This is a genomic window from Delftia sp. WSY_7 (assembly GCF_043104845.1).
In the GTDB taxonomy this organism is placed as follows: Bacteria; Pseudomonadota; Gammaproteobacteria; order Burkholderiales; family Burkholderiaceae_C; genus Comamonas; species Comamonas tsuruhatensis.
The window spans coordinates 57,672-170,751 of sequence record NZ_JBICLB010000005.1; the positions used below are offsets into that span (position 1 = coordinate 57,672).

98 protein-coding genes and 5 tRNA genes (2 of these 103 only partly in view) are annotated in these 113,080 nt (G+C 66.6%); 51 read left to right on the forward strand and 52 right to left on the reverse strand.

Annotated elements, in window-relative coordinates; genetic code table 11:
• Positions 1-1,383: the 5' end (the start) of a DNA polymerase I gene (gene polA, locus ACF8ME_RS01580; RefSeq protein ID WP_016451119.1), read on the reverse strand. The gene continues 1,461 nt to the left of window position 1, outside the view; only the first 1,383 of its 2,844 coding nucleotides appear in the window; it begins with the start codon at positions 1,381-1,383; its stop codon lies beyond the left edge, outside the window.
• Positions 1,384-1,455: 72 nt separating this feature from the next.
• On the opposite strand from polA, the gene ACF8ME_RS01585 reads away from it, so the two are divergent.
• The 5 genes from ACF8ME_RS01585 to ACF8ME_RS01605 all read left to right on the forward strand — a co-directional run bounded on the left by ACF8ME_RS01585 (position 1,456) and on the right by ACF8ME_RS01605 (position 7,003).
• Entirely contained in the window at positions 1,456-1,830 is a 375-nt protein-coding gene (locus tag ACF8ME_RS01585; protein ID WP_016451118.1) for a hypothetical protein, read from the forward strand.
• Positions 1,831-1,956: 126 nt separating this feature from the next.
• The gene (locus ACF8ME_RS01590; RefSeq protein ID WP_392415019.1) at positions 1,957-2,913 is read left to right on the forward strand and encodes a homoserine kinase; all 957 of its coding nucleotides are present in this window, start codon (positions 1,957-1,959) and stop codon (positions 2,911-2,913) included.
• Positions 2,914-3,059: 146 nt separating this feature from the next.
• Positions 3,060-3,893 carry a BPSS1780 family membrane protein gene (locus ACF8ME_RS01595; protein ID WP_016445799.1) on the forward strand — a complete coding sequence of 278 codons (834 nt, stop codon included), beginning with the start codon at positions 3,060-3,062 and terminating at the stop codon, positions 3,891-3,893.
• A 246-nt stretch (positions 3,894-4,139) separates the two neighbouring features.
• Positions 4,140-6,092, forward strand: coding sequence for a PhoX family phosphatase (locus ACF8ME_RS01600; RefSeq protein ID WP_047326594.1), 1,953 nt, complete (start codon positions 4,140-4,142; stop codon positions 6,090-6,092).
• Positions 6,093-6,367: 275 nt separating this feature from the next.
• Complete coding sequence (locus ACF8ME_RS01605) at positions 6,368-7,003, forward strand: hypothetical protein (protein ID WP_392415021.1); 636 nt, start codon at positions 6,368-6,370, stop codon at positions 7,001-7,003.
• Positions 7,004-7,027: 24 nt separating this feature from the next.
• Here ACF8ME_RS01605 and ACF8ME_RS01610 read toward each other — a convergent pair whose 3' ends face one another.
• Positions 7,028-9,496: a UvrD-helicase domain-containing protein gene (locus ACF8ME_RS01610; protein ID WP_392415023.1), complete on the reverse strand. Its 2,469-nt coding sequence runs from the start codon at positions 9,494-9,496 to the stop codon at positions 7,028-7,030.
• 341 nt (positions 9,497-9,837) lie between these two features.
• Here ACF8ME_RS01610 and ACF8ME_RS01615 point away from each other — a divergent pair, with 341 nt between their 5' ends.
• From ACF8ME_RS01615 to ACF8ME_RS01630, 4 genes are all read left to right on the forward strand, one after another.
• Positions 9,838-10,815 (forward strand): GMP reductase, encoded by a 978-nt coding sequence (locus tag ACF8ME_RS01615; protein ID WP_016445795.1) that lies wholly within the window; start codon positions 9,838-9,840, stop codon positions 10,813-10,815.
• A 178-nt stretch (positions 10,816-10,993) separates the two neighbouring features.
• Positions 10,994-11,069, forward strand: a tRNA-Lys gene (locus ACF8ME_RS01620).
• Positions 11,070-11,124: 55 nt separating this feature from the next.
• A tRNA-Lys gene (locus ACF8ME_RS01625) sits at positions 11,125-11,200 on the forward strand.
• Between the two features lie 47 nt (positions 11,201-11,247).
• Positions 11,248-11,323 (forward strand) — tRNA-Lys (locus ACF8ME_RS01630).
• A 35-nt stretch (positions 11,324-11,358) separates the two neighbouring features.
• On the opposite strand, the gene ACF8ME_RS01635 is transcribed toward ACF8ME_RS01630, so the two are convergent.
• Positions 11,359-12,357, reverse strand: a complete 999-nt coding sequence (locus ACF8ME_RS01635; protein ID WP_392415025.1) for a TRAP transporter substrate-binding protein — start codon at positions 12,355-12,357, stop codon at positions 11,359-11,361.
• A gap of 267 nt (positions 12,358-12,624) precedes the next feature.
• Between ACF8ME_RS01635 and ACF8ME_RS01640 the strand changes: the two genes are divergently transcribed.
• Positions 12,625-13,857 carry a multidrug effflux MFS transporter gene (locus ACF8ME_RS01640; protein ID WP_016445793.1) on the forward strand — a complete coding sequence of 411 codons (1,233 nt, stop codon included), beginning with the start codon at positions 12,625-12,627 and terminating at the stop codon, positions 13,855-13,857.
• 28 nt (positions 13,858-13,885) lie between these two features.
• Here ACF8ME_RS01640 and ACF8ME_RS01645 read toward each other — a convergent pair whose 3' ends face one another.
• The 3 genes from ACF8ME_RS01645 to orn form a co-directional block, all read right to left on the reverse strand.
• Positions 13,886-15,355, reverse strand: a complete 1,470-nt coding sequence (locus ACF8ME_RS01645; RefSeq protein WP_016451114.1) for a diguanylate cyclase domain-containing protein — start codon at positions 15,353-15,355, stop codon at positions 13,886-13,888.
• 150 nt (positions 15,356-15,505) lie between these two features.
• Positions 15,506-17,572, reverse strand: a complete 2,067-nt coding sequence (locus ACF8ME_RS01650; protein WP_061287390.1) for a DEAD/DEAH box helicase — start codon at positions 17,570-17,572, stop codon at positions 15,506-15,508.
• A gap of 330 nt (positions 17,573-17,902) precedes the next feature.
• Positions 17,903-18,508, reverse strand: coding sequence for an oligoribonuclease (gene orn, locus ACF8ME_RS01655; RefSeq protein WP_016445790.1), 606 nt, complete (start codon positions 18,506-18,508; stop codon positions 17,903-17,905).
• A 30-nt stretch (positions 18,509-18,538) separates the two neighbouring features.
• Between orn and ACF8ME_RS01660 the strand changes: the two genes are divergently transcribed.
• Genes ACF8ME_RS01660 through rsgA form a run of 3 tightly spaced genes read left to right on the forward strand, consistent with a single transcriptional unit; the run spans position 18,539 to position 21,176 of the window.
• Entirely contained in the window at positions 18,539-19,840 is a 1,302-nt protein-coding gene (locus ACF8ME_RS01660; protein ID WP_392415027.1) for a M48 family metallopeptidase, read from the forward strand.
• A gap of 16 nt (positions 19,841-19,856) precedes the next feature.
• Positions 19,857-20,189 carry a 4a-hydroxytetrahydrobiopterin dehydratase gene (locus ACF8ME_RS01665; RefSeq protein ID WP_016445788.1) on the forward strand — a complete coding sequence of 111 codons (333 nt, stop codon included), beginning with the start codon at positions 19,857-19,859 and terminating at the stop codon, positions 20,187-20,189.
• A gap of 18 nt (positions 20,190-20,207) precedes the next feature.
• Entirely contained in the window at positions 20,208-21,176 is a 969-nt protein-coding gene (rsgA, locus tag ACF8ME_RS01670; protein WP_016445787.1) for a ribosome small subunit-dependent GTPase A, read from the forward strand.
• A 91-nt stretch (positions 21,177-21,267) separates the two neighbouring features.
• Here the strand turns inward: rsgA and ACF8ME_RS01675 are convergent, their stop codons facing one another.
• The 6 genes from ACF8ME_RS01675 to rpsP all read right to left on the reverse strand — a co-directional run bounded on the left by ACF8ME_RS01675 (position 21,268) and on the right by rpsP (position 25,362).
• Positions 21,268-22,257, reverse strand: a complete 990-nt coding sequence (locus ACF8ME_RS01675; RefSeq protein WP_026062341.1) for a CobD/CbiB family protein — start codon at positions 22,255-22,257, stop codon at positions 21,268-21,270.
• 68 nt (positions 22,258-22,325) lie between these two features.
• Positions 22,326-23,054 (reverse strand): CoA pyrophosphatase, encoded by a 729-nt coding sequence (locus ACF8ME_RS01680; RefSeq protein ID WP_392415029.1) that lies wholly within the window; start codon positions 23,052-23,054, stop codon positions 22,326-22,328.
• Positions 23,055-23,140: 86 nt separating this feature from the next.
• Positions 23,141-23,521 carry a 50S ribosomal protein L19 gene (gene rplS, locus ACF8ME_RS01685; RefSeq protein WP_016445784.1) on the reverse strand — a complete coding sequence of 127 codons (381 nt, stop codon included), beginning with the start codon at positions 23,519-23,521 and terminating at the stop codon, positions 23,141-23,143.
• Positions 23,522-23,631: 110 nt separating this feature from the next.
• A complete protein-coding gene (trmD, locus tag ACF8ME_RS01690; RefSeq protein ID WP_017405202.1) occupies positions 23,632-24,402 on the reverse strand; it encodes a tRNA (guanosine(37)-N1)-methyltransferase TrmD in 771 nt (256 codons plus the stop codon).
• A gap of 12 nt (positions 24,403-24,414) precedes the next feature.
• Positions 24,415-24,984 (reverse strand): ribosome maturation factor RimM, encoded by a 570-nt coding sequence (gene rimM, locus ACF8ME_RS01695; protein WP_016445782.1) that lies wholly within the window; start codon positions 24,982-24,984, stop codon positions 24,415-24,417.
• Between the two features lie 123 nt (positions 24,985-25,107).
• Complete coding sequence (rpsP, locus tag ACF8ME_RS01700; protein ID WP_012207143.1) at positions 25,108-25,362, reverse strand: 30S ribosomal protein S16; 255 nt, start codon at positions 25,360-25,362, stop codon at positions 25,108-25,110.
• A gap of 145 nt (positions 25,363-25,507) precedes the next feature.
• Between rpsP and ACF8ME_RS01705 the strand changes: the two genes are divergently transcribed.
• Together ACF8ME_RS01705 and ACF8ME_RS01710 are read left to right on the forward strand one after the other, a co-directional pair.
• Entirely contained in the window at positions 25,508-26,032 is a 525-nt protein-coding gene (locus ACF8ME_RS01705; RefSeq protein ID WP_043789808.1) for a GNAT family N-acetyltransferase, read from the forward strand.
• Positions 26,033-26,039: 7 nt separating this feature from the next.
• Entirely contained in the window at positions 26,040-26,543 is a 504-nt protein-coding gene (locus ACF8ME_RS01710; RefSeq protein ID WP_016445780.1) for an NINE protein, read from the forward strand.
• 76 nt (positions 26,544-26,619) lie between these two features.
• On the opposite strand, the gene ACF8ME_RS01715 is transcribed toward ACF8ME_RS01710, so the two are convergent.
• The 7 genes from ACF8ME_RS01715 to ACF8ME_RS01745 form a co-directional block, all read right to left on the reverse strand.
• The gene (locus tag ACF8ME_RS01715) at positions 26,620-27,630 is read right to left on the reverse strand and encodes an inorganic phosphate transporter (RefSeq protein ID WP_016445779.1); all 1,011 of its coding nucleotides are present in this window, start codon (positions 27,628-27,630) and stop codon (positions 26,620-26,622) included.
• Between the two features lie 22 nt (positions 27,631-27,652).
• A complete protein-coding gene (locus ACF8ME_RS01720) occupies positions 27,653-28,300 on the reverse strand; it encodes a DUF47 domain-containing protein (RefSeq protein WP_016445778.1) in 648 nt (215 codons plus the stop codon).
• A gap of 143 nt (positions 28,301-28,443) precedes the next feature.
• Positions 28,444-28,806, reverse strand: a complete 363-nt coding sequence (locus tag ACF8ME_RS01725) for a DMT family protein (protein WP_016445777.1) — start codon at positions 28,804-28,806, stop codon at positions 28,444-28,446.
• Between the two features lie 252 nt (positions 28,807-29,058).
• A complete protein-coding gene (locus ACF8ME_RS01730; RefSeq protein ID WP_392415032.1) occupies positions 29,059-29,811 on the reverse strand; it encodes an ABC transporter ATP-binding protein in 753 nt (250 codons plus the stop codon).
• A 3-nt stretch (positions 29,812-29,814) separates the two neighbouring features.
• A complete protein-coding gene (locus ACF8ME_RS01735) occupies positions 29,815-30,609 on the reverse strand; it encodes an ABC transporter ATP-binding protein (protein ID WP_016445775.1) in 795 nt (264 codons plus the stop codon).
• 17 nt (positions 30,610-30,626) lie between these two features.
• On the reverse strand, positions 30,627-31,706 hold the full coding sequence (locus tag ACF8ME_RS01740) for a branched-chain amino acid ABC transporter permease (protein WP_016445774.1): 1,080 nt from the start codon (positions 31,704-31,706) through the stop codon (positions 30,627-30,629).
• Positions 31,707-31,716: 10 nt separating this feature from the next.
• A complete protein-coding gene (locus ACF8ME_RS01745) occupies positions 31,717-32,646 on the reverse strand; it encodes a branched-chain amino acid ABC transporter permease (RefSeq protein WP_016445773.1) in 930 nt (309 codons plus the stop codon).
• 305 nt (positions 32,647-32,951) lie between these two features.
• Between ACF8ME_RS01745 and ACF8ME_RS01750 the strand changes: the two genes are divergently transcribed.
• Positions 32,952-33,299 carry a GFA family protein gene (locus ACF8ME_RS01750; RefSeq protein ID WP_016445772.1) on the forward strand — a complete coding sequence of 116 codons (348 nt, stop codon included), beginning with the start codon at positions 32,952-32,954 and terminating at the stop codon, positions 33,297-33,299.
• An 8-nt stretch (positions 33,300-33,307) separates the two neighbouring features.
• On the opposite strand, the gene ACF8ME_RS01755 is transcribed toward ACF8ME_RS01750, so the two are convergent.
• Both ACF8ME_RS01755 and ACF8ME_RS01760 read right to left on the reverse strand, forming a co-directional pair.
• Positions 33,308-33,913 carry a 2-hydroxychromene-2-carboxylate isomerase gene (locus tag ACF8ME_RS01755; protein ID WP_016445771.1) on the reverse strand — a complete coding sequence of 202 codons (606 nt, stop codon included), beginning with the start codon at positions 33,911-33,913 and terminating at the stop codon, positions 33,308-33,310.
• Between the two features lie 52 nt (positions 33,914-33,965).
• Positions 33,966-34,694 carry an SDR family oxidoreductase gene (locus ACF8ME_RS01760; RefSeq protein ID WP_016445770.1) on the reverse strand — a complete coding sequence of 243 codons (729 nt, stop codon included), beginning with the start codon at positions 34,692-34,694 and terminating at the stop codon, positions 33,966-33,968.
• A gap of 91 nt (positions 34,695-34,785) precedes the next feature.
• On the opposite strand from ACF8ME_RS01760, the gene ACF8ME_RS01765 reads away from it, so the two are divergent.
• Positions 34,786-35,235 (forward strand): helix-turn-helix domain-containing protein, encoded by a 450-nt coding sequence (locus tag ACF8ME_RS01765; RefSeq protein ID WP_016445769.1) that lies wholly within the window; start codon positions 34,786-34,788, stop codon positions 35,233-35,235.
• A gap of 38 nt (positions 35,236-35,273) precedes the next feature.
• On the opposite strand, the gene ACF8ME_RS01770 is transcribed toward ACF8ME_RS01765, so the two are convergent.
• Positions 35,274-36,584: a replication-associated recombination protein A gene (locus ACF8ME_RS01770; protein ID WP_016445768.1), complete on the reverse strand. Its 1,311-nt coding sequence runs from the start codon at positions 36,582-36,584 to the stop codon at positions 35,274-35,276.
• Positions 36,585-37,026: 442 nt separating this feature from the next.
• Between ACF8ME_RS01770 and brnQ the strand changes: the two genes are divergently transcribed.
• Entirely contained in the window at positions 37,027-38,340 is a 1,314-nt protein-coding gene (gene brnQ, locus ACF8ME_RS01775; protein ID WP_016451105.1) for a branched-chain amino acid transport system II carrier protein, read from the forward strand.
• On the opposite strand, the gene ACF8ME_RS01780 is transcribed toward brnQ, so the two are convergent.
• The 3 genes from ACF8ME_RS01780 to ACF8ME_RS01790 all read right to left on the reverse strand — a co-directional run bounded on the left by ACF8ME_RS01780 (position 38,327) and on the right by ACF8ME_RS01790 (position 43,048).
• Positions 38,327-39,853, reverse strand: coding sequence for a methyl-accepting chemotaxis protein (locus ACF8ME_RS01780; RefSeq protein WP_392415034.1), 1,527 nt, complete (start codon positions 39,851-39,853; stop codon positions 38,327-38,329). The two genes, brnQ and ACF8ME_RS01780, sit on opposite strands and share 14 nt — an antisense overlap.
• Before the next feature lie 167 nt (positions 39,854-40,020).
• Positions 40,021-40,656 (reverse strand): outer membrane lipoprotein chaperone LolA, encoded by a 636-nt coding sequence (lolA, locus tag ACF8ME_RS01785; RefSeq protein WP_392415036.1) that lies wholly within the window; start codon positions 40,654-40,656, stop codon positions 40,021-40,023.
• 28 nt (positions 40,657-40,684) lie between these two features.
• On the reverse strand, positions 40,685-43,048 hold the full coding sequence (locus tag ACF8ME_RS01790) for a DNA translocase FtsK (protein WP_392415038.1): 2,364 nt from the start codon (positions 43,046-43,048) through the stop codon (positions 40,685-40,687).
• 260 nt (positions 43,049-43,308) lie between these two features.
• Here ACF8ME_RS01790 and trxB point away from each other — a divergent pair, with 260 nt between their 5' ends.
• The 3 genes from trxB to rpmG all read left to right on the forward strand — a co-directional run bounded on the left by trxB (position 43,309) and on the right by rpmG (position 44,955).
• On the forward strand, positions 43,309-44,262 hold the full coding sequence (gene trxB / locus ACF8ME_RS01795) for a thioredoxin-disulfide reductase (RefSeq protein ID WP_016445763.1): 954 nt from the start codon (positions 43,309-43,311) through the stop codon (positions 44,260-44,262).
• A gap of 268 nt (positions 44,263-44,530) precedes the next feature.
• Positions 44,531-44,764, forward strand: a complete 234-nt coding sequence (gene rpmB / locus ACF8ME_RS01800) for a 50S ribosomal protein L28 (RefSeq protein WP_012207163.1) — start codon at positions 44,531-44,533, stop codon at positions 44,762-44,764.
• A 20-nt stretch (positions 44,765-44,784) separates the two neighbouring features.
• Positions 44,785-44,955 (forward strand): 50S ribosomal protein L33, encoded by a 171-nt coding sequence (gene rpmG, locus ACF8ME_RS01805; protein ID WP_012207164.1) that lies wholly within the window; start codon positions 44,785-44,787, stop codon positions 44,953-44,955.
• 66 nt (positions 44,956-45,021) lie between these two features.
• On the opposite strand, the gene ACF8ME_RS01810 is transcribed toward rpmG, so the two are convergent.
• On the reverse strand, positions 45,022-46,506 hold the full coding sequence (locus ACF8ME_RS01810; protein ID WP_392415039.1) for a PLP-dependent aminotransferase family protein: 1,485 nt from the start codon (positions 46,504-46,506) through the stop codon (positions 45,022-45,024).
• 211 nt (positions 46,507-46,717) lie between these two features.
• Here ACF8ME_RS01810 and ACF8ME_RS01815 point away from each other — a divergent pair, with 211 nt between their 5' ends.
• Positions 46,718-47,086, forward strand: a complete 369-nt coding sequence (locus ACF8ME_RS01815) for a hypothetical protein (RefSeq protein WP_016445761.1) — start codon at positions 46,718-46,720, stop codon at positions 47,084-47,086.
• Here the strand turns inward: ACF8ME_RS01815 and ACF8ME_RS01820 are convergent.
• Both ACF8ME_RS01820 and ACF8ME_RS01825 read right to left on the reverse strand, forming a co-directional pair.
• Positions 47,061-48,284, reverse strand: coding sequence for a fatty acid desaturase (locus tag ACF8ME_RS01820; protein ID WP_016445760.1), 1,224 nt, complete (start codon positions 48,282-48,284; stop codon positions 47,061-47,063). The genes ACF8ME_RS01815 and ACF8ME_RS01820 overlap by 26 nt on opposite strands.
• A gap of 117 nt (positions 48,285-48,401) precedes the next feature.
• A complete protein-coding gene (locus ACF8ME_RS01825) occupies positions 48,402-49,730 on the reverse strand; it encodes an RsmB/NOP family class I SAM-dependent RNA methyltransferase (protein ID WP_017405190.1) in 1,329 nt (442 codons plus the stop codon).
• A gap of 92 nt (positions 49,731-49,822) precedes the next feature.
• Between ACF8ME_RS01825 and ACF8ME_RS01830 the strand changes: the two genes are divergently transcribed.
• On the forward strand, positions 49,823-50,095 hold the full coding sequence (locus tag ACF8ME_RS01830; RefSeq protein ID WP_392415041.1) for a DUF1653 domain-containing protein: 273 nt from the start codon (positions 49,823-49,825) through the stop codon (positions 50,093-50,095).
• A 7-nt stretch (positions 50,096-50,102) separates the two neighbouring features.
• On the opposite strand, the gene purN is transcribed toward ACF8ME_RS01830, so the two are convergent.
• Entirely contained in the window at positions 50,103-50,681 is a 579-nt protein-coding gene (purN, locus tag ACF8ME_RS01835) for a phosphoribosylglycinamide formyltransferase (protein WP_016445757.1), read from the reverse strand.
• A gap of 96 nt (positions 50,682-50,777) precedes the next feature.
• On the opposite strand from purN, the gene ACF8ME_RS01840 reads away from it, so the two are divergent.
• From ACF8ME_RS01840 to ACF8ME_RS01850, 3 genes are all read left to right on the forward strand, one after another.
• Entirely contained in the window at positions 50,778-51,458 is a 681-nt protein-coding gene (locus ACF8ME_RS01840) for a YceH family protein (RefSeq protein WP_016445756.1), read from the forward strand.
• Positions 51,459-51,567: 109 nt separating this feature from the next.
• Positions 51,568-52,749, forward strand: a complete 1,182-nt coding sequence (locus ACF8ME_RS01845) for an acyl-CoA dehydrogenase family protein (RefSeq protein ID WP_017405188.1) — start codon at positions 51,568-51,570, stop codon at positions 52,747-52,749.
• A 69-nt stretch (positions 52,750-52,818) separates the two neighbouring features.
• Positions 52,819-53,934, forward strand: coding sequence for an acyl-CoA dehydrogenase family protein (locus tag ACF8ME_RS01850; RefSeq protein WP_016451097.1), 1,116 nt, complete (start codon positions 52,819-52,821; stop codon positions 53,932-53,934).
• A gap of 102 nt (positions 53,935-54,036) precedes the next feature.
• On the opposite strand, the gene ACF8ME_RS01855 is transcribed toward ACF8ME_RS01850, so the two are convergent.
• From ACF8ME_RS01855 to ACF8ME_RS01865, 3 genes are all read right to left on the reverse strand, one after another.
• Positions 54,037-54,984, reverse strand: a complete 948-nt coding sequence (locus tag ACF8ME_RS01855) for a bestrophin family protein (RefSeq protein ID WP_016445753.1) — start codon at positions 54,982-54,984, stop codon at positions 54,037-54,039.
• 123 nt (positions 54,985-55,107) lie between these two features.
• Positions 55,108-57,423: an IPTL-CTERM sorting domain-containing protein gene (locus ACF8ME_RS01860; RefSeq protein ID WP_392415043.1), complete on the reverse strand. Its 2,316-nt coding sequence runs from the start codon at positions 57,421-57,423 to the stop codon at positions 55,108-55,110.
• A 347-nt stretch (positions 57,424-57,770) separates the two neighbouring features.
• Positions 57,771-58,472 carry a response regulator transcription factor gene (locus ACF8ME_RS01865; protein WP_016445751.1) on the reverse strand — a complete coding sequence of 234 codons (702 nt, stop codon included), beginning with the start codon at positions 58,470-58,472 and terminating at the stop codon, positions 57,771-57,773.
• Between the two features lie 168 nt (positions 58,473-58,640).
• Between ACF8ME_RS01865 and ACF8ME_RS01870 the strand changes: the two genes are divergently transcribed.
• The 3 genes from ACF8ME_RS01870 to ACF8ME_RS01880 all read left to right on the forward strand — a co-directional run bounded on the left by ACF8ME_RS01870 (position 58,641) and on the right by ACF8ME_RS01880 (position 64,107).
• On the forward strand, positions 58,641-60,620 hold the full coding sequence (locus ACF8ME_RS01870) for an ATP-binding protein (protein WP_392415045.1): 1,980 nt from the start codon (positions 58,641-58,643) through the stop codon (positions 60,618-60,620).
• On the forward strand, positions 60,608-62,677 hold the full coding sequence (locus tag ACF8ME_RS01875; protein ID WP_392415047.1) for an ATP-binding protein: 2,070 nt from the start codon (positions 60,608-60,610) through the stop codon (positions 62,675-62,677). Before ACF8ME_RS01870 ends, ACF8ME_RS01875 begins: the two co-directional genes overlap by 13 nt.
• A 113-nt stretch (positions 62,678-62,790) precedes the next feature.
• The gene (locus tag ACF8ME_RS01880; protein ID WP_047326580.1) at positions 62,791-64,107 is read left to right on the forward strand and encodes a methyltransferase domain-containing protein; all 1,317 of its coding nucleotides are present in this window, start codon (positions 62,791-62,793) and stop codon (positions 64,105-64,107) included.
• Positions 64,108-64,116: 9 nt separating this feature from the next.
• Here the strand turns inward: ACF8ME_RS01880 and ACF8ME_RS01885 are convergent, their stop codons facing one another.
• Positions 64,117-64,725 (reverse strand): HNH endonuclease, encoded by a 609-nt coding sequence (locus ACF8ME_RS01885; protein WP_016445747.1) that lies wholly within the window; start codon positions 64,723-64,725, stop codon positions 64,117-64,119.
• A gap of 157 nt (positions 64,726-64,882) precedes the next feature.
• Between ACF8ME_RS01885 and ACF8ME_RS01890 the strand changes: the two genes are divergently transcribed.
• The 4 genes from ACF8ME_RS01890 (at position 64,883) to ACF8ME_RS01905 (ending at position 71,351) form a co-directional block, all read left to right on the forward strand.
• Entirely contained in the window at positions 64,883-65,932 is a 1,050-nt protein-coding gene (locus tag ACF8ME_RS01890; protein WP_392415049.1) for a bifunctional riboflavin kinase/FAD synthetase, read from the forward strand.
• Positions 65,933-66,037: 105 nt separating this feature from the next.
• Entirely contained in the window at positions 66,038-68,893 is a 2,856-nt protein-coding gene (ileS, locus tag ACF8ME_RS01895) for an isoleucine--tRNA ligase (RefSeq protein WP_392415050.1), read from the forward strand.
• A gap of 18 nt (positions 68,894-68,911) precedes the next feature.
• Positions 68,912-69,427: a signal peptidase II gene (lspA, locus tag ACF8ME_RS01900; protein WP_016445744.1), complete on the forward strand. Its 516-nt coding sequence runs from the start codon at positions 68,912-68,914 to the stop codon at positions 69,425-69,427.
• Between the two features lie 259 nt (positions 69,428-69,686).
• Positions 69,687-71,351 (forward strand): Na/Pi cotransporter family protein, encoded by a 1,665-nt coding sequence (locus tag ACF8ME_RS01905; protein WP_016445743.1) that lies wholly within the window; start codon positions 69,687-69,689, stop codon positions 71,349-71,351.
• Positions 71,352-71,372: 21 nt separating this feature from the next.
• Here the strand turns inward: ACF8ME_RS01905 and ACF8ME_RS01910 are convergent, their stop codons facing one another.
• A complete protein-coding gene (locus ACF8ME_RS01910; RefSeq protein ID WP_016445742.1) occupies positions 71,373-72,197 on the reverse strand; it encodes an NUDIX domain-containing protein in 825 nt (274 codons plus the stop codon).
• Complete coding sequence (locus ACF8ME_RS01915) at positions 72,194-73,174, reverse strand: quinone oxidoreductase (protein WP_016445741.1); 981 nt, start codon at positions 73,172-73,174, stop codon at positions 72,194-72,196. The genes ACF8ME_RS01910 and ACF8ME_RS01915 overlap by 4 nt, the downstream gene beginning before the upstream one ends.
• A 141-nt stretch (positions 73,175-73,315) precedes the next feature.
• On the opposite strand from ACF8ME_RS01915, the gene ACF8ME_RS01920 reads away from it, so the two are divergent.
• Entirely contained in the window at positions 73,316-74,227 is a 912-nt protein-coding gene (locus ACF8ME_RS01920; RefSeq protein ID WP_016445740.1) for a DMT family transporter, read from the forward strand.
• Here the strand turns inward: ACF8ME_RS01920 and ACF8ME_RS01925 are convergent.
• The 9 genes from ACF8ME_RS01925 to ACF8ME_RS01965 form a co-directional block, all read right to left on the reverse strand.
• Positions 74,202-76,952, reverse strand: a complete 2,751-nt coding sequence (locus ACF8ME_RS01925; RefSeq protein ID WP_392415053.1) for an EAL domain-containing protein — start codon at positions 76,950-76,952, stop codon at positions 74,202-74,204. The genes ACF8ME_RS01920 and ACF8ME_RS01925 overlap by 26 nt on opposite strands.
• 183 nt (positions 76,953-77,135) lie before the next feature.
• The gene (locus tag ACF8ME_RS01930) at positions 77,136-77,933 is read right to left on the reverse strand and encodes an SDR family oxidoreductase (protein ID WP_016445738.1); all 798 of its coding nucleotides are present in this window, start codon (positions 77,931-77,933) and stop codon (positions 77,136-77,138) included.
• A 140-nt stretch (positions 77,934-78,073) separates the two neighbouring features.
• Positions 78,074-79,390, reverse strand: a complete 1,317-nt coding sequence (locus ACF8ME_RS01935) for a DUF3422 family protein (RefSeq protein ID WP_016445737.1) — start codon at positions 79,388-79,390, stop codon at positions 78,074-78,076.
• Between the two features lie 153 nt (positions 79,391-79,543).
• Entirely contained in the window at positions 79,544-81,055 is a 1,512-nt protein-coding gene (locus tag ACF8ME_RS01940) for a tripartite tricarboxylate transporter permease (RefSeq protein WP_392415054.1), read from the reverse strand.
• A gap of 15 nt (positions 81,056-81,070) precedes the next feature.
• The gene (locus ACF8ME_RS01945) at positions 81,071-81,559 is read right to left on the reverse strand and encodes a tripartite tricarboxylate transporter TctB family protein (protein ID WP_160851317.1); all 489 of its coding nucleotides are present in this window, start codon (positions 81,557-81,559) and stop codon (positions 81,071-81,073) included.
• Between the two features lie 196 nt (positions 81,560-81,755).
• Positions 81,756-83,558 (reverse strand): GspE/PulE family protein, encoded by a 1,803-nt coding sequence (locus ACF8ME_RS01950; RefSeq protein ID WP_016445734.1) that lies wholly within the window; start codon positions 83,556-83,558, stop codon positions 81,756-81,758.
• A gap of 69 nt (positions 83,559-83,627) precedes the next feature.
• Complete coding sequence (locus ACF8ME_RS01955; protein ID WP_016445733.1) at positions 83,628-84,428, reverse strand: hypothetical protein; 801 nt, start codon at positions 84,426-84,428, stop codon at positions 83,628-83,630.
• Between the two features lie 20 nt (positions 84,429-84,448).
• A complete protein-coding gene (locus tag ACF8ME_RS01960; RefSeq protein WP_046984438.1) occupies positions 84,449-84,994 on the reverse strand; it encodes a DNA-deoxyinosine glycosylase in 546 nt (181 codons plus the stop codon).
• A gap of 70 nt (positions 84,995-85,064) precedes the next feature.
• Complete coding sequence (locus ACF8ME_RS01965) at positions 85,065-85,886, reverse strand: TatD family hydrolase (RefSeq protein ID WP_392415056.1); 822 nt, start codon at positions 85,884-85,886, stop codon at positions 85,065-85,067.
• Between the two features lie 214 nt (positions 85,887-86,100).
• Here ACF8ME_RS01965 and ACF8ME_RS01970 point away from each other — a divergent pair, with 214 nt between their 5' ends.
• Complete coding sequence (locus ACF8ME_RS01970) at positions 86,101-87,567, forward strand: methyl-accepting chemotaxis protein (RefSeq protein ID WP_209799619.1); 1,467 nt, start codon at positions 86,101-86,103, stop codon at positions 87,565-87,567.
• Positions 87,568-87,610: 43 nt separating this feature from the next.
• Here ACF8ME_RS01970 and lolD read toward each other — a convergent pair whose 3' ends face one another.
• The 3 genes from lolD to ACF8ME_RS01985 form a co-directional block, all read right to left on the reverse strand.
• The gene (gene lolD, locus ACF8ME_RS01975; RefSeq protein WP_013800885.1) at positions 87,611-88,327 is read right to left on the reverse strand and encodes a lipoprotein-releasing ABC transporter ATP-binding protein LolD; all 717 of its coding nucleotides are present in this window, start codon (positions 88,325-88,327) and stop codon (positions 87,611-87,613) included.
• The gene (locus ACF8ME_RS01980) at positions 88,320-89,573 is read right to left on the reverse strand and encodes a lipoprotein-releasing ABC transporter permease subunit (protein WP_034347641.1); all 1,254 of its coding nucleotides are present in this window, start codon (positions 89,571-89,573) and stop codon (positions 88,320-88,322) included. The genes lolD and ACF8ME_RS01980 overlap by 8 nt, the downstream gene beginning before the upstream one ends.
• Positions 89,574-89,634: 61 nt before the next feature.
• Positions 89,635-90,105, reverse strand: coding sequence for a MarR family winged helix-turn-helix transcriptional regulator (locus ACF8ME_RS01985; RefSeq protein WP_392415488.1), 471 nt, complete (start codon positions 90,103-90,105; stop codon positions 89,635-89,637).
• 180 nt (positions 90,106-90,285) lie between these two features.
• Between ACF8ME_RS01985 and ACF8ME_RS01990 the strand changes: the two genes are divergently transcribed.
• The 7 genes from ACF8ME_RS01990 (at position 90,286) to ACF8ME_RS02020 (ending at position 97,295) form a co-directional block, all read left to right on the forward strand.
• Positions 90,286-91,317 (forward strand): tripartite tricarboxylate transporter substrate binding protein, encoded by a 1,032-nt coding sequence (locus tag ACF8ME_RS01990; protein ID WP_392415058.1) that lies wholly within the window; start codon positions 90,286-90,288, stop codon positions 91,315-91,317.
• A gap of 44 nt (positions 91,318-91,361) precedes the next feature.
• Entirely contained in the window at positions 91,362-92,687 is a 1,326-nt protein-coding gene (locus tag ACF8ME_RS01995; RefSeq protein WP_279494457.1) for a sulfatase, read from the forward strand.
• Positions 92,688-92,753: 66 nt separating this feature from the next.
• Positions 92,754-93,752, forward strand: coding sequence for a phosphoglycerate mutase (locus tag ACF8ME_RS02000; protein WP_392415060.1), 999 nt, complete (start codon positions 92,754-92,756; stop codon positions 93,750-93,752).
• Between the two features lie 10 nt (positions 93,753-93,762).
• Complete coding sequence (recJ, locus tag ACF8ME_RS02005; RefSeq protein WP_310041467.1) at positions 93,763-95,481, forward strand: single-stranded-DNA-specific exonuclease RecJ; 1,719 nt, start codon at positions 93,763-93,765, stop codon at positions 95,479-95,481.
• 98 nt (positions 95,482-95,579) lie between these two features.
• Positions 95,580-96,260, forward strand: a complete 681-nt coding sequence (locus ACF8ME_RS02010) for a CsgG/HfaB family protein (protein WP_016445723.1) — start codon at positions 95,580-95,582, stop codon at positions 96,258-96,260.
• Positions 96,257-96,631: a DUF4810 domain-containing protein gene (locus ACF8ME_RS02015; protein WP_016445722.1), complete on the forward strand. Its 375-nt coding sequence runs from the start codon at positions 96,257-96,259 to the stop codon at positions 96,629-96,631. The genes ACF8ME_RS02010 and ACF8ME_RS02015 overlap by 4 nt, the downstream gene beginning before the upstream one ends.
• A gap of 1 nt (position 96,632) precedes the next feature.
• On the forward strand, positions 96,633-97,295 hold the full coding sequence (locus ACF8ME_RS02020; RefSeq protein WP_017407772.1) for a DUF799 domain-containing protein: 663 nt from the start codon (positions 96,633-96,635) through the stop codon (positions 97,293-97,295).
• A gap of 57 nt (positions 97,296-97,352) precedes the next feature.
• On the opposite strand, the gene ACF8ME_RS02025 is transcribed toward ACF8ME_RS02020, so the two are convergent.
• The gene (locus ACF8ME_RS02025) at positions 97,353-99,125 is read right to left on the reverse strand and encodes a methyl-accepting chemotaxis protein (protein ID WP_046984442.1); all 1,773 of its coding nucleotides are present in this window, start codon (positions 99,123-99,125) and stop codon (positions 97,353-97,355) included.
• Between the two features lie 211 nt (positions 99,126-99,336).
• Between ACF8ME_RS02025 and ACF8ME_RS02030 the strand changes: the two genes are divergently transcribed.
• Positions 99,337-100,200, forward strand: a complete 864-nt coding sequence (locus ACF8ME_RS02030) for a 3',5'-nucleoside bisphosphate phosphatase (protein WP_016445719.1) — start codon at positions 99,337-99,339, stop codon at positions 100,198-100,200.
• Positions 100,201-100,225: 25 nt separating this feature from the next.
• Positions 100,226-100,870 (forward strand): L-threonylcarbamoyladenylate synthase, encoded by a 645-nt coding sequence (locus ACF8ME_RS02035; protein ID WP_016445718.1) that lies wholly within the window; start codon positions 100,226-100,228, stop codon positions 100,868-100,870.
• A gap of 77 nt (positions 100,871-100,947) precedes the next feature.
• Here the strand turns inward: ACF8ME_RS02035 and ACF8ME_RS02040 are convergent, their stop codons facing one another.
• Positions 100,948-102,273, reverse strand: a complete 1,326-nt coding sequence (locus ACF8ME_RS02040) for a methyl-accepting chemotaxis protein (RefSeq protein ID WP_392415063.1) — start codon at positions 102,271-102,273, stop codon at positions 100,948-100,950.
• Between the two features lie 176 nt (positions 102,274-102,449).
• On the opposite strand from ACF8ME_RS02040, the gene ACF8ME_RS02045 reads away from it, so the two are divergent.
• The 5 genes from ACF8ME_RS02045 to ACF8ME_RS02065 all read left to right on the forward strand — a co-directional run bounded on the left by ACF8ME_RS02045 (position 102,450) and on the right by ACF8ME_RS02065 (position 109,497).
• Positions 102,450-103,127: a site-2 protease family protein gene (locus ACF8ME_RS02045; protein ID WP_016445716.1), complete on the forward strand. Its 678-nt coding sequence runs from the start codon at positions 102,450-102,452 to the stop codon at positions 103,125-103,127.
• A gap of 75 nt (positions 103,128-103,202) precedes the next feature.
• Positions 103,203-104,495 carry a tryptophan--tRNA ligase gene (locus ACF8ME_RS02050; RefSeq protein ID WP_074921098.1) on the forward strand — a complete coding sequence of 431 codons (1,293 nt, stop codon included), beginning with the start codon at positions 103,203-103,205 and terminating at the stop codon, positions 104,493-104,495.
• Between the two features lie 95 nt (positions 104,496-104,590).
• Entirely contained in the window at positions 104,591-105,304 is a 714-nt protein-coding gene (locus ACF8ME_RS02055) for a response regulator transcription factor (protein WP_016445714.1), read from the forward strand.
• A complete protein-coding gene (locus ACF8ME_RS02060; RefSeq protein ID WP_392415065.1) occupies positions 105,301-107,091 on the forward strand; it encodes a FecR domain-containing protein in 1,791 nt (596 codons plus the stop codon). The genes ACF8ME_RS02055 and ACF8ME_RS02060 overlap by 4 nt, the downstream gene beginning before the upstream one ends.
• A 27-nt stretch (positions 107,092-107,118) precedes the next feature.
• Entirely contained in the window at positions 107,119-109,497 is a 2,379-nt protein-coding gene (locus tag ACF8ME_RS02065) for a CHASE2 and HATPase_c domain-containing protein (RefSeq protein WP_280047522.1), read from the forward strand.
• Positions 109,498-109,576: 79 nt separating this feature from the next.
• Here ACF8ME_RS02065 and ACF8ME_RS02070 read toward each other — a convergent pair.
• The 3 genes from ACF8ME_RS02070 to hrcA all read right to left on the reverse strand — a co-directional run bounded on the left by ACF8ME_RS02070 (position 109,577) and on the right by hrcA (position 110,982).
• Positions 109,577-109,653 (reverse strand) — tRNA-Arg (locus tag ACF8ME_RS02070).
• Between the two features lie 178 nt (positions 109,654-109,831).
• Positions 109,832-109,910, reverse strand: a tRNA-Ile gene (locus ACF8ME_RS02075).
• 67 nt (positions 109,911-109,977) lie between these two features.
• Entirely contained in the window at positions 109,978-110,982 is a 1,005-nt protein-coding gene (hrcA, locus tag ACF8ME_RS02080) for a heat-inducible transcriptional repressor HrcA (protein ID WP_016445711.1), read from the reverse strand.
• A gap of 30 nt (positions 110,983-111,012) precedes the next feature.
• On the opposite strand from hrcA, the gene ACF8ME_RS02085 reads away from it, so the two are divergent.
• The gene (locus ACF8ME_RS02085) at positions 111,013-111,909 is read left to right on the forward strand and encodes an NAD kinase (RefSeq protein ID WP_016451050.1); all 897 of its coding nucleotides are present in this window, start codon (positions 111,013-111,015) and stop codon (positions 111,907-111,909) included.
• 2 nt (positions 111,910-111,911) lie between these two features.
• Positions 111,912-113,080: the 5' portion of a DNA repair protein RecN gene (gene recN, locus ACF8ME_RS02090; protein ID WP_313280297.1), read on the forward strand. Its footprint extends 607 nt past the window's final position; 1,169 of the gene's 1,776 nt are visible here — the first part of the coding sequence; its start codon is at positions 111,912-111,914; its stop codon lies beyond the right edge, outside the window.

Consider the following 113,080-nt stretch of genomic DNA (forward strand, 5'->3'; position numbering starts at 1 on the left):
GTGCACATAGCCGTGCACCTCGATGCCGGCATTGGCGAAGACATGGCGGTCGTACTTGACGTGCTGGCCCAGCTTGGGCCGGGCGGCATCCTCCAGCCAGGGCTTGAGGCGCTGCAGCACCTCGTCGGCCGGCAGTTGCTCGGGCGCGTCGGGGCCGGCATGGCGCAGGGGGATGTAGGCAGCGGCGCCGGGCTCCACGCTCAGCGAGATGCCGACGATCTCGGCACGCATCTCGTCCAGCGAGGTGGTTTCGGTATCCAGGGCCGTGAGTTCGGCGGCGTTGATCTTGGCCAGCCACTGGTCGAACGCTTCCCAGGTCAGCACCACGTCGTAGTCCAGCGCACGCTGCTGGGCGGTCTCGGCCTCGGCGGTGGCGTCGTCGGATTCGGCCTGCTCCTGGGCAAACATGTCGCCCGTGGACTGGTCGGCACGCGGCTTGGCCGCGGGCTTGCGGCCGGCCTTGACGGCTTGCAGCGCATCGGGCTCGGGCGCGGCACCGCCGAGCATGCGTGCCAGCCCCTTGAAGCCGTAGCGCTCATAGAACTCGCGCAGCGGCGCGGTATCGGGCTCGCGCGGAGCCAGCGCGTCGAGCACGGGCAGGGTGGGCACTTCGGCGCTCAGGTCGCAGTCGGTCTTCATGGTGACCAGCTGGCGGCTCAGCGCCAGCTGGCCCGAGGCGATGGCATCGCGCAGGTTCTGGCCAGCCACTCCCTTGATGCCGTCGGCCGCAGCGATCAGGCCGTCGAGCGAGCCGTGCTCGGCCAGCCACTTGACGGCCGTCTTGGGGCCGACCTTGGCAACGCCGGGCACGTTGTCCACGGCATCGCCGACCAGCGCCTGGTAGTCGATCATCTGCGCAGGCGGCACGCCGAACTCGGCAGTCACGCCGGCCACGTCGCGGCGCTTGCCGCTCATGGTGTCCATCACCATGATGTGGGGATCCACCAGCTGGGACAGGTCCTTGTCTCCACTGGAGATGACCACGTTCACGCCCTGGGCGGCGGCCGTCTTGGCCAGGGTGCCGATCACGTCGTCGGCCTCCACGCCCTGGATGGCCAGCACGGGCCAGCCCATCAGGCGGACCACTTCGTGGATGGGCTCGATCTGCGAGCGCAGATCGTCGGGCATGGGCGAGCGGTGCGCCTTGTATTCGGGATAGAGCGCATCGCGGAAGGTGGGGCCGCTGGCGTCGAACACGCAGACCGCGTAGTCGGCCGCCACTTCCTTGCGGATCGCCTGGAGCATGTTGATCATGCCGCGGATGGCGCCTGTGGCGGGGCTTTCCGGGTTGCCGGGCTCGGCGCGCAGATCCGGCATGGCGTGGTAGGCGCGGTAGAGGTAGCTGGAGCCGTCGATCAGCACCAGGGTCTTGGAATTGCTCATGCGCCGATTGTGCACGCGCCGGCAGGGGGACAGGGCGGGACAGGGCCCGCCGCAAGACCTACAATGGAGCCCATGCGCGCCGCTCCACTTCTCATCCTCCTGAGCCTGGCCGCCAGCCCCGTGCTGGCCCAGAACCCCACGCCTGCCCCGGCTGCCTCCACCGCCCCCGCGGCGGCGACCGCCGGGCAGACCGCGCCGGACACGGCCAGGCCCGAGGCCCGCGACCGAAGCAACCAGCGCGTGGAACGCATCCATGTGGAAGACGAAGGCAGCCGCGTTGACGAACTGCGCGTGGGCGGCCAGACCCGAAGCATCACCGTGCAGCCCAAGGTCGGCGACATGCCCTCCTATGAGGTGCAGTCCAACGACGGCGCCCGCTCCTCCCGCAACCGCGGCGATGGCGACGGCACCAACGGCACGCGCGTCTGGAACCTCAAGAAGTTCTGATCCTCACCGGACTGTCCGGGCCCCGGGCCCGGCGGCATCCCAGGGGGCAGCACCTGACGGCGCTGCCCTCTTTCCATATCTGACGACAACGATTTCCGCCGAGCCGCGCTGGCCGGCAATGCAAACATGGCCGTTTTCACCGAAGTCTCCGACCAAGATGCGCGCGAGCTGCTGCGCCGCATGTCCCTGGGTTCCTTCAAGGAGCTGCGCGGCATCCAGGGCGGCATAGAGAACACCAACTACTTTCTCACCACCGAGCAGGGCGAGTGGGTGCTGACGCTGTTCGAGCGCCTGACGGCCGAGCAACTGCCCTTCTACCTGTACCTGATGAAGCATCTGGCGCAGGCCGGCATTCCCGTGCCCGACCCGCAGGCCGAGACGCGCAGCGGCGACATCCTGCTGCGCGTGTGCGGCAAGCCCGCCTCCATCGTCAACCGCCTGCCCGGCAGGAGCGAGCTGACCCCCCAGCCCGCGCACTGCGCCGCCGTGGGCGAGATGCTGGCGCGCATGCACCTGGCCGGCAGAGACTACGATCGCCAGCAGCCCAATCTGCGCGGCCTGCCCTGGTGGAACGAGACCGTGCCCACGGTGATCCCGCACATCGACGCACCCACCGCCGACCTGCTGCGCTCCGAACTGGCCTTCCAGAACCATGTGGCCGCCTCGCCCGCCTATGCGGCGCTGCCGCGCGGCCCCGTGCATGCCGACCTGTTCCGCGACAACGTGATGTTCGATGGCGAGCGCCTGACCGGCTTCTTCGATTTCTACTTCGCAGGCGTGGACAGCTGGCTGTTCGACCTGGCGGTGTGCCTCAACGACTGGTGCATCGAACACGCCACAGGCGCCCATGACGCGGCCAAGGCCAAGGCCATGATCGATGCCTACCAGTCCGTGCGCCCCCTGACCGCCGCCGAGCGAGAACTGTTCAACCCCATGCTGCGCGCGGGCGCGCTGCGCTTTTGGATCTCCCGCCTGTGGGATTTCCACCTGCCGCGCGAGGCCTCCATGCTCGTTCCCCACGATCCCACGCATTTCGAGCGCGTGCTGCGCCAGCGCCTGGCCCGCCCCGTGGCGCTGGACTGACGTCCCAGGCCGGCCACGACGCGGCTGCCGGAGGGCTTTGCGGTCCACGGGCCGCGCTTCCTCGGGTACAGTCCCCGTTCGGGCGCCAGCGGCGCGGCCCATGCCAGAGGCCATGCCCCATCCAGGCGCCCCGACTTCCTCACCCCATGAAACTTCTCATCGTTCCCGCCCGTACCGGCCTGCAATGGGTGCAGCAGGGCATCCGCACCTTCCGCCAGCAGCCGCTGGCGCTGGCGGCACTGTTCTTTCTGTCGATGGCGGCCATGTCGCTGGTCACGGTGCTGCCGCTGATAGGCCCCGTGATCGCGCTGGGCCTGCTGCCGGCCACATCGCTGGCCATGATGGTGGCGGCGGCCGAAGCCTCGCACGGGCGCGCGCCCACGCCGGCCCTGCTGCTGGTGGCCTTTCGCACCGGGCGCCAGCGCCTGAATTCCATGCTCACGCTGGGCGCCATGTATGCGGCAGGCTTCTTGCTGATCATGGGCCTGTCCATGCTGGTGGACGATGGCCAGTTCGCCAACGTCTACCTGGGCGGCGAGCCGCTGACGCGCGAGATCGCCGAATCGCCCGACTTCCAGGCCGCCATGTGGCTGAGCATGGGCCTGTACCTGCCGCTTTCGCTGCTGTTCTGGCATGCGCCGGGCCTGGTGCACTGGCACAACGTGCCGCCGGTCAAGGCCGTGTTCTTCAGCCTGGTGGCGTGCGTGCGCAACATCGGCGCACTGGTGGTCTTCGGCCTGAGCTGGATGGGCGTGTTCATCGTGGCCGGCATCGTGATGGCACTGATCTCGGCCGTGCTGGCCCAGGTGCTGGGCGGCATTGCCAACGGCCTGATGATTGCCACGGCTATGCTGCTGGCCGCCATGTTCTTCACCTCCATCGTCTTCACCTTCCGTGACTGCTTTGCGGCGCCCGATGAAAGCGATGGCAGCGACGCCATCGGCACCGAACCGCCGCAGCCGCCCGGACTGTCCGGCTGACGCCTGCACGGCACCAGATCACCAGGCCCCTTTCGAGGGGCTTTTTCTTTGCCGTTTCTCTGTCGTGCCAGCGGCCACCCGGGCGTCCACATGACGCAGTCACTGTTGTGTCATACGGATGCCATCGCTTTGTCACAGTGCCTGCCTAGCATGCCGTGCGGATGCATAGCCAGCGAGTGCGCAGCGGCATCCCGGCCCATCCCGCCCCCGATGGGCTGATGCAGACAACCCCACAACGGAAGCCCCATGTCCCAATCCACGATGCTCTCCCGCCGCAAGGCGCTGCAATTCCTGACCGGCGCCCCCCTGCTGCCGCTCGGCTCCGCCGTGTCCGCCGCCGGCCTGCTGACCGCCTGCGGCGGTGGCGATGACGGTCCCGCGAAGAACTATGTGGCGGCCAGCTTCACCTCCATGGCCGCGCCCACGCTGGCCAACCCCCAGGCCATGGCCCGGATGACCGTGGCCTCGCAGCTCAAGGTGCAGTACAGCGACAACAGCGAGCAGAGCTTCGACCTGGGCTACCAGCCTTTCTTCGTGACCGGCGACGAAGTGCCGGACGGCAAGGGCGGCAAGATCCTGGCCGGCGGCTACTACGACATCAACAACAACAAGATCATCGACCGCACCGTGGCCGGCAGCGAGCGCCACTTCTTCTCCGATGCGCCCGACGGCACCTCGCTGCTGACCGTGCCCAATGCCAAGGTGGATGGCGTCAAGGGCAAGCCCGTGTTCGCCGTGGTGCAGTTCGAATACACGACCTGGGCGCAGGATGGCAAGACCGACATGTACGGCAAGCTGCCCTCGCCCATCGCCGTGCTGACGCTGGACCAGGACCAGACCACGGGCAAGCTCAGCCTGGTCAAGTACCACAACGTGGACACCTCCAAGGTGCACGGCCTGTGGATCACCTGCGGCGCCAGCCTGTCGCCCTGGGGCACCCATCTGTCCAGCGAAGAGTACGAGCCCGACGCCTTCGCCACCGGCAATGCGCAGTTGCAGGCCTTCAGCCAGAACCTGTATGGCGACCAGACCAAGGCCAACCCCTACCACTACGGCCACATGCCCGAAGTGACGGTCAACGTGGACGGCACGGCCAGCATCAAGAAGCATTTCTGCATGGGCCGCATCTCGCACGAGCTGGTCCAGGTCATGCCCGACCAGCGCACGGCGCTGATGGGCGACGACGCCACCAACAGCGGCTACTTCGTCTTCGTGGCCGACAAGGAAAAGGACCTGTCCTCGGGTTCGCTGTACGTGGCCAAGGTGGGTGCGGGCTTTTCCATCGACCCCGCATCGGGCAGCGCCGCCGCGCTGACCTGGATCAAGCTGGGCTCGGCCACCAGCGCCGAGATCGAGCAGCTGGCCAACACGCTCAAGCCCACGGACATCATGACCGTGGCCAAGACCGATCCGGGCGACGCCAGCTACACCAAGATCACCGCCAACGGCAAGGTGGAGTGGATCAAGATCAACCCCGGCATGGAAAAGGCCGCCGCCTTCCTGGAAACCCACCGCTACGCCGCCTTCAAGGGCGCGAGCATGGGCTTCACCAAGATGGAAGGCACGACCGTCAACGCCAAGGACAAGGTGGCCTACTCGGCCCTGCAGAACTGCGAGAAGTCCATGGTGGCCGGTGATGCGCTGAACGTGGCAGGCAATGGCGTGTCCATCCCCAAGCAGCTCAAGGCCGGCGCCGTGATGGCACTGAACCTGCGCGGTGGCCAGAAGGACACGGCCGGCGCCGCCATCAACAGCGAGTGGATGCCCGTGGACACCAAGGCCCTTCTGGCCGGCGAGGACATCAGCGCCGACGCGCTGGGCAACACCGGCAACCCGAACAAGATCTGCAACCCCGACAACCTCAAGTTCTCGGAGAAGATGCGCACCCTGTTCATCGGCGAGGACAGCGGCCAGCACGTGAACAACTTCCTGTGGGCCTACAACATCGACACCAAGCAGCTGTCGCGCCTGATGTCGATTCCCGCAGGCGGCGAATCCACGGGCCTGCACGCCGTGGACGAGATCAACGGCTGGACCTACATCATGAGCAACTTCCAGCACGCCGGTGACTGGGGCAGCATCCACAACGTGGTCAAGTCCACGCTGGACCCGCTGATCAGCACCAACTATCGCGGCAAGTTCGGCGCCGCCGTCGGCTACCTGACCGGCACCGCTTCCCAGCCCAAGCTGTCGGCCTGACCGCCGCCACAACGCCCCGCCGCCCTGCGGCGCGTGGCGCCACAACAAGAAGGCCATGGATTTCCATGGCCTTTTTGCATGCCTGCGCCGCAACTGCATGGATGTCATGAACCCGACTCTTAGCGTGCAAAACAAGAGTCATTCTCACCTGGTCGCTATAATTTCTGATGCATTGCGGCGTCGCTAGCCCGCCATCGCACCATCTTCAGCCCCGCCGGATCACGCCCCTCAAGGCCCGGCAGGCGCACGCAGAGCCACACCACAGGAGAGACTCCATGACCCCAGCTTACCGCATCCTTCGCAGCACGGCCTCCGCATGGCTGGCGGCCGCTGCCACCCTGGCGGTGCCGGCTGCACATGCCGACTATCTCTGGCTGCAGCAGGACGCAGGACAGGCCCGGGCCTATGCCGGAGAACTGCGCAAGCCGCTGCAACAGCTGCCGGCCCTGGAGGACGCCAAGCAGGTCCTGCCCGACGGCAAGAGCCTTCCCCTGAAGGCCGAGGCCAATCATTTCACCGCGGACGCAGGCCAGGGCGATGTGCGCATCGCCGCCACGCGCCCCGGCGCCAATGGCGTGCTGACCTATTACCAGGCCCGTTTCGGCCGCAACGACACCAAGGCCGTGAACGACCTGGAGCTGGTGCCCACCACGGCGGGCGGCGATACGTTCCAGCTGGTGTTCAAGGGCCGCAAGGTCGCGGCCAGCCAGGTCAATGTGCAGACCAGCGAGGGCTGGTACCGCACGCTCACGCCATCGCAGGACGGCACGGTGAGCTTCAAGCCCTACTTCCCGGGCCTGTACGTGCTGGAGGTGACGGCGCGCGTGGACAACGGCTCGGTCACGCTGGACGGCAAGAAGTACACCGACGTGCGCCACACCACCACGCTGAGCTTCGAAGTCAAGCCCTGAGCGCCGGGCGCGGCGGCCCGGCCCTCACTCCACGACCGTGAGCTTGGCAATGGACAGCGCCAGCCACTTCGTGCCGTGGCGCCCAAAGCTGACCTGGGCACGCGCGTCGTCGCCCGTGCCTTCCAGGGCCAGCACCTTGCCTTCGCCGAACTTGTTGTGGAACACGTTCAGGCCCACGCGCAGGCCGTGGCCCGGGTCGGCCTTTTGCGGCGGCACGGGCGGGCTGGCGAAGACCTCGCTGCGCCAGCCTTCGGCCTTGCTGCCGAAGCCGCCGCGATCGCGTGAGCCATAGCCGCCGCCACCGCCGCCACCGGGGCGGGGCGCGTAGCTGCCAAAGCCGCCCTGCTTCGGCGTGATCCACTTGAGCGCCTCTTCAGGCAGCTCGTCGAAGAAGCGGCTCTTGACGTTGTAGCGCGTCTGCCCGTGCAGCATGCGCGTCTGCGAATGGCTCAGGTACAGGCGCTTGCGCGCGCGGGTGATGGCCACATAGGCCAGGCGGCGTTCTTCCTCCAGGCCGCCCCGGTCCATCATGGCGTTCTCGTGCGGGAACAGGCCCTCCTCCACGCCGCCGATGAAGACGGCGTCGAACTCCAGGCCCTTGGAGGCATGCACGGTCATCAGCTGCACGGCGTCCTGGCCTGCCTGGGCCTGGTTGTCGCCAGCCTCCAGCGCCGCGTGCGTCAGGAAGGCGGCCAGCGGCGACAGGGTCTCGCCGGTATCGGCATCGACCATGCCGGCCACGGTGCCGGCCGGCGGCGTGAGCGGCGTGTCCAGCAACGGCAGCGCAGGGTCCAGGCCCTGGCTGGCGGGGCTTTGCGTCAGCGCCCTGGCGCCGTCGTGCTCGTCCAGCGGCAGGGCCACGGCATCGCGGCCAAAGCCTTCCTGGGTGACAAAGCTCTCGGCCGCGTTCACGAGTTCCTGCAGGTTCTCGATGCGGTCGGCGCCTTCCTTTTCGTTGCGGTAGTGCTCGAGCAGGCCGCTTTCTTCCTCGATGGCCTCGATGATCTCGCGCAGCGTGCGGCCCTGGGTCTGCTCGCGCAGCACGTCGATCTTGGCGACAAAGCCTGCGAGCTTGGCGCCCGGCGCGCCCGGCACCGCCGAGACGGCATCGTGCAGCGAGCAGCCCGCGCTGCGCGCCGCGTCCTGCAGCGTCTCCACGCTGCGCGCGCCGATGCCGCGCGGTGGGAAGTTCACCACGCGCAAAAAGCTGGTGTCGTCGTGCGGGTTCTCCAGCAGGCGCAGGTAGGCCAGCGCATGCTTGATTTCGGCGCGCTCGAAAAAGCGCAGCCCGCCGTACACGCGGTAGGGAATGGCGGCATTGAACAGCTGCGATTCGATCACCCGGCTTTGCGCATTGCTGCGGTAGAGCACGGCGATTTCCTGGCGCTGCCAGCCGTCCTTTTTCACGAGCTGCTGGATTTCCTCGACCATCCACTGCGCCTCGGCCATGTCGGTGGGCGCCTCGTAGATGCGCACGGGCTCGCCCGGGCCCTGGGTGGTGCGCAGGTTCTTGCCCAGGCGCTGGCTGTTGTGGCTGATGAGCGCGTTGGCGCAGTCCAGGATGTTGCTGTAGGAGCGGTAGTTCTGCTCCAGCTTGATCTGCTGGCGCACATCGAACTCGCGCACGAAGTCCTGCATGTTGCCCACGCGCGCACCGCGAAAGGCGTAGATGCTCTGGTCGTCGTCGCCCACGGCGATCACGCTGCCCAGGGCCTGCAGGCGGCCATCCACCACGTCGCCCGCCAATTGCTTGAGCCACTGGTACTGCAGCTTGTTCGTGTCCTGGAACTCGTCGACCATGATGTGGCGAAAGCGCCGCTGGTAGTGGGCGCGCAGCGCGGCGTCGTCGCGCAGCAGCTCGAAGGAGCGCAGCATCAGCTCGCCGAAATCGACCACGCCTTCGCGCTGGCACTGCTCCTCGTAGAGCTGGTAGATCTCGACCTTCTTGCGCGTGTCCGGGTCATTGGCCACCACGTCGCCGGGGCGCATGCCCTCTTCCTTGCAGCCGGCAATGAAGTACTGCAGCTGCTTGGGCGGGAAGCGCTCGTCGTCCACGTTGAACTGCTTGCACAGGCGCTTGACGGCCGACAGCTGGTCCTGCATGTCCAGGATCTGGAAGGTGGACGACAGCCCTGCCGCCTGGTGGTGGGCACGCAGCAGCCGGTTGCACAGGCCGTGGAAGGTGCCTATCCACATGCCGCGCACGTTGTAGGGCAGCATGGTCGACAGGCGCGCCAGCATTTCCTTGGCCGCCTTGTTGGTGAAGGTCACGGCCAGGATGGAGCCCGGCGTGGCCTGGCCCGTCTGCAGCAGCCAGGCGATGCGCGTGGTCAGCACCCGCGTCTTGCCCGAGCCGGCGCCGGCCAGGATCAGCGCATGGCCGGCCGGCAGCGTGACGGCAGCGAGCTGCTCCTCGTTGAGGTTGGCCAGCAAAGGGGAGTTGGAGGCGGGTGCGGCACCGGAGGCGCCGTCGAGCAGATCGATCGGGAACATCCTGGCATTGTAGAAAGCACCTCGCTCCCCAGGGAAACCGATGCCGCATTTCCCGCAATCGGCCCGCGATCTGCCCGCAATAGGCCCGCGCAGCGCGCCCTTGCGGGCTCATAACGCCATCCCTATAACCGCTATATCGACAGGGCGCCCAGGCCCGCCGCCGGCAACGTATAGAATCAATCACCGGGCCCAAGTTTCTTGCGGTCCGGTTTTTTGTGCCCGGGCCACAGCCGCCCTGGCGACGCGGCCCGCCCGCGCCGCCCGCAAGACCGGCCTCCAAGCCAAGCGCCCCATCGCGGAGGGATGTTCCTGCCGCGACCTTTCATGGAGCTTGGAATCAAATGGAAATCTTCGACTACGACAACATCCTGCTGCTGCCGCGCAAGTGCCGCGTGGAAAGCCGCTCGGAGTGTGATGCCAGCGTGGAGCTGGGCGGTCGGTCCTTCCGCATCCCGGCCGTGCCGGCCAACATGAAGACGGTGGTGGATGAAAGCATCTGCACCTGGCTGGCCCGCAACGGCTACTTCTACGTGATGCACCGCTTTGACCTGGACAACGTGCAGTTCGTGCGCGAGATGCAGGGCAAGGGCTGCTTCGCCTCCATCTCGCTGGGCGTCAAGAAGCCCGACTACGACACCGTGGACCGCTTCGTCGCCGAAGGCCTGTGCCCCGAATACATCACCATCGACATCGCCCACGGCCATGCCGACAGCGTGAAGAACATGATCGGCTACCTCAAGGAAAAGCTGCCCAAGTCCTTCGTGATCGCCGGCAACGTGGGCACGCCCGAAGCCGTGATCGACCTGGAGAACTGGGGCGCCGACGCGACCAAGGTCGGCATCGGCCCCGGCAAGGTCTGCATCACCAAGCTCAAGACGGGCTTCGGCACGGGCGGCTGGCAGCTGTCGGCGCTCAAGTGGTGCGCGCGCGTGGCCACCAAGCCCATCATTGCCGACGGCGGCATCCGCAGCCACGGCGACATCGCCAAGAGCGTGCGCTTTGGCGCCACCATGGTGATGATCGGCTCGCTGTTCGCGGGCCATGAGGAATCGCCGGGCCAGACGGTCGAGGAAAACGGCCAGCGCTTCAAGGAGTACTACGGCTCGGCCTCGGACTTCAACAAGGGCGAGTACAAGCACGTCGAAGGCAAGCGCATCCTCGAGCCCGTCAAGGGACTTCTGGCCGACACCCTGATCGAGATGGAGCAGGATGTGCAAAGCTCCATCAGCTACTCGGGCGGCAAGAAGCTGATGGACATCCGCAAGGTCAACTACGTGATCCTGGGCGGTGACAACGCAGGCGAACATCTGCTGATGTAAGCGCAGACACCAAGGCAAGGCGGCTTCGGCCGCCTTTTTTTGTGCCTGCGTTCCCGACGTCACGCAGGCCGCGCACGCCGAGATCGCGCCATGAACCAAAAAAATGGCGTGTCTTCCTGCAAGCACGCCAAAAATGCCGCATAATTGCGGTCTCGTTTGCAGCGCAGACTTGTTTTTGGGGCTCTTAGCTCAGCTGGTAGAGCAGCGGACTCTTAATCCGTTGGTCGAGTGTTCGAATCACTCAGGGCCCACCAAAAATTCCTTTTCAGCCTGGATTCATCCAGGCTGATTCCTTCGGAATACCCGAGGGGGCTCTTAGCTCAGCTGGTAGAGCAGCGGACTCTTAATCCGTTGGTCGAGTGTTCGAATCACTCAGGGCCCACCAAGAATTCCTTTGCCTGATCTCTTCAGGCAGCCACGCAGAAATACGTGGGGCTCTTAGCTCAGCTGGTAGAGCAGCGGACTCTTAATCCGTTGGTCGAGTGTTCGAATCACTCAGGGCCCACCACCAACACCCCGAAAAGGCACTCAGCGCACCGGCGCTCAGTGCCTTTTCTTGTTGTACTCCATCAGCACAGACATATTGCTGCTGCCAGCCTTGGCCACCCACTCCCGGCCAAAGCGCTCCCCCATCAAATCCAGCATGCGGCGCAGGTCCGCCGATGGCGCGGCCACGGACATCTTGTTGTCGACAAGAACCTTCTTGCCCAGCTCATCGGCCTGCTGGGCCAGCGCCCAGCCCTCTTTCTCGGCCAGCGCGGCGGCGCGGCTGATGGCCTGGCGTTCCGGCTCGGCAAAGCCCTTCCAGGCAAGTTCGCTGACGCACAACATGTTCTTGGGAATCCAGGCCTTGATGTCCAGAAACACCTTCATGGTCTTCCAAGCCTGGCTGTCGACGCCGGTGGCACTGGATGCAACCATGGCGTCAATACCTCCCTGCTCCAGCACCATGCCAAGATCACCGGCCGCGAGCACCACCGGCTGCGCTCCCCAGAGTTCAGCCAGCCGCTTGGTCGCATCGCTTTGCACACGCAGCCTGAGCCCCCTGAGATCCACGATGCTGTTGACCGGGCGCCGGCAGAACAGGCCCTGCGCCGGCCAAGGCACCGCAAACAGCAGGCGCACACCCTGCTGAGCCAGCAAAAACTCCTGCAGCACGGGACGGGTCAGTTGCCACAGGTGCGCAGCCTCGTCAAAGCCACGCACGATGAAAGGCAGCGAGTCCATGGCCAGCAGCGGATGGATATCCACATAGGACGACATGAGAACTTCGCCGAACTGGATTTCATTGCGCTTGAGCGCAGGAAGCACCTGCGCCATGGGCTTGAGCGCAGAGTTGGACACCACATCGATCTCCAGCGCCTGCTGGGTATCGGCACCCACGCGCGCCGCGAAGTTGCGCAGATTCTGCGTGTGAAAGATGCCATCGCCATAGGCCGCCGAGAGCTGCAGTCGGCGGCCCTTGGACCAGGCAGCGCCTGCGGTCAGTTGCAACGCAGCCGGGGCCAGACCCGATATCAACGTGCGGCGAGAAACAGTCATGAAAGATCCTTGGCGAAAGCGCCCAGAACCATGCCATCCACCCCACGGCGGACCTGTGCATGCTGGCGCAAAAGATAAATTCTATCGATATTTATATCATTTAGATACAAACTATCAATCTATTCCATCGCCCAGGTCACTCGCCAAGCCATCCGTCACACCGGATTCCGGCCAAGCCGCTACAGTGTCACCCTGCCGCAGGCGCAAGGGCGCGCGGCCTTTTTCTGCGCCTGCGGCCCGCCTGCAGCGCACAACCGCCTCGCCTGCATGCCACAAAATGTTTCCCCGCTCTGGCAGGGCCCGCGCTGGGCCCTGGCCGTCCTGCTTGCCATCCTGGGCATGCTGGGGCCGTTCTCGATCGACACCTACATCCCGGCCTTCTCGGGCATCGCCCAGGCCTTGAACGCCACGCCGCTGCAGATGCAGCAGACGCTGTCGGCCTATCTGTTCGGCTTTGCCTTCATGAACCTTTTCCATGGCGCCATGGCCGACAGCTTTGGCCGCCGCCCCGTGGTGCTATGGGGACTGGCCGTGTTCACGCTGGCCTCGGCAGGCTGCGCGCTGTCGCAGAACATCACGCAACTGGTGCTGTTCCGGGCGCTGCAGGGCCTGTCCACGGGCGCCGGCATCGTGGTGTCGCGCGCCGTGGTGCGCGACCTGTTTCCGCCTGCCCAGGCCCAGCGCGTGATGGCCCAGATCACCATCTTCTTCGGCATTGCCCCGGCGCTGGCGCCGGTGCTGGGCGGCTGGCTGTTCGTGCACCTGGGCTGGGCGGCCGTATTCTGGTTCCTGACGCTGGTGGGCGTGCTGCTGTGGAGCATCAACTGGCGCTTTCTGCCCGAGTCTCTGCCGCAGGCGCAGCGCCAGCCCTTCCGGTTCAAGCCACTGATGCAGGGCTACAAGGCGCTGTGCAGCGATCCGCGCTTTGTGCTGCTGGCCTTTGCCAGCGGCGTGCCCTTCAACGGCATGTTTTTGTACGTGCTGTCGGCCCCCGCCTTCCTGGGCGACCTGCTGCACCTGCAGCCGCAGCAGTTCTTCTGGTTCTTCGTGATTTCGATCTCGGGCATCATGGGCGGCGCCTGGGTGAGCGGCCGGCTGGCCGGGCGCATTCCACCCAAGCACCAGATCCGCCACGGCTTCGTGATCATGTTCGTGGTGTCCATCGTCAACCTGGTTGCCAACCTGATCTGGCCTGCCCATGTGAGCTGGGCGTTGATTCCCGTGGGTGTGTTCGCCTTCGGCTGGGCCATGATGGTGCCCGTCGTGACCTTGCTGGTGCTGGACATCCATCCCGAGCGGCGCGGCCTGGCCTCATCGCTGCAGGCCGTGGTGGGCTCCACGGCCAATGGCATCGTGGCCGGCGTGCTGGCGCCTCTGGTGATGCATTCGACGGTGCTGCTGGCCCTGGGCTCGATCAGCATGATGCTGATCGGGCTGGCGTCGTGGATCTACCTGCATCACCGCTGGCCCGAAATCGGGCGGCATGCCTCGGAGGCCTGAAGGCCACTGCTCCCGGGATCCCGGGCGTCTATGCCCGGCCCGCGCGGCGGTCCAGCATTTTTTCCTTGTAGTAGCGCGCCTTTTCGGCATACATGGCCTGGTCCGCGCGTGACACGGTGGCCTCCAGCTGGCTGCCCTCGTTGCAACAGGCCACGCCCATGGACAGGCTGACCAGCTGACCCGGATAGAACTGGTTGTTGAGCTCCAGCAGGGACAGGATGCGCTCCTTGACGGCTTCGGCGCCGCGCTCGTCCGAGGCTGGCAGCAGCACCATGAATTCGTCGCCGCCCACGCGTGCCGCACAAGCGGGCGCATCCACGGCCTTGGTCAGCACTTCGCCCACGCGGCGAAGCATGTCGTCGCCTGCGGCATGGCCATGCTCGTCATTGGCCTCCTTGAGACCATTCATGTCGATGGCGATCACGGCCAGCGGCCACGGCCCCTTGCGCGCCAGGCGGTTCAATTCCTCGATATAGAAGGCGCGGTTGCGCAGTTGGGTGAGCACGTCGTGCTTGCCCAGGTATTCCAGATAGGCCTCGGCCTTCTTGCGTGCCGTGATATCCACCAGGGACAGCAGCACCAGCCCCCAGTCGTCCGCATGGCCGTCCAGCACGGCCAGCTGCATGTGGATGTGCAGCGTGTCGCCCGACAGCGCGTAGTTCACCACTTCGCGGTGCTGCACGAGCTTGCCGTTCCACAGGTCCTGGAGTTGATCGGCAAAGGAGTCGATCATTTCATCGCGGAAGATGCGGCCCAGCCGGCTCAGCAGCTGCAGCTTGTCGGTGGCACCGAACATGCGCAGCGTCTGGCGGTTCACGTCGATGACGCGAATCTCCTGCATGCAGCGCGAGATGAATTCCGGATGCACCTTGAGGAAGGTGGCGAAATCGCTGATGCCCTGGGCGCGCACATCGTCGAGCAGGCGCTTGATGGAGCTGAAGTCCTCGACCCACAGCGACACGGGCGAGTACTCGAACAGGTCGCGCGAGTACTGCTCGCTGCGGTGCAGCTGCCGCGTGCTGCGCATCTCGGCCGTCACGTCCTCCAGCGACACCAGCACGCAGTCCCAAAGCTCCTCATGGCCGGGCAGGATGCGGCCACGGATCTGCACGTCCAGCCGGCGCCCGTCCAGCGTGTAGTTGGCGGTGCGGTTGGCAAAAGTCGGCGAGCCCTTCCAAAGCTCCTGCAGCTCGCAGGCCAGGCCGGCATGCATGTCGTCACGGAACACCTGGCCCAGGCTGTCGAGAAAGGTCTGCTGGTCCGCGGCGCCGAACAGGTCCAGCGTGCGCTGGTTGACGCGAACCACCCTGAGCGCGGCACTGCACTGCTGCAGTGCCTGCGGATGGGCAGAAAAATGCGCCTGCAGATCGGTCACGCCCTGTGCTCGCCACTGGTCGAGCAGGCGCTTGAGCGCGCTGTAGTCCTCCAGCCATAGCGAGACGGGGGCCAGTTCGAACATGTGCTCAAAATCCACACTGGACGCGATCAAAGACTCCACAGGGCACCTCCGCGCCGCGATTATGGCAGTCGCAGAGCCCGCCAGACAGCAGGTTCTGCGCCACGAACACAGGCAGCGCCAGGCAGGCAGGCGGATTGCCCAAAAAAAACCGGCCCCGAAGGGCCGGTCTGCATGCAAAGCCGGAATCGATCAGCGCACGGCGCGCTTGCGATCGCCGCCCTGGGGCGAGTAAGGCTTGGGAGCGCTCTTGCCAAAGGCCGGACGGCGCTCACCACCGCCGAAGCCGCCGCGGGATTCACCGCCGAAGCCACGCGATTCACCGGATGCACCACGGAAGCCGCCATCGCGGTGGCCGCCATCGCGGTGGCCGCCATCGCGGGGAGCACCCTCACGACGGTCGCCGCCGCGCGCAGCGCCACGGTCGCCGCCGAAGCCACGGCCTTCGCCGCCACGGCCAAAGCCGCCTTCACGCGGAGCCTGGCTGTAGCCACCTTCACGCTGGCCCTGGCCAAAGCCGCCTTCGCGCTGACCCTGGCCGAAGCCGCCTTCACGCTGGCCGCCACCGAAGCTGCCGAAGCCAGCCTTGCGGCCATAGCCTTCCGAATCACGGCGGGGGCCGAAGCCACGGTCGCCACCGCGATCACCAAAGCTGCGCTCGCGGTCACCACCGCCGAAGCCGCGGTCGCCACCGAAACCACCACGACCACCGCCGGCGGAGCCTCGGCGATCACCACCACGGCCTTCAAAGCCGCCGCCACGACGGCCGCCACGGCCTTCGTTGCCGCTGGGTGCGCGCTGTGCAGGCTCGAGACCAGGAATCACCTCGGCCTTGAATTGCTGACGGCTGTAGCCTTCGATATCGAAAATGCGGCGGCGGTCACGGAATTCCGCGAACGTCACGGCCACGCCTTCGCGACCGGCACGACCCGTGCGGCCGATGCGGTGGGTGTAGTCCTCGGCCTTCATGGGCAGGCCGTAGTTGAAGACGTGGGTGATGGAGGGCACGTCAATGCCGCGTGCCGCCACATCGGTCGCCACCAGCACCTGCACCTGGCCGCTGCGCAGCGCCATCAGGCGGCGGTTGCGCAGGCCCTGGCTCAGGGCGCCGTGCAGCGCCACGGCCGAGAAGCCGTCCTGCTGCAGGTCGTTGGCCAGGCCGTCGCACTCGACCTGGGTCGATGCGAAGACGATGGCCTGGTTGATGGTGGTGTCGCGCAGCCAGTGGTCCAGCAGCTTGCGCTTGTGCTGGGAGTTGTCGGCCCAGAACAGCACTTGCTTGATGTTGGCATGCTTTTCCTGGGGCGTGTCGATGGTGACCTTCTTCACACCCGATCCGCCGTCATGCATCACGCGCATGGCCAGCTGCTGGATGCGGGGCGCGAAGGTGGCGCTGAACATCATGGTCTGCTTGCGCTGGGCCGTCAGGTCGTTGACTTCGGCCAGATCGTCCGAGAAGCCCAGGTCCAGCATGCGGTCGGCCTCGTCGACCACCAGGAACTGCACCTGGTCGAGCTTGATCTGCATCGAGCGCTGCAGGTCCAGCAGACGGCCAGGCGTGGCCACCACGAGGTTGGCGTTCTGCAGCTTGGCAATCTGCAGCTGGTAGGGCATGCCGCCCACCACGTTGGCAATGCGGATGCCACGGCAGTGCTTGACCAGTTCGATGGCGTCATGCGCCACCTGCTGAGCCAGCTCGCGCGTGGGGCACAGGATCAGGGCGCCGGGAACGGCCGCCTTGAAGTTGCGGGGATTGGTGGGGTCCTTGCGCTTGTTGCGCTTGGGCGTGGGCTGGCCGCTGGCAGTGGCCTCGGCGCACTGGCGGTCATATTCGGCGCGGATGGCGGCTTCCTCGTCAGCCTTTTGCTGGATCAGCGTGTGCAGCACGGGCAGCAGGAAGGCGGCGGTCTTGCCCGAGCCGGTCTGGCTGGAAACCATCAGGTCGATGAAGGCCTGATCACCACTGCCCATGGCCAGGGGAATGGCTTGCGCCTGCACGGCCGTGGGCTGGGTGTAGCCCAGATCGGCAACGGCGCGGACCAGCTCTTCAGCCAGGCCCAGCTCGACGAAGGCGTTGGGGAGTTCGGGAGCTGCCTGAGCGGCTTCGGCGCCCTCGACGGTTTCAGCAGCGGCCTGCGACTCGGCGGCCTGCTCGGCACCGGCAACGGCGGCGTCCAGCACGGAAGAGGCTTGGGCAGCGCAAGCAAAAGAGGAATCGGCAGCGGCAATGATGCCCTGCTCTTGAGAGATGTCGTTCATGAATGGCTCTAACGAAAAGCACGCGCAGTCAGCGATCTGCCACGCTTTTCTCGACGGTTGGGTCAACATCCACCGTCAGACTTGACCGGCCCTTCGCAAAAGGGCGGATGGGCGTTTTCGGCTGGTCCGAAACCGATGGTCCCGCCATCCATGAAAGCCTTCATGGAGGTCTGTGGACATCGACCTCGGACACACAGCGCAGGAGCCCTTGTGTGATGGAGATGTGCAAATTGCCCCTTGTTGATGGAGGCAAGCTGTAGATTGTCGCACTCCTGGGGTTTTCCCGCAAGCCCCCTGCACAAAAATGGCCGGAGGGCCCGGCTCCGGGCGCTAGACGCTCAGCAGGCGTGCGCGATAGTGCGCCAGCTCATCGATGGATTCATGCACATCGGCCAGCGCCGTGTGGCGCTGGGCCTTCTTGAAGGATGCGTAGGCATCGGGCTTCCAGCGCCTGGCCAGTTCCTTGAGGGTGCTGACATCAACGTTGCGGTAGTGAAAGAAGTCGTTGAGCTTGGGCATGTAGCGCTCCATGAAGCGCCGGTCCTGGCCAATGCTGTTGCCGCACAGCGGCGCCTTGCCCTTGGGAACGTACTGCGCCAGGAACTTGATCAGCGCGGCTTCCGCATCGGCCTCGGTGGTGGTCGATGCCTTGACGCGCTCGATCAGGCCGCTCCTGCCGTGCGTGCCCTTGTTCCAGGCGTCCATGCCGTCGAGCAGGGCATCGCTTTGATGGATGGCGAACACAGGACCCTCGATGCGCGTGGCAAGGTCCGGGCTGGTGACGACCACGGCGATCTCGATGATGCGATCGGTGTCGGGCTGCAGCCCGGTCATCTCGCAGTCGAGCCAGACGAGATTGAGGTCGGATTTGCTCAGGGTGACGGGCGTGCCGGATTCGGCGGGGACGGGAATGCAGGCGCTGGAGGCTTCGGACATGGCCCAAATTGTCGCCTACACTGCGGCCACATGGTCTTCAACCCCGATTTTTCCTCGACGCTTTCCCTGCTGTTTGCCGCAGCCGTGCTGGCCCAGTGGCTGCTGCGCGCCTGGCTGGCCTCGCGCCAGGTTCGCCATGTGGCAGGCCACAGAGCGCAGGTGCCCGAGGCCTTTGCGCAGCGCATCAGCCTGGCCGCCCACCAGAAGGCCGCCGACTACACACTGGCGAAGGCACGCGTTGCCCTGATCGACATGACGCTGGGCGCCGTGGTGCTGCTCGCATGGACGCTGCTGGGCGGGCTGGATGCACTCAACCAGCAGTTGCTGGAATGGATGGGCGCCGGCCTGTGGCAGCAATTGGCGCTGCTGGCCAGCTTTGCACTGATCTCCGGCCTGGTGGAGCTGCCGCTGTCGCTCTACCAGACCTTTGTGCTGGAGCAGCGCTTCGGCTTCAACCAGATGACGCTGCGGCTGTGGCTGGCCGATGCCGCCAAGTCCACGGCCATGGGCGCAGCCATCGGCCTTCCGATTGCGGCACTGATCCTGTGGCTCATGGGTTCGGCCGGCGACCTGTGGTGGCTCTGGGCATGGGCCGTCTGGACGGGCTTCAACCTGCTGCTGATGTGGATCTTCCCGACCTTCATCGCACCGCTGTTCAACAAGTTCGATCCGCTGGAGGACGGCCCGCTCAAGGAGCGCGTGAGCGCACTGATGCAGCGCTGCGGCTTCACGGCCAAGGGCCTGTTCGTGATGGACGGCAGCCGCCGCTCGGCACATGCCAATGCCTATTTCACGGGCTTTGGCCACGCCAAGCGCGTGGTGTTCTTCGACACCTTGCTCAAGCAGCTGGACGCCGACGAGGTGGAGGCCGTGCTCGCGCATGAGCTGGGACATTTCAAGCACCGCCACATCCTCAAGCGCATGCTGCTGATGTTTGCCGCCAGCCTGGCGGGCTTTGCGCTGCTGGGCTGGCTGTCGCAGCAGCTGTGGTTCTACCTGGGCCTGGGCGTGCGTCCGGGTCTGGACCTTGCGCTGGGACACAGCGGCATCGGCGCCGGCAACGAGGCCGTGGCGCTGCTGCTGTTCCTGCTGGCCGTGCCGGTGTTCAGCTTCTTTGTCACCCCGCTGTTCTCGGCCCTGTCGCGCCGCGACGAGTTCGAAGCCGATGCCTACGCCATGCAACAGGCCAGCGGCACCCACCTGGCCTCGGCACTGCTCAAGCTGTACGAGGACAATGCTTCAACGCTCACGCCCGATCCCTGGTACGTGGGCTTCTACTACTCGCATCCGCCCGCCCTCGCCCGGCTGGCGCGCATGCCCTCTCCGACCTGAACCATACGCACTCACCATGAGCACACAACGCTTGCAACAACAGGACTGGTCCAACCAGCAGCGCCGCGCGCTGACTTCCGACGAACTGCACACCGCACTGGCCGCCCTGCCGGGCTGGCAGCTCGATGGCGATGCCATCGCCAAGAGCTACGCCTTCGCCAACTACTACGAGACCATGGCCTTCGTGAATGCGCTGGCCCTGATCGCCCACCAGCAGGACCACCATCCCGACCTGACCGTCAGCTACGGCCGCTGCGGTGTACGCCTGAACACGCATGACGTGAACGGCATCTCGTCCACCGACATCGAGTGCGCAAGGCGTATCGATGCGTTGCTGGCGCGCCCATGAATCGCACCCCGCTGACCCATGGCTGAGCGCTCCGCACTGCACGAAGGCCTGGTCGTCTCCAGCCATGGCCGCCATTGCGTGGTCGAGACCGAAGACGGCTCGCGCCACATCTGCCACCCGCGCGGCAAGAAGAGCCAGACCGTGGTGGGCGACCGCGTGCGCTGGCAGCTTCCGCCCCCAGGCCAGGGGGAGGAAGGCACCATAGAAAAGGTGCTGGAGCGGCGCAACCTGTTCTACCGGCAGGACGAGATACGCACCAAGTCCTTTGCAGCCAACATCGACCAGGTGCTGATCCTGATCGCCGCCGAGCCGGTCTTCTCCGAAAGCCAGCTGGCCCGCGCCCTGATCACTGCCGAAGCCACCCACATCAAGCCCCTGATTGCCCTCAACAAGCGTGACCTGGCCGAGCCCTTTGCCGACGCCTGGGAGCGCCTGGAGCCTTATCGCGAGATGTACCTGGGCCAGGAAAAGCCGCACTACGAGGTGCTGTCGCTGTCGCTGGCCAATGAGGGCGAGGCCGATCGGCAGCTGCTGATGAAGCACCTCAAGGGCAAGGCCACGCTGGTGCTGGGCCCTTCCGGCTCGGGAAAGAGCACCCTGATCAACCTGCTGGTGCCCGGCGCACGCGCGGCCACCAACGAGATCTCGCAGGCACTGAACTCCGGCAAGCACACGACCACCACGACCAGCTGGTACTGGATGGACGAGGAGCGCACGACAGCCCTGATCGACTCGCCGGGCTTCCAGGAGTTCGGCCTGCGCCACATCGAACCCACCGACCTGCCCCGCTGCATGCCCGACATCGGCGCCCATGCGCAGGAATGCAAGTTCTACAACTGCACCCACCTGCACGAGCCCGGATGCGCGGTCATGCCGCGCGTGGAGGATGAGGAACACGGCATGGACGCCGACCATGACATCAGTGCCAACCGGTACTGCATCTATGCCGAGCTGTTTGATGAGTTGAGTCAGGCCACGAAGTATTGAGCCTCCCCCAAACGCCACGGGACCCCTCCGGGAGGGAGGAAACGACGCCTCCAAAGGGGCGTCATCCAGGACTCGCCCGCAGGCTCCGCACTCAACCCAACAGGCGCGCCAGCGACAGCAGCGCCAGCAGCAGCAGCCAGACCACGACCGAGCGCCAGACCAGGCCGACCACGCTGCGCAGGTGGCCGATCTCGGGCTCACGGCCCGGCGTGGCTTCGCTGTCCACGTCGAGGTCGATCTCCTCGCCGTCGTCCCGGGTCACCGAGATGCCCTCGCGGCGCTTGAGTGCCTCGCCGCCCAGGCGCACGTTGATGGCGCCCGAGGTGGCGGCCAGGATCACGCCGTCGTTGTCGTTGGGAAAGCGCTGGGCATGGAAGCGCCAGCCCTCGATGGCCTCCTCGAAACTGCCGACCACGGCAAAGGAAAGAGCCGTCAGCCGTGCGGGCAGCCAGTCGATCACGGTCCAGGCCAACCGTGAGGCGTGCTGCAACTGGACACTGACCTGGCTGCCACCCAGCAGGCCCTTGCGCGACCAGGAGCGCGACAGGTGCTCGGTCATGCGGTAGAACACGGCGCCCAGCGGGCCCAGGCCCAGCGCCGCCAGTGCAGAGAACCAGAACAGCACGCCAAACACATGGCGATGCGCTGCCAGCACCGAATACTCGATCACATGGCGCACCACCTCGCTGCGGGGCACTTCGCTGGCGTCCACCTGCTGCCAGTGGGCGAGGGCTTCGCGCGCCGCGTACTCGTCACCTGCATCCAGCGCATCGCGGATGCGCGTGAAGTGGTGGCTGAACTGGCGAAAGCCCAGCGTGACGTAGAGCACGGCCACATTCCAGACCATGGCCAGCGGCCAGCCCACGCCCCACAGCAGCAGCAGATAGATGCCTGTCACCAGCACGCAGGGCAGCGCCACCGCCACGGTCCAGGCCAGCCAGCCGTGGTGCGCCTGGCCGGCATCGAAGTTGCGGCGCACCGAAACCGTCCAGGCCCTGTAGCCTGTGTGCACCAGGTTGGCCGGCGTCAGGGGGCGCGCCTGCTCGATCAGCAAGGCGATCAGAATGGCAAAGAAACTCATCCGGCCATCATACTGGCGCATGCGGGCAGGCCCGTGACCCCGGGGTGGCACGGCACCCCATCCGGGCATCAGGCCGACAGGAATCGGTAAAGATTGCGCAGCATGCCGGCCGTGGCGCCCCAGATGTAGCGCTGGCGGTCTCCATCCTGGTAGGGCATGGCAAACCATTCGCGCGGCACGCCGTTCCAGACCATGGCGTGGCGCTCATGGTTGGCAGGATCGAGCAAAAAGGACAGCGGCACCTCGAACACGTCCGCCACCTCGTAGGGATTGGGATGCAGGCGCGCCCGGGGATCGACCAGGGCCACCACCGGCGTGATCAGAAAGGCCGTGCCCGTGGTGTAGATGGGCAGGGTGCCCAACACTTCCACATCGCCGGCAGCAAGCCCGACTTCCTCCTGCGCCTCGCGCAGGGCCGTGGCCTGGGCAGACACATCCTCAGGATCGCGCTTGCCACCCGGAAAGGCCACCTGGCCCGAATGCGTGGACAGATGGGCCGTGCGTTCGGTCAGCAGCACCGTGGGCTCGGAGCGCAGCACGATGGGCACGAGCACGGCGGCATCGGTGGGCTGGCGATCACTGAAGCGTTTCTCGCGCACCACCTCGGGAGCCCAGCGTGGCGGCCGCGCAAAGCGCTGGCGCAGGGCATCCGGCGCGCGGGCCTCCAGAGGCACGGCGGGCAGGTGGCTGTCCCTGCCCACCAGTTGCGCCATGCGCGGGTCGGCGACCAAGGCGACGGCCGCTGGCGCCGGGCCGCCGGTCGGCACGGGTATGGCGGTATCGGGCAGAGAGGACACGAATGAAGGAATGTGGTGAAAACGACCGGGCAACAAAAAAGCCGCTACAGGCGACTGTAGCGGCTTTCCAGCTGTGACGCAGGTGCTCAGGCTTCGGCAGAAACCTTGACACGCGACGGCAGCTTTTCCTTGATGCGGGCCGACTTGCCGCTGCGCTCGCGCAGGTAGTACAGCTTGGCACGACGCACATCACCGCGACGCTTGACTTCGATGCCGGCGATCAGGGGCGAGTAGGTCTGGAACGTACGCTCCACGCCTTCACCACTGGAGATCTTGCGCACGGTGAAGCCGCTGTTCAGGCCACGGTTGCGCTTGGCGATCACGACGCCTTCGTAGGCCTGCACGCGCTTGCGGCTGCCTTCGACCACGTTCACGCTCACGATGACGGTGTCACCGGGGGCGAACTGGGGGATGGTCTTGTTCAGACGGGCGATTTCCTCTTGCTCGAGGGTCTGGATCAGATTCATGGTCAACATCCAATCGATCTTGTCCGCGCCAGGATTGGCAAGCGCCGGGATTGGCGCCATGGCTGCTTTGTTCGTAGCAGCGGCCGGATAGAGGATCGAAGAATCGCGGATTATAGCCCGGCGGCGTTTTTTGCCAAAAACCCCTCGTCCTTGGCGTTGAGCAGGCCCTGGGCGCGCGCCTGTTCTATCAGCTCGGGCCGGTGCCTGGCCGTGATGGACAGGCGCTGGTCGCGGCGCCAGCGCTCGATCTGCGCGTGGTGCCCAGACAACAGCGGCGCCGGCACTTCGCGCCCTTCCCAGACTTCGGGGCGCGTGTAGTGCGGGCAATCGAGCAGACCATCGAGCGCGGGATTGAAGCTGTCCTGCTGGAAGCTGCCCTCGTCGTTGAGCACGCCGGGCTGCAACCGGGCCACGGCATCGAGCAAGGCCATGGCAGCAATCTCGCCACCGGAGAGCACGAAATCGCCCAGGCTCAGCTGGTGCGTGACATGGGCATCGATGAAGCGCTGGTCCAACCCCTCGTAGCGGCCGCACAGCAAGATGGCACCCTGCCCCTGCGCCCAGTCAGCGACCACGCAGTGGCGCAGCGTCGTGCCTATCGGCGAAAACAGCACCACCGGCGCCGGCTCGGTCTCGCCCGCGTCGCGGCGCGCCTGCTGCGCCGCCTCCAGGCAGCGCTGCAGCGGCTCGGCCATCATCACCATGCCCGGCCCGCCGCCAAAGGGCCGGTCGTCCACGCGCCGGTAGTTGCCCTGGGCATGGTCGCGCGGATTCCACAGGTGCACGCCGACCTGGCCCGAGGCATAGGCCCGGCGCGTCACGCCGCTTTCGAGAAACGGCGTGAACAGCTCGGGAAACAGCGTGAGGATGTCGAAGCGCATGGATGTCGGCGATCAGTAGTCGGGCTGCCAGTCGGCAACGATGGTCTTGCCCGGCAGATCCACCTTGTCCACATAGGCGTCGACAAAGGGAATCATGCGCTCGCGCTCCTTGCCATCCTCTTCATAGGCCAGCACCAGCACGGTCTGCGGGCCGGTGGACAGCAGGTCTCGGACGATGCCCAGGGCCACGCCTTCGCGGTTGACCACGGACAGGCCCAGCAGGTCGACCCAGTAATACTCGCCATCCTCGGGCTGCGGAAAATCGCTGCGCGCCACGAAGATGCGCGCACCGCGCAGGGCCTCGGCAGCGTTGCGGTCGTTCACGGCGGGCGAGGTGGCGACGACGGAGTCGGAGTGCACGCGCGCCTGCTTGACCGGCAGCAGCACGGTTCCGGTGAACTGCCGGGCGCCTTTTTCGGCGGGCTGCAGATACCACTGCTTGGCCGTGAACAGGGCCTCGGGGTCGGAACTGAAGGCCGCCACCTTGAACCAGCCCTTGATGCCCCAGGCATCGGCGATGCGCCCGACCTCCACGGCATCGGCAGGCAGGACGCTGGCTTCGAGTTCAGGCATGTGGCTCATGGCAGTCGGTAGGCAGTAGGTGGACGGTCAATGCAGATCGGTGCAAGGCGATCCGGAGGGGGAAAACAAAAACGGGCCCCGTCAGACAAGCCAACGGAACCCGATTTCAGAAGGGGTGCTGGATTAGGCAGCAGTCTTCTGGGTGGCCTGCTTGATCAGGCGCTCTGCGGTCTCGGAAGCCTGCGCGCCAACGCCCTTCCAGTAGTTCACGCGGTCCAGAGCAACGCGCAGACCCTCTTCGCCACCACGGGCGTTGGGGTTGTAGAAGCCCAGACGTTCGATGAACGAACCATCGCGGCGAACGCGCTTGTCAGCAGCAACGATGTTGTAGAACGGACGGGCCTTGGAACCGCCGCGAGAGAGTCGAATGACGACCATGATTTTCCTTCGGGTGGCGCAGCCACCACGTAATTAACACACAATAAATGGCTGCACAGAGTTTTGCGGCGTTTGAGACACGCGACATGGCCACCCGGCCAGCGACACGCCGTAAAACCAGCGATTATATCGAACTTCTTTTCTCATGCCTACCATCCGCCCAAGCCAGGACAGCGATCTCGCTGCCATCACCGCCATCTACCGCCACCACGTGCTGCATGGCACAGGAACGTTCGAGACCGATCCCCCTTCCGAAGCCGACATGGCCACGCGCCGCGCGGATGTGCTGGCCAAGGGCCTGCCCTATCTGGTCGCCGTGGACGCACAGGGCCAGGTGCTGGGCTTTGCCTACGCCAACTGGTTCAAGCCGCGCCCGGCCTATCGTTTTTCTGCCGAGGATTCCATCTATGTGCATGACGCGGCACGCGGCCAGGGCGTGGGCCGCCTGTTGATCGATGCGCTGTCGCACGACTGCGAGGCGGCCGGCGTGCGCAAGCTGCTGGCGGTGATCGGCGACTCGGCCAATGCCGGCTCCATCGGGGTGCACCGCGCTGCAGGCTTCACCCCTGCGGGCACGCTGCGCTCCATGGGATGGAAGTTCGGCCGCTGGCTGGACATCGTGCTCATGGAGAAGACCCTGGGAGACGGCAACCGCAGTTCGCCCGAATAATGGGCGCATGAACCGACCCAGCACGCCCCTGCCCCAGACCACCGGCGCCGACCGGGCTCCCCGCCCCAGGAACAAGACACTGGCCGCCTGGCTGGCCTTTGTGGGCGGGCCGCTGGGGCTGCATCGCTTTTACCTGCATGGGCTCGGCGACTGGCTGGGCTGGCTGCTGCCCGTGCCCACGGCGCTGGGCGTGTACGGCATCGAACGCGTGCAGCAACTGGGACAGGACGACCAGCTCAGCTGGCTGCTGATTCCGCTGCTGGGCTTCACCATCGCCGGCTGTGCGCTGCGCGCCATCCTCTACGGGCTGACCGACACCGAAGCCTGGAACCGGCGCCACAACCCCGGCATTGACGTGCAGGCGCAGGCCGGACGCACGGGCTGGTCAACCATCTTTGCCATTGCGCTGTCGCTGATGCTGGGCGCCGCCGTGCTCATGGCCAGCATTGCCTACAGTTTCCAGCACTACTTCGAGCACCAGGTGGAGGAGGCGCGCAAGATTTCGCAGTGAGGCGCAGCCAACGCTTCCCCCGAAAAAAGAAAGACCGCCATGGGCGGTCTTTCTTTTTGGCGGCAGCAGCCCCGGCTCAATACAGCTGCAGGCTGATCCAGTAGGCAATCGATGCCACGAAGGCGCTGGCAGGGATCGTCAGCACCCAGGCCCAGACGATGTTGCCTGCCACGCCCCAGCGCACGGCGCTGGCGCGCTGGGTGGAGCCCACGCCGACGATGGCGCCGGTGATGGTGTGCGTGGTCGAGACCGGCACGCCCAGGAAGGTTGCAAAGAACAGCGTCAGTGCACCACCGCTTTCGGCGCAGAAGCCGCCCACGGGCTTGAGCTTGGTGATCTTCTGGCCCATGGTCTTGACGATGCGCCATCCGCCGAACATGGTTCCCAGGCCGATGGCCAGGTAGCAGCTGACGATGGTCCACAGCGGCGGCTCGGCGTCGCCGGCATTGGCATAGCCGGTGGCGATCAGCAGCAGCCAGATGATGCCGATGGTCTTTTGCGCGTCATTGCCGCCGTGGCCCAGGCTATAGGCACCGGCGGAGACCAGCTGCAGCCTGCGGAACCAGCGGTCCACCCTGTTGGGCGCGGCGCGCCGGCAGACCCAGGCCACCAGCACCATCATCAGCGAGCCCAGCAGGTAGCCCAGCAGCGGCGAGACGAAGATGAAGGCCACGGTCTTCCCGATGCCGCTGGCAATCAGCGCGCCTGCGCCGGCCTTGGCCATCACCGCGCCCACGATGCCGCCGATCAGCGCATGCGAGGAACTGCTGGGGATGCCGTAGTGCCAGGTGATCACGTTCCAGGCAATGGCACCGACCAGGGCACCGAAGACCACATGCGTGTCGACGATGCCGGGCTGCACGATCCCCTTGCCCACGGTGGCTGCCACGCTCAGGTGAAAGACAAAGACCGCCACCACGTTGAAGAAGGCCGCGAAGGCCACGGCCTGCGTGGGCTTGAGCACGCCCGTGGAGACCACGGTGGCGATCGAGTTGGCAGCATCGTGGAAGCCGTTCATGAAGTCGAACAGCAGGGCCAGCACCACCAGCAGGATCACGACCCACAGGGCCGCTTGTACGGATTCCATAGAGAAACGACTCCGCGAGGGCTCAGGAATTTTCGAGGACGATGCCCTCGATCAGGTTGGCCACGTCCTCGCAGCGGTCGGTCACCGTCTCCAGCAGCTCGTAGATGGCCTTGAGCTTGATGACTTCGCGCACATCGGGCTCTTCGCGGAACAGCTTGCTCATGGCCGAGCGCATCACGCGGTCGGCGTCCGATTCGAGGCGGTCGATTTCCTCGCAGGTCTTCATCGCCGCGTCCACCACCGAGGGATCGGAGATGCGCGACAGCAGCTTGACCGCATCGCGCAGCCGCTCGCAGCAGCGCACGCACAGGTCCGTCAGGCGCGTGATCTCTTCCGTCATGTGGCGCACGTCGTACAGCGCCATGGTCTCGGCCGAGTCCTGGATCAGGTCGGCCACGTCGTCCATGGTGTTGATCAGCGAGTGGATGTGCTCGCGGTCCAGCGGCGTGATGAAAGTCTTGTGCAGCGCCTTGGTGACGTCGTGCGTCACGCGGTCTGCGGCACGCTCGGCGTTGTTCACGTCCTCGTTGTACTTCTCGCGAAGATGAGGATCGTTGTAGTTGGCGACAAGCTGCGAGAAGGCATGCGCGGCTTCGACGATGCGATCGGCATGCTGGTTGAACATCTCGAAAAAATTGCCTTCGCGCGGCAATAACTTGCCAAAAAGCATGAATGCTCCTTACCGGGAAACAGGGGGAACCAGGCGACTCACTGCGTCACATTGCGGATGCTTGGCATGGCTTCCCGGCTTGAACGGGGCGAAGTGTACTCTTGAGTCCCAGGCGCGTTTTTGCGCGCCGGCGCGCCGCCCTGTCAGCCGCTGCGAAAAATAAAGTACACCGCGCCCACCATGCACAGCCCGGCCCAGAGGAAGTCCCATTTGAGCGGCTGGTTCAGGTAGAGCACGGCAAAGGGCGCGAACACCGCCAGCGTGATCACCTCCTGGATGATCTTGAGCTGCGCCACGCTGAACTGCGTGTGGCCTATGCGGTTGGCGGGCACCTGCAGCAGGTACTCGAACAGCGCGATGCCCCAGCTGACAAGGGCTGCCACGTACCAGGGCGACGAGGCGTGGTTCTTCAGGTGGCCATACCAGGCGAAGGTCATGAAGACATTGCTCATGGCCAGCAGGACCACGGTCTGCAGCCCGACGGGGATGTGTTGGAGCCAGTTCATGTGATGTGCAGCCCGACGCGGGGAAACCCAAATTATCGCGTCCGGCACTCGGCAGGGCGGATTTTCGATTTCTTTCCAAAAATTGCCTTTTTGCGCGAATTTCCTCGAATAACCCATTCCATCGCACAAATACGCAAAGTCTCGCATCGATCGACGCTTGATGAATCTTCATCAAATCGTCATATTTTTGCCATATCCCGTCAGTGGCACGGGGCATTCCATCCATCCCCGCGCTCACGGCAGCCGTGGCGCTCACTCGCCCAGATAGGCAGCCCGCACGCGCGGGTCGCTGAGCAGGGTCTGGCCGGGCCCCGTCATGGTGATCAGGCCGGACTCCATCACATAGCCGCGATCGGCCAGCGCCAGCGCACGGCTGGCATTTTGCTCGACCAGCACAAGGGTCACGCCCAGGCCGTGCACGTCGCTCACCACCTCGAAGATCTTGTCCACCATGATGGGCGACAGGCCCATGGAGGGCTCGTCCAGCAGCAGCACCTTGGGCTGGCTCATCAGCGCGCGCGCCATGGCCAGCATCTGCTGCTCGCCACCCGACATGGTGCCGGCCAGCTGGTCGCGGCGCTCCTTCAGCCGCGGGAAGATGCCGAACATGCGCTCGATGTCGGCGGCAATGCCGGCCTTGTCGTTGCGCGTGTAGGCGCCCATGAGCAGGTTCTCGGTGATGGTCATGCGCGCGAACACGCCGCGCCCTTCGGGCACCATGACCAGGCCCTGGGCCACCAGATCCCAGGCGCCCACGCCCCGGATGCTGCGGCCCAGGTAGTGCACATCGCCGTCCGCCATCTGCAGGCTGCGCGTGACGGCCTTCATGGTGGTGGTCTTGCCGGCACCGTTGGAGCCGATCAGCGAGACCAGCTCGCCCTGGCGCACCTCGAAGTCCACGCCCTTGACGGCCTGAATGCCGCCATAGGCCACCTTCAGGCCCTCGACCTTCAGCAGCACCGGAGGGGACGCGCCCTTGTCTTGCTCTTGCTCTTGCTCGCCCATGGTTCAGTGTCCTCCCGTGCCCAGATAGGCTTCGATCACCTTGTCGTTCTTCTGCACCTCGGCCGGCGTGCCTTCGGCAATGGGCTTGCCATAGTCGAGCACGGTGACGCGGTCGCACAGGCCCATGACCAGCTTCACGTCGTGCTCGATCAGCAAGATGGTGCGCTGGTCGCGGCGGATGCGGTCGATCAGCTCGCGCAGCTGCACTTTCTCGGTGGCATTCATGCCGGCGGCAGGCTCGTCCAGCGCGATCAGCTGCGGGTCGGTGGCCAGGGCCCGCGCGATCTCCAGGCGCCGCTGGTCGCCGTAGCTCAGCGTGCGGGCCTTGAAGTCCGCGTACTTGGAGATGCCCACGTAGTCCAGCAATTCACGGGCGCGCGCGCGGATGGCGGCCTCCTCGGCCTTGAAGCCGCGCGTGCGCAGCACCGCGCCGATCAGGCCCGAGTGCGTGCGCACATGGCGCCCGACCATCACGTTCTCCAGCGCCGTCATCTCGGCAAACAGCCGGATGTTCTGGAAGGTGCGCGCAATGCCGGCCTTGGCCACCTTGTGCACGGCCGTGGGCTCGTAGGCCTTGCCGGCCAGCTCGAAACTGCCGCTGTCGGGCGTGTACAGGCCCGTGATCACGTTGAAGAAGGTGGTCTTGCCCGCGCCATTGGGTCCGATCAGTCCGTAGACCTGGCCCCGGCCAATGGTCATGCCCACATCGGACAGCGCCTGCAGCCCGCCGAAGCGTTTGGAAATGCCCGAAACCCTGAGCACCGGAGCGCTGGAGCTGTTGTCTGCCGTATTCGCCATCTGCGGTTTCTCCATGCTCAGGACTGGTGCGGCAGGTTCTTGCCATGCTCGGGCGACGGCCACAGGCCGCGCGGACGCATCAGCATGATGACGATCATGGCCAGCGCGATCAGCAGCTGGCGCAGGATGGAGGCATCGAGCCGCCCATCGGTCATCTGCTGCAGGGGACCGGCCACATAGCGCAGCACCTCGGGCAACGCCGACAGCAGCACCGCACCCAGGATCACGCCGGGCAGATGGCCAAGGCCGCCGAGCACCACCATGGCCACGATCATGATGGACTCCATGAGGCTGAACGACTCGGGCGAGACGAAGCCCTGGAAGGCCGCGAACATGGCGCCCGAGACACCGCCAAAAGAGGCGCCCATGCCGAAGGCCAGCAGCTTCATGTTGCGCGTGTTGATGCCCATGGCCTTGGCGGCGATCTCATCCTCGCGGATGGCCATCCAGGCGCGGCCTATGCGCGAGTCCTGCAGGCGCCAGCAGATCACGATGCTGACCAGCACCAGGAAGAGGAACAGGTAGTAGTACAGCGTGACCGAGCTGATGTCGTAGCCGAAGATCTCCTGGCGCTTGGCTAGGTCCAGCCCCAGGATCTTGACCGAGTCGATCTGGCCTATGCCTTTGGGGCCATTGGTGATGTTGACCGGCTGGTCCAGGTTGTTCATGAAGATGCGGATGATCTCGCCGAAGCCCAGCGTGACGATGGCCAGGTAGTCCCCGCGCAGCTTGAGCACCGGAATGCCCAGCAAAATCCCCGTGATGGCCGCCAGCAGCGCCGCCAGCGGTATCACCAGCCAGATGGAGGTATGCAGCCCGTCCGGGAACATGGCGGCAAAGCCCTCGAAGGTCTCCGCCAGATGCGGCGAGGCCATCAGCGCGAACATGTAGGCGCCCACGGCGTAGAACGCCACATAGCCCAGGTCCAGCAGGCCCGCGTAGCCCACCACCACGTTCAGGCCCAATGCCAGCAGCACATAGAGCAGCGCCAGGTCGGCGATGCGCACCCAGGCATTGCCGAAATACTGCAGCACCAGCGGCAGCACCAGCAGCGCCAGGCCACCCAGGATCCATTGCACGGTCTTCTTGCTGTTCATGCGTCTCTCCTCAGGCGCGGTCGGCCACACGCTCACCCAGCAGGCCCGAGGGGCGCAGCGTCAGGATGATGATGAGCACGATGAAGGCGAAGATGTCGGTGTAGTGGCTGCCCAGCACGCCGCCCGTGAGATCACCGATGTAGCCCGAGCCAATGGACTCGATCAGCCCCAGCAGCATGGCGCCGACCACGGCGCCCGCCAGGTTGCCGATGCCGCCGAACACGGCCGCCGTGAAGGCCTTGAGCCCCGGCAGAAAGCCCATGGTGTGGTGGGCCGTGCCGTAGTTGGAGGCATACATGATGCCCGCGATGGCCGCCAGCACGGCGCCGATGATGAAGGTGGCAGAGATCACCATGTCAGGCTTGACGCCCATCAAGGCCGCCACGCGCGGATTCTCGGCCGTGGCCCGCATGGCGCGCCCGAGCTTGGTGTAGTTGACCAGGTAGGTCAGCGCAGCCAGCGCAATCGCCGTGACCACCAGCACCAGGATCTGGGTGGGCGTGATCACCGCCGTGCCGATCTCGAAGGGCGTGCTCGGCAGCAGCGTGGGATAGGCCTTGTAGTTGGGCTTCCAGATGATCATGGCCAGCGTCTGCAGCAGCAGCGAGACGCCGATGGCCGTGATCAGGGGCGCCAGGCGCGGGCTGCTGCGCAGGCGCCGGTAGGCCACTTTCTCGATCACGAAATTCAGTGCGGCGGCCACCACGCAGGCGATCACCGTCGCCAGCAGCAGGATCAGCCAGCCCGGTGCGCCCGGCATGGCCTCCTGCATCAGGCCTATGCAGCTCCAGCTGGTCAGCGCCCCGACCATGAGCACCTCGCCATGGGCGAAGTTGATGAGCTGGATGATGCCGTACACCATGGTGTAGCCCAGGGCGATCAGGGCATACATGCTGCCCAGGACCAATCCGTTGATGACCTGCTGAAGCAGTATGTCCATATGCGCTCTCCCCTTTTGCTCAGGATGGAGACATTCAGCGTGCCTCGCATCCAAACGAACGGAGCCAGCAATGCCATGGTGGTGGAAGCTCTCCTGCCGCATCCCGGCTTGTGATCAGGAAGCCGCAGGGGATGGGCGATTCTAGGCACCCCCCGGTGGCCTGCAACGCCTTGTTGCAGCGGGGTTTCCCGAGGCTTTACAAGCCACGCGCTCTTATGTAGCACTGCAGCAATTTGCCGCAGCCAGCATGAACTCCTACCATCAACGGCAGTGCCGCCAGCAAGCGGTGGCCACGGAGAACCCCGATGAAATACCACGGCAGCTGCCACTGCGGCGGCATCGCTTTCGATGTGGAAGGCGAACTCACCCAGGTCATGGCCTGCAACTGTTCCATCTGCGCGCGCAAGGGCGCCCTCATGTGGTTCGTGCCTCGCGAACAGCTGCAGCTGAGCACGCCCGAGGAGCAGATGCGCTCCTACACCTTCCACCGGCATCTGATCCAGCACCGCTTCTGCCCGACCTGCGGCATCCACCCTTTCGGCGAAGCCACCGACCCCAAGGGCCGGCACATGGCGGCCGTCAACGTGCGCTGCCTGGAAGGCGTGGATGCCGAAGCCTTGCGCATCACGCGCTACGACGGACGGTCGGCCTGAGGCTGGCTTCAGGCCCGCAGCGCTTCTTCCTCCACATCGCGCAGGCGGTCCTTGCCGAAGTAGATCTCGTCGCCAACAAAAAAGGTGGGCGATCCGAAAGCGCCACGGTGGAAGGCCTGCTCGGTATTTGCCAGCAGCCGGGCCTTGACTTCGGGCGTCTGGCTTGCGGCGATCAGGGCTGGGGCGTCCAGACCCGCCCCGGACAGCTCGGTGCCGATCACCTGGGCATCGTCCATCTTGCAGCCCTTCTCCCACATGCTGGAGAACACCGCATCGACATAGCGCTCGAAGCAGCCCATGTCCTGGGCGGCCACGGCCCCACGCATGATCTGCAGGGTGTTCACGGGAAAGTGAGGATTCATCCGGAAGCGCGTGAGGCTGTGCCTGTGCACGAAGCGCTGCAGCTCCAGCGCCTCATAGGCGCGCTTGTTGGGAATGTCGGCATTGGCCTCGGCCGGGGAGCGGTTGTTGGCCAGCTTGAACAGGCCTCCCAGCAGGACAGGCACATATTCGAAGCGGATGCCGCTGCGCGCCTCGATCCGGGGAATGACCTGGTGGCAGAGATAGGCGTTGGGGCTGCCGAAGTCGAAGAGAAATTGCACCTTGGTGTTCATGGCGTGGCCTGCGGGAGTGGGAGGAAGTGACGATGCGATAAGGCAAGGCGGCTCACCACGGCTCCATCCAGGGACGGATCTCGGTCTCGTGCGTCCAGGCGTCGCGCGGCTGCTGGTGCAGTTGCCAGTAGAGGTCGGCAATGTGCTCGGGATTGAGGATGCCGCCCTGCTCCTTGAGGGCATAGCGCTCGGGGAAATTGCTGCGGATGAATTCGGTGTCTATGGCGCCATCGATCACGGGATGGGCCACATGGATGCCCTTGGGCCAGAGTTCGCGCGCCATGCTCTGCGCCAGGGCGCGCAGGCCGTGCTTGGCACCGGCAAACGCGGCAAAGCCCTCGCGCCCGCGCAGACTGGCCGTGGCGCCCGTGAAGATGATGGTGCCCCGGCCGCGCGGCAGCATCACCCTGGCCGCCTCCCGCCCCATCAGAAAGCCGGCGAAGCAGGCCATCTCCCAGACCTTGAAGTAGACGCGCGCCGTGGTTTCGGTGATGCCGAAGCGCACATTGGCGCCGATGTTGAAGACGGCGACCTCGATGGGTGCGATCTCGGCCTCGATCTTCTGCACCAGGGCCACCATTTCCTCTTCCTTGCGCGCGTCGCTGCCAAAACCATGGGCTTCACCCCCTGCGGCGCGGATCTGCTCGACCAGCGGCTGGAGTTTGTCGGCATCGCGGCGGGTGACGCAGGCGATATAGCCTTCGCGCGCAAAGCGCCGGGCAATCGCCCCGCCCGTGGCGTCACCGGCACCGATGACGAGGATGGCTTTCTTGTCGGTCATGGAATCTCCGTGGATGAAGAAGTCAGTTCATTTTTTGAACTTTATGCACGGTAGGTTTAAAATCTGAACCCGTCAAGCGGGGAACTGCCCAATGAAATGGAACGAACTGGAAGAGGAGCGCTGCTCCATCGCACGCACGGTCTCGGTCATCGGTGACCGCTGGACGCTGCTGGTGCTGCGCGACTGCTTTCTGGGAGTGCGCCGCTTCGATGAATTCCTGGGGCGCCTGGGCATTTCACGCCCCATGCTGTCGGACAGGCTGGCCAGGCTGGTCGAGGCCGGCGTGCTCAAGAAGGTGGCCTACCAGGAGGCGCCGGTGCGGCACGAGTACCGCCTCACGTCCAAGGGACTGGACCTGCATCCCGTGGTCATGGCCATCGTGCACTGGGGCGATGTGCACATGTCCGGCGAGGAAGGCCGGCCCCTGCTGCACCGGCATTCGGTGTGCGGCCACACGTTCGATCCCCTGATCGTCTGCTCGCACTGCCACGCTCCCTTGCACGCGCGGGATGTGACGGTGGAGCCCGGCCCGGGCGCCTAGCCCTGGCTCCAGCCCCGGCCTGCTCTCACGGGATTCGGCTATGCGCCGCCGCCGCCAGCCTCTTCATCCCACTTGCGCAGCACGGCCAGCTTCTCGCCGATCTTGATCTCCAGGCCCCGTGGCACGGGCTGGTACCAGCCCGGCTCCGCAATGCCCTCGGGCAGATAGGTCTCGCCGGCCGCGTAGGCGTTGGGCTCGTCGTGCGCGTAGCGGTATTCATGGCCGTAGCCCAGCTCCTTCATGAGCTTGGTGGGCGCGTTGCGCAGGTGCACGGGCACCTCGCGGCTCCTGTCCTGCTTCACGAAGGCCCGGGCCTTGTTGTAGGCGTTGTAGCCGGCGTTGCTCTTGGGGGCCATGGCCAGGTAGATGACGGCCTGGCCCAGGGCCAGCTCGCCTTCGGGGCTGCCCAGGCGCTCGTAGGTCAGGGCCGCATCGTTGGCGATCTGCATGGCGCGCGGATCGGCCAGGCCTATGTCTTCCCAGGCCATGCGCACGATGCGCCGCGACAGGTAGCGCGCATCGGCGCCGCCGTCGAGCATGCGGGTGAGCCAGTAGAGCGCCGCATCGGGATGGGAGCCGCGCACGGACTTGTGCAGGGCCGAGATCTGGTCGTAGAAGTTGTCGCCCCCCTTGTCGAAGCGCCTGGCATTCAAGGTCAGCGCGTTCTGCACGAATTCGGCATCGATCCGGGTGACGCCTGCAGCGCCCGCCGCCGTCTGGCATTGCTCCAGCAGGTTCAGGAACCGCCGGGCGTCGCCATCGGCATAGCCGATGATGGTGTCCCGCGCCAAGTCGTCGAACTGCAGGCCGCCAAGGGCCTTTTCCTGCGCGCGCTGCAGCAGCTGCCTGAGCTCTTCGTCGGTCAGGGACTGCAGCACATAGACCTGTGCGCGCGACAGCAGGGCCGAGTTCACTTCGAAGGACGGGTTTTCCGTGGTGGCGCCGATGAAGGTCACCAGGCCGCTTTCCGCATAGGGCAGCAGCGCATCCTGCTGGGATTTGTTGAAGCGGTGGATCTCGTCCACGAAGAGGATGGTGTGCCGGCCCATGGCCAGGTTCTGCTGCGCCTGCTCCATGGCCGCGCGGATGTCCTTGACCCCGGAGAACACCGCAGACAGCGCAATGAACTCGCACTTGAAGGCCGTGGCCGTGAGCCGGGCCAGCGTGGTCTTGCCCACGCCGGGCGGCCCCCAGAAGATCATGGAATGCGGCTTGCCCGACTGGAAGGCCAGGCGCAGCGGCTTGCCTTCGCCCAGCAGGTGGGACTGGCCCACGACCTCGTCCAGGGTCTTGGGCCGCAGGGCTTCGGCCAGTGGTGCGGAGGGCTCCTGGGTGAACAGATCAGCCATGGGGCAGCTCTCTCGAAAGCCGCTCCCCGCACGCGAGGTGCGGCAGCCCGTGTTGCGGATTCTTCGCCAAAGGGAACAGATGCAGTTGCAGAACCATGGCGCCATTGTCCACGCCATGGCTGGCGCAGGTGCGCCAGGCCTTGATGCCTGATGTCGGCCGTGGACTGAAACTCCTGATCTTCAGACGGGAATATGGCCATCGCCTCCAGGCATGTCACTGAAACGACATGGATTGTTTGCATGCACCCCATCAAGAGCAATCACTGACATTTCACACCTGCTTCGGGCCGCAGCCCTAAAATGCTGCCCTTTGCGGAGCCGGCCGCGCGATCCGCGCGCGACCTTCGGGCCTGCGTCATCGCAGCCTTCCAACCCCGCGCCTCCCTCCGTTTACGGAACCGCCTGCCATGCGGCAATGCGGGGCCTTTTCATTTCTGCATCCATGCAAACACTCAAGACCAGGGACCTGATCGCCCTAGGCTTCATGACCTTTGCGCTGTTCCTCGGCGCGGGCAACATCATCTTTCCGCCCATGGTCGGCCAGGGCGCCGGCGAACACGCGGCTGCCGCGGCCACCGGCTTCCTGCTGACGGGCGTGGGCCTGCCCCTGCTCACGGTGGTCGCACTGGCGCGAGTGGGCGGCGGCATGGACGCACTGACCTCGCCCGTGGGCCGCAAGGCCGGAATGGTGCTGGGCCTGCTGATCTATCTCATCCTGGGGCCGCTGTTCGCCACGCCGCGCACGGCGACGGTGTCGTTCGAGATGGGCTTTGCGCCTTTCATGGGCCACAGCAGCACAGCCCTGTTCATCTACTCTGCCGTGTACTTCGCCCTGGTCATGGGCCTGTCCCTGTTCCCGGGCAAGCTGATCGACAACATCGGCAAGCTGATCACGCCCGTGTTGATCCTGGCGCTGGTGGTGCTGGGCGCCGCCGCCGTGCTGCTGCCGGCCGGGGAGGCCACCAGGGCCAGTGGCGACTACCTGGTGTCGCCGCTGACCGAAGGTTTCCTGGAGGGCTACCAGACCATGGACGCGCTGGGGGCGCTGGCCTTCGGCATCGTCATCGTCAACGCCATCCGTGACCGCGGCATCTCCGATACCGGCCTGCAGACGCGCTACGCCATCGTCGCGGGCGTGATCGCCGCCGTCGGACTGGGCATGGTGTATCTGTCGCTGATCCATCTGGGCGCCACCAGCCAGTCCATCGCCCCGCAGGCACAGACCGGCGTGCTCATCCTCACGCGCTATGTGGATCACACCTTCGGCCCCATCGGCAGCCTGCTGCTGGCCGTGGTGATCTCCCTGGCCTGCCTGACCACGGCCGTGGGCCTGGTCAGTGCCTGCGGCGCCTACTTCAGCCAAATGCTGCGCCTGCCCTACCGTGCAGTGGTGGTGGCCATCGGCCTGGCCTGCATTCTGGTGTCCAACCAGGGCCTGGCCCAATTGATCGCCGTATCCGGACCCGTGCTCGTGGGCATCTACCCGCTGGCCATCGCCCTGGTGGTGCTGAGCCTGCTGTCTGGCCTGTGGCGCAATGCGCAGCGGGTGTTCGCACCGGTGCTGGCCGTGGCCCTGTTGTTTGGTCTCATCGATGCAGCCAGGGCTGCCGGCTGGCAGGACTGGCTGCCCGCGTTCCTGAACAGCCTGCCGGGCAACGGCATGGGCTGGGCCCTGCCCGTGGCCGCGACCCTGGTGCTGGCCGCCCTCCACGACCGGCTGCGCCCTGCGCCCGCCGCCGCGTTCAAGCCGTCCTGAACCTTGACATGAGTTCGACCAGCTGATGGGCCTGCTTGCGCAGGCTCTCGGCGGCCGAACTGGTCTGCTCCACCAGCGCGGCGTTCTGCTGGGTGCCTTCCTCGATGCGGACGATGGCGCTGTTGACATGGCTCACGCCCGCGCTCTGTTCGCCGCTGGAATGGCTGATGGCGCCGATCATGCGCGAGACCTTGGCAATCGCCTCCTGCACCGAGGCCATGGTCGCGCCCGCACTGTCCACCTCCTGGGCGCCCAGGGCCACGCGCTGGGCGTTGGCCTGGATCAGGTCGCGGATCTCCCGCGCCGCACCCGAGCTGCGCTGGGCCAGCGTGCGCACCTCGGCGGCCACCACCGCAAAGCCCCGGCCCTGCTCGCCGGCCCGTGCGGCCTCCACGGCCGCGTTGAGCGCAAGAATGTTGGTCTGGAAGGCAATGCCGTCGATCACCTCGATGATGCTGACCACGCGTTCGGACGCATCCTGGATGCTGCGCATGGTGCCCACGACGGCCGAGATGGCATCGCCGCCGCGCGTGGCAATGTCGCTGGCGGAGGAAGCCAGCAAGTTGGCCTTCTCTGCGTGATCGGCATTGCCACGCACGGTGGAGTCGAGCTGGTCCATGGACGATGCCGTCATCTGCAGGGCCGACGCCTGCTGCTCGGTGCGCTGGGCCAGGTCGCTGTTGCCCGCTGCGATCTGCGAGCTGGCGGATGCCACCTGCTCCGCATTGCCGCGCACTTCCACGACGATGCTGCGCAGCTGTTCCTGCATGGCGCCCAGCGCCCGCAGCAGCTGGCCCAGCTCGTCGCGGCCGCCGCTCGCTATGGCATTGGTCAGATGGCCACGGGCCACGTTCTCGGCCAGCCGGACCGCGCTGCGCAGCGGTGCCACCACGGCGCGGGTGATGAGCCAGCCAATGGCCACGCCGGCCACGGCCGCCACCAGCATCAGCGCCAGGCTCAATTCCGTGGCGCGCCTGCCGCTGCTGTACGCATCGTCGGCCACGGACTTGCTCTGGGAAGCGATGCCGGCCTTGAGCCGGGACAGCAGCTCGGCCGGCTCGCGGTCCACGCCGCGCACGGCCATGTCGCCCACGGAGGGGTCGAAGCCCGTGGCCTCGAACTTGTCCAGGCCCACGCGATAGCCCTCGGCCATCTTGCGGTGCTGTGCCACAAAGCGTTGGGCCATCTCGCGCAGGGCGGTGTCTTCCACCAGGGCCAGCAAGGCGGTGGTCTTGTCCTGCACGGCGCGCTCATCGGACAGAAAGCCCTTCCAGTGCCGCTCGCGCAGCGCGTTGTCCGAGCCGCGCAGCAGCACGTTCTTCCATTCCTGGACCTGGGTCTTGAAGTGGCCTTCCACTTCTGCGGCAAGGCGCTCTGCGGCCATGTGGCGCTGTACGTCGCCGTGAAAGACGCCAAGGGATTGATGGGCCGACCAGAGGCCGAAGAATCCGGCGGCCAGGGTGAATAGCAGCGCCATGGCAATGGCGAGCGGCAACTTGCGACTGAGGTTCATAAAGACATGCGAGAGCCGGCCAGCATGTCCTCGAAGGGACGTCGAAACAGTCGCTGGCCGCAGGCCGCTATTGTCCCGGCGATATTAGGCAAAACCATTACAAAACCTCACAAACTGCGCACCGCAGCGTGTGAGGTTCTTGAAGGGCCGCCCTGTGCAGCGGTGGATTACTGCTTGAGCACGTCGGCGCCCGCTGGCACCTTGAACTCGAAAGTCGAGGCTGGCAAGGACGCCTGGGTCTGCAGCTGGCTGAAGCGGATCAGCGAACGCTGGCCAAAGCTGTCAAGGATGTCCAGCGCCGAAAGCTGGCCATCGGCCGCAAAGCCCACGCGCACGCTCTTGAGCTGGCCGTTCTTGTCCTTGGGGCTGGCCTGGACCCATTGCAGGCCATCCTGCTCGGGCGCGGATTGCAGATCGAAGTCGGCACTCAACGCCTTGAGATCGTTGGCCGACGCCAGGATGGCGGCCGGCGTGCTGCCCAAGGCCTGGGCCTGGGAGCGCTGCGTGACCTGGTTGAGGTCGGCGTCATAAAGCCACAGTGTCTTGCCGTCGGCGACGATGGTCTGCTCGAACGGCTTGGTATAGACGAACCTGAACTTGCCGGGACGCTGGAATTCGAACTGGCCGCTGGAGTTCTTGGTGCGCGGGGGCTGGCCATCCTTGGACGGGGCCGTGACGGCCTGGGTGAATTCGGCGCGGCCGGCCTGGGAATTCTTCATGAAGGCTTCCAGGCTCTTGAGGCCATCGGCCCACGAGGCCGTCGCGCTTGCCGCGATCACAACTGCAGTCAACAGACGTTTCATTCTTTCTCCATGATTGCGAAATGCGGGCTCATTCCCCGGCGCGCGCCGGCACCAGCACCTCGCGCTGCCCGCTGGCCGTGAGACCGCTGACGAGGCCCGCTTTTTCCATATCTTCCAGCAGGCGCGCCGAGCGGTTGTAACCAATCCTGAGCTTGCGCTGCACATACGAGATGCTGGCCTTGCGGTCCTTGAGCACCACTTCCACGGCCTGGTCGTACATGGGATCCTTCTCGCCGTTGCCGCCGTCGCCGGACTCCGCGCCGAACTCGCTGTCGCCCTCGGCCGTGCCGCCTTCGAGCACACCCTCGATATAGTCGGCCTCGCCCTGCTCCTTGAGGTAGCCCACGACGCGGTGCACTTCCTCGTCGGACACAAAGGCGCCGTGCACGCGCACGGGCAAGCCCGTGCCGCTGGCCATGTAGAGCATGTCGCCCATGCCCAGCAGGGACTCGGCACCCATCTGATCGAGCACGGTGCGGCTGTCGATCTTGCTGCTGACCTGGAAGGCGATGCGCGTGGGAATGTTGGCCTTGATCAGGCCGGTGATCACGTCCACGCTGGGGCGCTGGGTGGCCAGGATCAGGTGGATGCCGGCCGCGCGGGCCTTCTGGGCCAGGCGCGCGATCAGCTCCTCGATCTTCTTGCCGACCACCATCATCAGGTCGGCCAGCTCGTCGATGACGATGACGATGTGCGGCAGGCGCTGCAGCGGCTCGGGCTCCTCGGGCGTGAGGCTGAAGGGGTTGGGAATCGATTCCTCACGCGCCTTGGCCTCGTCGATCTTGGTGTTGTATCCCGCCAGATTGCGCACGCCCAGCTTGCTCATGAGCTTGTAGCGGCGCTCCATCTCGGCCACGCACCAGTTCAGGCCGTTGGCGGCCTGCTTCATGTCGGTGACCACGGGGCACAGCAGGTGAGGAATGCCTTCGTAGACCGACATTTCCAGCATCTTGGGGTCGATCATCAGCAGGCGCACATCGCGCGCCTCGGCCTTGTACAGCAGCGACAGGATCATGGCGTTGATCCCCACCGACTTGCCCGAACCCGTGGTGCCGGCGACCAGCACGTGCGGCATCTTGGCCAGATCGGCCACCACCGGGTTGCCCACGATGTCCTTGCCCAGGCCCATGGTCAGCATGCTCTTGGCGTCGTGGTAGACCTGCGAGCCCAGCACCTCGGACAGGCGGATGGACTGGCGCTTGGCATTGGGCAGCTCCAGCGCCATGAAATTCTTGCCGGGAATCGTCTCGATCACGCGGATGGACACCAGGGACAGCGAGCGCGCCAGATCCTTGGCCAGGTTCACGATCTGCGAGCCCTTGACGCCCGTGGCCGGCTCGATCTCGTAGCGCGTGATCACGGGGCCGGGCATGGCGGCGACCACATGCACATCGACACCAAAGTCCTTGAGGCGCTTTTCGATCAGCCGGCTGGTCATCTCCAGCGTTTCGGGCGAGACACTTTCCTGGCGCTGCTGCGCCGCATCGAGCAGATCCACCTGGGGCAGCTTGCTGTCGGGCAGTTCGGAGAACAGGGGCTTCTGGCGCTCCTTGACCACGCGCACGCTGGGTATCGCAGCCTCCTGGAGCACGGGTTCGATGATCTGCACGGGCTGCGGGTGCTGCACGGCGCTTTCCGTGCGCTCTTCCTGCACCACTTCCTCGCGCTCGCGCGCAGCGCGGCGGCCTGCGGCTTCGTCCCGGGCCTTTTCACGGCGCGCAAAAAGAAAGAGCACCCAGCCGTCCAGGCGTGCGCCCATGGATTCAGCCAGATGACCCCAGGAAAAGCGGAACACCATGGCCAGGCCGATCACGGCCACGCAAATGCCGATCAGGCCTGAGCCCATGAAGCCCAGCCACTGCAGGCTGTGGTACCCCAGCATGTAACCGAAGACGCCGCCGGCCGGGCCGGGCAGCACGCTCTCGAAGCGGTACAGGCGCGTCCACTCCAGTGCGCAGCTTGCGCCCAGCAGCAGCAGCAGGCCACCCCAGAAACGCAGGCGCCGGCGCCACAGCGGCGGCAGTTGCACGCCATCGCGGGGCACGCCGCCCCGCAGCCAGCGGGCGAAGGAAGACATCCAGGTCTGCACCGAGGCCAGAACCAGCCACCAGACCGACATGCCGAAGCCGAAATAGCAGGCGTCGGCCAGCCAGGCTCCGACGCGGCCCATCCAGTTGGCGACCAGGCGCGCGTGTCCCGCCCCGGAGGTGGACCACGCTGGATCCTGGGGCGAGTAGCTGAGCATGGAGGCAAGCCAGAACACCAGGGCCAGCAGCCCCGCCAACAGCAGCATTTCATGGCCGAAGCGCGCCACCATGCCGGGGCGCGCCGCAGACTTGGATTTGCCCTTGGCGGATGTGGAAGCGTTCAGAGCGTTCAATGAGTAGGTCATACGCAGGCGGGAGCTTACCCCAGCCCCCTCGGGCTGGCCGCAAAAACAGCCAGGACGGCCTGCTAGCGTAATGCAAGCACTTGCAACAGAACATGACGCCGCTGCATGACGGCGCCATGTCGATCATTTTTGACAATCCGGGCCATTGATCCGCATGGCAACGGGAACCCGGCTGCGGAGCGATACTCCATGGCTGTGCCCGATGTATCTTTTTTCTGCACGCCGACTGCCGGCGTGCGCCTTTTTCAAGAACTGCATCCATGTCTTCTACGCAACACGCCAAAGTCCTGATCCTCGGCTCCGGCCCTGCCGGCTACACGGCCGCCATCTACGCCGCGCGCGCCAACCTCAACCCGCTGCTGGTGACCGGCATGGCCCAGGGTGGCCAGCTGATGACGACGACGGAAGTGGACAACTGGCCTGCGGACGTGAACGGCGTACAGGGCCCCGAACTGATGCAGCGCTTCCTGGAGCACGCAGAGCGCTTCAAGACCCAGGTGGTGTTCGACCACATCCACAGCGTCGATTTCTCCAAGCGTCCGTTCACGCTGACCGGCGACTCGGGCACCTACACCTGCGACAGCCTGATCATTGCCACGGGCGCCTCGGCCAAGTACCTGGGCCTGCCCTCCGAAGAGGCCTTCATGGGCCGCGGCGTCTCGGGCTGCGCCACCTGCGACGGTTTCTTCTACCGCGAGCAGCCCGTGTGCGTGGTCGGCGGCGGCAACACCGCCGTCGAGGAAGCCCTGTACCTGTCCAACATCGCCAGCAAGGTCACCCTGGTGCACCGCCGCGACAAGTTCAAGGCCGAGCCCATCCTCGTGGACAAGCTCATGGACAAGGTCCGTGCCGGCAAGATCGAACTCAAGACCCACTTCGTGCTCGACGAGGTGCTGGGCGACCAGTCCGGCGTGACCGGCATCCGCATCAAGAGCACCCAGGATGGCCATGCCGAGGACATCCAGCTGCAGGGCTGCTTCATCGCCATCGGCCACGCGCCCAACACCGAGATCTTCAAGGGCCACCTGGAGATGGACGAGACCGGCTACATCATCACCCAGGGCGGCCTCAAGGGCTTCGCCACCCAGACCAGCGTGCCCGGCGTGTTCGCGGCCGGCGACGTGCAGGACCATGTCTACCGCCAGGCCATCACCAGCGCCGGCACGGGCTGCATGGCCGCGCTGGACGCCCAGCGCTTCCTCGAGCAGGAATAAGCGGGATGCCATCCCGCCCGCCCTGCCCTCGTGCAGGGCGGCAAAAGCCCCTGGCTGCCGCCGTGATTGGCTGGCCCAGGGGCTTTTCTCATGAAGACGCTATAATCCGTGGCTTTGCTGAATTTGAAGCGCGCCTTGCTTGCATGGCCAGGACACTTTCAGCGATGGGGTTACCGCCACCCTTTATGGCGAGGTGAGGTTGCCGGCAGGCCCTGCAGCAAATGCAGGGCATCAGCGTCGGCGGCTGTACAACTATCGGAGTGTCCTCATGGCACGCGTATGTGAAGTAACGGGCAAGAAGCCCATGGTGGGAAACAACGTTTCCCACGCCAACAACAAGACCAAGCGTCGTTTCCTGCCCAACCTGCAATACCGCCGTTTCTGGGTTGAGAGCGAAAACCGTTGGGTGCGCCTGCGCGTTTCCAGCGCTGCTCTGCGCCTGATCGACAAGAACGGTATCGACTCCGTGCTCGCAGACCTGCGTGCCCGTGGCCAAGCCTAAATCCCTCAAGGAGAAACACCATGGCTGCTAAAGGCGGACGCGAAAAGATCAAGCTGGAATCCACTGCAGGAACCGGCCACTTCTACACCACGACCAAGAACAAGAAGACAATGCCCGAGAAGATGGCGATCATGAAGTTTGATCCCAAGGCTCGCAAGCACGTCACGTACAAGGAAATCAAGCTGAAGTAATTCAGCCTGCCCCTGGTACCGACAAAGAAACCGCCCGGCGCAAGCCCGGCGGTTTTTTTGCGTCCCTCACCCGTGGCGCGCGGCCTGGCCCAGCTGCGCGCAGGCCATGGCGCCGAGATCGCGGCAGGCCTGCTCGACCACGCCATCCACGGGCAGGGTGCAGCCCAGGCGCATGCAGTGCTCGTAGCGGCCCGAGTTGGAGAACATGCTGCCCGGCGCCGTGCGTATGCCGCGCGCCAGCGCCTGCGTGAACAGCGCGGACGTGGACACGCCAGCCGGAAGCTCCAGCCACAGGCTGAGTCCGCCGGGCGGCAGGCTCAGCCGCGTTCCCAACGGGAAAAAGCGCGCCACCAGCTGCGCCATGCCCTCGCGCTGGCGCCGCAGCTGCTGCTTCAGGCGCTGCAGATTGCGCAGATGCGCGGGCGAGCCCACGCAGGCGGCCGCCAGCAACTGGGCCAGGGTCTGGGTCCCCCGGCTGCGCGCGAACTTGAGCATCTGCACACGGCCATGCCACTGGCCGGCGTTCATCCAGCCCTGGCGCAGGCCTGGCGCCATGCTCTTGTTGAAGGCGTCGCAATAGATCACATGTCCCGGCAGGCGGTCCCAGGCCTTGATGGGGCGCACGGGCTGGCTGCTTTCCACGAACAGGCCGTAGGAGTCGTCCTCGATCAGCGCCACGCCGTGGGCGGCGCACAGCTCGACCAGTCTGGCCTTGTGTTCATCGGGAATGCGCGTGCCCAGCGGCATCTGCAGCTCGGGCACGACCACCACGGCCTTCAGCCGGGGCTGGGTCTGCAGGGCCAGCTCCAGCGCCTCGATGGACAGGCCGGTGCGCGGGCTGCAGGGAATCTCCAGCGCCTGCATCTGCAAGGACTCCACCACCTGCAGCAGGCCGTAGTAGGTCGGCGACTCCACGGCCACCACATCCCCCGGCGAGGCCACGGCGGCCAGCGCCAGGCTCACGGCCTCGGAATTGCCCGTGGTCGCCAGCACATCGGCCGGTGCGACATGGATGCCCGCCGCCAGCGCGCGCCGCGCCATGGCCCGCTGGAAATCAGGGTGGCTGCCCATCATGGAACGCCCCAGCACCAGCAGATCGGGCTGCTCGCGCAGCAGCCGGGCAGCCGCCTGGTTCAGGTAGCCGCGGTCGAACAGTTCCGGCGGCGGCGTGGCACCGCCCAGGTCCACCTGCACATCGGCCTGGCGGCCGCGCTCCAGCATGAGCGAGATGTGCTCATTGATGCCCGCAAAGTGCTGTTGTGGCAACGGCTGCACGGGCTGGCTCAGATCCGGTTCGCTGGCAGGCGCCAGCCCTGCAGGCCGGGCATCGCGCACGAAGTAGCCCACGCGCGGGCGGGCCTCGAGCTGGCCCAGATCCTCCAGATGCCGCAGCGTCTGCAGCGCCGTGGACAGGCTGACCTCGTGGCGGCGCATCAGCTCGCGCACGGAAGGCATGCGCTCGCCCGCCTTGAGCGTGCCCATCTCCATGGCCAGGCTGTAGTCGGCCGCCAGGCGGCGGTACAGGGTGGGGGCGGCGCTTGCGGCGGTCATGGGCAGGATGGAAAACGGCTGGGGATGGAAGTGCTTGACCGAGATCTTGCCTCAAGGCGCTGTTACGCAACAGATACAGATCATCAGGTCATGTAGCAGAACAGAACATGGACTGCCTGCACTGCTGCGGCGCAACAAACCACAGCCTGTGCCTGTGCCAAAGAGGGCCGAATGCCTACGCTTGGGGCCTGGAACTACAGGACACCACCCCATGCACAACGCCCACACCCGCTCTTTCGAACTGCGCCATCTCGCCCCCGGAAACGACCTGTATCTGTCCATGCAGGAGGGCTGCGAGCTGTTCTGCCGCCAGGGCAGCCTGGAAATCAGCGTCCCGCAGCAGGCCTGGGCCGATGCAGCGCCGGGGCTGACTCTCAGGCTGCAGCCGGGCCAGGGCTGGCGCGCAGGCGCGGACCTGCGGATAAGAGTCCGCTCCGTGTCCCAGGCCACGGCAGGTCTGGAACTGCAGCCGAACCCCGCAGCAAAAAGCCGCATCGCCTCCGAAGAGAAGATGCGGCCCCGGGAATGGACGCTTGCCGGCTGGCTTCGCAGCTTCAGGCGTGGGCAGCGCGCAGCTTGACCGAGAACTCCTTGAGCGCGGCAATGCCGCTGGCCTCGGCGCGATGGCACCAGGCCTGCAGATGGGCCGTCAGCTGCTCGCGCGACAGCGAGGTGTTGAGCCACAGCTGGCGCAGCTCCTCGCGCATGACCAGCATCTGGTCCAGCACGGGATGGGCGGCGCGCGCCTGGGCCAGCTGGTCCTGCGCCTGGGCGGGCACCTTGTCGGCATCGCGGTGCAGCCAGCGGCGCGCCGTCCTGAGCAAGGACAGGTCGGCCTGCTGCGCCTTGCGCTGCTTGAGCGCATCGAGTTCGAACTGCACGGCGGCACGCACGCCGCGCGCATAGCGGGCCATGACCTCGTAGCGGTTGGCGATCACGGCCTCCAGCGTCTTTTCGTCGGCCACAGGCTTGATGGCGCCCATGACCAGCCTGGGCGGCGTTTTCTTGACCTTGGCCCAGCCGACCGCCTGCATCGCCCGGATGTAGGCCCAGCCCACATCGAACTCATAGCGCTTGACCGAGAACTTGGCCGAGGTCGGATAGGTGTGGTGGTTGTTGTGCAGTTCCTCACCGCCGATGATCAGGCCCCAGGGCACGAGGTTGGTGCTGGCATCCTGGGCCTCGAAGTTGCGGTAGCCCCAGAAATGGCCCAGGCCGTTGACCACGCCGGCAGCCCAGAACGGAATCCAGGCCATCTGCACGGCCCAGATGGTCAGTCCGATGGCGCCGAACAGCAGCACGTTGATGACCAGCATCAGAGAAGGACCCCAGATCGAATGCCGGCTGTAGAGATGACGCTCGATCCAGTCGTCGGGCGTGCCGTGGCCGAACTTCCTGAGCGTCTCGGCGTTCTTGGCCTCTTCGCGGTACAGCTCCGCGCCCTGGCGCATCACGGTATCCAGCCCGCGCGTTTGCGGGCTGTGGGGATCGTCCTCGGTTTCGCACTTGGCGTGGTGCTTGCGGTGGATGGCTACCCACTCCTTGGTGACCATGCCCGTGCCCAACCACAACCAGAACCGGAAGAAATGCGAGGGCACCGGCCCCAGGTCCAGCGAACGATGGGCCTGGCAGCGGTGCAGGAAGATGGTGACGCCCGCAATCGTGACGTGGGTGGTGACCAGGGCATACAGCAGCAGCTGCCACCACGACAGCTGCCACAGGCCATGGGCCATCCAGTCCAGGGCAATATTCCAAACCGACGCGAAATCCACAGACATGACCCAAGCCTTTGCCAAAGCCGGCGCCCAGTGGCACCGATGCCTCAATTTTAGGCGAGCCCCCCCGTGAAGGCGTTCGGCAATCTCCCGCGACTTACAGCTTATTGCGTCTGCAAGTTACGGCTTCCGGGTCCAAACGGCGGCGAAAAACCCGTCCGTCTCATGGCGCTGGGGCCACAGGCGCAGGTACTGCGTGCCGGTCTCGCCGCCGCTGCACAGCACATCGCCCCGCTCCACCTTGAGCTGGGCCAGAAGTTCTCCGGCATCCATGGCCACGAAGTCAGAGTGCTCCGCTGCAAAGGCGTCGGCGATGGCTTCGTTTTCCTGGGGCAGGACCGAACAGGTGGCATAGACCAGGCGTCCGCCCGGCTTGACCAGCCGCGCAGCACTGGCCAGGATGGCCGCCTGCTTTTGCGTGAGCTCCTCGATGGCCTTGGCCGACTGGCGCCACTTGAGGTCGGGATTGCGGCGCAGCGTGCCCAGGCCCGAGCAGGGGGCATCAACCAGCACGCGGTCGATCTTTCCGGCCAGGCGCTTGACGCGGTCGTCGCGCTCATGGGCGATGGCCGCGGGGTGCACGTTCGACAGGCCCGAGCGCGCCAGGCGCGGCTTCAGGGCCTCGAGCCGGTGGCCCGAGACATCGAAGGCGTACAGACGCCCCGTGCTGCGCATCGAAGCACCAATGGCCAGGGTCTTGCCGCCTGCGCCTGCACAGAAATCGACCACCATTTCGCCGCGCTTGGCATCGAGCATCAGCGCCAGCAGTTGCGAGCCTTCGTCCTGCACCTCGATGGCACCGCGCGTGAAAGCGTCCATCCGGGCCAGCGCCGGCTTGCCCTGCACACGCAGGCCCCAGGGCGAGTAAGGCGTGGCTTCGGCGGCGATGCCGGCATCGGCCAGTTCCTTTTGCACATCGGCACGCTTGGCGTTCAGCGCATTGACGCGCAGATCCAGCGGCGCGGCCTGCTCCATGCTCTGGGCAAAGGCCCAGAAGTCATCGCCCAGTTGCTGCTGTAGCGGCGCGACCAGCCATTCGGGAAGGTTGTGGCGGTGCGGCTCCATCAGTTCGTCGGGACGCACGGCCTCGCAGGCGTCCAGCCATTGCAGCTCCTGCGGCGACAGCGCGGCGCGCACGAAGCTGCGTGCGTCCTTGACACCTTGCTCGGTCTTGCCAGCCACGCGGGCCAGTGCCTCCTGGCTGTGGGCAAAGCCCAAAATGGCCAGCCTGCGTTCACGCGAGCCGCTGCCAGAACGCGCCAGGCTCTCAAAAAGCAGCTTCTTGCGCAGCACGGTGTAGGCGGTCTCGGCCAGCGCAGCGCGCTCGCGCGGGCCCAGGTTGCGGTTTTCACGGAAAAAGCGTGACACCACGGCGTCGGCCGGATGTTCGAAAGTCAGGGTGCGCTTGACCAGTTCGGCGCAGGCGTCGAGAAGCTGTTTGGGATGCATGGGCGCAATTGTCCCACTGCCTTGCAAATCCGAGAGGGCCACAGGTCGGAACCCGCAGCAGCCCCCGGCTGGCGCAGCTACCATGGCGCCCCATGACCGACGACGACCTGCCTCCCCTGATCCCCACTCCCCCGGGCCTGTACCGCCACTACAAGGGCGCCCTCTACGAGGTGCTTGCCACCGTGCGCCACAGCGAAACGCGCGAGTCCATGACCCTGTACCGCGCGCTCTACGGCGAGCGCGGCCTGTGGGTGCGGCCGGCCGCCATGTTCAACGAAACCGTGGTCATCAACGGCGTGGAGCAGCCCCGCTTTGCACGCTGCCCCGAAGTGGAGCAGCAGGCCTTTCAGAGCGAAGGCCTGTGAGCAGACCCTAGCCCCGCATCAACTGCGCCACGGCGCGCGGGTAGATGATGTGCTCCTGCACCAGCACGCGCGCGGCCAGTGCCTGGGCCGTGTCGCCGGGCAGCACGGGCACCACGGCCTGCTCCAGGATGGGGCCCACATCCAGCTCGGCCGTCACGCGGTGCACGGTGCAGCCGGCGAAGCGGCAGCCTGCATCGATGGCCCGCTGGTGCGTGTGCAGGCCCGTGAAGGCGGGCAGCAGCGAGGGGTGGATGTTGATCATGCGACCTTCGTAATGCGCAACGAAGCCCGGCGTGAGGATGCGCATGAAGCCGGCAAGCACGACCAGCGCGGGCGCGTGCCGGTCGATCACCTGGGCCAGCTCGGCGTCGAAGGCCTCGCGGCTGGGGAACGGGCGGTGGTCCAGCACCTCGGTGGCAATGCCCTGCTCGCGCGCGAAAACCAGGCCCGAAGCCTCGGCCTTGTTGCTGACCACGGCGGCCACGCGGGCGCCATAACGCCGCGCCCAGTCCTGTTGCTGCGAAGCACGCACAATGGCAGCCATGTTCGAGCCGCCGCCCGAGATCAGGATCACGATATTTTTCATGGGCGGCGATTGTCGCACCGCGGGCCGCGCGGCCTGCGCCAGCCCCGGCAAGGCCCATGGCCCTGCCGGGCCTTGTCACCTCTTGCCCTCAGACCCATGCCATTCGATCCCCGCTCCACCCCCTTGACCGCCGTCGAAGCCCGCGTGCTGGCCACCCTGATGGAGAAGGCGCGTACCGTGCCCGACAGCTACCCGCTCACGCTCAACGCACTGGTGACGGGCTGCAACCAGAAAAGCAGCCGCGATCCGGTGATGGAAGTCAGCGAGGGCGAAGCCCAGGAAGCGCTGGACAGCCTGCGCCTGCGCACCATGTCCGTGCAGATCAGCAGCGCACGCGCCACGCGCTGGGAACACAACTTCCCGCGCGGCGTGGGTGTGCCCGACCAGAGCGCCGTGCTGCTGTCCCTGCTGATGCTGCGCGGCCCGCAGACGGCTGGCGAGCTGCGCATCAACTCCGAGCGCTGGCACCGCTTTGCCGACATCTCCTCGGTCGAAGCCTTCCTGGAAGAGCTGCGCGAGCGCAGCGAGGAAAAAGGCGGCCCGCTGGTCGTCCTGCTGCCCCGCGCGCCCGGCGCGCGCGAACAACGCTGGGCCCACCTGCTGTGCGGCCCCGTGGACGTGAACGCGATCGCCTCGGCCCCTGCGGCAGCAGGCGCACGCGGCGATGCCCTGGCCCAGCGCGTGGTCGATCTGGAAGCCCAGGTACGCCAGCTGCAGGCACGTCTGGCACATGTCTACGCCCAGCTGGGTCTGGAAGAACCCGATCAGCCTGCCTGATATCCGGCGGCCGTGAAGCCATCAGGGATTGCCATAGGTTGTCACGCCCTGGACAGTTCAAAAAAGAACGCGCGTGCTACAAAAGCCGGGATTGAAGGAGACACAGTCCATGGACCTGGCATTTACCCCTGAAGAACAGTCCTTTCGCGAGGAAGTCCGCGCCTGGGTGCGGGCCAACCTGCCCCAGGACATAGCGCACAAGGTGCGCCATTCGCTGCGCCTGACGCGCGACGACCTGCAGAACTGGGCCAAGATTCTTGGCAAGAAAGGCTGGCTGGGCTACGGCTGGCCCAAGCAGTTCGGCGGACCCGGCTGGAACGCCGTGCAAAAGCACCTGTTCGAGGAGGAATGTGCCCTGGCCTGCGCGCCGCGCATCATTCCCTTCGGCCCCGTGATGGTGGCGCCCGTGATCATGGCCTACGGCACGCCCGAGCAGCAGCAGCGCTTTCTGCCCGGCATTGCCAGCGGCGAAGTGTGGTGGAGCCAGGGCTACTCGGAGCCGGGCTCGGGCTCGGACCTGGCCAGCGTCAAGACCCGCGCCGAGCGCGTGGGCGACAAATACATCGTCAACGGCCAGAAGACCTGGACCACGCTGGGCCAGTACGGCGAATGGATCTTCTGCCTGGTGCGCACCAGCAACGAGGGCAAGCCCCAGACCGGCATCAGCTTCCTGCTGGTGGACATGAAGAGCCCTGGCGTGACCGTGCGCCCGATCAAGCTGCTGGACGGCGAGTGCGAGGTCAACGAGGTCTTCTTCGACAATGTGGAAGTGCCGGCCGAGAACCTGATCGGCGAGGAGAACAAGGGCTGGACCTACGCCAAGCACCTGCTCAGCCACGAGCGTACCAACATCGCCGACGTGAACCGCGCCAAGCGCGAGCTGGAACGCCTCAAGCGCATCGCCAAGGCCGAAGGCGTCTATGAGGACCAGCGTTTCCGCGACGAGATCGCCAAGCTCGAAGTCGACGTGGTCGCGCTGGAGATGCTGGTGCTGCGCGTGCTGTCGGCCGAGAAATCGGGCAAGAACCCGCTGGACATCGCCGGCCTGCTCAAGATCAAGGGCAGTGAAATCCAGCAGCGCTACTCCGAGCTGATGATGCTGGCCGCAGGCCCCTTCAGCCTGCCCTTCATCGAAGAAGCCATGGAAGCCGGCTGGCAGGGCGACTTCCCCGGCGGCGTGGCGGACAACGCGCCGCTGGCATCGACCTATTTCAACATGCGCAAGACGACGATCTACGGCGGCTCCAACGAGGTCCAGAGAAACATCGTCGCTCAGACGGTGCTGGGCTGATTTTGGCTGGAGTTTCGCTGACCCCAGAAGTGCGCCGGACGCGCTTCGATCAGCTTCGGGAGACAGAAAATGGACTTTGATTTTTCGGATGACCAGCAGCAACTGCGCGACGCGGTGCGCCGCTGGGTGGACAAGGGCTACACCTTCGAGCGCCGCCGCTCCATCGTCGAGGCGGGCGGCTTCTCGCGCGAGGCCTGGGGCGAGCTGGCCGAACTGGGCCTAACGGCACTGACCGTGCCCGAGGAGCACGGCGGCCTGGGCCAGGGCGCCACCGACGTGATGGTGGTGATGGAAGAGCTGGGCCGCGGCCTGGTGATGGAGCCGCTGGCACAGGCCTTCGTGGCATCCAGCGTGCTCGGCCAGCATGCCGACGCCTCCGTGGCCGGCCAGTGGCTGCCGCGCGTGGCCAGCGGCGAGGCCCTGGTCGTGCTGGCACACCAGGAGCGCCAGGCCCGTTACCGGCTCGACGTCTGCGCGGCCACGGCCGGCAAGAGCGGCAGCGGCTACACGGTGGATGCCACCAAGAGCGTGGTGCCCGCAGGCGACGCGGCCGATGCCTTCCTGGTGCCGGCCCAGCTGGACGGCAAGATCGCCCTCTTCCTGGTGGAGCGCGGCGCCAGCGGCGTCAGCACCCAGGGCTACCGGACCCAGGATGGCAGCCGCGCCGCCGAGCTGCGCTGCCAGGCGGCCCCCGCCACGCTGGTGACGACCGATGGCCTGGCCGCCCTGACGCTGGCCCAGGACGTGGCCAACGCCGCCCTGTGCGCCGAAGGCGTGGGCGCCATGGAGCAGACACTGAAGCTCACCACCGAGTACATGAACCAGCGCAAGCAGTTCAACACGGTGATCGCCAGCTTCCAGGCCCTGCGCCACCGCGTGGCGGACATGAAGATGCAGCTGGAGCTGGCCCGCTCCATGAGCTACTACGCCAGCCTCAAGATGAACACGCCCGAGGCGGAGCGCCACGTGGCCATCGCGCGCGCCAAGGTCCAGCTGGGCCAGTCGCTGCGCTATGTGGGCCAGCAGTCGGTGCAGCTGCACGGCGGCATCGGCGTGACCGACGAGTACGCAGGCAGCCACTACTTCAAGCGCCTGACGCAGATGGAGATGACGGGTGGGGACACGCTGCACCATCTGGGCATCGTGTCCGGGAAGATGCAGGACACGGCCGGCGTGTTTGCCTGAGCCTCGGGTACCGCTTCAGACCACCAGACCCCGCAGGAAACTGCGGGGCTTTTTCATGGGCTTTTCATGGGCCTTTGCTTTTTCCCATGCTTGCCCGCCGCCTCAGGTCAGCCTGTAGCCCTCGGGCCTGAGCGGCGCGGGCAGATCCGTCTCGCCCAGCGTGCGGCCCAGGCTGATCTCGATGGAGCGGCAGATGGTGTCCAGCGGCAGGTCGTTGCTCTCCAGGCCAAAGGGCTCTTCGAGTTCATCGCCAAGGGCGTCGAGCCCATAGAAGGTGTAGGCCACGATGGCCACGACGAAAGGCGTCATGAACCCGGTCGTGTCCACCAGGCCGAACGGCAGCAGAAAGCAGTACATATAGGCCGTGCGGTGCAGCAGCAGCGCATACGAGAACGGCATGGGCGTGTTGCGTATGCGCTCGCACGAGGCGGCAGCGGCCGTCATGCGTGTGAAGGTCTTGTCCATGGACGCGGCCAGGCAGGGCTCCATCTCGCCACGGCGCACACACTGCGCCAGGTCATGCCCCATGGACATCATCAGTGCGTCGCAGCGCTGCTCCAGCGGCAGGGCCTGGATTTGGCGCCATTCCCTGTCCACGAGCCAGCGGCCGGCTTCGGCATCGTCGTGCAGGCCCCGCAGCTGGGACCGCAGCGAATGCGCGAAGGCAACAGCCCGGTGCACCATGCGCACGCGCACGTCGCTGTCGCGGCGCCGGGGATCGGGCACCGTGTCCAGCGCAATCAGGCTCTGGCACTGGCGCGCCAGCGTGCGCGCGCAGATCACCATCTCTCCCCAGAGCTTGCGCCCTTCCCAGTAGCGGTCGTAGGCGGTGTTGTTGCGAAACCCCAGGAAGATGGCCAGCGGCAGGCCGATCAGCGTGAAGGGGATGGGCGTCACCGTGATCTTCACGTCGAAGAGATTGCCGTGCACCAGGGTGATGATGGCGGCAAACACGATGTTCACGAGCAGCGTGACCTGGATGCGCTGGAGCACCGAGCCCCGCAAAATCAGAAACAGCCTGAGGCCGGCGGGGCGATCACGGACGATCATGGGGCGAATGCTAGGTATAAACCCTTATTCGATCACATATTGAGCATGTCAATGGGCTGCGGCCATGCTCCGAACCAAAAAAAGGCGCCCCGAAGGGCGCCCTGCGTCACGACCGGTTGCCGGTCACAGCGCGTTGAAGCGGCGGCGGCGCACCATGCCCCAGCCCATGATGCCCATCAAGACGGACATCAGGATCAGGCCCCATTCGGAGAGGGTGGGGATGGAGGCGGGCGATACGGCCACGGCCACCGCGCGGGAAGCCGTGTTGTTGGCCGGGTTGGCATCTCCGGTCGCACCGGTGCTGCCCGTCAGTGCCACCGCCCCCACGGAGCTGGGCGTTCCGCTGACCGTGCAGGTCACGCTGGCGCCCGCAGGCACGGCATCCCCTGCGGACCAGGCTGCATTGGAGGGGCTGATGCGGCAAGCGCCCTGGCTGACGCCAGGCGGCAGTCCCGTGACTGCGCACGAGGTCCCTGCCGATGCATCGGCCGAGCCCTGGTTCTTGCAGACAAAACTGCCGCTGTAGGGCGTGCCGGCAGTGAACGCGGTCGGCAGGCCGCTCAGATCGACGCCCATGTCGGGCACTGCAACGGTGGACACATTCATGGTCGCGGTGTTGTTTGCCGCATTCGAATCATCCGTTGCGCCCGTGGTGCCCGTGACCGTGGACGAACCTGCGGCCGTGGGCGTACCGCTCACCTGGCAGGTGACCGTGGCTTCCACCGGCACCGCATTGCCCGCCACCCACGCGGCATTGCCGGGGCTGATGGAGCATGCGCCTTGCGTCACGCCAGCCGGCAGGCCGGTGACGGCGCAGGAGGTGCCGCTCACGGCGTTGGCCAGGCCCTGGTTGCTGCAGGTGAAGCTGCCGCTATAGGGAATGTTCAGCGGCGAGGTGGAGGGCAGTCCGCTCAGATTGACCTGCATGTCCGGCGCTGTGGTGACCGTGATGTTCGATGTGGCCGTGTTGTTGCCCGGGGTCAGGTCGTTGTCGCCGCCCGTGGTCACCGTGACCGTCGAGCTGCCGCCTGGACCCGTCGGTGTGCCGGAGACCAGGCAGACCACCGTCTTGCCCACAGGCACCACGGCGGGCTGCATCCAGGCCGCGCCGTCTATCGTGCATTGGCCTGCCGTCACGCCAGGGGGCAGACCGGAGGCATCGCAGATGGCCTGGCCTGCGCTGGCTGCACCATCGTTCTTGCAGGAGAAGCTGCCGGTGTAGGGGACGCCGACCACGGCGGTGGGCGGGAGTCCGGAGACATCAGGCACCATGTCGCTGCTCGCCGCGGGAGCCAGCAATTGGGTCTGCACCATGGCACCGAGCAGGGTCGAGGTCAGGTCGCCTCCGATGGTGTAGTTGCCGTTGTTGATCTGGTCTGACGGCGTGCCCGCAGGAACCTTCACGGTCATCGTGAACGTGCCCGACTGCCCGGGTGCCAGGGTCCCAAAGTTGCACTGGGCAGGGTCTGAACTGCCCACGGCCGGGGCCGTGCAAGCGCCGCCGTCGCCGGCCAGCGACACGAACGTGGTCGGACTGACGCCCGCATCCGTGCCCACGGGCATGGCGGGCGTGACCTTCACGTTGTTCACCGGGGTGCTGCCGTTGTTCGTATAGGTATAGGTGTAGGTGATCTCCGTGCCGTCCGCCTTGGGCGCGCTGACAGGCCCGGACGCGCTGATCCACAAGGTCTTGGGCAGGGTCGTGCCGAAGTTGTCAACGTACAGATGGCCTGCGTGGCCACCGGCACTGCAGGCCGAGGCCACGGCCTGCAGCCTGACCTTGTCGCCTACCCGCAGGTAGGCATTGCCAGGAGCGACATCGTAGGCCTGGGGGTCGGTGTAGTTCTGGATGGCACCGCCCTTGTCGGTAAAGGTCTTCCAGGGTGCTCCCGGCTCGCCGCCGTAGTGGTATTTGAAGAACAACTCCTGGGGTGAGCCCGTCAGATCCGTGGCGGTCTGGGCGTCATAGGTCTTGACCAGCGAGATGGCAAAGTAGGGGCGATCCTCGCCTCCGTGATTGCTGGCGTACTCAAGCACGGGCGCCGCGACAAATCGGATGTGGATCTTGCCGTCCTGGTCGATGTCATCCGCAGTCAGCGTCACTTCCTGGGTGATGGAACTTGCCGTATTGACCTGCTGGGTCCAGCCGGCGAGTCCCCCCGTGACATTGTTGGACCGCGGTATCACGTTGCTGGCTGGGGTGGTGCTGTTCGCCTTGAGGTTGATGCGGGCAGAGTGGGAGCCTGCCAAAGTCAGTTTGAGGGCGGACTGGCCGGCGTCACCCCGGAACAGGACTTCGTCTGCAGCGCCTTCCGAGCCGCTGTCGATTTCGACCAGATGAACCTTGCTGCCGGGCGGCTGCAAAAGCAACTCGCTCAGGCTCTTCGGATTGGTCTGGGTCCCATTGTTGGTCCAGGCCTGAGCCGTCCAGCCAGTCAAGTCTCCCGTCTCGAAATCACCATTCAGAAACGCCGCCTGTGCCCCCGCACCGATCACCGCCAGGGTGCCAGCCGCGATCAGGCGTCTCGCCTGCCTCCAAGCGTTCATGCGCGGCCCTGTGGGCCGGATATGCAAACTCTGTCTCGCCATACCATTCCTCTCTCCATGTGTGTTTGATCACGGATGAAAACCCCGACGGCCCACGCCGCCGGCTTGCGCACACCGCCAGCACCAAGCCGCCCAATCACGCGCACGCGCTTTTGCAGCAAAAAAATGGGCGAACGAATCCCTTCCGCATGCCCGGACGGCAGCGGTTCAAAAAGCTGAAATGGAGAAGAAAAAGGCGCCTAAGGCACGAACACCAGCCCTCGACCAAACACGGCCCTCACCGGCAGGGCCAGCCCGGAGATATCCAGGGTCTTGCGGCGAAGCCGCGTCAACTGCGATTCAATGCGATGAAAACCGTCATCCACATCGGCATAGCCCATGGCCTCGATCAGGGTCTGCTTGGACACCATGGTCCCGGGGGTGGCCATCAGGCAGCCGAGCAATTCCAGCTCGCGGCTGGTCAGGGCAATGATCTGGTGGTTGGGTGCGACCATGCAGGCCGACAGGGGGTCAAGGCGCCAGGTCAGGAATGGGGCGGACGCCCTGCCCGGCTGACCGGTGTTGCGGCGCAGCTGGGAGCGGATGCCGGCCACCAGCTCGTTCATGTCGGTGGGCTTGACGAAGTACTGCAGCGCGCCGGCATTGAGGCCGGCAATGCGGCTGTCCAGATCGCCGCGTGCCGTGAGCACCACCACGGGGATCTCCTGCTCGGCCAGGCGCTTGACCAGGCTCAACCCGTCCTCGCCGGGCAGACCCAGGTCGACGACGACCAGATCTGCCTTCTCGCGCAGTAGCTTTATGTAGAAGTCTTCTGCAGAATCCGTGCCCCAGGCATGCAGGCCAGACTTTGTTAAAAATCGACACACATTGATACGAATATCCTCGTCGTCCTCTACGACGGCGACGGTGAACTCGATCGATGGCTCTAGTGTCTGCTGCATGATGTTTGCCTATTGGTGCGCGGATTTTCATTGGGGTGAACGTCCGCCGCCATGCACGAACACTCTCGAATGCTCACAGTTCAGAGAAACACACAAAAATTTACTTTTATTGCATGGATCACGGTATCGCTCGGGCTGCTCGCATTTTTCGTGCTGAGCCCGGCAACCATGTCTCCCCCTGACAAGGGACTGCGTCTGGGCAAGGACCTGCCGATGCAGGTGCTTGCCGATGCGGGCCGCAGCATGACCATTGAACAGGTCGCGGCCCTGCCCGATGATGCCTTCGAAACCCGGCGCACGCCTCTGAACGAGGGCTATACCCGCCAGGCTTACTGGGTGAGGGTGGCCATGCCTGCCCTCGCACCCGCCAGTGCGCTGGCCGGCAATGATCCGCTGTGGCTGGAGATCACGCCCACCTATCTGGACAGGGTCACGCTCTACCAGCAGGCGAATGGCCTGTGGCAGGCACGCGAAAGCGGCGACACGGTGCCCATGGCCCAGCGCATCCATGTGCGCCAGCTGGTGTTTCCACTGCGCGCCGGCCAGCCCTTTGTGCTGCGCATCGAGACCAGCAGCGCCATGCAGCTGTACGCCACGGTCTGGCGCAGCACGGGGCTGATGGCCTGGCTGTCCAGCGTGGAGTGGGCCTCGGGGGTGCACCAGGGCGTGAACCTGGTGCTGACCTTGCTGATCGCCGGCGCAGCCCTGGCCCTTCGCATGCGCAGCCTGATGGCCATGACGCTGCTGGCGTTCGTGGTTCTGACCCACAACGCCAATGTGCGCGGCTATGCCCAGCTGTGGCTGCCCGAGCCCTGGGCGCCGCATGCGGATATATGGGTGAGCGTGGGCGTCTTCCTGCTGCCTGCCGCCTTTGCCTGGCAGGCACGCGAGACCTTGACGCGCGGCACGATCTGGCGCCGCATCGACCGCATGCTGGTGCTGCTGACCTTGGCGCCGCTGCTGGCCTTGCTCAGCATTCCCATGGGGCACTACACGCAATGGGCCTGGCTAGGAGTCAGCGTCCCCTGGATGGCCAGCATGCTGAGCGCTCTGGTGGCCTGGAAGAACCTGCTCCGCCAGGGCACCAGCATCGTCAACCTGCTGGTGCTGATTCCCTACACGCTGCATGCGGTCATGGGCATCCACGTGGCTGCAGCGTTCACGGGGCTGGTGTCCTCCGACATCGAAGCCGGCATGTACTGGCAATTGGAATCGCTGCTGCTGTACATCCTCATCATCATTGCCGTGGGCGCCAGCCTGGTCGAGAAATTCCAGAATTCCATGGACAGGCAGGCGCAACTGGTGGAGTCGCTGGCCCGCTCCGAGCACGCGCTCGAAGGCCGGGTACGCACACGCACGGCCGAACTGTTGCATGCACAGAACGCGCTGCAGGCCGCGCTGCACGGCGAACGCACCCTGCGGCTGGAGCAGCGCCAGTTCTTCAACATGGTCAACCATGAATTCCGCACGCCGCTGGCCGTGGTGGACAGCGCGGCCACGGAGCAGTTGACCTTTCCGTCCACCGACATCGACTCCCAACTGGAGCGGGCCGCCCAGATCCGGCGTGCCTGCAGGCGCCTCACGGCCCTGGTGGACAACTGCCTGGTCAGCGACCGCCTGGACGCGCCTGCGTTCCGGCTGCAGCTCGACCGGGTTCCGGTGACGGACCTGATCGACGATGCCGTACAGCTCGTGCACTGGTCGCGCCGCCATCATCTGAGGCTGGAGACTGCCGGCATCCCCGCCTCCTGGCAGTGCGATCCCACGCTGGTGCGCATCGCCCTGTCCAACCTCGTGGACAACGCCGTGAAATATGCCCAGGCCGGCGAAATCGCCGTGTGTGCCCGCCTGGACGGGCAGGGCCGGCTGGAGCTCACCGTCAGCGACGAGGGCCCTGGCCTGGCGCCCGAGCTGGCGCAGCGCATCTTCGAGCTGCACGAGCGCGGAGAGCGCTCGGACCAGACCCGAGGCTTCGGCCTGGGCCTGTGGGTGGCCCGGCGCGTGGCCCAGATGCATGGCGGCGATGTGCAGGTCACGCCAGCTGCGGGCGGAGGCACCTGCTTCACGCTGACGCTGCCCTGCAGCATTCCCGAAGACAGCGGCCTTGCCACAGCTGCAACACAGCCCGCCTCGCCATGCGTATCCTGAACCTGCTGCGTGTCCTGAACCGTCTGGCGCTGCCGGGCTGGCTGGTGTTTTCGCTGGTGCTGGTGGTCTGCTTCATCCTCAGTCCGACCTGGCAGTCCCTTCCAGCCAAGCGCCTGCAGCTGGGCACGGACCTGCCCATGCTGGCGCTTGTCGATGCGCAGGGCAGCCTCACCATCGACCAGGTGGCAGCACTGCCCGATACGGACTTCACCGCGCTCGACACACCGCTGAACAAGGGCTACACGCGCGATGTGTATTGGCTCAAGGTGCAGGCTCCCTATATCGCGGCCGGGAAGATCGACCCCGAGCAGGACCCTCTGTGGCTGGAGATCCTGCCCAGCTACCTGGACCAGGTCGCACTGTACCAGTACATGGACGGCGCCTGGCGCATGCGCAGCAGCGGCGATACGGCAACCGGCGAACCACGGGTCCATGTGCGCCAGCTCGTGTTTCCGCTGTACACGGACCAGCCCTTCATCCTGCGCGTGCAGACCTCAAGCCCCATGCAGCTGGACGCCACGATCTGGCGCAGCAGCGGTCTGATGACGCAGTTCTCGGCCGTGGAATGGGCATCGGGCATCCACCAGGGCATCAACCTCATGCTGGCCCTGCTGATCATCGGGGCAGCCCTGGCCTTGCGGTTGCGCAAACTGGCCGCCATGGCCGTGGCAGCCATCGCCGTACTGATACACGGCGCCAGCGACCGGGGCTACCTGCAGATCTGGCTGCCCGACCATCTGGCGCACTGGGGCCATCTGTGCGTCAGCCTTGGCACCCTGATGCTTCCCGCCGCCCTGGCCTGGCAGATGCGCGAGCTGCTGACCCGCGACACACGCTGGCGGCGCATGGACCGGGCCCTGCTCGCCCTGGGAATCATCCCGTTGCTGTGCCTGCCAAGCATCCCGCTCGGCCGCTACCAGGACTGGGCCTGGATAGGGGTCGGCGCGCCCTGGGCCATCAGCGCGCTGTTTGCGGTGGTCGCATGGAGCAATCTGCTGCGCGATCGTGCCAGCCTGGTCCATGTGCTGATGGTCGTTCCCAGCACCATGTACGGGCTCATGGGGCTGTATGTGACGGCAGCCTATGTGGGCCTTGCCAGCCTGCCCACCATAGAGACCAGCGTTTTCTGGCAGCTCAACACCTTGCTGGTCAACATCGTGATCACCGTGGCCGTCGGCGCCAGCCTGATCCAGAAATTCCGGGACTCCATGGCACGCCAGGCACAACTGCTCGAATCCCTGGCCAAATCCGAGCATGCGCTGGAAGAGCGCGTGCGGCTGCGCACGGCCGAGCTGCTGCGGGCGCAGAACGCGCTGCAGGCGGCGCTGCACAGCGAACGCACGCTGCGACTGGAGCAGCGGCAGTTCTTCAACATGGTCAACCATGAGTTCCGCACGCCGCTGGCCGTGGTGGACAGTGCCGCCACCGAGCAACTTTCCTTTCCCTCCCCCGACATCGACTCCCAGCTCGAACGCGCCGCCCAGATCCGGCGCGCCTGCAGACGCCTCACGGCCCTGGTGGACAACTGCCTGATCAGCGACCGCCTGGACGCTCCCGCCTTCAGGCTGCAGTTGCACCGCGCTCCCGTCATGGAGCTGGTCGATGATGCCGCGCAGCTCGTGCACTGGTCTCGCCGCCACCGTCTGCGCCTGGACAGCGCGCAGGCGCCCGCCATCTGGGAGTGCGACTCCACGCTCATCCGCATCGCACTGTCCAACCTCGTGGACAACGCCGTGAAGTACGCCAAGGCCGGAGAAATCACCGTGCGTGCGCGCACCGACGACCGTGGTCAGCTGGAACTCACCGTCAGCGACCAGGGCCCAGGCCTGGCGCCCGAGCTGGCGCTGCGCATCTTCGAGCGCTTCGAGCGCGGCCACCGCTCCGACCAGGCCCGCGGCTTCGGCCTGGGCCTGTGGGTCGCCCGGCGCATTGCGCGACTGCATGGCGGCGACATACAGGCGGCACCTTCACCGGAGGGCGGCACGAGCTTCACGCTCACGCTGCCGCCGCATCCCGCTCCCGCTGCGCAGTCCAAAACCTTGCAGACAGCGGCTTGAAACATGATGCGGCGAAGAATCCACGATAATGAAAAGTTCGCCACTGGCGTGGCCTGTCGGCATTTGCCGCCATCAAGGCCCGCCTCATCCTGGCCATAAACACACACCTGTCCATGAGCGCTACTTCCATCCCCGCCGATATCAACCGCAAGCACCTGGAAATGGCTCGCCAGCAGATCGCGAAAGGCGACCTGCAAAAAGCCGCCCAGACTCTGAACAAGGCTCACCGCCAAGTGCCTGGTGACGCTCGCGTCTTCATGTTGGGCGGACTGATGGCTGAAAAGGCCGGGAACCACGCCAAGGCCGAAGAAGCCTTCGCAAGATGCCTTGAACTGGCACCCATGTGGGGGCCGGGCCTGCTGGAGACAGCACTCTTTCGCGCAAGGCATGGTCAGTTCGATTCAGCCATTGAACTGGCAGAAAAGGTGTCCCGCATTGAGCCCCAAAATTCCCAGGTGCTCGCTGGCGTGATCGATATTGCGCACCGTGCCGGGAATCTGCAGATGGCCGTCAGGCACCTGCGTCGAGGCCTAGAAATGCATGCGGGTGATGCCACGCTGCGCCAGCATCTGGCCAGCGATCTGGGCAACCTTGGGGAGCATGCGCAAGCATTGCAGATGTGGAATGCATTGGTGGAAGAGCATCCTCAGCAGCCGCAATTCAGAATGGGGCGGATCAAGCACATCGTGGCGCACGGTCAGGCCTCGGATGCCCTGGGTGACATCCGGATACTGGAAGAGCAATTCCCGGAAGATGCCACCCTGGCATATTACGCGGCATTGGCAAAGGGAACGACTCCGGCGCATCTGCCAGAGGAAATGCACCGGACCTTGTTCGACAATATGGCGGACAAGTTTGACCAGCATCTGGTCCAGGGATTGGGCTACCAACTGCCCAAACTTGTTGCGCAGCAATTGACTGCACGTCATCCGGAAAAAGATGTCAATGTGCTCGACCTGGGATGTGGCACTGGCTTGCTGGGGCTTTGCCTTGGCCCCATGCAAGGTTACCTGATTGGTGTGGACAGCTCTCTCAAGATGATCGAGCAAGCAGCCAAGCATGGCGTCTATGACCGTTTTCACCATGTCAACCTGCTGGATGCGTTGAGCAATACACCAGACCAGGAATACGATGTGATCACCTGCCTGGATGTGCTGGTCTACATCGGTGACTCTCAGCCGGTCATCCCCAATGCGGCACGCATTCTCAAGACCGGCGGCGAGTTCATCTTCTCATGCGAAACAGCTCCGGAAGATGGCCCGGACCTCATTCTTCAGCCCAGCGAGCGCTACGCCCACAAGCGCAGCCATATCGAAGCACTGTGCAAGCAAGCGGGCTTCAGCGTATCGACCGAGGAACTGGTGCTGCGGCAGGAAGGCGGGCAACCGGTTCAGGGCTTCGTCGTGACCGCAACCAAGACCGCTGCCTGACAGTTCTCATCAAGCCCACGCCACCTCGTGCGTGGGCGCCCCACCGTCCCCGACGAGGCTATCGCGCGCCCAGCGCGAGCTTCTGGGCACATGCAGAAGCAGAAACTCCATCTGGTCCGCCAGAATCCGCCGGTTGCGCAGGATGAAGTCTTCCCAGAGGCTGGGTACATAGGGCGTGTAGAGCAGGGGCATGCGCGCCTGTTCAGGCGTGCGGGCGCCCTTGCGGTGGTTGCAGGAACGGCAGGCAGTCACCAGATTCATCCAGTGATGGCCGCCGCCCGCGGAGATGGGCACGATGTGTTCGCGCGTGAGGTCGTTTTCGTGGAAGACCCGGCCGCAGTAGGCGCAGATGCAGCGGTCGCGTGCGAACAGCTTGCCGTTGGTCAGGCCCGGCTGCAGGCTGTGCGGATTGATGGAGGGCGCACCGCGCGTGCCGATGATGCTGTTGATGTGAATGACCGACTGGCAGCCCGTGACGGCATTGTGGCCACCGCGGAAACAGGCGACTTCCCCGCCGGACTCCCAGCGCACATCGTCCGCCGCGTAATGCAGCGCCGCCTGCTCCAGCGTAATCCAGGATTGGGGCAGCCCTTGGGCCGACAGCTTCAAGACCTTCACGACACGCCTCCTCTGACACCAAGGTGAACGGGAATGCAGCCAGTGCACAGGGCCTGCAAGGCAGGCCTTATCGAGGCAATATACTCTGTTTCCGTGTCGGATTGACAGCCTGCGCTGGCTGCGCGCGTGCCAGCCGCTATTGAAAACAAAGCGTCCCATGAAGATTTTTCGAGGCTTCAACCATCCAGGGCGAGAACCGGCCTGCGCCGTCACCATCGGCAATTTCGATGGTGTTCACCGGGGTCACCAGGCCATGCTGGCCCTGCTGTCGGCTGAAGCTGCCCAGCGTGGCGTGCCCACCTGCGTGCTGACCTTCGAGCCCCATCCGCGCGACTACTTCGCCCAGGCCCTGGGCCGGCCCGAGATCGCGCCGGCGCGCATAGGCACGCTGCGCGACAAGCTGTCGGAGCTGCAGCGCTGCGGCGTGGACCAGACCGTGGTGCTGCCCTTCAACCGGGCGCTGGCCAGCCATGCGCCCCAGGCCTTCATCGATGAGGTGCTGGTGGCCGGCCTGGGCGCGAAATACGTGCTGGTCGGCGACGATTTCCGCTTCGGCGCCCAGCGCGCGGGCGACTACGCCATGCTGGACGCGGCAGGCCAGCGCCAGGGCTTTGACGTAGCCCGCATGAACAGCTACGAAGTGCATGGCCTGCGCGTGTCCAGCACCCATGTGCGCTGCGCCCTGGCCGAGGGGCGCATGCAGGATGCGGCGCGGCTGCTGGGTCATCCCTACACCATCTCCGGCCATGTGGTCCACGGGCGCAAGCTGGGCCGCAGCCTGGCCGAAAGCCGCCAGGGCGCGGGCGACGGCTTTCGAACGCTGAACCTGCGCTTCAACCATTGGAAGCCCGCGGCCAGCGGCATCTTCGCGGTGCTGGTCCACGGACTGCATGAGCGTCCTCTGCGCGGCGTGGCCAACCTCGGTGTGCGCCCTTCCCTGGACCCGACGGATGTCAACGGCGGGCGCGTCCTGCTGGAAACCCACTGCCTCGATTGGCCCGGCGCGCCGGGTGGCGAAGAGGCCTACGGTAAAATCATCCGCGTGGAACTTCTGCACAAACTGCACGACGAGCTGAAGTACGACAGTCTCGACGCCCTCACCGCCGGCATCGCCAAGGACTGCGATGACGCGCGCGCGTTCTTCGCCACCATCCACACACCCATCTACACCGAGACCCGTCGCCAGACCACGCGCGACCGAATTTGACGATCTCCGTCACCTGCCCGGGCGCGGGTGCGCACCAGGCTTCCTCCCCTTTTTCCCGTGCCTGGACCAGACGGTCCGGGCTCTGGCCTGCTTTCAAGGTTCTCCATGTCTGATTCGAAAGTCTCTCCCAACGCCAATGCGGGCTATCGCGCCACGCTGAACATGCCCGACACGCCCTTCCCCATGCGCGGCGACCTGCCCAAGCGCGAGCCGGGCTGGGTCCAGGAATGGGAGGACAAGGGCATCTACAAGAAGCTGCGCGATGCGCGCCACGGTGCGCCCAAGTTCATCCTGCACGACGGCCCGCCCTACGCCAACGGCAAGATCCACATCGGCCATGCGGTGAACAAGGCGCTCAAGGACATGATCGTCAAGAGCCGCCAGCTCGAGGGCTTCGACGCCATGTACGTGCCGGGCTGGGACTGCCACGGCCTGCCCATCGAGAACGCCATCGAAAAGCTGCATGGCCGCAATCTGCCGCGCGACGAGATGCAGGCCAAGAGCCGTGCATTCGCCACCGAGCAGATCGCCCAGCAGATGGTGGACTTCAAGCGCCTGGGCGTGCTCGGCGACTGGGACCATCCCTACAAGACCATGAACTACGCCAACGAGGCCGCCGAGCTGCGCGCCTTGAAGCGCGTCATGGAGCGCGGCTTCGTCTACCGCGGCCTCAAGCCGGTGTACTGGTGCTTTGACTGCGGCTCCTCGCTGGCCGAGTTCGAGATCGAGTACGCCGACAAGCAAAGCCAGACGCTGGACGTGATGTTCCCCACGGCCGAGCCCGACAGGCTGGCGGCCGCCTTCGGGCTGACCTCGCTGGCCAAGCCCGCCTTCATCGTCATCTGGACGACGACGGCCTGGACCATCCCCGCCAACCAGGCGCTCAACGTCAACCCCGAGCTGGAATACAGCCTGGTGGATACCGAGCGCGGCCTGCTGATCGTGGCCTCCGCCCTGGTCGAGAAATGCCTGGCACGCTGGAAGCTCGAAGGCCAGGTCCTTGCCACCGCCGTGGGAAGGAAGCTGGACCACCTGCAGTTCAAGCACCCGCTGGCCCACGTGGACAAGGGCTTTGACCGCGTCTCGCCCGTGTTCCTGGCCGACTACGCCACGGCCGATGACGGCACCGGCATCGTGCACTCGGCCCCCGCCTACGGCGTGGACGACTTCAACAGCTGCATGAACAACGGCATGACGCGCGATAACATCCTGAGCCCCGTGCAGGGCAACGGCGTCTACGCACCCGAGCTGCCGCTGTTCGGCGGCCAGCACATCTGGAAGGCCGTCCCCGTCATCATCGATGCGCTCAAGCTGGGCGACCGCCTGCTGGATACCACGACCATCACCCACAGCTACCCGCACTGCTGGCGCCACAAGACGCCGGTGATCTACCGCGCCGCCGCCCAGTGGTTCATCCGCATGGATGAGGGCGAGGGCGTGTTCACCAAGCCCGGTGACAAGCCCGCGCAGACGCTGCGCCAGATCGCGCTGGAAGCCATCGAGCACACCCAGTTCTACCCGGAGAACGGCAAGACCCGCCTGCGCGACATGATCGCCGGCCGGCCCGACTGGTGCATCTCGCGCCAGCGCAGCTGGGGCGTGCCCCTGCCCTTCTTCCTGCACAAGGACAGCGGCGAACTGCATCCGCGCACCATGGAGATCATCGACCAGGCCGCCGCCATGGTCGAGCAAGGCGGCATCGAGGCCTGGAGCCGCGTGACGGCCGAGGACATCCTGGGCGCCGAGGAAGCCGTGCACTACACCAAGAGCACCGACATCCTCGAAGTCTGGTTCGACTCCGGCTCCACCTTCTGGCATGTGATGCGCGGCACGCACGCCGACATGTACCACGACCAGGGCCCCGAGGCCGACCTTTACCTGGAAGGCCATGACCAGCACCGCGGCTGGTTCCATTCGTCGCTGCTGCTGGCCTCGGCCATCTTCGGGCGCGCGCCCTACCGCGGCCTGCTGACCCACGGCTTCACCGTGGACGGCCAGGGCAAGAAGATGTCCAAGTCGCTGGGCAACACCGTCGCCCCGCAGGACGTGAGCAACAAGATGGGCGCCGAGATCATCCGCCTGTGGGTGGCCTCGACCGACTACTCGGGCGACCTGGGCATCGACGACAAGATCCTGGCCCGCGTGGTGGACGCCTACCGCCGCATCCGCAACACGCTGCGCTTCCTGCTGGCCAACGTCAGCGACTTCGACGCGGCGAAAGACTCGGTTGCCACCGAAGAGCTGCTGGAAATCGACCGCTGGGCCCTGGCCCGCGCGGCCCAGTTCCAGGCCGAGGTGCTGGCCCACTACAAGGTCTACGAATTCCACCCCGTGGTGGCCAAGCTGCAGCTGTTCTGCTCGGAAGACCTGGGCGGCTTCTACCTGGACGTGCTCAAGGACCGCCTGTATACCAGCGCGCCCAAGAGCCTGGCCCGCCGCAGCGCCCAGACCGCCCTGCACCAGATCACGCACGCCATGCTGCGCTGGATGGCGCCCTTCCTGTCCTTCACGGCCGAAGAGGCCTGGAAGGTCTTCGGCGACAGCGAGTCCATCTTCCTGGAGACCTACACCGACCTGCCGGCCGGCGACGAGGCCCTGCTGGCCAAGTGGGCCCGCCTGCGCGAGATCCGCGACGTGGTGAACAAGGACATCGAGGCCGTGCGCGCCGAAGGCCGGGTCGGCTCCTCGCTGCAGGCCGAAGTCCGTGTCTCGGCGCAGCCCGAAGACCTGGCCCTGCTGCAAAGCCTGGGCGACGACCTGAAGTTCGTCTTCATCACCTCGGCCGCCGAGGCCCTGGCGGGCGAGACGCTGCAGGCCGCCGTCGCACCCAGCAGCCATGCCAAGTGCGACCGCTGCTGGCACTACCGTGCCGACGTGGGCATCAATCCCGAGCACCCCAGCCTGTGCGGCCGTTGCGACAGCAACCTGCACGGTGCCGGCGAAGAGCGCCGCAAGGCGTAATCCCACCGAGGCGCTGCCATGACCCCTAGCTTTGCCGCAGTCCCCGAATCCCGCAGCCGCCGCATCTGGCCCTGGCTGGCCTGGTCGCTGGCGATCATCGCCATCGACCAGCTCACCAAGCAGTGGATCCTTGATGCCTACCAGCTGGGCGACTGGACGCCGATCACGGGCTTTTTCAACATCGTGCGGGCCCACAACACGGGGGCGGCCTTCTCGTTTCTGGCTGGAGCCGGTGGCTGGCAGCGCTGGCTGTTCGTGGGCATCGGCGCGGCGGCCACGCTGCTCATCGTCTGGCAGTTGCGCAAGCATCCGGGGCAGAAGCTGTTTTGCTTCTCGCTGGCCAGCATCCTGGGCGGTGCCATCGGCAACGTGGTGGACCGCCTGCAGCACGGCTACGTGGTGGACTTCCTGGACTTCTACTGGGGCCGTTCGCACTTTCCGGCCTTCAATGCGGCCGACATCGCCATCAGCGTGGGCGCGGCCCTGCTGATCCTGGACGAGGTGCTGCGCGCACGGCGGGCCAAGGGCGCCTGATCCCTGCCGCAGCCGGAGCCGCCGCCGCCGCCAGCCCCTCTTGCGAGGGGCTTTTTCATTGAGGGGGCCACCGGCTGCATGCCGGCGGGTTTTCCTCGGGTTTTCCTGAGTGCGTTTTGGGTCAACCGAAATTCTTTTCGATTCGTTTTATTTCTACAATTTTCCTTATTTCGCACCAAACTGTGCGCTCATGCGGCCGACTCTCCTGCGCGCAAGCCGGGACCGGGGTTATATTGGTCCGCTTCTCCGCTCACAGCACATGAAGCACTTACTCAATCTACTGGCCGCCATCGCCCTGCTGGTCTGGGGCACGCACATGGTCCGCACCGGCGTGCTGCGGGTGTTCGGCGCCAACCTGCGCAACCTGCTCGCCCACAGCATGAGCAACCGCTTCTCGGCCGCGCTGTCCGGCCTGGGCGTGACTGCGCTGGTGCAGTCGAGCACGGCGACCTCGCTGATGACCTCGGCCTTCGTGGGCCAGGGCCTGATCTCGCTGCCGGCCGCGCTGGCCGTGATGCGCGGCGCCGACGTGGGCACGGCGCTGATGGCCGTGCTGTTCTCCACCGACCTGTCCTGGCTGTCGCCGCTGTTCATCTTTGTCGGCGTGGTGCTGTTCATCACGCGCCAGGACACCACGGCCGGGCGCATAGGCCGCGTGCTCATCGGGCTGGGCGTGATGCTGCTGGCCCTGCGCCTGGTGGTCGATGCCACCGAGCCGCTGCTGGAAGCCCCCGCCGTGCGCACCCTGCTGGCCTCTGTCACCAGCGACATCTTCATGGAGCTGCTGCTGGGTGCGCTGCTGGCCGTGATGGCCTATTCCAGCCTGGCCATCGTGCTGCTGATCGCGGCCATGGCCAGCTCGGGCGCGATTCCCATGGAAGTGGCGCTGGGCCTGACGCTGGGCGCCAACATCGGCAGCGGCCTGGTGGCCGTGCTGACCACGGCCAAGTCCAGCGTGGAAGTGCGCCAGGTCACCATCGGCAACATGCTGTTCAAGATCATGGGCGTGGCCATCGTGGCGCCCTTCCTGGGGCTGTGGGCCACCTATGTGATGCCGCTGATCGACGGCAAGGGCCAGAACATCGTGCTGTTCCACCTGGCCTTCAACATCTTCAACAGCCTGTGCTTCATCGGCCTGACGCAGACCGTGGCGCGCTGGGTGACGGCCCTGCTGCCCAAGCCCGAGGCCAGTTCCACCAGCCTGCTGCGGCCCCGCCACCTGGACCCCTCGGCGCTGAGCACGCCGTCGCTTGCCATTTCCTGCGCCGCGCGCGAGGCCCTGCACCAGGCCGACATGGTCGAGTCCATGCTGATCGGCATGCAGCGCGTGCTGGAGACCGACGACCTCAAGCTGTCCCAGGAGCTGCGCGAACTCGAAGGCACGGTGGACGACCTGTACTCGGCCATCAAGTACTACATGACCAAGATCTCGCGCGCCGAACTCGACGAACGCGAGGGCCAGCGCTGGACCGAAATCATCAGCTTCACCATCAACATGGAGCAGATCGGGGACATCATCGAGCGCGTGCTGCTGGACATCGAGGACAAGAAGATCAAGAAGGGCCGCCAGTTTTCCGAGGCCGGCACGCAGGAGATCCGCGAGCTGCTGCACCACCTGCTGGACAATCTGCGCCTGGCCATGAGCGTCTTTCTCAACGGCAATGTGCGCGAGGCCCAGAAGCTGCTGGAGGAAAAGGCGCGCTTTCGCGATCTGGAACTGGCCTACTCGGCCACCCACCTGGCCCGCCTGTCCGACAACACCGTCTCCAGCATAGAGACCAGCTCGCTGCACATCGACCTCATCAGCGACCTCAAGCGCATCAACTCGCTGCTGTGCTCTGTGGCCTATCCCATCCTGGAATCGGCCGGCGCCCTGGCGCCCAGCCGGCTCAAGGAATCGGCGCTGGACAAGGCGGCGCGCTGAGGCGCCGCAAGCCTTGCCCGTTCACCAGCCCAGCCAGGCCGCCAGCACCTGGGCGGCCTCGGGCGTGAAGCGGTCCTGCAGCAGCCATTGCACGAGCTGGTCGCGCTCTATCAGTGCAAAGGCCTGCACCTCGCCATCCTGGTTGCTGGGCTCCAGCGCAGCCGGCACGGTGGCGCTGAACCAGTCGATGCGTTCGCGCATGAAGCCACGGCCCTCGGCCTCGTCGCTGGGGCGCTCGAACAGTACGTGGCCGCCATGGCGCAGGCCCTGCAGCTCGCCCACGCGCAGGCCGGCCTCTTCCCAGGTTTCACGCTGCACGGCTTGTTCCAGGGTATCGTGCGCGGCCACCATGCCGCCCATCAGCGTGTCCCACATGCCGGGGTTGGTGGGCTTGCTGTCGGCGCGCTGCTGCACCCAGATGCGGCCGTCGGCCGTCTCGCCCACCAGGTGCACGGCCAGGGTGGCAATGCCCAGCGGACGCACGGCGCCACGCTCCACGGTGCCAATGCGCTGGCCCTGCACGTTGCACACTGCCAGTTGCTCATTGCGCCAGGGGCCGCTGTGGCCGCAGGCTCGCAGCACGCGTGCCAGGGCGTTGAGCAGGGCCGTGGCATCACCTTCGCCCTGCAGGTGCCAGTGGCCGGCCTGCTGCCGCAGCGCCACGCCATGGGCCTGCATCACCCCGTCCGGCAACTGCGCAGCCAGCCCATCTTCCAGCGAACCGATTTCCTCTGCCGCCACCTGAAGCGGCCGGCGCGGCTGCAGCGCAGGCTGGCGGGTTGCGGCGCGCACCCGGTTCAGCCATGCCTGCACGCCTGGGTCGGCTGGGCTCTTTTCCCCGTTCATGGCAGCAAGATGGTGGAGCCCGTGGTCCTGCGTGCCTCCAGGTCCAGATGGGCCTGGCGCACTTCAGCCAGCGGATAGCGCTGGTCGATGTGGATCTTCACGGCACCGCTTTCCACCACGGCGAACAAATCATCGGCCATGGCCTGGGTGGCCTCGCGGCTGGTGATGTGGGAGAACAGGGTCTGGCGCGTCACATACAACGACTTGGCGGCCAGCACGGCGGGTGCGAAAGGCGCCACGGGACCGGATGCGTTGCCGAAGCTGACCATCAGCCCAAAGCGCCGCAGGCAGGCCAGCGAGCCTTCCCAGGTGTCCTTTCCCACGCTGTCGTAGACCACCTTCACGCCCTGGCCGCCCGTGATTTCCTGCACGCGTTCGGCGAAGTTCTCGCTGCGGTAGTTGATGGCATGGGCCGCGCCGTTGGCCAGGGCCAGCGCGCACTTCTCGTCCGAGCCTGCCGTGGCGATGAGCTGCAGGCCCATGGCCCTGGCCCATTGGCAGGCAATCAGGCCCACGCCACCGGCCGCCGCGTGGAACAGCACGGCATCACCCGGTGCCAGGCCCTCCACCGGAATGCATTTCTTGAGCAGGTACTGGGCGGTCAGGCCCTTGAGCATCATGGCGGCAGCCGTCTCGAACGCGATGGCGTCGGGCAGGCGGCACACGCACATGGCGGGCATGACACGCACTTCGCTGTAGCTGCCCGGCGGATTGCTGGCATAGGCCACGCGGTCGCCCACGCCCAGGTGCTGCACGCCCTCTCCCACGGCCTCGACCACGCCTGCGCCCTCCATGCCCAGGCTCAAGGGCATGGGCAGCGAGTACAGGCCCGAGCGCTGGTAGACATCGATGAAGTTCAGGCCCACCGCATGGTGGCGTATGCGCACCTGGCCCGGCCCGGGCTCGCCCACGGCGACCTGCACCAGCTCCAGGACTTCGGGGCCGCCGTTGTGGCGGATCTGCACTGCAATACCCATGGGATGCACTCCTGCAAAAAACCAACAAGAGCGGCATCGTGCCATGTTTCGGGAGGCCACGCGCAAGACGCTGCACCGGGCCCGCACAGGACTGGCGCAAGGCCGGCAAAGAGCGTTCGCAGCACCTATAGTGGCGGGCCTATGAGCCACACGAGCCCGCCGCTGAAGCTGTCCACCGCCGCCATCCTGACGCTGCCGCCCCTGCTGTGGGCCGGCAACGCCATCGTGGGTCGCCTGGTCCATGACCTGATCTCGCCGTTTGCGCTGAACTTCCTGCGCTGGGCCATTGCCTTTGTCCTGCTTGTGCCGCTGGCAGGATGGGCACTGGGCCGCAGCAGCGGCACCTGGAGCCACTGGCGGCAGTTCGCCGTGCTGGGCCTGCTGGGCATCGGCTGCTACAACGCGCTGCTGTATCTGGCGCTCAAGACCTCGACGCCGCTGAATGTCACCCTGGTCAGCTCCAGCATGCCGGTGTGGATGCTGGCCCTGGGCCGCATCGTATGGGGCATTCCCGTCAGCCGGCGCCAACTGCTGGGCGCACTGCTGTCGATGCTGGGCGTGGCCGTGGTGCTCTCGCGCGGAGATCCCGAGCTGCTGCTGCATCTGCAGCTCGTGCCCGGCGATCTGTTCATGGTGCTGGCCACCATGGTCTGGGCCCTCTACACCTGGCTGCTGTCCAAGGCGCAAGTCCCGCAGCGGCTGCGCTCGGACTGGGCAGGCTTTTTGCTGGCCCAGATGGTCTTCGGCCTGGTCTGGTCCGGCCTGTTCACGGGCGGCGAGATGGCCATGGGCCAGTTCCACATTCAGTGGGGCTGGCCTCTGGGCGGGGCACTGCTGTTCATCGCCCTGGGCCCGGCCATCCTGGCCTACCGTTTCTGGGGGCTGGGCGTGCAGCGCAGCAGCCCGGCCGTGGCGGGCTTTTTCGGCAATCTGATCCCGCTGTTCACCGCCCTGCTGTCGATCGCGCTGCTGGGCGAAGCGCCGCGCCTGTACCACGGCCTGGCGTTCGTACTCATCGTGGGCGGCATCATGGTGTCTTCGCGCCGGGGATAGCCTTGGGCAGGCCGTGTGCCGCGGTGCGCACGGGCACCTTGGCCAGCAGCTGTTCGAACGCGCGGATGGGAACGGGCGGGCTGAACAGATAGCCCTGGAAGTACTCGCAGCCGTAGTGCGCCAGCAGGGCGCGCTGCTCCAGCGTTTCCACGCCTTCGGCGATCACATCCAGGTTGAGGTTGCGAGCCATGCCGATGATGGTCTGCACGATCACATCGTCGGTATGGCGCATGCCCAGGTGGCGCACGAAGGACTGGTCGATCTTGAGCTGGTTCAGCGGCAGCTGGGTGAGGTAGGTCAGCGAGGAATGGCCGGTGCCGAAGTCGTCCATGGAAAAGCACACGCCATGGCTGCGCAGCTGCTTCATCTTGGCGATGGACTCCTGCACGTTCTCGATCACCAGCGACTCGGTCAGCTCCAGCTTGAGCAGATGGGGGGCGATGCCTGCGCTGCGCACCTGCTCGATGACCTGGGAGGCAAAGTCCTGGTGGCGGAACTGGCGGGCGCTGACATTCACAGCCACCTGCAGATGGCGCAGCCGCGCATCCTTTTGCCAGGCGGCCAGCTGCTCGCAGGCCGTGCGCACCACCCACATGCCCAGCGGCACGATGATCTCGCTTTCCTCAGCCACGGCGATGAACATGCCGGGCGGCACCAGGCCGCGCTCGGGGTGGCGCCAGCGCAGCAGGGCTTCGGCACCGATGACCTCGCCTGCCAGCGTGAACTGGGGCTGGTAGTGCAGCTCGAACTGGGACTGCGCCAGGGCCTGGCGCAGGTCGCCCTCCATGCGCACGCGCTGGTGGATCTCCACCTGCATCTGCGGATCGAAGAAGCACAGGCCGCTGCCGTTGCGCGCCTTGATCTGGTACATGGCGATGTCCGCCTGCTTGAGCAGCTCGGCCGCCGACTGCGGCTGGCGGCCGAACAGCGTGGCGCCAATGCTGCAGGCGCTGCGGTGCAGGTGGGCACCCAGCACATAGGACTGGTTGAGCCGCGCCAGGATCTTCTCGCCAATGCGCTGGGCCAGCGTGGCCGCCTCGGCAGGCTCGTGCGACAGCTCGCAGAGCATGACCACGAATTCATCGCCCCCCAGGCGCGCCACCGTGTCCGAAGAGCGCACGGCGCTGCGCAGCCGGTGCGCCACCTGCTGCAGCAGTTGGTCGCCCACTTCATGGCCCAGCGTGTCGTTGAGCATCTTGAACTGGTCCAGGTCCAGGAACAGCAGCGCCCCGGTCCAGCCTTCGCGCGCAGCCAGCACCGTGGCCTGGGCCAGGCGGTCCAGCAGCAGGCGGCGATTGGGCAGGCTGGTCAGAGGATCGTAGAAGGCCAGGCTTTCGATCTCGGCCGTGGCCAGCCGGATATCGGTGACATCGTTGTAGGTGATGACCACGCCGCCCTCGGCAGCCGGGCGCGCCGTCATCTGCACGAAACGGCCGCTGGCCAGTTGCTGCTCCATGGGGACGCCAGGACGCAGCACCAGTTGCCGGTGCAGGTCCTTCGCCTCATCGATCTGCTCCGGCGCCGCCACCAGACCCACGGCGCTGGGGCTGGCATCCAGCAGGGATTGCAGGGGCCGGCCGGGCTCCAGCTGATCCGCATGCCATGGAAACATCTCCTCGTAGCAGCGATTCCAGCGCAGCACGCGCTGCTGTGAATCCAGCAGCAAAAAGCCGCTGACCATGCTGTCCAGCGCCTGGTCCAGCCATTGCTCGGAGCGCTGTGCCTGACGGCGCGCGGCATGCAGGCGATCCATGTAGCGGTGGACCGTCCAGCCCAGTATGGCCAGCAGCACGCCGAAGATCATCACGGCCAGCACCATCAGCCAGGCCGCCACACGCCAGCCCGCCAGCACGGAGGACATGGGCAGGCTGGCCGTGACCCACAGATTGCCCTTGGGCAGCGGATGCGCGGCCACCAGGGCGGGCACTCGGCTCAGGCGTGCGGCCATGGGCATGACGCCGCTGGACGCCAACTGCGATGTCGCCGGCAGCAACCGCGCAGCCGAGGCCTCGCCGTAGGGGGGCATGGACAGCAGCAGCTCGCCGCTGCCCTGCTCCAGCGTGACTTCCAGTCCGTCCAGCACGCCGCCCTGGGACAGCACCGCGCCCAGCGCCGCCACCGGCACCTGCATCAGCACATAGCCACCTTGCTGCGCACGGCTCAGCGGGCGCACCAGATAGAGCATGCGCTCGCCGCCCGGCGGCTGCGGCGCCACGGAGGGCGGGCTGGCCAGCAATTCTGAGCGGCTTTGGGCCGCAAGGCGCTCCCAGGCCTGGGCCGGCAGATCAATGGCCGGGCCATCGCCCGAAGCCGCCAGCTCGCGGCCCTTGGAGTCGTGCACGGAGGCGCGGCGCGCCAGCGTGTTCTGCCGCTCCATGGCGTGCAGCATCTCCTGCAGTTGCGGCTGCGAGGCCGATGCGGGATCGCGCGAACCCAGCCATTCATCCACCCCCATGGCCAGTGCGTCCAGGGATTCAAGGCTGCGGCTGATGGCCGCCTCGGTACCGAGCACAAAGCGCACCAGGCGCAGCGATGCCTCTTCCTGCGCGGTGGTGCGCATGCCGCTGAGCAGCCAGACGACGGCGGCCGCCAGGGCCACCGTCAGCAGCACGAGCATCAGGCCCAGGGTATGGCGCATGCCTGGGGGACTGAGCGCAGCCGCCGGGCGCGCGGAGGGGCCTGCAATCGCCTGCGACCAGTCCGTCTGGTGGGACAGTTCGCTCATCTCCCGGCTCCCTGCATGGCATGCGACATGGGCAGGCTGCGGCGAGGCCGCTGGCCGCGATGCAGGGCCGGGGTTTTCAAGACCGCCCCTGTCCGCCGCCCGTTTGCAACTGCGCGGCCATGCCTGGCACTGTCCGGGGCTTGCGGGCTCCGGAGGCGTTCATGGTCGCAGTGCCCTGGCGCATCAGAAGGTTCCTGCGTACAGGCCGCCGTCGGGCAGGATGTTCTGGCCCGTCATGTAGCCTGCGTGGGCGCTGCACAGGAAGGCGCAGATGGCGCCGAATTCATCGGGCGTGCCGAAGCGGCGCGCCGGCACCTGGGATTGCTGCACCAGGCGCACATCGTCCAGGCTCTTGCCGCTCTTGTTGGCGGCGGCCGTGAAGGTGGTGCGCAGGCGGTCGGTGTCGAACTTGCCGGGCAGCAGGTTGTTGATGGTCACGCCCTTGGCCGCGATGCCGCTGCGCGCCAGGCCCGCCACAAAGCCCGTGAGGCCGCTGCGCGCGCCGTTGGACAGGCCCAGGATGTCGATGGGCGCCTTCACGGCGCTGGACGTGATGTTGACGATGCGGCCGAAGCCGCGTGCCGCCATGCCGTCCACCGTGGCCTTGATCAGCTCGATGGGCGTGAGCATGTTGGCGTCCACGGCCTTGAGCCAGGCCGCGCGGTCCCAGTCACGGAAATCGCCGGGAGGCGGGCCGCCCGCATTGGTGATGACGATATCGAAATCCACGCCCGGGCCGCCGGCGGCCGACAGCACGGCGGCACGGCCTTCCTCGGTGGTGATGTCGGCGGCAACGGCCAGCACCTTCACCTGCGGCGCGAGGGCCGCAAGGCTGGCCGCGGCCTCCTGCAGGGCCTCGGGATTGCGCGCATTGATCACCAGGTTCACACCCTCTTGCGCCAGCGCCTTGGCACAGCCAAAGCCCAGGCCCTTGCTGGCGCCACATACCAGGGCCCACTTGCCCGCGATTCCCAGATCCATGTCTCACTCCTGAACAAACACAACCTTGCTCGATCCTTGCAGAACGGCAGCGCACATTGTGCGCGAGGCTTCGACGCTTTCACGCCAAACGTGAGAAAACGTGAACTCGCCGGCACACCGGCGAGCCCCTGGCGCTGCCTTCAATGCGCGCCGCCGCCGTGCTGGCCACGGAACAGCCTGTGGTGCAGCCTGCGCAAGGACCACCACACACCCAGCGCCACCACGGGAATGGCGACGGCGGCCGTGCTCTCCGGCGACCAGGGCCAGCCCAGGGCCTTGGCGCCCTTGGCCAGATAGCTGATCAGGCCCGTGAAGTAGTAGGTGATGGCGGCCACGGACAGGCCTTCCACCGTGGACTGCAGCTTGAGCTGCATGTCCTGGCGCTGGTTCATGGCGCCCAGCAGTTGCTGGCTGCTTTGCTGCTGCTCGATCTCCACGCGCGTGCGCAGCAGGCTGCTGACGCGCGAGACGCGCTCGGACAGCGCGTTCTGCCGCCGCGCCGCCCATTCGCAGGTGCTGCGCGCCGGCGTCAGGCGCCGGTCCATGAACTCGCGGATGGTCTGTATGCCGTCGATGCGTGATTCCTGGATGTCCTGAATGCGCTTGTCCACCAGCTCGAAATAGGCCGCACTGGCGGAAAAGCGCGAGTGCGTGGTGGCGTACTCGCTCTCCACCTGCCCGGCCAGGCGCGTGAGCCGGTCCAGCAGCGCCGGCTCGGCATCGCGGTCCGCCAGGCGGATGGAATGGGCCAGGGCCGCCAGGTCCCGCTCGGCCGTGGCCAGAACGGCAGCGGCCTGGCGGGCGGCAGGCAGGCCCAGCAAGGCCGCCATGCGGTAGGTCTCGATCTCCAGCAGGCGCTGCACCAGCCGCCCCAGGCGGCGCGGCGACAGCGATTCACCGGCCAGCAGCAGCATGCGCGAGAAGCCATCGGCATGGATGGCGAAGTCCGTGTAGACCTTGCCCGCATCGCCGGCCACGCGTGCGCCCACCAGCGTGTCTTCCTGCAGCAGGTGGCGCACCAGGTGCGGCTCGTTGATCGCCTGTTCCTGCAAGGCCCACAGGTGCAGGCCGCTCAGGCACTGGCCAGGCAGTGCAGCCAGCCAGTCGCGCGGCACGTAGTCGATGGCGGCCTCGGGCTCGCGCACATCGTCCATGCCGGCCTGCGACATGGGCTTGCTGAAGGTCCAGCAGACGAATTCCGTGTGCAGCTCCCAGCGCAGGTGAAAGGCGCCCAGATCGATGAGCACATGCGTGGTCGCCGCATCGGGCGGGGGCAGGTGGTGGTTGCGCAGCAGGGTGGCCACATGGGCGCGGCTGGCCTCGCGCTGGGCCGCGTCGGTGAGCATCACCACGTGGGTGATGGCCAGCGGCGCCTGCATTTCCTCGGCTGGACGCGCATGGATCTCGTTGTGCAGCAGCACGCGCAGCGGGTGCTGGGATGACAGAAGTGGGGACATCGTGACCTCGAAAGACTGCGCGCTATTGTGCAGGCACGGGCGCTGCGTCCTCCTGCCATCCGGGATCAACAGCTTTCACGTGCATTTCTCGTCGACGCAAAAAAAAACGGCCCCGAAGGGCCGTCAAGCAACATGGTTGCAGCGCTGAGGCGATCAATCCTCGACGAATGCTTCTTCGCGCTTGTTCTTCACTGCGGGCATCAGCACCACCACCAGCAGCACCACGGCGGCGAGCAGCAGGCCGGCCGAGATCGGACGGGTCACGAACACGCTCCAGTCGCCACGCGACAGCAGCAGCGCACGGCGCAGGTTTTCTTCCATCATCGGGCCCAGGATGAAGCCCAGCAGCAAGGGAGCCGGTTCGGTGCCCAGCTTGTGGAACACATAGCCCACGAAGCCGAAAATACCCACCATCCACACGTCCCAGGTGTTGTTGTTGGTACCGTACACGCCGATCGCGCAGAACAGCACGATGGACGGGAACAGCCAGCGGTAGGGCACGGTCAGCAGCTTGATCCAGACGCCGATCAGCGGCAGGTTCAGGACGATCAGCATCAGGTTGCCGATCCACATCGAGGCAATCAGGCCCCAGAACAGCTCGGGGTTGCTGGTCATCACCTGCGGGCCCGGCTGGATGTTGTGGATGGTCATCGCGCCCACCATCAGCGCCATCACGGCGTTGGGCGGAATGCCCAGCGTCAGCAGCGGGATGAAGGAGGTCTGCGAACCTGCGTTGTTGGCCGACTCGGGCGCGCACACGCCACGGATGTTGCCTTGGCCGAAGGGGACTTCGCCCGGCTTGAGCTTGGTCTTCTTCTCGATGGTGTAGGCAGCAAAGGCCGACAGCATGGCACCGCCACCGGGCAGGATACCCAGGGCAGAACCCAGGGCCGTGCCGCGCAGCATGGCAGGCAGCATGCGCCTGAAGTCCTCGGCGGTGGGCATCAGGCCCGTCACCTTGGCTGCGAACACTTCGCGCTCGTCCTCGGGCTTGGACAGGTTGGCAATGATTTCGCCGTAGCCGAACACGCCCATGGCGATCACGACGAAGTCGATACCGTCGGTCAGTTCGGGAATGTCGAAGCTGTAGCGGGCCACACCGGAGTTCACGTCGGTACCGACCATGCCCAGCAGCAGGCCCAGCACGATCATCGCAATGGCCTTGAGCAGCGAGCCCGAAGCCAGCACCACGGCGCCGATCAGGCCCAGGGTCATCAGCGAGAAGTACTCGGCAGGGCCGAACTTGAAGGCCACTTCCGTCAGCGGAGGCGCGAAGGCGGCCAGGATCACGGTGCCCACGCAGCCTGCGAAGAACGAGCCTATGCCTGCGGCAGCGAGAGCGGGTCCCGCTCGCCCCTTTCTGGCCATCTGGTAGCCGTCGATCACGGTCACCACGGACGAGGATTCACCCGGCAGGTTCACCAAAATGGCGGTGGTCGAGCCACCGTACTGCGCACCGTAGTAGATACCGGCCAGCATGATCAGCGCCGCCACCGGAGGCAGGGCGTAGGTCGCTGGCAGCAGCATGGCGATCGTTGCCACGGGGCCGATGCCTGGAAGCACGCCGATGAGCGTACCGAGCAGACAGCCGACGAAGCAGTAGATCAGGTTCTGGAAAGTGAAGGCGACGCCGAAGCCGGTCGCCAGGTTCTGAAAAAGTTCCACGGACGATGCTCCTGCTTAGCCGGTGATGAAGCTGGGCCAGACGGGGAACTGCAGATTCAGTGCCCACACGAAGGCCACATAGCTGCCTACGGCAAGGACGGTGGCCAGAATTGCCACTTCCTTGAAGTTGAAGCTATGGCCGCCCAGGCTGGCGATGAACACCAGCGCATAGATGGCGACGATCAGACCGAACTGGGGAATGCCCAGATTGGGAACGCCGACCAGCAGGATGCCGAAGGCAAAGTTCGCGGCCAGGACGAAGAACACCTGCTTCCATGCCCACTTGCCGATCTTGTCACCGCCGGAGGGGCCCTTGGTCAGGCCGGAGAAGCAGATGGCCGTGCCCAGAATGGACATCAGCACACCCAGGATCAGCGGGAAGTAGCCCGGGCCCATGCGGGCACCGGTGCCGATGGTGTAGTTGGTTGCGCCGATCGCAAAAGCGAGGCCTACAACCAAAAACATCACACCGGAAAAAAAGTCTTTCTGACTCTTGATTTTCACGAGAATGTCTCCTTACGGAATCACGACCCGGCGATTTTGCGTTCAGAAAAACTGTGTCCGAATGTGGATTCCACCTACAAAGGGCATACCCTCATGTCCTACCCGCATGAGGAAAAAAGGGTGCCCATGCCAGGCACCCCATCCATCATTGGCAACGGCCTGCGCAAGAGCAGGCACTTACGTTTTTATCCGCCAGTCAGCCCAGCAGGGGCGTGCTGGCCATGACCTCTTGCAGCGTGGTCACGCCTTCGGCCACGCGCAGGGCTCCGGCCAGGCGCAGCGGACGCATGCCGTCCTGCACGGCCTGGCGGCGCAGCGCATCCATGGACGGCGAGGTGTGGATCTGCTGCTTGAGCGCCTCGCTCACGGTCAGCAGCTCGTACAGGCCCATGCGCCCGCGAAAGCCCGTCATGCGGCAATCCACGCAACCCACGGGCTTGTAGGGCTGGTAGCTGCCTGACAGTTTCCAGGGCCGCACGGCCTCGGCCAGCGTGGCGGCCGAAGTCTCCTCGTCGCGCTGCTTGCATTGCGGGCACAGCGTGCGCACCAGGCGCTGGGCCAGCACGCCCAGCAGCGTGGCGTTGATCAGGTAGGGCGGCACGCCCAGCTCCATCAGCCGGCTCACGGCGCTGGGCGCATCGTTGGTGTGCAGCGTGGAGAACACCAGGTGGCCGGTCAGCGCGGCCTGCACGGCCATCTCGGCCGTGGCCAGGTCACGGATTTCGCCCACCATGATGATGTCCGGGTCCTGGCGCATCAGCGAACGCAGTCCCTCGGTGAAGCCGAAGTCCAGCTGCGTCTGCACCTGGGTCTGGTTGAAGCTGGGCTCGATCATTTCGATCGGGTCCTCCACGGTGCTGACGTTGACCTCCTCCGTGGCCACACGCTTGAGCGTGGAGTACAGCGTGGTGGTCTTGCCCGAGCCCGTGGGACCGGTCACGAGGATGATGCCGTGCGGGCGACGCACCAGCTCGTTCCAGCGCTGGGCGTCATGGCTGGTGAAGCCCAGGGCATCCAGGTCCTTGACCGTGTTGTCGGGGTCGAAGATCCGCATCACCAGCTTTTCGCCAAAGGCCGTGGGCAGCGTGGACAGGCGCATTTCCACCTCGTCGCCGCGCGGGTTGCGGGTCTTGATGCGCCCATCCTGGGGACGGCGCTTTTCCACCACGTCCATGCGCCCGAGCAGCTTCACGCGCGAGACCATGGCGTTGAGAACGCCCATGGGCACCTGGTAGACCGGATGCAGCACGCCGTCGATGCGAAAGCGGATCACGCCCTGGTCGCGCCGGGGCTCCATGTGGATGTCGCTGGCGCGCTGGTCGAAGGCGTATTGCCACAGCCAGTCCACCACGCGCACCACGCCCTGGTCGTTGGCATCGAGCTGCTTGCTGCTGTTGCCCAGCTCCACCAGTTGCTCGAAGCTGGCCGCGCTGGCCGCACCGCCGGCCTTCTCAGCAGCGCGCACCGACTTGGCCAAGGCGAAGAACTCGCCCGTGTAGCGCTTGAGGTCCACCGGACTGGCCAGCACGCGGCGCACCTTGCGGCGCGCCTGGCGCTCGACCTCGGCCACCCAGTCGTCAATGAAGGGCTCGGCCGTGGCCACCACCACTTCCTGCGGCGACACCTGCACGGGCAGCACCTTGTGGCGCTCGGCATAGCTGGCGCTCATGATTTCGCCCACGCGGCCCGCATCCACGCGCAGCGGGTCGATGCGCAGGTAGGCCAGGCCGCTGCGGCTCGCCAGGTACTGGGTCAGCTCCTCGATGTCCAGCGCGCGCCCGTCACCGGCCCGGGCCACGCCCACGTTGGCCAGCCGGACCAGCGGGTGCTGGGTGCTCTCGGCCTGCGAGCAGCGCGCCACGGTGCGCTGGGCCTCTTCGGCCGTGATCACGCCGTCGGCCTGTAGCCACTGCACCAGCCTGCGCCAGTCCAGGGGCCCCGAAGGATTGCGCGGAGCGACGGCGGTTGTGGGCTGTGCGGTGGAGGTCGGGTCGGACATGGCGTTGGGCCGGAAGCTGAACTGCGCCCTATGGTAAGCCTGCCGGCCTCCCTGCCCGGCCAGCCCGCTCTACCAGGGCCGCACGAAGATCTTGGGCCAGCGCGTGGTGGGCAGGTCCCAGCGGGCCTGCACCTGGGCGCTGGCGGCCTGCAGCGCTGCGGGGTCGAGCGCGCGCGGGGTGCGCTGGGCCAGTACCACGGTGTTGCCTTCGCGCGTGGGGCGGAAGGCCCACATGGCCTCTTCGCCAAAGGCTTCGGCCATGCGTGCCAGGCTGCGCTCGTAGCTGGAGGTGCGGCCGAACAGGTTGACGGTCATGATGCCGTCCTCGGTCAGCAGATTGCGGCAATCGGCATAGAACTCGGCGCTGTCCAGCACGGGCGCGGCCGCATCGTGGTCATAGAGATCAACGGCCAGCGCATCGACCGTGCCCAGCCACTGGCTCTTGCGGATTTCCTGGGCCGCATCGGCCAGCACCACGCGCAGCGTGTCGCTGTCGGGCGGCAGCTTGAACCAGCTGCGGCACACGGCCAGCACCTGCGGGTTCAGCTCGATGGCCGTGGTGCGCATGCGCAGCTTCTTGTGGCAGAACTTGGTGATGGCCGCGGCGCCCAGGCCCAGCTGCATGGCATGGCGGCCGGCCACGCTGGCGGGTTCCATGAACAGCAGCCAGCCCATCATGCGCTGCACGTACTCCAGCTCGATCTCGAAGGGCTCGCGTATGCGCATGGAGCCCTGTATCCAGGGCGTGCCCAGGTGCAGGTGGCGCACATCGCCATCGTCGGAGACGCTGACTTCGGGCAGCTCGGCGTCTGCGGCGTTGGCGGGAGAGGAAGGGGCGGCCTTGGCGGCGCCACGGGTCTTGCGTATCACGTCGGGAAAAATGGAAAGATTCAGAGCAGTTGATGGAGAGCCAGCGCCTCGCGCCAGGCCTGGACCTTGCGTTCGAAACGCCAGCTCGCGTTGGCCGGGCTGGTCGATGGCAGCTTCACGGCAGCCAGGCCCAGGGCCTGCGTGCGGCCGGCGTGCTTGTAGCTCTCGCCACCGTTGTGCAAGGCCAGCGTCAACTGCGGGCAGTGCGTGCGCAGCCCAGCGAAGTCGTTCACCTGGGCAGCGCGGATGGCGCTGTCCAGGCTGCCTTCGCGCTCGCAGCTGGCGTACACATCCCACAGCCCCAGGCCCCGGGCCAGCAGCCATTCGCAGCGGCCCGCATAGTCATCTCGGCCAGGCTGCGGATACTCGGGCCACAAGGCCTGGAGCAGGGGCCAGAACTGGTTTTGCGGATGGGCGTAGTACTGCTGCTGCTGCAGCGAGCGCAGGCCGGGAAAGCTGCCCAGCACCAGGGCCCGGGTCCGCGCATCGGCCACCGGCGCCAGGCCCTGCCAGCGCGGGGTGCCGGGGGGCGGCAGGTCGGGAACGGTCAAGGACATGGCCGGCATTGTCGCCCAGCACTCGCCGGGCTGCTCGCAGCGGGCGGCAAGACCGCTCATGGGCATGCGCGGCCCAGGCTCAGGCCATGGCGGGCAGGCCGCGCAGCGCGGCACGCGCGTTGCGGCGCGTGGCATCGGCCAGGGCCTGGGGCGTGATGCTGCGCAGTTGCGCAATCACGTCCGCAATGCGTGCCAGCTCGGCTGGCGTGTTGCGGCCCTGGGCCTGGCCCTGGGCACGCTGCCCGGCCGTGGTGTAGAGCCAGTGCGGCGGAATGTCGGGAGCGTCGGTTTCCAGCACCAGCGCGTCCAGCGGCAAGCTGGCTGCCAGCTCGCGCAGCCTGAGCGCGCGGTCATAGGTCACGGCGCCGCCGAAGCCCAGCTTGAAACCCAGGTCGATGAAGGCCTGGGCCTGCTGCACGCTGCCGTTGAAGGCATGGGCAATGCCACCCGCCACAGGCCGCGCGCGCAGGGTCTTGAGCAGCCGGTCGCTGGACTTGCGCACATGCAGGATGACCGGGAGATCGAACTCGCGCGCCAGCGCGATCTGCTGCTCGTAGAACCAGACCTGCCGCTGTGCGTCCAGCCCCGGCACGAAGAAGTCCAGCCCGATCTCGCCCACGGCCACCAGTTGGGGATCGCCACGCAGCCGGTCCAGGGCCTCGCGCAGCGCAGCGATGTCCTGCTCGCTCGCCTGTGGCGTGTACAACGGGTGTATGCCCAGCGCGTAGCTGTCGCCATGGCGCCGCGCCAGTGCCACCACGGCGTCCCAGTGCGCGCGTGCCACGGCCGGTATCACCAGGTGCGCCACGCCCGCAGTGGCCGCCTGGGCGCGCACGGCGTCGCGGTCGGCGTCGAATTCGGGGGCATCGAGGTGGCAGTGGGTGTCTATCCAGGCGGGCATGGCCGCATCATGCCACCGGCCCGGGCGGCGCCCGTCCAAGGGGCAGACGAGGCCCGGAGCAAGGGCAAACCCTTGGCTTATTGCGAGTCGGCTCCGTTTGACAAAATCAATACACGAATGGCTTGCGCCTCCATAAAAATACATAAAGTAACACTTGCACCCCGCATCGGGCTCCCGCATCACCGGCCGGCATGCTTTGGAGAGAGGAATTCCCATGAAGCGCTCAGCATGGAGTCGAATCCTGGACCTCGGTGGCGCACGCCGCAAGGCGGAGCTTGACGGGCAATTGGCCGCCATACACAAGTCCCAGGCGGTGATCGAGTTCGACCTGCAAGGCCATGTGCTGGCTGCCAACCAGAACTTCCTGGACACCATGGGCTACGAGGAGCACGAGGTCATCGGCCAGCACCACCGCATGTTCGTGGACAGCCAGGTCAGCGAATCCCCCGAATACGCCCAGTTCTGGCAGCGCCTGGGCAGCGGCATCCACGATGCGGGGCGCTACCGGCGCATCGCCAGGGATGGGCGCGATGTCTGGCTGCAGGCCAGCTACAACCCCATCTTCGACCGGCATGGCCGGCCCTTCAAGGTGGTGAAGTACGCCACCGACATCACCGAGCAGCAGCGCCGCAACGCCGATGCCGAAGGCCAGCTGGCGGCCATCTCCAAGGTGCAGGCCATCATCGAGTTCGACCTGGACGGCAACATCCTCCATGCCAACCGCCTGTTCCTGCAGGCCATGGGCTACACGCTGGACGAGGTCGTCGGGCGGCACCACAGCATGTTCGTCCAGCCCCATGAGCGCCAAAGCGCCGAATACGCGCAGTTCTGGCGCAAGCTGGGCAGCGGCCAGCACGATGCAGGCCAGTACCTGCGCATCGGCAAGCACGGCCGCCAGGTCTGGATCGAGGCCAGCTACAACCCCATCCTCGATGCCGACGGCCGGCCCTTCAAGGTAGTCAAGTACGCCCGCGATATCACGCGCCGCTTCACGGCCGCGCAGACCCTGGGCGAGGCCATGCAGGGCCTGAGCGAAAGTGCCGAGCACGCAGGCCAGGCCAATGAACTGGCCCGCCAGGCCTGCCGGGTGGCCGAGCAGGGCGGGCGCACGGTGCACGAGGTCATGGGCACCATGGAGTCCATCAGCGCCAGCTCGCGCAAGATCAACGACATCATCGGCGTGATGGACGGCATCGCCTTCCAGACCAATATCCTGGCGCTGAACGCCGCCGTGGAGGCGGCCCGCGCCGGCGAGCAGGGCCGGGGCTTTGCCGTGGTGGCCGGCGAGGTGCGGGCACTGGCGCAGAACAGCGCCGCCGCCGCCAAGGAGATCAAGCAGCTCATCCACACCTCGGTGGAGCAGGTGGCTCTGGGCGCCGAGCAGGTGCGACAGGCCGGCGGGACCATGCAGGAAATCGTGGATTCCTCCCACCAGGTCACGGCCATCATGGGCGACGTGGTGCAGGCCTCCATGGCGCAGTCTGCGCGGCTGCGCGAGGTCACGGCCGACCTGACGGCCCAGAGCGTGAACATCGGCGACACGCCCCGCGCGCAACCCGTGCGCAAGTCGCTGCCGGCGGCCATGGTTCCCGAGGCCCCGCAGATCAAGGCGGCGCCAGCGCCCACCGTGGTGCCTGTGCGCACGCCGCACATGGGCGGCAAGCTGCTGCGCATGGCCTGACGCCGGAGCGCGCAGGACGGCGCACGCAGGACCCAGTACAGGGTCAGGCCAGCTGTCCCTGCACCAGGCGCACCATGCGGTCGCAGCGCGCCGCGAGCTGCTCGTCGTGCGTGACCATCACAAAGGCCGTGCCATGGCTGCGCGCCAGCTCCAGCATCAGGCGGAACACGGTGTCGGCCGTGCTGCGGTCCAGGTTGCCGGTGGGCTCGTCGGCCAGCACGCAGGCCGGCTGGGTGACCAGGGCGCGGGCAATGGCCACGCGCTGGCGCTCGCCCCCCGACAGTTCGGCCGGACGGTGCAGCATGCGTTCGCCCAGGCCCACGGCCGCCAGCATGCGTGCGGCGCGCTCCATGCACTCGGCCCGGTCGTCGCGGCGTATGCGCAGCGGCATGGCCACGTTGTCCTGGGCGCTGAATTCGGGCAGCAGATGGTGGAACTGGTAGATGAATCCCAGGTGCCTGTTGCGCAGCGCACCCTGCTTCTGGGCGCTGAGTTCATGCAGGGGCTCGCCCTTGAGGGTGACGCTGCCGCTGGTGGGGGCGTCCAGCCCGCCCAGCAGGTGCAGCAGCGTGCTCTTGCCCGAGCCCGAGGCGCCGACAATGGCCAGCGTCTCGCCCGCACGCACCTGCAGGTCGACACCTGCCAGCACCTGCACGTTGAGCCGTCCTTCGGCGAAGCGCTTGGTCAGGCCGCGCGCATCGAGGACCACGGCGCCCTGCTGGGACACTTCGAAACCGGGCATCACATTCACTTCATTCATAGCGCAGCGCCTCGGCGGGGTTCACGCGGCTGGCGCGCCAGCTCGGGTAGATGGTGGCGACAAAGGCCAGGACCAGGGAGATCACGGCGATGGGCATGATGTCGCTGTACTGCGGATCGCTGGGCATCTTGCTGATCAGGTAGATGTCCTTGGGCAGGAAGTTGGCATGCAGCAGGCGCTCGATGGCCGGCACGATGACATCGATGTTGAAGGCAATGCCCAGGCCCAGCAGCAGGCCCGCGAAGGTGCCGATGACGCCCACCATGGCGCCCTGCACCATGAAGATTCCCATGATGCTGGACGGCGAGGCGCCCAGCGTGCGCAGGATGGCGATGTCGGCGCGCTTGTCGGTCACCGTCATCACCAGCGTGGACACGAGGTTGAACGCAGCCACGGCCACGATGAGCGTGAGGATGATGAACATCATGCGTTTTTCCAGCTGCACGGCCGCGAACCAGGTGCGGTTCTGCTGGGTCCAGTCGCGGATCAGCAGGCGGTCGGTGATGGTGTGGGCCAGTTCCATGGCCACGCGCGGCGCCTCGTGCAGGTCCTTGAGCTTCAGGCGGATGCCGGTCGGCCCTTCCAGGCGGAACAGGCGCTGCGCGTCCTCGTAATGCATCATCACCAGGGCCGAGTCGTATTCGTAGTGGCCGGAGTCGAAGGTGCCTGCCACATGCATCTGCTTGAGGCGGGGCACCACGCCGGCCGGCGTGACCTGGCCGCCCGGGGCGATCAGCGTGACCATGTCGCCCTGGCGCACGCCCAGCGAGCGCGCCAGCTCCACGCCCAGCACCACGTTGAACTCGCCAGGCACCAGGCGCTGGAGCACCTCGGCATTGGTGGCGGCCACGTCGGTGACCTCGCCCTCGCGCGCCGGATCGATGCCGCGCACCAGGGTGCCCTTCATGTCCTCGCCACGCGCCAGCAGCGCCTGGGCTGCGACGAAGGGGGCGGCGCCCAGCACGTCGGGGTTGGCGCGCGCCTCGCGCATGGTGCGCTCCAGATCGGGCAGCGCCGCGCCCTGGGGCGCGAAGATCTCGATGTGCGAGACCACGCTGAGCATGCGGTCGCGCACTTCCTTCTGGAAGCCGTTCATCACGCTGAGCACGATGATCAGCGCTGCCACACCGAGGGCGATGCCCAGCATGGAGACGCCGGAGATGAACGAGATGAAGCCGTTGCGGCGCGTGGCGCGCCCGGCCCGGGTGTAGCGCCAGCCGACGGCCAGTTCGTAGGGAAATTGCATGGGCATGCATTGTGTCATCGCCCGCAGGCCCTGCATGGCGGCAGGCTTTGCCGTCGGCGTGTCAGCGCCGGTGCCGTCCGCGGTCCACGCGCGGCAGGGCGTCGTAGCGGCCCTCCGCCTCCAGCGTCAGCGCATGGCGCTGCAGCCTGGCCAGCAAGGTATCGAATTGTGCGAGCTCCTCGTCGCTGAGCACCGACACCAGGTCCAGATGGATCTGAGCCATGCGCGGCAGCATCAGGCCGTACATGCGCCGCCCCTCGGCCGTCAGCGACACGGCCACGCGGCGGCGGTCGCCGGGCAGGGGGCTGCGCTGCACCCAGCCCTTTTCCTCCAGCCCGCTGAGGGCGCGCGAGGTGCGCGCGCGGTCCAGCTGCGCGCGTTCGGCCAGCTCCGACGACAGCAGGCCCTCGTTGGCAGCCACCGTGGCCATCACGCCCCACTCGCGGCGCGTGATGCCGAAATGCGCCTCGCACATGCGCATGGCCACGCCGCCGGCCGCACCAAAGTAGCGGTTGATGCGAAACAGCAGCATCTGCTGGATGGACGTGGGGGCTGGACGGGTATTCACGGGGAACAGTTGATTAGATCAATTGCTGCAGGGACTTCTACAGTGGCCCCGTCCGGAAAGGAGACAACGGGAGCCACCGTCCGGAGCCGGCTTGGGGATTCTCGCAAAGCCCGGCGCACCCGCAGCGCAGAAAGTTCGCCGACCATGTTTTCCCTGTTCCAAGCCACCCATGCCACCCATGCCACCCATGCCTTGCGCAGCCCGCTGCTGCGGGCCGGCCTGGCCCTTCTGCTGGGCCTGGGCTCCGGCGCTGGCGCCCGGGCCGATGCGGCCGCCGATGCTGCCGCCTGGCCCGCCAAACCCGTGCGCATCGTCGTCGCCTTCGCGCCCGCTGGCGCCGCCGACATTCTGGCGCGCAGCCTGGGCGAGGTACTGCAGCGTGAGCTCAAACAGCCCTTCGTCGTGGACAACCGGCCCGGCGCGGGCGGCAACATCGGCACCGACAACGCGGCCAAGGCACCCGGCGACGGCTACACGCTGCTGGTCGGCATCGACACGACCTTCACCGTCAATCCCTTCATCTACAAGAGCATGCCCTTCAAGGGCACGGACCTGCGCCCCGTGATGATGATCGCCTCGCAGGGAATGATGGTGGCCGTGAATCCCCGCACCGGCCTCAGGACCCTGGACCAGTTCATCGCCCAGGGCAAGAGAAGCGGCCTGACGCTGGGCTCGGCCGGCTACGGCACGCCGGGCCACCTGGCCTCGGCCATCCTCACCCATGCCACGGGCGCCAAGGTCAGCCACGTGCCCTACAAGGGCAACGCCCCGGCCAGCACGGCCGTGCTGGCGGGCGAGGTGGACGGCGGCATCATCAGCTCCTCGGCCATGCTGGGCCAGGTGGCGGCCGGCAAGGTCGTGCCGCTGGCCGTGACCACGCGCCAGCGCAACCCGCTGGTGCCCGGCGTGCCCACCGTGGGCGAGCTGGGCCACAAGGACCTGGAGCAGGAAGTGCTGTTCGCCCTGTGGGTGCCGGCCGCCACGCCCGAGCCGCTGGTCGCCAGGATCCAGTCCGCGCTGGAAAAGGCCATGAAGGATCCGGCGCTGCGCGAGCGCATGCGCGCCAACGACCTGTTCTACGAAGGCCTGACCGGCCCGGCCGCCGCCGAACGCATACAGGCGCTGGCCGACCGCTACCGGACCGTGATCCAGTCCACCGGAATGAAGATGGAATGAGCGCCGCCGCTTCCCGCCCACGACCCTGCACAGAGCGCATTTCCATGTCCCGTCCCAATATCCTTTTCATCGTGGCCGACGACCTCGGCTATGCCGACCTCGGCTGCTACGGCGGCCGCGCGGCCGACTTCGGAGCGGTGTCCCCGGTGCTCGACCGCCTGGCCGCCAGCGGCCTCAGGCTCACCCAGGGCTATGCCAACTCGCCCGTGTGCTCTCCCACGCGCTTTGCCCTGGCCACGGCGCGCTACCAGTACCGCCTGCGCGGTGCGGCCGAGGAGCCCATCAACAGCAAGACACGCGGCACGCCGCTGGGCGAGAAGCTGGGCCTGCCGCCGGACATGCCCACCGTGGCCTCCATGCTCAGGGATGCGGGCTACCGCACGGCGCTGATCGGCAAATGGCACCTGGGCTACCCGCCGCACTTCGGCCCGCTGCGCTCGGGCTACGAGGAATACTTCGGCCCCATGTCGGGCGGCGTGGACTACTTCACCCACCTGAGCAGCTCGGGCCAGCACGACTTGTGGGTGGGCGAGGAGGAACACCATGACGAGGGCTACCTGACCGACCTGCTGTCGCAGCGCAGCGTGGACTTCGTCCACCGCATGGCCCAAGGCGATGCGCCCTTCTTCCTGAGCCTGCACTACACGGCGCCGCACTGGCCCTGGGAAACGCGCGAGGACCGCAGCACGGCCGAGGCACTGGGCGCAGGCATTGCCCACCTGGACGGCGGCAACATCCACCAGTACCGCCGCATGATCCACCACATGGACGAAGGCATAGGCTGGATCGTCGAGGCGCTGCGCGCCAACGGGCAGCTGGACAACACCCTCATCGTCTTCACCAGCGACAACGGCGGCGAACGCTTCTCCGACAACTGGCCCCTGGTCGGCGGCAAGATGGACCTGACCGAAGGCGGCATACGCGTGCCCTGGATCGCGCACTGGCCGGCCGTGATCGCACCGGGCCGCAGCAGCCCCCAGCACTGCATGAGCATGGACTGGTCGGCCACGGTGCTGGATGCCGCCGGCGTGCAGGCGCCAGAGGGCCATGCGCTGGACGGCATCTCGCTGCTGCCCGTGCTGCGCGCCGAAGATGCCGAATTCCCACGCACCCTGCACTGGCGCATGAAGCACCGCGGCCAGCGCGCCCTGCGCGATGGCGACTGGAAGTACCTGCGCGTGGACGGCATCGACTACCTGTTCGACCTGGCCGCCGACGAGCGCGAGCGCGCCAACCAGGCAGTGCGCGCGCCCGAGCGTCTGGCCGCCATGCGCAGCGCCTGGGAAGACTGGAACCAGGGCATGCCGCCCATCCCCGAGGACGCCACGGTCAGCCTGGTCTCTTCGGCCCGGGACATGCCCCAGCGCTGAACCGCGCTCCAAGGGGAAAAACGAAGGCGCCGGCACTGCGGCACCCCATGCCCGACAATAGCGGCCATGCTTTTGACCGCGCCCCTGGTGTCCTCCACCCAAGCCCCGCTGGAGGAAACGACCGAATGGATCATTCCCTATGCCGGCGGTCCGTCCTCGGATGCAGCGGATGACGCTGCCGTCGCGGCCGCCTGGGGCGGCCTGGAGCTGCCCCATCTCCAATCCCTGCTGGCGCTGATGCAGCCCGCGCCCGCACAGACCGGCTCGGAGATGGATTTTTCTCCCCCCCACGAACGCGCCCTGGCGCACTCGCTGGGCCTGCCCGATGCACCGGGCCTGATTGCCTGGGCCGCCTGGCAGGCCGGTGAGACGGCGCAGGCCTGCGCCTATTTCACGCCCTGCCACTGGCACATAGGCGCAGACCAGGTGCACCAGAGCGATCCCGCCACCACACCCCTCAGCGATGAGGAATCCCGCCAGCTGCTGGCCCTGCTGGCGCCCTGGTTCGCCGACGACGGCATCGTGCTGGAGTACCAGCAGCCGCAGCGCTGGCTGGCGCGCGGTGCGCTGTTCGATGACCTGGCCACGGCCTCCATGGACCGCGTCATCGGCCGCGATGTGCGGCCCTGGCTGCCCGATGCGCAGCAGGCGCGCGCCCTGCACCGCCTGCAAAGCGAGGTGCAGATGCTGCTCTACACCCATGTCTTCAACGACGCCCGCGCCGCCCGCGGACAGGTGCCCATCAACGCCTTCTGGGTCCACGGCGCCGGGCGCCTGCAGCCCGGCACGGCCACCGGCGCCAAGGCCGCCGTGCAATGCCTGGACGACCTTCACGCCGCAGCCCTGCAGGGCAACCCCGCTGCGTGGCGCGAGGCCTGGAAGGCGCTGGACGCCGGGCTCATCGCCCGCCTGCTGGAGCGCGTGCGCGCAGGCCACCCGCTCACGCTGACGCTGTGCGGCGAACGCCATGCCATCGCATGGAGCAGCCGCCCGCCGCGCTGGCTGGACAGGCTGACGGGCCTTTTCGGCCCCCGCGCCCTGCCCGACCTGGGCCGCATGCTCTGACACACTGCCCATGAAAATCATTCCCCGCGAGATCCCTGCGCAGCAGGCCTGGGCACTGCGCCAGGCCGGTGTCCACCCGCTGCTGGCCCAGCTCTACGCCGCACGCGGCGTGTGCTCCGCCGACGAACTGGACGACACGCCCGCGCGCCTGCTGGCCCCCTCGGGCCTGCTGGGCATGGACGCCGCCGTGCGGCTGCTGGCCGATGCCATAGAGCGCGGCCTGCGACTGTGCATCGTGGCCGACTACGACTGCGACGGCGCCACCGCCTGCGCCGTGGGCTGGCGCGGCCTGCGCATGCTGGGCGCGACCGAGGTCGGCTACCTGGTGCCCGACCGCGTGGTGGACGGCTACGGCCTGACACCCCCCATCGCGCGCCGTGTCAAGGAAACCGGCGCCGACGTGATGGTCACCGTGGACAACGGCATTGCCAGCGTCGAAGGCGTGGCCGAGGCCAAGTCCCTGGGCCTGCAGGTGGTCGTCACCGACCACCACCTGCCCGGCAACCACCTGCCGCTGGCCGATGCCATCGTCAACCCCAACCAGCCCGGCTGCAGCTTCGAGAGCAAGTCCATGGCCGGTGTCGGCGTGATGTTCTACGTGCTGCTGGCCCTGCGAGCCGAACTGCGCGCGCGCGGCCGCTTCGACAAGGCCAGCCAACCCCGGCTGGAGGCCCTGCTGCCCCTGGTCGCCCTGGGCACGGTGGCCGACGTGGTCCGGCTGGACGCCAACAACCGCCGCCTGGTCGCCCTGGGCCTCAAGCAGATACGCCGGGGCCAGATGCAGCCGGGCCTGCAGGCCTTGTTCGACGCGGCCGGCCGCAAGGCCTTTGCGGCCACCACGTTCGACTTCGGCTTTGCCCTGGGCCCGCGCATCAATGCAGCAGGCCGGCTGTCCGACATGACCATCGGCATCGAGTGCCTGACCACAGACGATGCGGGCCGCGCCGCCAACCTGGCCCAGATGCTGGACGCCATCAACCGCGAGCGCCGCGAGCTGGAAGGCGGCATGCGCGAGCAGGCCCTGCTCATGGCCGAGGGCCTGTGCACGGACGGCATGACGCCGCCGGCGGCCATCAGCGTGTTCGACCCCGATTTCCACGAAGGCGTGGTCGGCATCGTGGCCTCGCGCATCAAGGACCGCATGCACCGGCCCAGCTTCGTCTTCGCAGCCAGCGGCGCGCCGGGGCACGAGCATGAACTCAAGGGCTCGGGCCGCTCCATTCCCGGCTTTCACCTGCGCGACGCGCTGGACCTGGTATCCAAGCGCCACCCTGGCCTGCTGCTGCGCTTCGGCGGCCACGCCATGGCGGCCGGCTGCACCATTGCCGAAGCCGGATTCGCCGTGTTCGAGAAGGCCCTGGCCCAGGTGGCCCAGGAATGGCTGGACGCGGCCACGCTGACGCGGCGCATAGAAACCGACGGGCCTCTGGACCCGGATTTCCGCAAGCCGGAAATGGTCGAGCAGCTCAATCTCGCGGTCTGGGGCCAGGGCTTTGCGCCCCCCACCTTCAGTGAACAGCTGGAAGTGCTGTCACAGCGCCTGGTCGGGGAAAAGCACCTGAAACTGCAATTGCGCCATCAGGGCGAAACCGTGGACGGCATCTGGTTCGGCCATACCGACCCGCTGCCGTCATCGGCCTGCATTGCATTTCGCATGGACATCAATGAATGGCGCGGAGAGCGCAAGGTGCAATTCCTGATCGAGGGCGTTCATTCGGACATTTCCTAGAGATCCCAGCGGCCCTTCACGACGCCGCTCGGTTAATATCCCCGGTTTTTTGCAACAATTTATTGCAAATTCATTCCAAGAAAACCGGGGAAAAACTCATGACTTCTCGCCTGTGGCCTTGCACGGCCATTGCCATCACCCTGGCCGCCGGCCTTTCCGGCTGCGCCACCACCGAGCAATCGCGCACGCTTGAAACGGCCAAACCCGCTTCTGCATACAGCGCCTATCAAGGCCCGCGCAGCCCCATTTCCGTGGGCAAGTTCGACAACCGCTCCAGCTTCCAGCGCGGCATTTTCTCGGACGGAGTCGACCGCCTCGGTGGCCAGGCCAGAACCATCTTGGTAACCCACCTGCAGCAAAGCGGCCGATTCAGCGTGCTGGACCGCGACAACATGTCCGAGACCCGCCAGGAAGCGGGCTTCAACCGGCAGGAGCAGGCGATCAAGGGCGCCACCTACGTCGTGACCGGCGACGTGAGCGAGTTCGGCCGCAAGGTGGTCGGGGACCGCCAGTTCTTCGGCGTGCTCGGCCGTGGCAAGGAGCAGGTGGCCTATGCCAAGGTCAGCCTGAACATCGTCCGGGTGCAGACCTCCGAAGTCGTCTATTCGGTGCAGGGCGCAGGCGAATACAGCCTGTCGAACCGGGAAATCGTGGGATTCGGCAGCACGGCCGGCTATGACTCCACACTCAATGGCAAGGTGCTGGATCTGGCCATCCGCGAAGCCGTGGACAAGCTGGCGGCCGGCATGGACAGCGGTGCATGGAAGCCCGCGCAATGAAGCAGATTCCCCATTCGGCCGCAACCCTGGCTGCACTGGCCATTTGCGCCTCGTTGGCCGGCTGCGCCGCACCGCGCCAGCCGCTGTATGCCTGGAACGATTACCAGCCCCAGGTCTATCAATACCTCAAGGATGACGGAAGCACAGGCGCCGAGGACCAATTGCTCAAGCTGGAAGAAACCCGCCTGAAGGTGCAGGCCGAGGGAAAGGCTTTGCCCCCCGGCTATCGCGCCCATATGGCCATGCTGTATTCCCGGACCGGCAACAACGAAAAGACGGTCCAGCAATTGGCAGAGGAAAAGCAGCATTTCCCCGAATCCGCCAAGTTCATGGACACGCTGCTGCAAACCTTCACGGCCCGCAAGGATTGAGATGCGCCTGAGCACACACATCAAGACCCTGGCCCTGGCCATGACCGTCGCACTGACCGGGTGCGCCACCACTGCGCCCTATGACTATTCGGCACTGCGGGCATCCAAGCCTGCATCCATCCTGGTCATGCCCGCGCTGAACCAGTCGCCGGAAGTGAATGCGCCGGCGGGCGTGCTGTCGCAGATCACGCTGCCGCTGGCAGAGGCTGGCTACTACGTCCTGCCCGTGGCGGTCACCGAGGAGATGTTCCGCCAGAACGGCATCGTCAGCGCCGACGATGCGCAGGAACTGCCCGTGGCCAAGCTCCGTGAAATCTTTGGCGCCGATGCGGCCCTGTACCTGAACATCCGCAACTACGGCACCAGCTATGCGGTGATCAGCAGCGCCTCGGTGGTCACACTGGACGCCAAACTGGTGGACCTGCGTACCGGCACACAGCTGTGGGACGGCAGCGCCACGGCCTCCAGTGCCGAAGGCCAAAGCTCGGGCGGCGGACTGGTCGGCATTCTGGTGACGGCACTGCTCAACCAGATCCTGGACACCATGAACGACCGCAGCGTGCAGATCGCCTCCATCGCCAACCAGCGCCTGCTGTCGCCCATGGCGCAGCGCGGACTGCTGCCGGGCCCGCGCTCGCCCGACTACGGCAAACCGCGCAACTGACGAAGGCCTGCAGGCCGGCGCACATGCACGCGCCGGCCTGCATCCCCGCTCCTCCCGCTAGAAGGTCTCCCAGTCGTCGTCCGCGCCGGCCTTGGCAGGTGCCCGGGCGGGCGCCTTGGCCACAGGCGGCTGGATCTGGGGCGCCGGTGCATTGCGCACGGCGGCAGCCGGGCGTGCCGCGGGCGCGGGGCGCGCCGCCGCTGCAGGGGCTGCTGCCGGTCGGCGCGCCACGGCGGCTGAACTGGCGGGCGCCTGCGCCCGGGCCGGTGCCAGCGCACTGCCTTCCTGCCCCAGCTTGAACACCGCCACCACCTCGGACAGGCGCCGCGCCTGGTCCTGCATGGCCAGCGCAGCCGCGCTGGATTCCTCGACCAGGGCCGCATTCTGCTGCGTCATCTGGTCGAGCTGGCTCACGGCCTGGTTGACCTGGCCAATGCCGTCGCGCTGCTCGGTGGACGAGGCGGTGATCTCGCCGATGAGGTCGCTGACGCGGCGCACGCTGGAGACGATTTCCTCCATGGAGCGCCCCGCCTGCTCCACCTGCTGCGAGCCCGACTGCACGTTGTCCACGCTGGTGGTGATCAGCAGCTTGATCTCCTTGGCGGCCTCGGCACTGCGCTGCGCCAGCGAACGCACCTCGCCGGCCACCACGGCAAAACCCCGGCCCTGCTCGCCGGCGCGGGCCGCTTCCACGGCGGCGTTGAGCGCCAGGATGTTGGTCTGGAAGGCAATGCCGTCGATCACGCCGATGATGTCGGCGATCTTGCGGCTGCTGTCCGTGATCTGCTGCATGCTGGTGACCACCTGGGCCACCACGGCACCGCCCTGCTCGGCCGCCTGCGCGGCCGTGGCGGCCAGCTGGTTGGCCTGGCGCGCCGTATCGGCCGACTGGGTGACGGTGGCCGTCAGCTCCTCCATGCTGGCCGCCGTCTCCTCCAGATTCGCCGCCGTCTGCTCGGTACGCGAGGACAGGTCCTGGTTGCCGCTGGCGATCTGGTTGGAAGCCGTGGACACGGACTCCACGCCCGAACGCACCTCGCCCACCACGCCGCGCAGCCGCTGGGCCATGCCGTTGAGCGCCTGCAGCAGATGGCCCAGCTCATCGCCCCGGTTGCTTTGCACCGACCCCGTGAGATCGCCTGCGGCAATGCCGTCGGCCAGCGCCACGGCCTGGTCCAGCGGCCGTGTGATGGAACGCATGATGGCCATGCCCATGAACAGGCCCAGGGCCACGATGAGCGCGCTGGCCAGGGCGCCGATCCAGTAGGCCCGGGTGCGGTGGGCGACGCCCTCCTCGCGCGCCAGCTCGCTTTGGCGCTCCTGCTGCTGCACAAAGGCTTCCTGCGCCGTGTTGTAGCGCTCGGCCGCCGGGCGCAGCTGCTTTTCCACGATGTCGAAGGTGGAGGCGAAGTCGCTGGCCTTGCGCGCATCCTGGGCCGCCGAGTTGGCCTTGAGCGTTTCCCGGCGCTCGGCCGCCACGGCCTCCAGCGCCTGCTTGCCCTTGGCATCGAGCTGCAGCTCGCCCACCTGCTTTTGCAGCACGTTGATGCGTTCTATGCCCTTGCTCATCAGCGCGCGCTGCTGCGCGGCCAGCGTCTCGTCGGGTGACATGGCCGCGACGATGGAGCGCTCCACGCTCATCTGGGTCAGATGCCGCCACTCGCGCGCCAGCGTGGCGCCGCGCTGCGCGGTCATCACGTCGGTGTTGATCTTCTCGTTGACTCCGTGCAGATAGAACAGGATGCCGCCGTTGACCGCCAGCATGCTCACCAGCAGTCCCAGCACCAGGGCCCAGAGTTTCTGGGCGACGGTGATTTGATTCAGATTCATGGAAAAACCGATCTTTTTTCTAACAATGCCGGAGCTTGGCCATGGCGCCCCGCCGACCTTCGCTCCGGGCAATCATTCTTGTCCACCCTTGACGGCGCCTGGCTGATCATCGTCATGCCGCTGTCACTATTGAGGGCGGTAAACCCGCACTCAGGGAAGTCCCCAGCCGCAGCGCCAGGCTCGGAAAAGGACCGACACCTACAATGGGCCGGTGCCCAAGTCCTATCTGAATGCCGATCTGCACAGCCACTCCGTGGTCTCGGATGGAACGCTGACGCCTGAACAACTGGCCGAACGTGCCGCGGCCCGCGGCGTGCAGCTGTGGGCGCTGACCGACCACGACGAGGTCGGCGGCCAGCACCGCGCAGCCGCCGCAGCGCGCGCCTGCGGCCTGGACTACCTGACGGGCGCAGAGATCTCGGTGAGCTTTGCAGGCACCACGGTGCACATCGTGGGCCTGGGCTTTGACGCAGACGACCCGGCCCTGGTCGAAGGCCTGCATGCCACGCGCGACGGACGCGGTCCCCGCGCCCGCGAGATGGCCCGCCAGCTGGAGCTGGCCGGCATTGAAGGCAGCTACGAAGGCGCGCTGCGCTTTGCCGGCAATCCCGCGCTGATCTCGCGCACGCATTTCGCACGCTTTCTCGTGGAATCCGGCCGCTGCCGCGACACCGGCGAGGTGTTCCGCCACTACCTGACCGAAGGCCATCCCGGCTACGTGCCCCATACCTGGGCGCGCCTGGCCGACGCCGTGCGCTGGATCACGCAGGCCGGCGGCGTGGCGGTGATCGCCCACCCGGCCCGCTATGCGCTGACGGCCAACGAGGAGTACGCGCTGTTTTCCGAATTCAAGGCCCATGGGGGCCAGGGCGTGGAGGTCGTCACCGGCAGCCACCGCCCCAGCGAGTACGCCGTCTATGCCGACATGGCCCGCGAGTTCGGCCTGGCCGCCTCGCGCGGCAGCGACTTCCACAGCCCCGAGGAGTCGCATACCGACCTGGGCGACCTGCCCTACCTGCCGGGCCAGCTGACGCCGGTATGGGAACTGCTGGGCGAGCGCATTCAGCCGGCCTGAGCCCTTCCCGCAAACAACGCACACCATGGTCCTACGCTTCGAAGCCCACCCCGACAATCCCCAGCCCCGTCTCATCAAGCAGGCCGCCGACATGCTGCGCCAGGGCGCCATCCTGGCCATTCCCACGGACTCCAGCTATGCCCTGGTCTGCCATCTGGACGACCGCCCTGCGGTGGAGCGGCTTCGCCGCATCCGCCAGATCAACGACAAGCACCACCTCACGCTGCTGTGCCGCGACCTGTCGGAGCTGTCCAGCCATGCGCGCGTGGACAACCGCCAGTACCGGCTGTTGAAGCTGGCCACGCCGGGCCCCTACACCTTCATCCTGGAAGCCTCCAAGGAAGTGCCCAAGCGCCTGAGCCACCCCTCGCGCAAGACCATCGGCCTGCGCGTGCCGGACCGCAAGGGCACGCAGCTGCTGCTGGAGCAGCTGGGCGAGCCGCTGATCGCCACCACGCTGATCCCGCCCGGAGAGACCGAGGCCCTGCATGACGCGGATGCCATCCTGGAGCGCTTTCCCCACGAGCTCGATGCCATCGTCGATGCAGGTGCCTGCCCCTCGGAGCCGACCACGGTGATCGACCTGGTGCCCATGGCCCTGGGCAATCCGCCCACCGTGGTGCGGCAAGGCCGGGGCAGCCTGGAGGCCCTGGGCCTGGAAATGACCTGAATCACCCCACCCCCCGCACAAGCATCAACGCCGGGCATGCCCGGCGTCTGTTTTTGCAGCTTGATCCTGAAAGGCGTTCAGTGCTGCGCCCACTCCAGGGGCCGGGGTGCAGCAGCCGGCACGCGCTGCAACGGCCTCGTCACAGCGGCGGACAAGACTGCGGCGGGAGCCATCGACGGCTTCTGCGGCTGCACCCGCACGCCAGCGCCAGTGTCCTGCGGCTCGTCATCGAGCTTGAAGGCGCCCACGGCCTGCTCCAGCTCCTGGGCGCGCTCGCTCAGCGCTGAGGCCGCACGCGAGGCCTGATGCACCAGGGCCGCGTTCTCCTGGGTGGCGCTGTCCATGTGGCCCACGGCGGCGTTGACCTGGGCAATGCCTTCGCTTTGCTCGCGCAGGGCCTGCGACATTTCGCCGAGCAGGCCCGAGACCTGGCCCACGGCGCCGACAATCTCCTGCATGGTGGCGCCCGCCTGGTTGACCAGGCCCGCGCCGCTTTCCACCTGGCGCACGCTGGTGGTGATCAGTTCCTTGATCTGCTTGGCAGCCTCGGCCGAACGGCCGGCCAGGCTGCGCACCTCGCTGGCCACCACGGCGAAGCCCCGACCCTGTTCGCCCGCGCGTGCCGCCTCCACGGCCGCGTTCAGCGCAAGGATATTGGTCTGGAAGGCAATGCCTTCGATGACCTGGATGATGTCCACGATCTTGCGCGAGCTGCCGCTGATGGCCTCCATGGTCTGCACCACCTCGCCCACCACGGCCCCCCCGCGCCTGGCCGTGGACGATGCATCGACGGCCAGGCCGCTGGCCGAATGCGCGCGCTCCGCGTTCTGGCGCACGGTGGCCGTGAGCTGCTCCATGCTGGCCGCCGTCTGGGCCAGCGCCGAGACCTGGGCCTCGGTGCGGCGCGACAGGTCGGTGTTGCCGGCGTCGATCTCACCGGCCGACAGGCCGATGGAATCCGTGGACTGCTTGATGCGGCCGACCAGCTCGGTCAGCGTGTCTTCCATGGTGCCCAGCGCGCCCAGCAGGCGGCCGAAGTCGCCCTGCAGCTCGGTCGAAAACTCCTGACTCAGGTCGCCGGCGGCCACTGTTTCGGCAATCAGGATGGCCTGGCCCAGCGGCTGCACGATGCCGCGCCGCAGGCTGAACCAGGCCACCAGGGCCAGTGTGCAGACGGCCGCCCCCAGGCCCAGCACCCACCAGCGCGTGTGCACCAGCGCCTGCTCGGCCACCGTGGTCGCCCCGCCGGCCGCCAGCGCCTGCTCGGCCTGCCCCAGCGAGAGCACCGTGACCGCCATCATCGTGAACACCAGCAGATTGATACCGCCGAACGCAATCACCAGCCGCCAGCCTATCGGCAGCCTGCCCAAGCCCAGTACGCCCACGTGCCACCTCTTGTCCATATGGCCCGAGGGCCTTGGTGAAAAACCTGTTGATTCGCCCATCGCATTGCTGTTTCATTTTGCAACACAGAGGCGGCTGTTGCCAATCCGCGGGAAACCACCATATCCGGTCGGCCGCAGCGCTGCGCACGGGCTCTGGCGGTGCCCAGCGGCAAGGGTGGCCGCCGTCTGAGACAATGCCCGCCGTGGACATCTCCAACCTCATCCAGACCGTACTCATCTATGCCCTGCCCGTGCTCTTCGCGATCACGGTGCACGAGGCTGCCCACGGCTATGCCGCACGCCACTTCGGCGACAACACGGCCGCCATGATGGGACGCATCACGCTCAACCCCATCAAGCACATCGACCCCATCGGCACCATCCTGATGCCGCTGCTGCTGTATTTCGCCACCTCGGGCGCCTTCCTGTTCGGCTACGCCAAGCCCGTGCCCGTGCGCTTCGACCAGTTGCGCAACCCCAAGCGCGACATGATCTGGGTGGCCCTGGCGGGCCCGGCCTCCAATTTCGTGCAGGCGCTGATGTGGGGCGTGCTGCTCGTGGTTCTGGTCGGATCGGGAGTGGGCGAGCGCTTCTTCATTGAAATGTGCCGCGCCGGCATCCTGGTCAATCTGGTGATGTGGGCCTTCAACCTCTTCCCGCTGCCGCCGCTGGACGGCGGGCGCATCCTCGTCGGCCTGCTGCCCTGGCGCCAGGCGCAATGGGTGGCGCGGATCGAACCCTGGGGATTCTTCATCGTCATGGGACTGGTCATCGCCGGCGTGGTCGGCAGCCTGTGGCTGCGGCCGCTGATGGATCTCGGCTATGCCGTGATCGATCTCGCGTTGACGCCGCTGATCGCGCTGCTGCGCTGAACGCGCGGCAGACCCGCCCAGCCTGCCCGTCAGATTCCCTTCTTTTCTCTCTATTGCCTGTCGCAGTCTCCCGTCATGAGCACCATCCGTTTCCTCACCGGCATCACTCCCAGCGGAACCCCGCACCTCGGCAACTATGCCGGCATGCTGCGCCCGGCCATCGCGGCCAGCCGCTCGCGCGAGGTGGAGAACTTCTACTTCCTGGCCGACTACCACGCACTGATCAAGTGCCAGGACCCGGCGCGCGTGCAGCGCTCCACCATCGAGATCGCGGCCAGCTGGCTGGCGGCGGGGCTGGACCCCGAGCATGTGACCTTCTACCGCCAGTCCGACATCCCCGAGATCCCCGAGCTGTGCTGGCTGCTGACCTGCGTGACCGGCAAGGGCCTGCTCAACCGCGCCCACGCCTACAAGGCGGCCGTGGACAAGAACCACGCGGACGGCGCCGAGACCGATGACGGCGTGACTGCCGGCCTGTTCATGTACCCCGTGCTGATGGCTGCCGACATCCTGGCCTTCAACGCCCACAAGGTGCCCGTGGGCCGCGACCAGGTCCAGCACATCGAGATGGCGCGCGACATGGCCTCCAGCTTCAACCACATCTATGGCGGCGAGTTCTTCACGCTGCCCGAGGCACAGGTCGAGGACAACGTGGCCACGCTGCCCGGCCTGGACGGCCGCAAGATGAGCAAGAGCTACAACAACACCATCCCGCTGTTCTCCACGCGCGAGCAGCTGCGCAAGCTCATCGGCAGCATCACCACCGATTCGCGCACGCCCGGCGAGCCCAAGGAAGTCGAGGGCTCGGCCCTGTTCCAGATCTACCAGGGCTTTGCCAGCGAGGAAGAAACCGAGGCGCTGCGCCGCCAGTACGCCGAAGGCATTGCCTGGGGCGACGCCAAGCAGCAGCTGTTCGAGCGCATCGACCGCGAGCTGGCCCCCATGCGCGAGCGCTACGAGCACCTGGTGGCCCATCCGGGCGAACTGGAGGACATCCTGCAGGCCGGCGCCACCAAGGCCCGCCGCGAGACCCTGCCCCTGATCCGAGAACTGCGCTCGGCCGTCGGCCTGCGCAGCCTGGCCCAGGCCCCCGTGGCCGCCAAGGCCAAGGCCGCGAAGCAGGCCCTGCCCCAGTTCAAGCAATACCGCGAAGCCGACGGCAAGTTCTACTTCAAGCTCGTGGCTGCCGACGGCCAGCTGCTGCTGCAAAGCCTGGGCTTCGACGCCCCCAAGGAAGCCGGCCAGGCCATCGGCCAACTGCAAAGGGAAGGCGAGGCGGCCCTGTCCGCACTGCAGTCCCGGCTGCAGCCCGCCGACGCGCCGTTGGTGCTGGCCGCCCTGCAGCAACTGCGCGATGCTTCGGAGTAAGGGTAAGCTTCGCTTGAGAAACCGCATATTTGCGGGCAGTCTTGCCCGCAAGCCCTGCGCCCGGGATTCTGGCGCTTGCGTGAAAGGACATTGGGATGCGTATCGCTGCTCTGGACGATGATCCGCTGCAACTGGAGATGCTGCGTCAGGTTGCGCTGGAGACGGGCCACAGCTGCCACACCTACCAGACGGGCTCGGCCCTGCAGTTGGAACTGCGCCGCGAGAGCTTCGACCTTCTGATCGTGGACTGGCACCTTCCGGACATGGAAGGAACGGACCTGGTGCGGTGGACGCGCGGCCATGTGAGCCGCGAGCTGCCCATCCTCATCATCACCCACCGCAGCGAAGAGGCCGACATCGTCGAAGGCCTGTCCTGCGGCGCAGACGATTTCATGGTCAAGCCCGTGCGCCACGGCGAGCTGCGCGCGCGCATGGCCGCCCTGCTGCGCCGCGCCTATCCGGTGAACACGCAAAGCGTGCTGGAGTTCGGCCCCTTCCGGTTCCTCACCACCACCAACAGCCTGGAAATGAATGGCCAGCCCATCGAGGTGACGCACCGCGAATACACGCTCGCCCTGACGCTGTTCCAGAACCAGGGCCGCCTGCTGTCGCGCGAACACCTGCGCGAAGCCGTGTGGGGCCACAACGCCGAAGTGCAGTCACGCTCGCTGGACACACATATCTCGCGCCTGCGCGCGCTGCTGAACCTGCGCGCCGGTCAGCCCTACGCCATCAGCGCCGTGTACGGCTACGGCTACCGCCTGGACGTGCCTGACGAGGCATTGCAGGCGGCACCTCAAACACCATGAACAGACTCTTGCTCGCCGCCAGCCTGCGCGGGCCCGTCGCGCGGGCCTGCCTGCTGGCAAGCCTGGCCCTGCTGGGCGCTGCCGCCACACAGGCCCAGATCAAACCCGCCGCCAGCGGCGGCGACATGCTCGCCCACCGCGTGGCCACAGGCGACACCCTGGAACAGCTGGCCAGCCGCTACCTGGGCGATGCACGCCAGTGGACCCAGCTGCAGCAGCACAACGGCGTGGCCAACCCGTACCGCCTGCGGCCCGGCTCCGTGCTGGAGATTCCCGTGCGCCTGCTGCGCGCCGCCGTGGCCTCCGTGGAATTCGTGCAGGGCGATGCGCGCAGCACACGCGCGCTCGACCATCTGGCCAACACCCAAAGCGGCTCGGCCGAAGACGCAGGCCAGGTCCTGCGCAGGGGACAGACGTTGCAGGAAGGCGATCGACTGCAGCTTGCGCCGGACGCCTTTGTGGCCGTGCGCCTGGCCGATGGCTCTTTGGTGCGCGTGCAGTCGCAGTCCGATGTCCTGCTGCGCCAGATGCGCCGCAAGGGCCGGGCCGGCAGCCTGCAGTCCGTGATCGACCTGCGAGAAGGCAGCGTGGAGGCCTCGGTCCCCCCCGAGCAGGGCAATGCCCAGCGCCGCTTCGAGGTGCGCACGCCTGCGGCATCGACCAGCGTGCGGGGCACGCGTTTCCTGGTGCAGACCGATGCGGCAGGCAGGACAGCGGCCGCCGTCGATGAAGGCACGGTCGCCGTGGGCTCGGACGCCTCTGGCGCACCTTCCGGCGATGCGCTGCTGCACCCCGGCCAGGGCGTGGCCGTGACGGCAGACGGCCGCGTCGGCCAACCCCGCCCCATGCTGGGCGCGCCTGACATCACCGCCTGGCCCGCCTTGGCGGAAGACGCCAACTGGATCAGCCTGCCCCTGCCGGCCTTGCCCGGCGCCGTGCGTTACCAGCTGCAGCTGTCGCGCGACGCGGACATGACCCAGGTGCTGCGCAGCGCCAGCTTCCAGGCCACGGCCTCACCGCTGCGCCTGGCAGGCGTGGACGATGGCGACTATGTACTGTCCCTGCGCGGCATCGACGCCCAGGGCATTCCGGGTGCAGCCAGCCGGCGCGCCCTGCGCGTCAAGGCCCATCCCGTGCCGCCGCTGTACGAATCACCGCAGCCCGACGCCACCGTGGGCCTAGGCCGCGCCGGCCTGCAGTGCACCAAGGTGGTGGGCGCCGTGCGCTACCGCATCCAGGTCGTTTCTGCCGATGCCCAGGCCGGCTTTGCCGAACCCGCCATCGACGCGCGCGACCTGAACGACTGCACATTGCCCGCAGCCGCGCTGGCCCGGCTGCCGGCCGGCCGCTATCTTTGGCGCGCCGCCAGCATCCGCACGCTGGCCGACGGCAAGCCCGACCAGGGCCCGTTCGCCGCAGCCCAGGCCATGCAGCTGGCGGCCGTGCCGCCCCAGCCCTCGGCCAGCGCGCTGCAGATGGGCGACGGCCCCGCCGAGGGCAGCCGCCAGATCCGCTGGAGTGGCGAGCCCGGCCAGCGCTACCACGTGATGGTGGCGCGCGACCAGGAGTTCACCGCGCCGCTGGTTGACCTCTGGACCGACCAGCCGCAATGGAGCACCGAGGACCTGCCCGCAGGCAGCTACTACCTGCGGCTGCAGATCGAGGACGCCAACGGCCTGCGCAGCGATTTCTCGGCCGCACGCCAGTTCCGCACCGGCAGCTGGATCGTCGATGCCAGCGGCGAGATGATGCAATCGGGCAGCGGAGAGCGCCTGCAGCGCCAGTAACCGCACCCGTTCAATCCTTGACCGCGCTTGTCCACCCTGCCGCCTTCGCCTGACAGTCCCGCCACGCCGGCGCAGCAGGTGCAGCCGGCGCCCGCGCGTGGCCGGGGGCTGCGGCGGGACTGGCTGCTGCTGGCGGCGGGACTGCTGTCCCTGGTGTTCTGGCTCAGCGGTGACGGGCAGCTGGAGCGCATCAACGGACTGGTGCAGGACACGGCCAGCTGGCTGCACCGCCCCAAGGCATCTCAGGACATCGTCATCGTGGCCATCGACGATGCCAGCATCGACGCCATAGGCCGCTGGCCCTGGAGGCGTGCCCTGCACGCGGGCCTGCTGGAGCGCATCAGCCAGGCCCCGCCGCGCGCCATCGGCCTGGACGTGATGCTCAGCGAAGAAGATCTGGACTATCCCGGCGATGACCTGCTGCTGGCGCGCGTCCTGCAGCGCAGCGGCCGCACCGCCTTGCCCGTGGCGCCGGGCACGGATCCGCTGCCGGCCTTTGCACAGGCTGCGGCAGCGCTGGGCCACACCCAGCTGCCCGTGGATTCCGACGGCGCCGTGCGCAGCTTCCATGCCATTGAAGGCAGCGCGCAGCAGCCCTGGTGGCACATGGCGCTGGCCCTGCACTGCGTGGGCCAGCACGGCCGCGCATGCGCCCGCCCCGAACCCGTGCCGCCGCTGGACCCCGGCACACCCGCATGGCAGCGCCGCCAGCGGGAGATCATTGCCTTCGCACAGGCCAGGCCCGAGCAGGGCGCGCGTGACCGCTCGCCCTTCACCACCTATTCGTACATCGACGTGCTGCGCGGCCGCATTCCTGCTGCGGCATTTCGCGGCAAATACGTGCTCATAGGAACGACGGCCGCCGGACTGGGAGCGCAGTTCACCGCACCGCTGGGTGCCAGCGCGCGCCCCATCTCCAGCGTGGAAATGCTGGCCCATGTGCTCAACGGCAGCCTGCAGGGCTCGCACGTACACCGCGCTTCGGCGGGGCTGGACCGTGCGCTCAACACCGCAGCCGTGCTGCTGGCCCTGCTGGCCCTGGCCTGGCTGGGCCCTTCGGGCGGCATGCTGGCCTGCGCGCTGCTGGCCCTGGCCTGCCTGTCGCTGGCCGGGCTGGCACCACGCATCTGGCAGGTGCAGACGGCCCCTGCCGCAGCCCTGCTGGGCCTGGCCCTGGCCTATCCGCTGTGGAGCTGGCTGCGCCTGCGCGCCGCCGCCCGCTTTCTGGCGCTGGAACTGCGAGACCTGCAGGGCCAGGGCCTGCCCACCGCGCTGCGCCTGGGCGGCGACCTGCTGGACCAGCGCATTGCCGCCGTCGAGCAGGCTTCGCGGCAACTGCGCGCCCTGCACCATTTCGTCAGCGAAAGCCTGCGCCAGCTGCCCTCGCCCACCTTTGTCTGCGACCGCCAGGGCCATGTGCTGCTGGCCAATGCCGCGGCCCATGCCTATGCGCGCAGCCTGGATCACGACCTGCGCGCTGGCGACTCCCTTCCCAGGCTGCTCGATGGCCTGCGGGCGCTGGACACGGCGCCCGGCCCGCAAGCCGGCAGCCCGCTGCTCACGGCCAGGGCGCTTGCCGCCGGCGGCCTGCCGCTCAGCAGCGAGGGGCGCGACGGCCGCGGCCGCAGCCTGATGCTGCTGGTCCAGGCCTTCGAGGCTCCGCCCACCACGGGCTGGCTGATCACCCTGGTCGATATCAGCGATCTGCGCAGCGCCCAGGCCCAGCGCGACCAGGCCATGCAGTTCATCTCGCACGACATACGGGCGCCCGTGGCATCCATCATCACCTTGCTGGAGATGCAGCGTGGTTCCGTACAAGCGCCCGACCTGGGCATGCTGCTCCCGCGCATCGAAGGCTATGCCCAGGCCTCCCTGCAGCTGGCCGACGATTTCGTGCACCTGGCTCGTGCCCAGCAGCAGGCGCTGCGCCGGCAGCAGCTGGACCTGGGCCTGGTGCTGGACCAGGCCGTGGAAAGCTGCTGGGCCCAGGCCAGCGCCGCCCATGTGCAGCTGGAATTCAGCCTGCCCGAGCAGGAATGCCCCGTGCTGGGCGACCCGGGCATGCTCCACCGCGCAGCCGTCAACCTGATCGGCAACGCCATCAAGTACGGAGCGCACGGGCAACCGGCAAGCGGCGCCACGGTGCAATGCCTGCTGCTGCAGGACGCCGGCCATTGCCGCATCGCCATCCGGGACCACGGACCCGGCATGGATGCACAGGCCGTCGCCCGCCTGAGCCAGCCCTTCGAGCGCCTGGACCACCATCAGCACCTGGACGGCGCAGGCCTTGGGCTGGCCTTTGTACGCACCGTGGCTGCCCGCCATGGCGGGCAGCTGCAGATAGAAAGCGCGCCAGGCCAGGGAAGCACCTTCAGCATCGTGCTGCCGAAGGCGCAGCAAGCCTGACCGGGGGTGTCATCCCGGCGGATGGCCCGTGAAAACGAAAAAGCCCTGAAGTCTTTTAACTTCAGGGCTTTGCGTTTTTTGGTGCGGCTGGCAGGAATCGAACCCACGACCCCTTGGTTCGTAGCCAAGTACTCTATCCAGCTGAGCTACAGCCGCAACGCTTCGCATTGTAGCAGCGGGTTTTGGAGCTTCCAGGCAAAAGCGCCATATTTCTGCAAAAAACCTGGAAGTCGCATTCAATGGCAGCCAGGCGCAGCCATGCCAGCCGGCAGCGTCGCGCCCAGCAAAAAAGCCTGCCGCCCGGAAAGGCGGCAGGCTTTTTCATACCAATGGATGGTAGGGCCTCCCAGAGTCGAACTGGGCACCAACGGATTATGAGTCCGCTGCTCTAACCAAGCATGAGCTAAGGCCCCTGATTCACCAAGGCAGCGCGGATGCACGCCATGGCAAACGGCTATTGTAGATCCTAACCTGCGCGGCTCAGCGCTTGTGGCTCAGCGCGTTGCTGACCAGCTTGGAGGTGATGTCCACGATCTGGATCATGCGGTCGTAGTGCATGCGGGTGGGGCCGATCACGCCCAGCGTGCCCACCACCTTGCCATCGAGCTCGTAGGGCGCGCTGACCACGGACAGCTCCTCGAAGGGCACGACCTGGCTTTCGCCCCCGATGTAGATGCGCACACCTTCGGCCTGGCTGGAGAAATCCAGCAGCCTGAGGATCTGGGTCTTTTGCTCGAACAGGTCGAAGGCGCGGCGCAGATTGCCCATGTCGCTGGAGAAATCGCTGACCGACAGCAGGTTGCGTTCGCCCGCGATGACCACGTCCTCCTGGGCACTGGTCATGGCCTCCGTGCCCACGTTGACGGCTGCCTGCATGAGGGTGGCCACCTCGCCGCGCAAAAGCTCGACCTCGCCCTTGAGGCGCTCGCGCACCTCTTCCATGGCCAGGCCTGCGTAGTGGCTGTTGAGAAAGTTCGATGCCTCGATCAGCTGGGAGGCTGAGTAATCCACGTCGGTGAAGATGACGCGGTTTTGCACGTCACCGTCGGGCGAGACGATGATGACCAGAAAGCGCCGCTCCGACAGTCGCACGAATTCGATGTGCTTGAACACCGAGGTACGGCGCGGCACCAGCACCACGCCCACGAACTGGGAAAGGCTGGACAGCAGGTTGGCGGCGTTGGCGATGACTTTCTGCGGCTGCTCGGGCACGAGCTCGGGCGTCACGATATCTGCACGGTCCGCCGTGAGCATGGTGTCCACGAACAGCCGGTAGCCCCGGGCGGTCGGAATGCGGCCGGCCGAGGTGTGCGGACTGATGATCAACCCCAGGTCTTCGAGGTCAGCCATCACATTGCGTATCGTGGCAGGCGACAATTCAAGCCCCGACGCACGCGACAGGGTCCGCGAGCCCACAGGCTGGCCGTCAGCGATGTAACGCTCGATCAGCGCTTTGAGCAACAACTTGGCACGTTCGTCGAGCATGTGATGATTTTAATGATGTAATTTCCAGAAATGACGTCCACGTTTCGCCACGTTGCCTTGATCGGGAAGTACCACGCTCCCAGCGCAAGCGCCCCGTCCGAGAATGCCAGCAACGCGCTCGAGCGCATTGCGGACTTCCTCAGGCGCCAGGGCTGCGAAGTCGTGCTTGATACCCAATCGGCCCTGCACGCAGGGCTCACAGACTACCCCACCCTCGATGTCGATGGCCTGGGCAGGCATTGCGACCTGGGCCTGGTCGTCGGCGGCGACGGCACCATGCTCGGCGTGAGCCGGCACTTGGCGCAATACGGAACGCCCCTGATCGGGGTGAACCAGGGCCGCCTGGGCTTTGTCACCGACATCGCGCTGGAGGACTTCGAGGCCACGCTCACGCCCATGCTGCAGGGCGAGTACGAAGAGGACCTGCGTCCCCTGATGTGCGCCCGCGTGATCCGCGAGGGCGAATGCGTGTTCGAGGCCCTGGCCATGAACGACGTGGTGGTCAACCGCGGCGGCACCTCGGGCATGGTGGAGCTGCGCATCGAGGTGGGCGGCCGCTTTGTCTCCAACCAGCGCGCCGACGGCCTGATCGTGGCCACGCCCACGGGCTCCACGGCCTATGCACTGTCCGCTGGCGGGCCGATGATGCATCCGTCCATCCCCGCCTGGGTCATGGCCCCAATTGCGCCGCACAACCTGTCCAACCGCCCCATCGTGCTGTCCGATGCCAACGAGGTCACGATCGAGGTCGTGGCCGGGCGCGATGTCAGCGCCAATTTCGACATGCAGTCCCTGGCCTCGCTGCAGCACGGCGACCGCATCCTCGTGAGCCGCGCCCACCACAGCGTGCGCTTTCTGCACCCCAAGGGCTGGAACTACTTCGCCACGCTGCGCAAGAAACTGGGCTGGAACGAGGGAGGCGCCTGACCATGGCGCTCAAGCGCATCGTTCTGCGCGACTTCGTGATCGTGCAGGCACTGGATCTGGACTGGCATGCGGGCTTCACCGTGCTGACCGGCGAGACCGGCGCCGGCAAATCCATCCTGATCGACGCATTGCAGCTGGCCCTGGGCGCCCGCGCCGACGCCGACGTGGTGCGCGAAGGCTGCACCCAGGCCGACATCTGCGTGGAGTTCGACGGCTGCGCGCGGCTGCGCCCCTGGCTGGAGGCGGCAGGCCTGGCCTGCGAGGACAACAGCCTGCTGCTGCGGCGCACAGTGGACACCCAGGGCCGCAGCCGCGCCTGGATCAACGGCACGCCGGCCACGGCCACGCAGCTGCGCGCCCTGGGCGAGCAGCTGATCGACATCCACGGCCAGCATGCCTGGCAAAGCCTCACGCGGCCCGACGCAGCACGCGCGCTGCTGGACGCCTATGCGGGCATAGACAGCCGCGAGGTCCAGGCCTGCTGGAGCCGCTGGAGCCAGGCACGACAAGCCCTGCAGCATGCGCAATCAGCCCAGGACAGCCTGCAGCGCGAACGCGAACGGCTGCAGTGGCAGATCACCGAACTCGACAAGCTGGCCCCGCAGGCCGACGAGTGGGACGAGCTCAATGCCCAGCACACGCGCCTGTCGCATGCCCAGACCCTGATAGACACCGCCCAGACCACGCTGCAGATGCTGGAGGACGACGAGGCCGGCGTGATCACTCCGCTGGGCCGTGCCAGCCATCTGATACAGAACCAGGAACACCTGGAGCCCGAGTTCCAGAACATCGCCGATGTGCTGGCCTCGTGCACGGCTCAGGTGCAGGATGCGCGCCATTCGCTGCAGGCCTATCTGCGCCGCGCCGACCTGGACCCCGAACGCCTGGCCGAGCTGGATGCGCGCCTGTCGCTGTGGATGCAGCTGGCGCGCCGCTACCGCCGCACGCCCGATGAGCTGCCGGCACTGCTGGCCGGCTGGCGCCAGGAGCTGCAGCAGCTGGACGCCGCCGTGGACATCGAGGCCCTGCACGCTGCAGAGCAATCCGCGCAGCAGCACTACCAGGCCAGCGCCCGGGTGCTGTCGCAGCAACGCGCCCTGGCTGCGCCGCGCCTGTCGCGCGCCATCACCCAGGCCATGCAGGGCCTGGGCATGGAAGGCGGCCTGTTCGA

Excerpts from the sequence above, each read along its gene's own strand:
- ACF8ME_RS01585 (WP_016451118.1), top strand. The coding sequence starts at position 1,456 with ATGCGCGCCGCTCCACTTCTCATCCTCCTGAGCCTGGCCGCCAGCCCC.
- ACF8ME_RS01590 (WP_392415019.1), top strand. The coding sequence starts at position 1,957 with ATGGCCGTTTTCACCGAAGTCTCCGACCAAGATGCGCGCGAGCTGCTG.
- ACF8ME_RS01595 (WP_016445799.1), top strand. The coding sequence starts at position 3,060 with ATGAAACTTCTCATCGTTCCCGCCCGTACCGGCCTGCAATGGGTGCAG.
- ACF8ME_RS01600 (WP_047326594.1), top strand. The coding sequence starts at position 4,140 with ATGTCCCAATCCACGATGCTCTCCCGCCGCAAGGCGCTGCAATTCCTG.
- ACF8ME_RS01605 (WP_392415021.1), top strand. The coding sequence starts at position 6,368 with ATGACCCCAGCTTACCGCATCCTTCGCAGCACGGCCTCCGCATGGCTG.
- ACF8ME_RS01610 (WP_392415023.1), bottom strand. The coding sequence starts at position 9,496 with ATGTTCCCGATCGATCTGCTCGACGGCGCCTCCGGTGCCGCACCCGCC.
- ACF8ME_RS01615 (WP_016445795.1), top strand. The coding sequence starts at position 9,838 with ATGGAAATCTTCGACTACGACAACATCCTGCTGCTGCCGCGCAAGTGC.
- ACF8ME_RS01635 (WP_392415025.1), bottom strand. The coding sequence starts at position 12,357 with ATGACTGTTTCTCGCCGCACGTTGATATCGGGTCTGGCCCCGGCTGCG.
- ACF8ME_RS01640 (WP_016445793.1), top strand. The coding sequence starts at position 12,625 with ATGCCACAAAATGTTTCCCCGCTCTGGCAGGGCCCGCGCTGGGCCCTG.
- ACF8ME_RS01650 (WP_061287390.1), bottom strand. The coding sequence starts at position 17,572 with ATGAACGACATCTCTCAAGAGCAGGGCATCATTGCCGCTGCCGATTCC.
- orn (WP_016445790.1), bottom strand. The coding sequence starts at position 18,508 with ATGTCCGAAGCCTCCAGCGCCTGCATTCCCGTCCCCGCCGAATCCGGC.
- ACF8ME_RS01660 (WP_392415027.1), top strand. The coding sequence starts at position 18,539 with ATGGTCTTCAACCCCGATTTTTCCTCGACGCTTTCCCTGCTGTTTGCC.
- ACF8ME_RS01665 (WP_016445788.1), top strand. The coding sequence starts at position 19,857 with ATGAGCACACAACGCTTGCAACAACAGGACTGGTCCAACCAGCAGCGC.
- rsgA (WP_016445787.1), top strand. The coding sequence starts at position 20,208 with ATGGCTGAGCGCTCCGCACTGCACGAAGGCCTGGTCGTCTCCAGCCAT.
- ACF8ME_RS01675 (WP_026062341.1), bottom strand. The coding sequence starts at position 22,257 with ATGAGTTTCTTTGCCATTCTGATCGCCTTGCTGATCGAGCAGGCGCGC.
- rplS (WP_016445784.1), bottom strand. The coding sequence starts at position 23,521 with ATGAATCTGATCCAGACCCTCGAGCAAGAGGAAATCGCCCGTCTGAAC.
- trmD (WP_017405202.1), bottom strand. The coding sequence starts at position 24,402 with ATGCGCTTCGACATCCTCACGCTGTTTCCCGAGCTGTTCACGCCGTTT.
- rimM (WP_016445782.1), bottom strand. The coding sequence starts at position 24,984 with ATGAGCCACATGCCTGAACTCGAAGCCAGCGTCCTGCCTGCCGATGCC.
- rpsP (WP_012207143.1), bottom strand. The coding sequence starts at position 25,362 with ATGGTCGTCATTCGACTCTCTCGCGGCGGTTCCAAGGCCCGTCCGTTC.
- ACF8ME_RS01705 (WP_043789808.1), top strand. The coding sequence starts at position 25,508 with ATGCCTACCATCCGCCCAAGCCAGGACAGCGATCTCGCTGCCATCACC.
- ACF8ME_RS01710 (WP_016445780.1), top strand. The coding sequence starts at position 26,040 with ATGAACCGACCCAGCACGCCCCTGCCCCAGACCACCGGCGCCGACCGG.
- ACF8ME_RS01715 (WP_016445779.1), bottom strand. The coding sequence starts at position 27,630 with ATGGAATCCGTACAAGCGGCCCTGTGGGTCGTGATCCTGCTGGTGGTG.
- ACF8ME_RS01720 (WP_016445778.1), bottom strand. The coding sequence starts at position 28,300 with ATGCTTTTTGGCAAGTTATTGCCGCGCGAAGGCAATTTTTTCGAGATG.
- ACF8ME_RS01725 (WP_016445777.1), bottom strand. The coding sequence starts at position 28,806 with ATGAACTGGCTCCAACACATCCCCGTCGGGCTGCAGACCGTGGTCCTG.
- ACF8ME_RS01730 (WP_392415032.1), bottom strand. The coding sequence starts at position 29,811 with ATGGGCGAGCAAGAGCAAGAGCAAGACAAGGGCGCGTCCCCTCCGGTG.
- ACF8ME_RS01735 (WP_016445775.1), bottom strand. The coding sequence starts at position 30,609 with ATGGCGAATACGGCAGACAACAGCTCCAGCGCTCCGGTGCTCAGGGTT.
- ACF8ME_RS01740 (WP_016445774.1), bottom strand. The coding sequence starts at position 31,706 with ATGAACAGCAAGAAGACCGTGCAATGGATCCTGGGTGGCCTGGCGCTG.
- ACF8ME_RS01745 (WP_016445773.1), bottom strand. The coding sequence starts at position 32,646 with ATGGACATACTGCTTCAGCAGGTCATCAACGGATTGGTCCTGGGCAGC.
- ACF8ME_RS01750 (WP_016445772.1), top strand. The coding sequence starts at position 32,952 with ATGAAATACCACGGCAGCTGCCACTGCGGCGGCATCGCTTTCGATGTG.
- ACF8ME_RS01755 (WP_016445771.1), bottom strand. The coding sequence starts at position 33,913 with ATGAACACCAAGGTGCAATTTCTCTTCGACTTCGGCAGCCCCAACGCC.
- ACF8ME_RS01760 (WP_016445770.1), bottom strand. The coding sequence starts at position 34,694 with ATGACCGACAAGAAAGCCATCCTCGTCATCGGTGCCGGTGACGCCACG.
- ACF8ME_RS01765 (WP_016445769.1), top strand. The coding sequence starts at position 34,786 with ATGAAATGGAACGAACTGGAAGAGGAGCGCTGCTCCATCGCACGCACG.
- ACF8ME_RS01770 (WP_016445768.1), bottom strand. The coding sequence starts at position 36,584 with ATGGCTGATCTGTTCACCCAGGAGCCCTCCGCACCACTGGCCGAAGCC.
- brnQ (WP_016451105.1), top strand. The coding sequence starts at position 37,027 with ATGCAAACACTCAAGACCAGGGACCTGATCGCCCTAGGCTTCATGACC.
- ACF8ME_RS01780 (WP_392415034.1), bottom strand. The coding sequence starts at position 39,853 with ATGAACCTCAGTCGCAAGTTGCCGCTCGCCATTGCCATGGCGCTGCTA.
- lolA (WP_392415036.1), bottom strand. The coding sequence starts at position 40,656 with ATGAAACGTCTGTTGACTGCAGTTGTGATCGCGGCAAGCGCGACGGCC.
- ACF8ME_RS01790 (WP_392415038.1), bottom strand. The coding sequence starts at position 43,048 with ATGACCTACTCATTGAACGCTCTGAACGCTTCCACATCCGCCAAGGGC.
- trxB (WP_016445763.1), top strand. The coding sequence starts at position 43,309 with ATGTCTTCTACGCAACACGCCAAAGTCCTGATCCTCGGCTCCGGCCCT.
- rpmB (WP_012207163.1), top strand. The coding sequence starts at position 44,531 with ATGGCACGCGTATGTGAAGTAACGGGCAAGAAGCCCATGGTGGGAAAC.
- rpmG (WP_012207164.1), top strand. The coding sequence starts at position 44,785 with ATGGCTGCTAAAGGCGGACGCGAAAAGATCAAGCTGGAATCCACTGCA.
- ACF8ME_RS01810 (WP_392415039.1), bottom strand. The coding sequence starts at position 46,506 with ATGACCGCCGCAAGCGCCGCCCCCACCCTGTACCGCCGCCTGGCGGCC.
- ACF8ME_RS01815 (WP_016445761.1), top strand. The coding sequence starts at position 46,718 with ATGCACAACGCCCACACCCGCTCTTTCGAACTGCGCCATCTCGCCCCC.
- ACF8ME_RS01820 (WP_016445760.1), bottom strand. The coding sequence starts at position 48,284 with ATGTCTGTGGATTTCGCGTCGGTTTGGAATATTGCCCTGGACTGGATG.
- ACF8ME_RS01825 (WP_017405190.1), bottom strand. The coding sequence starts at position 49,730 with ATGCATCCCAAACAGCTTCTCGACGCCTGCGCCGAACTGGTCAAGCGC.
- ACF8ME_RS01830 (WP_392415041.1), top strand. The coding sequence starts at position 49,823 with ATGACCGACGACGACCTGCCTCCCCTGATCCCCACTCCCCCGGGCCTG.
- purN (WP_016445757.1), bottom strand. The coding sequence starts at position 50,681 with ATGAAAAATATCGTGATCCTGATCTCGGGCGGCGGCTCGAACATGGCT.
- ACF8ME_RS01840 (WP_016445756.1), top strand. The coding sequence starts at position 50,778 with ATGCCATTCGATCCCCGCTCCACCCCCTTGACCGCCGTCGAAGCCCGC.
- ACF8ME_RS01845 (WP_017405188.1), top strand. The coding sequence starts at position 51,568 with ATGGACCTGGCATTTACCCCTGAAGAACAGTCCTTTCGCGAGGAAGTC.
- ACF8ME_RS01850 (WP_016451097.1), top strand. The coding sequence starts at position 52,819 with ATGGACTTTGATTTTTCGGATGACCAGCAGCAACTGCGCGACGCGGTG.
- ACF8ME_RS01855 (WP_016445753.1), bottom strand. The coding sequence starts at position 54,984 with ATGATCGTCCGTGATCGCCCCGCCGGCCTCAGGCTGTTTCTGATTTTG.
- ACF8ME_RS01865 (WP_016445751.1), bottom strand. The coding sequence starts at position 58,472 with ATGCAGCAGACACTAGAGCCATCGATCGAGTTCACCGTCGCCGTCGTA.
- ACF8ME_RS01870 (WP_392415045.1), top strand. The coding sequence starts at position 58,641 with ATGTCTCCCCCTGACAAGGGACTGCGTCTGGGCAAGGACCTGCCGATG.
- ACF8ME_RS01875 (WP_392415047.1), top strand. The coding sequence starts at position 60,608 with ATGCGTATCCTGAACCTGCTGCGTGTCCTGAACCGTCTGGCGCTGCCG.
- ACF8ME_RS01880 (WP_047326580.1), top strand. The coding sequence starts at position 62,791 with ATGAGCGCTACTTCCATCCCCGCCGATATCAACCGCAAGCACCTGGAA.
- ACF8ME_RS01890 (WP_392415049.1), top strand. The coding sequence starts at position 64,883 with ATGAAGATTTTTCGAGGCTTCAACCATCCAGGGCGAGAACCGGCCTGC.
- ileS (WP_392415050.1), top strand. The coding sequence starts at position 66,038 with ATGTCTGATTCGAAAGTCTCTCCCAACGCCAATGCGGGCTATCGCGCC.
- lspA (WP_016445744.1), top strand. The coding sequence starts at position 68,912 with ATGACCCCTAGCTTTGCCGCAGTCCCCGAATCCCGCAGCCGCCGCATC.
- ACF8ME_RS01905 (WP_016445743.1), top strand. The coding sequence starts at position 69,687 with ATGAAGCACTTACTCAATCTACTGGCCGCCATCGCCCTGCTGGTCTGG.
- ACF8ME_RS01910 (WP_016445742.1), bottom strand. The coding sequence starts at position 72,197 with ATGAACGGGGAAAAGAGCCCAGCCGACCCAGGCGTGCAGGCATGGCTG.
- ACF8ME_RS01915 (WP_016445741.1), bottom strand. The coding sequence starts at position 73,174 with ATGGGTATTGCAGTGCAGATCCGCCACAACGGCGGCCCCGAAGTCCTG.
- ACF8ME_RS01920 (WP_016445740.1), top strand. The coding sequence starts at position 73,316 with ATGAGCCACACGAGCCCGCCGCTGAAGCTGTCCACCGCCGCCATCCTG.
- ACF8ME_RS01925 (WP_392415053.1), bottom strand. The coding sequence starts at position 76,952 with ATGAGCGAACTGTCCCACCAGACGGACTGGTCGCAGGCGATTGCAGGC.
- ACF8ME_RS01930 (WP_016445738.1), bottom strand. The coding sequence starts at position 77,933 with ATGGATCTGGGAATCGCGGGCAAGTGGGCCCTGGTATGTGGCGCCAGC.
- ACF8ME_RS01935 (WP_016445737.1), bottom strand. The coding sequence starts at position 79,390 with ATGTCCCCACTTCTGTCATCCCAGCACCCGCTGCGCGTGCTGCTGCAC.
- ACF8ME_RS01950 (WP_016445734.1), bottom strand. The coding sequence starts at position 83,558 with ATGTCCGACCCGACCTCCACCGCACAGCCCACAACCGCCGTCGCTCCG.
- ACF8ME_RS01960 (WP_046984438.1), bottom strand. The coding sequence starts at position 84,994 with ATGCCGGCCATGTCCTTGACCGTTCCCGACCTGCCGCCCCCCGGCACC.
- ACF8ME_RS01965 (WP_392415056.1), bottom strand. The coding sequence starts at position 85,886 with ATGCCCGCCTGGATAGACACCCACTGCCACCTCGATGCCCCCGAATTC.
- ACF8ME_RS01970 (WP_209799619.1), top strand. The coding sequence starts at position 86,101 with ATGAAGCGCTCAGCATGGAGTCGAATCCTGGACCTCGGTGGCGCACGC.
- lolD (WP_013800885.1), bottom strand. The coding sequence starts at position 88,327 with ATGAATGAAGTGAATGTGATGCCCGGTTTCGAAGTGTCCCAGCAGGGC.
- ACF8ME_RS01980 (WP_034347641.1), bottom strand. The coding sequence starts at position 89,573 with ATGCAATTTCCCTACGAACTGGCCGTCGGCTGGCGCTACACCCGGGCC.
- ACF8ME_RS01985 (WP_392415488.1), bottom strand. The coding sequence starts at position 90,105 with ATGCTGCTGTTTCGCATCAACCGCTACTTTGGTGCGGCCGGCGGCGTG.
- ACF8ME_RS01990 (WP_392415058.1), top strand. The coding sequence starts at position 90,286 with ATGTTTTCCCTGTTCCAAGCCACCCATGCCACCCATGCCACCCATGCC.
- ACF8ME_RS01995 (WP_279494457.1), top strand. The coding sequence starts at position 91,362 with ATGTCCCGTCCCAATATCCTTTTCATCGTGGCCGACGACCTCGGCTAT.
- ACF8ME_RS02000 (WP_392415060.1), top strand. The coding sequence starts at position 92,754 with ATGCTTTTGACCGCGCCCCTGGTGTCCTCCACCCAAGCCCCGCTGGAG.
- recJ (WP_310041467.1), top strand. The coding sequence starts at position 93,763 with ATGAAAATCATTCCCCGCGAGATCCCTGCGCAGCAGGCCTGGGCACTG.
- ACF8ME_RS02010 (WP_016445723.1), top strand. The coding sequence starts at position 95,580 with ATGACTTCTCGCCTGTGGCCTTGCACGGCCATTGCCATCACCCTGGCC.
- ACF8ME_RS02015 (WP_016445722.1), top strand. The coding sequence starts at position 96,257 with ATGAAGCAGATTCCCCATTCGGCCGCAACCCTGGCTGCACTGGCCATT.
- ACF8ME_RS02020 (WP_017407772.1), top strand. The coding sequence starts at position 96,633 with ATGCGCCTGAGCACACACATCAAGACCCTGGCCCTGGCCATGACCGTC.
- ACF8ME_RS02025 (WP_046984442.1), bottom strand. The coding sequence starts at position 99,125 with ATGAATCTGAATCAAATCACCGTCGCCCAGAAACTCTGGGCCCTGGTG.
- ACF8ME_RS02035 (WP_016445718.1), top strand. The coding sequence starts at position 100,226 with ATGGTCCTACGCTTCGAAGCCCACCCCGACAATCCCCAGCCCCGTCTC.
- ACF8ME_RS02040 (WP_392415063.1), bottom strand. The coding sequence starts at position 102,273 with ATGGACAAGAGGTGGCACGTGGGCGTACTGGGCTTGGGCAGGCTGCCG.
- ACF8ME_RS02045 (WP_016445716.1), top strand. The coding sequence starts at position 102,450 with ATGCCCGCCGTGGACATCTCCAACCTCATCCAGACCGTACTCATCTAT.
- ACF8ME_RS02050 (WP_074921098.1), top strand. The coding sequence starts at position 103,203 with ATGAGCACCATCCGTTTCCTCACCGGCATCACTCCCAGCGGAACCCCG.
- ACF8ME_RS02055 (WP_016445714.1), top strand. The coding sequence starts at position 104,591 with ATGCGTATCGCTGCTCTGGACGATGATCCGCTGCAACTGGAGATGCTG.
- ACF8ME_RS02060 (WP_392415065.1), top strand. The coding sequence starts at position 105,301 with ATGAACAGACTCTTGCTCGCCGCCAGCCTGCGCGGGCCCGTCGCGCGG.
- hrcA (WP_016445711.1), bottom strand. The coding sequence starts at position 110,982 with ATGCTCGACGAACGTGCCAAGTTGTTGCTCAAAGCGCTGATCGAGCGT.
- ACF8ME_RS02085 (WP_016451050.1), top strand. The coding sequence starts at position 111,013 with ATGACGTCCACGTTTCGCCACGTTGCCTTGATCGGGAAGTACCACGCT.